Raw genomic sequence first — 115343 nt, 5'->3', positions numbered from 1 at the left:
TGCTGGCCCGCCGCAGCGGCACGCCGCGTCCGGACTTCCGTTATCACGACTACGGTTCGCTGGTCTCGCTGGGACCGCAGACCGCGGTGGGCGTGCTGACCGGCGCCATCACCGGCAAGAGCATCCGCGTCGGCGGCGCGACGGCGAGCTTGTTGTATCAGCTGCTGTACCAGAAGCACCTGCTTAGCTTGCACGGCACAGCGCGCGTAGTCACCCAGGCGCTGGTCGACTGGCTGCGCGCAAAGATACTGCCGCCGGTGAAACTGAACTGAGGGGATATCGCCGTATAATGAGGTAATGACAACCTTAACCCCGTTAAGCAAAAACAGTACGGTCACGTCTCCGTCCGCAACGGCGGAGACGTCCGGCATGTCGTCCGCCGCCGCCACCAGCATCGCGCCGCTGGCCACACCTGCCTCGGTGGTAACGCTCAGCGCTGCCGGCGCACAGGCGGTGGATGGCGCGCCGCCCGCGCCGCTGGTCTGGGAGCGCAACAACAAGGACGCCGTCTCCGCACTGGTCGCGCGCAACTACAGCCACCAGCCGGCCGCCGGCCGCTTCAAGAACCTGGGCGCCGCCCTGCTGGAGCGCTTCAAGAGCGACAGCTCGGACTTCTCGCAATCGGTGCAGCGATCGTCGCAGGATTCAATCACCGGCACCTACGACGCGCTGGTGTATACGCTACTGCCGCCGCTGCATCGTGTTGGCGACGACCAGGCCGGCCTCACCATCACCACCAAAAGCGGCGTCAAAGTCAGCCTGGCGCTGGACAGCTCGGACAACGGCGTCGCGGTGCAGGTGCAAAGCAGCGGCAAACTCGGTGACGACGAACGCGCGGCGCTGGCCGGACTCTCTGGCGCCTTTCAACAAGCGATCGACGGCCTGGCCGCCGTGCCGCCGAAAATCGACCTGTCCGGACTGACCGGATTCGACGCCTCCGTGCTGTCGTCGGTGGACCTGCGTTCGCAAATCAAACTGAATCAAACCGACACGCAGCTGCTGGACTTCCACGCCGACGCCAAACAACGCTCGATGCGTTTCAGCGGCCCGGCCGGCGAAGCGAAGATCAACGTGGACCTGAGCCAGCCCGCAGCCTGGGGCGGCAAGGAACAGCAAGCCAAGGCGCTGGTCAACTACCTGCACCAGTTCGACCAGGCCGCCATGCGCGGCCACGCCGACCCGGAACTGGCAGGCCTGTTCAAGGACGCCTTCACCGCCATGCACAGCAACTACGGCCAGCCAGCCGCCGCGCCGCGGCAACGAATCACGCTGGCGGACCAGGACCACGCCATCCTCACCGGCCTGGCCGATTTCAGCGCCTCCATCACGCAGACCGAGACCGCGCCCAATCCGCTGCGTCTGAGCGAACATGACAGCTTCGACTACCAGACCTCGCAAAGCACCAGCGTGCAAGGCCGCAGCCAGTTGGACCGCTCGATCGCGCAGCAGCAGCTGTCGCAACTCAAGGCCAGCTACCACGCGCCCAGCAAACCCGATGGCCTGCTGGCCCTGACGCTCGACCGCGCCTCGCAGACCTACAACTATGTGCTGGTCGACGATGACGCCAGCAGCAACGCCGCGCTGGCTTACAGGGACGGCGCGCTGGCCAAGGCCACGCTGGAGCAGGCGGCCAGGCAGTCGACGCGCACCGTCAAGTACCGGATGGACAAGCAGATCGAGGACCTCACCATCCCGTGCAGCGCGGCCCACACGCGCGACCTGCTCGACATGCTGGCGCCGAGAAAGAAACCCGACGAAGATGAACGCCGCATAACGCTGGACGCGGCCAACCAGATGATTTTCCTGCAACCAGAACCAGGCGCCCTTCCAAAATGACACCAGAATCCACCATCCTCATGGCGGCCTATAACGCCTCGATGAACCAGAAGCTGTACGCCGCCGCGGCGCGGCTGCCGCACGGCGAACTGGCCGCCGACCGCAAGGCCTTCTTCGGTTCCCTGCTCGGCACCATGAACCATCTGCTGGCCGGCGACACCATCTGGCTGCGCCGCTTCGCCACCCATCCGGCCAAATTCAGCGCGCTTGAGTGCATGCTGGACCTGCCCGCGCCGTCCGGCCTGACGCACAGCTTCGGCGAAGACCTGGCGCCGCTGCTGGCCTACCGTCAGCGGCTGGACGCCATCATCACGCAATGGGCGGCGCAGGTCAGCGCGGCCGACCTGGCGCAGACCTTCGAATACCACAACACCAAGGGCGATCTGTTTCACAAGCGCTTCGGCAGCGTGGTGCAGCATTTCTTCAATCACCAGACCCACCATCGCGGCCAAGCCAGCACCTTGCTGTCGCAGGCGGGCGTCGACATCGGCGTCACCGATTTGCTGGTCATGGTTCCCGATATCGAAGCCCCATGAAGATCGCCGTCTACAGCACCCAGCCCTACGACCGCCGCTTCCTCGACGAAGCGCGCCGGCAGCAAGCGGCGGGTGTTGTCGACGCGGTCTACTTCTCCGACCCGCTGACGCTGGACACGGTGCCGCTGGCGCAAGGCTGCGCCGCCGTCTGCGTGTTCGTCAACGACCAGCTGGACGCCGCCGTGCTGCAAGCCTTGCACGCGCTGGGCGTGCGCGCCGTGCTGCTGCGCTGCGCCGGCTTCAACAACGTCGACCTGAACGCCGCCGCGCGCCTCGGCCTGTTCATGGCGCGGGTGCCGGCCTACGCGCCGGAAGCGGTGGCCGAACACGCGCTGGCCCTGGTGATGACGCTCAACCGCCACACGCACCGCGCCTACGCGCGCGTCCGCGAAGGCAATTTCGCGCTGGACGGCCTGCTGGGCATGACGCTGCACGGCAAAACCGTCGGCATCGTCGGCGCCGGCCAGATCGGCACGGCGGCGGCGCGCATCTTCAAGGGCTTGGGTTGCACGGTGCTGGTCAGCGATCCGGCGCCGGCGCCGCAGCTGGACGGCGTGGTGACCCGCGTGAGCCTGGACCAGCTGCTGGCCGGGTCGGACATTGTCTCCCTGCATTGCCCGCTGATGGAAGCCACGCGCCACATGATCAACGCCGCCAGCCTGGCGCGCATGAAGCCGGGCGCGATGCTGGTCAACACTTCGCGCGGCGCGCTGATCGACACCGCCGCCGTGATCGAGGCGCTCAAGGCGCGCCAACTGGGCGCGCTGGCGATCGACGTCTACGAGCAGGAGGCCAGCCTGTTCTTCCACGACCACTCCAGCGACATCATCGCCGACGACGTGTTCCAGCGCCTGATGACCTTCCCCAATGTGCTGGTCACCGGCCACCAGGGCTTCTTCACGGTGGAGGCGATGCGCGAGATCGCCGCCGTCACCTTCGCCAACCTGGCCTGCCACATGAACGGCGCGCCGTGCGCCAACCTGCTGCCGGTCAGCTCGTGACGGGCAGCGTCAGCACGAAGCGGGTGCCGGCGCCCAACTCGCTCTCCACCTCGATCTTGCCGCGCAAGACGCCGTAGACGATGTTGTAGACGATGTTCAGACCCAGGCCCGAGCCGCCCTTTCCCAGCTTGGTGGTGAAGAAGGGATCGTAGATGCGGCCCATGTTTTCGGGCGCGATGCCGGCGCCGTTGTCGCGGATGACCACCTGCACCCACTCCGCATCGAGCATGCGGGCGGAGATCAGTATCTCGCCCTCGGTGCGGCCCTCGAAGGCGTGCGTCAGGCCGTTGTTGACCAGGTTGATCAGCACCTGCCCGAACGGTCCCGGATAGCTCTTCATCTGTATCGTCACCGGGATCTCCTGGCGCACCGTGATGCCGCTCTTCTTGAACGACGGCAGCAGCAACAGCAGGATCTCATTGGCCAGGTCGCACAGCAGGAACTCGCGGCACTGCGAGGTGGTGCGGTCCACCGCCACCTGCTTGAAGCTCGACACCAGGTCCACCGCCCGGTGCAGGTTGCGCAGCACGATCTCGCCACCGCTGGCGACATCGTCGACAAAGGCCTGCAGCGTCGAACGCTTCATGCCGTCGGCGGTCAGCTTGGTGAAGGAACGGGTCTGGTCGATCAGCGTGCTGACCGCCAGCAGGCTGTTGCCGATCGGCGTATTGAGCTCGTGCGCCACGCCGGCCACCAGCGATCCCAGCGCCGCCAGCTTCTCGCTGCGCACCAGTTCATCCTGCGCGCGCCGCAGCGTCTCCAGCGATTCGGCCAGGTCCTTGTTGACGTCCACCATCTGGCCGGTGCGCAGCTGCACCAGCTCCTCCAGCTTGTCGCGGTACTGGATCAGTTCCACTTCGCTCCTCTTGCGGTCGGTGATGTCGGTCGAAATGCCACCCATCGCCCACACCTTGCCGTGATCGTCGCGCAGGCAGAATTTTTCCGAGATATAGGTGCGCACCATGCCCTGCGCATCCGGCACGCCTTCCTCGTAGATGTAGGAGTGCTCCGACGCCAGCGCGCGGCGGTCGCCCTCGCGTATCACCTGCACGGTGTTGTCGTCGAACAGGTCGGCGTCCTGGTGGCCGATCGGATCGGGCGAACCTGGCGGCAGCACCTGGCGCAGCCGCTCGTTGACCATCAGGTAGCGGCCCTCCAGGTCCTTGACGTAGATGACGGCCGAGGACTTGTCGGCGATATTGGTCAGCAGCGACTGGCTCACCCGCAGCGCCGCATCGCGCGCGGCGATGGTGGCCAGCATGGTGTTGAATGCCGCCGACAGCCGCCCCACCTCGTCGTTGGAAAAGTGCGGCGCGCGCAGATCGTAGCGTTCCTCGCGCGTCACCTGGTCCGCCACTTTCGACAGCGCCAGCAAGGGCTGGGTCACCAGCCGCCGCAGGCCGAACGCCTGCAGCGCGCCGCCTATCATCAACGTCATCAACACCACCGCCAACACCAGGCCGTATTTGCTCAGGCGCTCGGCCAGCGGTTGCAAGGCATATTCCACTTGCAGGTAGCCGACCACCTCGTGCTGGAAGCGCACCGGCGCCAGCATCGACAGGTAATCGCCATGGAAGCTGTGGCCGGAGGGCGCCATCTCCTCCGACCAGTCGCATTGCGCGGCGCCGTTGCGCGCATAGCTGGCGAACGGCTGGTGCTGGGCGTCGAACAGGCAGGCGCTGTGGATGTCCGGCGTGCCGCGCAGCGCCGACAGCGTGCGCACGGCTGCGGGACGGTCGCCGAAATTCAGGTCGACATCCAGATTGAGCGACACCAGGTCCATGCGGCTGGCCAGGTCCTGCACCAGCCGCACCCGCACCACGCTGAAGTCGTAGGCGATCAGCGCCACCAGGGCCACCAGCATCGCCGTCAACGCCGTCATCAGCGCGACGATCAGCAGCTTGCGCTGCAAGGCCAGGTCGTGCCAGCGCTGGGGCAGGCGGTTCACTTGGCATCCCCGCCGACCACGCGTTCTGCCAGCGCCAGCATGCGGGGATTGAGGCTGACGCCGGAATGCTTGGCCGCCGTCAGGTTGACTTCAAAGCGGATGCTGCCATCGACCAGCAGCATATTGATCATGCCGCCGTCGGCCAGGAAGGAGGCGGAGTCGCCGATGGTGAGGATGGCCTGTTCGCGCATGCGGGTCAGCCATGCGCTTTGGCGGCTGCGCTCGGGCAGCGCCAGGTACACCGCGTGACAAGGCTCGGTTTCCTCGACGCGGTTGACGATGCGCAGTTCCAGCGGATGACTGCCGGCCGCGCGTTTTTGCAGCTGGCGCGCCATGTCCGCCGCGCCGGGGCCCACCATGCACACCACCAGCGGCGCATGCGGCTCGACCAGCGCCGGCGCCGGCCAGCTGGCGTAGCGGGTGAAGTTGAGGATGTAGGCGGCCTTGACCTGCTGCTCGGGTATGGCCTGCTCGGCGCGCGCGGAAACGCCTGCCAGCGTCGCCGGCAGGCTGGCCAGCAACAGCGAGGCCAGCATCCTGATTTTCGCAGCGCCCAGTCGTCTCATCACGCCCGCCCCTCCCATCCACATGGATTTTATCTGAATAGCCCCCGATGCAATATTTTTTCGCATCGTGGAAAGGCCTTGTTCTCTAAACACAACGCATCGTGCGGACGGCAAACTTGCAGCTTGTGATCGTGTTGGAATTGGTGAATACTTTGTTAAATAGATAGCGCAGCATAGGGGAATCCTCTTGAGCGAACGCACACAGCATCGCAGCGCCTGCCGCCTGCTTCTGGCGCTGTTGCCGGCCGCCTGCGCGGCGCTGCTGTTGCCCCTGGCCGCCGCCGGTGCCGACGGCGCCAGCGACGGCGCCAGCGACGACGACGCGCTGTTCGACCTCAGCCTGGACCAGCTGCGCAACGTCAAGGTGCTGACCGCCACCAAGACCGCCACCCCGCTGTACGCCACCCCCGCCGTGGTGACGCTGGTCACGGCCGACGACATCGCCCGCTACGGCTACCAGACGCTGGCCGAGGCGCTGTCGCACGTGGCCGGCTTTGTCGAGAGCGACGACCGCCTCAACCACAACTTCGGCGTGCGCGGCATCAACGCCGGCGCGCAGTCGGCCAGCCGCGCCATCAAGATTCTGCTGGACGGCCAGCCGATCGCCTTCCGCAGCACCCAGCAGCAGCTGACCGGGCTGGAATTCATCCCGCTCAACATGGTCGAGCGCATCGAGATCGTGCGCGGGCCGGTGTCGGTGCTGTACGGCGCCGACGCGCTGCTGGGCGCGATCAACGTCATCACCCGGCGCGACGGCACCGAGCAGCGCCTGGGGCTGGCCCACGAATGGTCGGGCGGCGGCCGCAGCGCCGACCTGCTGTCGGCCAGCGGCAGCGTCCAGTTCGGCGCGGCCGAAGGCGCGCCATCACCATACTGGCTGGCCTGGGGCCTGCAGGCGGCCAAGGCCGACCGCGGCGGCCTGGCGCTGCCGCGCATCTCGCCCGACTACAAGCGCTACGCCGCCCTCAGCCCGGCGCCGGTGGACGACGCCGATCCGCGCAGCCTGTACCTGCGTGGCGGCTGGCGCGGCGCCAGCGACGAGCTGCAGGCCAGCGCCTTCTGGCAACGGCAGGACAGCGACAATGTCTACGCCAATCTGAATCCGCTGCTGCGTCCACCCAGCCACGTGGTGCTGGAACAGGGCTTTGTGCACCTGGAGGCCAGCCACCGCTTCAACGAGCGGCACACGCTGCGCGCCAGCCTCAACTACGGCGAGGGCGAGCCGGGCAGCGGCGACATCCTGCGCACCGGCGCCGCCGACTACTACCTGCTGCGCGACTTCGGCTACAAGGCGGTCGACGGCAGCGCCGAATGGCTGTGGCAGCCCGGTCCACAGACCAGCCTGCTGCTGGGCGCCGACGTGCTGCGCGACCGCGAGACGCTGGAATCGTTCCGCCGCCACAGCCTGGTCGACGGCAGCAATTTCCAGCTCAGCCAGCCGGGCGAAAAGACGCTGCGCAACACCGGCCTGTATGCGCAATGGCAGTTCCCGCTGGTTGGCAAATGGCAGGCCATCCTCGGCGGCCGCCAGGACCGGCACTCGGTCTACGGCACCCAGGAATCGCTGCGCGCCGGCGTGGTCGGCACCTTGCCGGGCGACTGGGGCTTGAAAGTGCTGGGCGGCACGGCCTTCCAGGCGCCGTCGGCCGAGCTGCTGTACCGCAGCGCCGTGCAACCGGGCGACATCAAGGGCAACCCCAACCTGGCGCCGCAAAAATCGCGCACGCTGGAACTGCAACTGAGCACCCCGCCCCGTCCGCACTGGAACGGCGCGCTGACGGTCTACCACACCAAGGTCAGCGAGCTGGTCACGCTGGAGCAGGAATTCTTCAACCTGGTGGCGCGCAACACCAGCGACAGCAAGGTCAACGGCGTGGAGCTGGAGCTGCGCTACCAGCGCGACTGGTTCAACGCCTACGCCAATCTCAGCCGCGCCAACGGCAGCCGCGGCGTCAACCGCTACACGCTGGCGCCGCTGGCCCAGCGCAGCGACGGCGAACTGTTCCCCACCAACAGCGCCAACGCCGGCGCCAGCGCCAGCCTGATGGGACAGAAGCTGCTGCTGAGCCTGGACAACCGCTACGTCGGCCCGCGCCCGGCCGCCACCGCCAACGTGCTGCTGGCCAACCAGGCCTACCATCTGGCCAGCTATGTCGACACCACGCTGGGCGCGCGCTGGAGCATCAACGCCCGCTCCAGCCTGCGCCTGCAGGTGCGCGACCTGTGGAACAGCCGGTATGTCGACCCCGGCGTGGGCGGCATCGATTATCCTTCGCTGGGACGGCGCTATGGAGTGCAATATGAATACCGCTACTAGCCGCCTGCTGGCCGCCGCCGCGTTGGCCGTGCTGGCGTCCTGCGGCGGCGGCGGCGGCGGCACCGGCGACGCCACCACGCCGCTGCCGGCCAATGCTATCAAGGCCATGCTCGATCCGGCCGCCATCAACATCGCCTCGGTTGGCTGGCGCACCTCGACCCGCGACGCCTTCCTGCTGGCGGCCAAGCAGATCAACGACGCCGGCGGCGTGCTGGGCAAGCGCCTGAACGCCATCGCGCTGGTCGCGCGCGACAACGCCGAGGCGCAGGACATGGGCCAGCAACTGCTGGACGCCGGCGTCATCGCGCTCAACGTCTCGACCTCCACCCGCGTGCTGAACCTGCTGCCGCAGGCGCTGGCCAAGGGTGTGCCCATCCTGACCGAATCGAGCTCGTCGCCGTCGCTGAGCACCGTCGCCGACAACGACCTGATCTACCGCATCGGCGTCTCCGACGTCGACGCCACGCCGGTGCTGGCCAAGGTGGCGTGGGAAGCGGGCAAGCGCCGCGCCGTGGTGCTGATCAACGCCGGCGACGCCTTCGGCGCCGGCCTGGCCAGCCTGTTCTCGCCGGCCTTCCAGAAGCTGGGCGGGCAAGTGGTCACCACCGTCACCATCCCGTTCGGCCTCAAGAGCGGCTTCGCCAGCTACCTGCAACAGGTCTACGACGCCAAGCCGGACGTGATCCTGAACGGCATCCTGGCGGCCGACATCTCGGCCAATGTGCTCAACGAATCGCTGCCGTTCCAGAGCGGCGCCATGTGGCTGCTGCCCGGCACCGCCGCCGGCAACCAGACCTTCCTCGACAACCTGGCCGATCCGGGCAAGCTGATCGGCGGTGCGCGCGGCTCGGCCGCCACCATCGGCGCCTACGGCAACAGCTCCTATCAAAGCTTCCGCAGCGGCTACCTGGCCCAGTACGGCAGCGAGCCGCAGGACTTCACCGCCCCCACCTACGACATCGCGATGGTGATGGCGCTGGCCATCGAGCGCGCCGGGCTGGTCAACAACAGCAAGAGCCCCACCGGCCTGATGGTGCGCGACAGCCTGCGCTTCGTCATGAACGCGCCGGGCGAGAAAGTCAAGCCGGAAGCCATCGGTGCCGCCCTGGCGCTGGTCAGGGCCGGCAAGGACGTCGACTACGCCGGCGCCTATGCCGACATCGACTGGGATGGCGTCGGCGACATCGTCGGCCAAGTGCCGTTCACCGTGTTCCGCCTCGACACGGCGGCCCGCAGCTGGGACGCCAGCCTGCAGCTGATCATCGGCCTGCCCCGTTGAGCGGCATCACTAGCGATCAAAAAGTGATCGCTTAGCAACGCTTTCCCCGGTAACATCAGCGTTCCGCATACCAGTCATGCGGAATGCATGGTTGTGCCGGTGCGCTGGGCTAGCTATACTGCACTGCAACAATGCGCGTTTTTCACATCCGATCGCAGTCTATTTCCGGGGAAGGTCATGTCTCTCGCTTACCGCGCCAATGCCGATTTCGCCAAGTTAAACCATCCGATGCGGGTGCCGCTGTCGGCGGAAATCCACTCACGCCCCTTCCTGCAGCTGCAAGCGCCGGAAAGCCTGACCCATTTCGCGCTCTACGTGCAGCAGGACCAGCCGTCGCAGAAATTCCACCGCAGCAGCCAGCACCAGATCCTGGAGCAGCTGTGCCTGCACTACGGCGTGGCCGCGCCGTCGCCGCAGGCGCGCTATTTCTTCCACGACTTCGACCGTTTCCGCCTGAAGTGGGAATGCCACACCGAGTTCGCCACCTACACCTTCGTCGAACGCGGCGCGCCGGACGCGTCCTGCGGCGAGGCCTTCGAGCGCATGCCGCTGCAACACGTGCCGCAGGAATGGCTGGCCGGACTGCACGGCAAGATCATCGTCGCCGCCCACGTGCTGCTGTGCAAGGGCGAGCCGGACGACAGCGGCGCCGTGGGCGCCATCCGCGACCTGTTCCAGGGCAAGTCGCTGGTCGGCAGCAGCGTCGGCAGCGGCGCCGAGGTGTGGACCGACTTCCTGATCCAGCCGGACGGCTTCAGCCGCTTCGTGGTGCGCGACCTCAGCCTGCGCGAATTCCAGGCCGGGCGCCTGGTCGGCCGCCTGCTGGAGATCGAAACCTACCGCATGATGGCGCTGCTGGGCCTGCCGCAGGCGGAAGCCAGCCAGCCCGTGCTCAACGGCATCGAAAACGAACTGGCCGACCTGACCGCCACGCTGGTGCAGGGCGACCAGTCGGACGGCGCGCCCAACGAGGCGCGCGAGGAGCAGGCGCTGCTCCACCGCATCACCAGCCTGGCGGCGCGGCTGGAAAAACTGTCGGTCAACAACAGCTACCGTTTCGCCGCCGCGCAGGCCTACTTCAGCCTGGTGCAATCGCGCATCCAGGAGCTGCGCGAAGTGCGCATCGCCGGCATGCCGACGCTGGCCGAGTTCATGGGCCGCCGCCTGGCGCCGGCCATGCACACCTGCACCTCGGTCTCGCAGCGGCAGGAAACGCTGGCCAAGCGTATCGCCCGCAGCAACGACCTGCTGCGCACGCGGGTCGGCATCGAACAGGAACGGCAGAACCGCAAGATCCTGCAATCGCTGGACGCGCGCGCGGCGCAGCAGCTGCGCCTGCAACAGGCGGTGGAAGGCTTGTCGGCGGTGGCGATCTCGTACTACACCTTGGGCCTGATCGGCTACGCGGGCAAGGCCATGAAGGCCAGCAACGTGCCCATCAATCCGGACATCCTGACCGGCCTGGCGGCGCCGCTGGTGTTCATCGGCGTGTGGATGGGCTTGCGCAGGCTGCACAAGCAGCTGACCGCCAAGCCGGTCAGGATTGCGGCTGGCTGAAGCGGCTGGCCAGGAAGCTGGCGATGCGCTGCTGCGTCGCTTCGAGATAGGGGATGTTCATGTGGTCGGAATCGGGAACGATTTCGTCCGCATGCAACCGGCCCAGTTTCTGGACCAGCAGGTCGGTGTGCGAATGCGGCACCACGTCGTCGAAGGCGGCGCGCAGCACATAGGTGGGCGCCTTCAGGTGGTGCGCGTACTTCACTGACTCGAATTTATGCCGCAACACATACTCGACCGGGATCGCCTTGAACTTGCGCTTGGCGATGGCCAGGATGGAATCGTAGGGCGTGATCAGCACGATGGAATTGGCGTCGCGCTCCATCGCCACCTGCACCGCCACGCCGGAACCCAGGCTGCGGCCGACCACGGCGATACGTGTCGAATCGACATGATGGCGCTCGCTGAGCCAATCGAACAACATGCGGCCGTCGTCGACGAAATGTTCCTCCGCCGGATCGCCATGCGAATCGCCGTAGCCGCGATAGTTCACCGCCAGCACCGCCATGCCAGGAAATAGCTTGCCCGCGTCGCGCGCGACCCAGGACACTTCCTCCGAACGGCCGCCGAAATAAATCACGCCCGGATGCGGCCCCTTGATGGGCGGCGTCATCAGCCAACCGGCCAGCCGCGTGCCGTCGTTCGAGCGCACCACGATGGGCCGCGTGCGATGGCCGCTGCTGTAGGGCTTGAGCACCTCGCGCTTGCTGCCAAGCGGATTGAACAGTAGACGCTTCTGGTTGGCCGCCACCGCGGCTGTCAGCCCCATCCACAGCACACTGACGATGCCGGCAAATCCCGCGACTTTTTTTGAATTGTTCATGTTCTCTACTTTACTCCCGTCCCTCGTGTCCACGGTACGAAAATTGAAGTCGTGCGTGGTATAGGCCACACATGGTGTTGCCCGGTCCGGTTCTCAAGAGCCGGTATAATACGCGCTCCGTTTTTTTGCCGTGTCGAAAATGAAACCAGCCGTCGTACTGTTGCATAGCTCCATGAGTTCCAAGGCCCAGTGGGCCGACCTGATCGCTGAACTCGAAGGCAATTTCCGCTGCATCGCCGTCGACCTGCTCGGCTACGGCGCCTCGCCCTTCCCGGCCGACGTCGATGGCGATTATGTCCACACGCTGGCGCATGAGGTGGACGCCGTCAACGCCGCCGTCGCCTCGCGCCTGGAGCCGGGCGAGGCCTTCCACCTGATCGGCCACTCCTTCGGCGGCGCCTCGGCGCTGCACATGGCGCGCCGCATGCCGGCGCGCGTATTGTCGCTGACGCTGTTCGAGCCGGTGGCCTTCCACCTGCTGCCGGCGCAGCATCCGGCGCGCGCCGAAATCGTCGCCGTGGTGGAGCGTATCAACGCCTGTGGCGCGGACCAGGACCGCGACGCCACCCGCATCTTCATCGACTACTGGAACCGTCCCGGCGCCTTCGACGCCGCGCCGCCGGCGGCGCAAGACAAGATGGCCGCCATGATCGCCAAGGTGCGGCTGGACTTCCAGGCGCTACTGGGCGAAGCGGCCACGCTGGACGATCTGTCGGCGCTGACGATGCCGTCGCTGGTCATGTCCGGCACCAACAGCCCGGCCTCGACCCGCCTGCTGGCCGAAACGCTGGCCGCCGCCCTGCCCGACGCCGCCACCGTGCACACGCGCGGCGGCCACATGGCGCCGATCACCCACGGCGCCATGGTCAACCCGGCCATCGTCAACTTCCTGGCCGACACCGAAGTCACCACCGACTGACAACGGCCGATTGACAAGGACAACGGCGGTGTGACACTGTCGGTGCATCGCCACCAGCCGGAGTCCTCACGCCATGCGCCGTCCCAGCCTAACGCAGTCCATCATGCCGGCCGCGCTGGCGCTATTGCTGGCCTGCGCCGCTGCGGGAACCGGGGCCGCCTCGCAGGCGCCGGTCGAAGCGCATGCGCTGCACGCGCCGCAAACGGTGATGGGCAGCGATGGCGTGCGCCGCCTCTACTACGAGCTCGATATCGGCAACTTCTACGCCGACACCGGTGTGCTGAAGCTGACCGAGGCCACCGTCTACGCCGACGGCGACACCAAGCCGCTGGCCACCTTCAGCGGCGCCGCGCTGGCCGGCCTGCTTCGCCCCAACAAGGAACTGGAAGCCGACAACAGCCTCGCCATCGCCGGCGGCATGCATGCGCTGCTGCTGATCGCCGCGCCTTTGCCGGACGGCCGCCCGGCGCCGCACACGCTGCGCCACAAGCTGACCTTCAAGACCGCCAAGGGCGAACCGCAAACCGCCGACGACATCGCGGTAGCGGTCGACGCCAGGCCGCCGATCGTCCTGAGCCCACCGCTGCGCGGCGGCCTGTGGCTGGTCGACGAAGGCCCCGGCCACGCACAATCGCACCACTGGGGCAGCGTGATCGCGCAGAACGGCCGCCTGACCATCCCGCAGCGCTACGCCATCGACTTCTTCGGATTGGACGCCCACGGCCACGCAGTGCGCGCGCCGGTGGAAAAGCTGGCCGAGAGCCGGGTGGAAGACTGGACCGGCTGGAACAGCGACGTGCTGGCCGTCGCCGACGGCGTGGTGCGCGATACGCGGGATGGCGTCGCCGACCACAAACCCTTGTCGCCCCAGGAAGAACCGGCAGAACTGAGCGCCCGCGCCCTGTACGGCAATTTCGTCGTGCTGGAGGTGCAGCCCGGCGTATTCGTCCACTACGCCCACCTGCGCCAGGGCAGCGTGCAGGTCAAGCCAGGGCAGCACGTGAAGCGCGGCGCGGCGCTGGGGCGCCTGGGCCTGACGGGCAGCGCCGGCGCTCCGCACCTGCATTTCCACGTATCGGACCACGCCAGCTTCGCCGGCTCGCAAGGCCTGCCCTTCGTGTTCGACAGCTACACGCCCGCAGGCCACAGCAGCGAGAGCGAAGCGCTGAACAACACCTCGACGATCAAACTCGCGCCGCAAGCGTCCAAGCTGCGCAGCCACATGCCGCTGGACGGCGACATCGTCGGCTTCTAGCTCTTTGCCGGGCCGCGCGCCGCCAGGTCGGCATTGCTCAGGCATTCATTGTTCGCCCAGGACTGTTGCAGCCTCTGTCGCGTGTCCAGCAGCGACTCGCGCTGGGTGCGCAGCGTTTGCATCAGGTGTTCGATCTCGCCCAGCCGCGCATCGAGGTTGTGCAGCAGCCCATCCTGGAAAGCCACGCCTTCGAGCAGCGACACCGAGCGGATCGCCTCCAGCGTGAAGCCGAGGTTCTGGCCGATCTGGATCAGGTGCAGGCGCTCCAGCGCCGTCTCCGCATAGACGCGGTAGCCATTGGCGCCACGCGCCGCCTTCGGCAGCAAGCCAGCCTTCTCGTAATAGCGGATCGCCGACGGCGCAAGGCCCGAGCGCTCCGCCAATTCGCCTATTTTCATTTATCGCTTGACCTTAAAGTGAACTTCAATCTTAGGATACATCATTTCCTACACCAAGCCCGGACCCGACATGATGTTCACCGCACTGACGCTACCGAACGGCAGCACCCTCCCCAACCGGCTGGCCAAGGCCGCGATGGAAGAAAATATGGCCGACGCGGGCCAGCTGCCCGGTCCCGCGCTAAACCGTTTATACCAAAACTGGGCCGAGGGCGGCGTGGGCCTGATCATCACCGGCAACGTGATGATCGACGGCCGCGCGATGACCGGTCCGGGCGGCGTGGTGCTGGAAGCGGGCACGCCGCTGGAACCGTTCCGGGCATGGGCGCAGGCGGCGGGCCAGCAAGGCGCGCAGGTGTGGATGCAGATTAACCACCCCGGCCGCCAGGTGATGGCCAACATGGGCGGCAACGCCTGGGCGCCGTCGGCGGTGGCGCTGGACATGGGCAAGCATAGCAAGCTGTTTGCACAGCCGGTCGAGATGGGCACCGCGCAGATCGAGGAAGTCATCAACCGCTTCGCCGCCACCGCGCATGCCGCCGAACAGGCAGGCTTCAACGGCGTGCAGATCCACGCCGCGCACGGCTACCTGATCTCTCAGTTCCTGTCGCCGCTGACCAACCGCCGCCGCGACAACTGGGGCGGCAGCCTGGCGAACCGCGCACGCCTGCTGCTGGAGGTGGTGCGCGCGGTGCGGGCGCGCGTGTCGCCCCGCTTCAGCGTAGCCATCAAACTGAATTCGGCCGACTTCCAGCGCGGCGGCTTCTCCGAGGACGACGCCAAGCAAGTCGTGCTGCTGCTGAACGAGCTGCCGGTGGACCTGATCGAACTGTCCGGCGGCAGCTACGAAAGCCCGGCCATGCAGGGCCGCACCATCGACGGCCGCACGCTTGCGCGTGAAGCCTACTTCCTGGAATTCGCCAAGGACCTGGCGGCTGTGGCGCGCATGCCGGTCATGACCACCGGCGGCATCGCCCGCAAGGCCGTGGCCGAGCAGGTGCTGGCCAGCGGCATCGCCGTCGCCGGCATCGCGACCGCGCTGGCCGACGTGCCGGACCTGCCGCTGCAATGGCGCGCAGGCCGCGAGCCGACGGCGCTGCCGCCGCCGTTGGAATGGAAAGACAAGACCATGGCGTCGGTGGCCGCGATGGCGCTGGTCAAACGCCGCATGCGGGCACTGGGCAACGGCGACACGGCGCGGGCTCGCCGCTACTCGCCGCTGCTGACCATGATCATCGGCCAGTTCCGCATGGCGCTTCTGACCAGGCGCTATCGTGCCTGGCTCACGGCCGCCGCTTAGTGGCCCATCAGTCCCCCACGACGATATCGATCGTATTTTCCAGCCATACGCCAAGGTTGGGCGTGCGGGAACGCTGGCCTGCCGGCCCCAGTTCCGCCGGCGCGTGGAACTTGGTCCCGATGGGCAGTATCGCGTTCAGGAACGAGATGTCGCCCGGCGGCCAGTCCACGTGCGTGGCCTTCGGTTCGAAGCCTTCGCCGCTCGCCTCGCGCGGCGTGAACAACCGCAGGGCGATATCGTCCGTGTGATTGATGAAGGTGATCGGCAAGCCGGCCGTCGCCAGGCGCGCCCAGTAGACCTGGTCGTGGAAGCCCTTGAACTCCGGATAGTTCCAGGACAGGCCCGAGACGGTGTCGTTATAGGCCTTGTTCCAGACATCGAATTCCACGCCCTGCCGGCGGTTCTTCCATACGCGATAAGGCCCGCGCCCCAGCCAGCGCATCGACTGCACCTGCTTTTCGGGATAGTCGAAACTGACGCCGAGCGCATCCACCGGCTTGCCGCCTTCCATTTGATAGGCATAGTTGACGCTCAACGTACCGGCGGCGTTCAACCGCCACCTTATCTTGCGCAGGTTGCCATCGTATTCGGCCTGCACGACGACATCGCCGCCTTCGCTGGCTGCCCGTATCGACTTCAACGCGGCGGTACCGGCCACCAGGCGCGGACCATTGGTCAACGGCGCGACGACATCGCCTTTTTTCAGTTCACGCAGATAGCCGGTGGCCTTGTCGATCATGGCGTTCACCGCGCCGGCGCGCAGCAGGAAGCCGTCGGCAAGCTCCGTCAACGTGGCGGTGCTTGCCGCCCGCACCTTCGGCTGCATGCGCACCGCGACCTGCTCCGCGCTGGAGATCATCCACGACCAGGTATAGATTTCACGGCCGTCGGCGTCCACCGCGGTGAAGTACAGCGCATCCTGCTGTGTCCAGTCGCGCGGCAGGTCGATGCGAGTGGTGCCGCGCATGCCGGCCGCAACGTCGGGCGCCCTGGCGCTGCCTTGCGCAACGACAGTGTGGCCGGCATCCGCGCCGAACTTCACCAGCTTCCAGCCTAGCTTGATCCGATTCAAGTTGCCGAAGTCGTAGCGGTTCTCCAGCACGATCCGGCCATCGAAGGTCGGCGCCAGCGACGACAATTCGGACAATGGCAAATACACCGGCGACCATATTTTCTTGATCGCGTAGAAGCTGCCTTCCTTTTCCCGGTAAGGTCCGAGTATGCCGTCCGGCGCCAGATTGCCGGCGACATCGATCATGCCGTTTTTGTCGTCACGGACGATGCCCTCGTCGACAAAGGACCAGATAAATCCGCCGGCACTGAGCGGATTGGCCAGCATCGCCTTCCACCAGTCGTCCAGGCTGGCGCCGGCGCCGCCGTCGTACAGGCCGTGCAGGAATTCAGTCGGCATGAACACGTCGCGGCCATGGAACAGCGACGTCGCGCAGCAATCGTAGGCGGGATAGTGCGCGGTATCGATGCCGCCGAAATTCGCCCACGGATGGATCACCGGCCGTTGCTGCACATCCCATATCGGATACAGGCGGTCCAGCTCCTGGTTAAAACCTCCCTCGTTGCCGTTGGCCCAAAGGATGACCGATGGATGATGCTGGTCCCGCTGCACCAGCTCCCGCACCAGCGGCGTGGAGACATCGGTATCGTAGGCCTTCTGCCAGCCGGTCAACTCGTCGATCACGTAGAGGCCAACTTCATCCGCCACGTCGAGGAAGTGCGCATCCGGCGGATAGTGCGACATGCGCACCGCGTTCATGTTCATGTCCTTCATCAGCTTCGCATCCAGGTAGCTGAGCTCTTTGCTGGTGGTGCGGCCGGAGGTCGGCCAGATGGAATGGCGGTTCGAACCCTTGAGGCGCACCTTCTCGCCGTTGACGTAGAGACCATCGCGCCTGCGCAGTTCGACCGTGCGAAAGCCGATCACCTTGTCCATCTCGTGCACCACCCGGCCGCCGGCCAGCAGCTGGAAGCGCACCCGATAGCGCTGCGGCACTTCCGCCGACCAGGGGATGATACGGTCGACCTGCCCATGCACATGCGCCTTCCCGTCCGCCGCTCCGGCGCTCATGTCCCTGCCCAGCGGCTTGCCGTCCAGGGTGAACACGCGAGCGACCACCTTGCCGTCCCCGCCCGCCATGAGCACGTCCGCGTCGAAGTCGCCGTTGTGCTTCGCATCCAGGCTCACGCGTTCGATATGGTGCTGTGGCGCGGCCTCCAGCCATACCGGCCGGTAGATGCCGCTGAACAGCCAGAAATCCGCGCTGCGCTCGGCGCGATTGACGGATGCGTCGGCGGAGTAGCGGCGCACCGTCACCTCCAGCCGGTTCTCCTCGCCCGGCTTCAGCAGCGCCGAAATATCGTAGCGAAACTCGTAAAACCCGCCCTGGTGCACCGGCCCCGCCGGCTGGCCGTTGACCTTCACCAGCGTATCCGTCATGGCGCCGCCGAAGACGATGTCGATATGCTTGCCCTGCCAGTCGGCCGGCACCTTGAATGTATGGCGGTAGACGCCGGTATTGTCCGGCGCGGGATCGTTCTCCCAGTCGCTGAAGTAACGGTAGGTGCCGTAGCCCTCCATCTCCCAGTTCGACGGCACCGGAATGGTCTTCCAGGTCCCGCTATTGCGCCCGCCGTTGACCATGAACTCCCAGTCCACGCGGTGATCCTTGTCCGTGCCGCTCAGGTACTGCACCTGCGTGACCTCCGCAGCGCACAGCCGGCACAGCGCCAACAGCAGGCAACACAACAGGTGGCGCATCACAGCCCCACCGCCAGCCGCTTGCTCTGGCCGGCCTTCAGGTTCAGCACAACAACCTTGTCGCCGTAGCGCACCTTGCCGGGACCTGAGCCGGCGGCGCGCCGGATGGTGGCAGAAGTCAGCTTGCCGCCAACCCATGCCACGTCGATCTCATAGCCGCCGCGTGCGCGCAAGCCCTTGACCGAGCCGGCAGGCCAGGCCGACGGCAGCGCCGGCAGCAGATGGATCTCGCCGGTCTGCGACTGCACGAGCATCTCGCAGATCGCCGCGACGGCGCCGAAGTTGCCGTCGATCTGGAACGGCGGATGCGCGTCCAGCATATTCGGATAGGTACCGCCGGCGTTGTTACCCTCGCTGCCCTTGCCGCTCTGCTGCGCGGCGCGCGCGCCCGGCTTGGCCAGCTGCCCGCGCAGCATCTGGTAGGCGTGATCGCCATCCAGCAGCCGCGCCCAGTAAGCCGTCTTCCACGCCATCGACCAGCCGGTACCTGCATCGCCGCGCCCTTCCAGCGACTTGCGCGCGGCGGCCGCCAGTTCAGGCGTCTGCGTCGGCGAGATCTGACGGCCTGGGTAAAGTCCGAACAGGTGCGACACGTGGCGATGCGTATCGCCCGGCGTATCAAGCACCGGATCTTTTTTCTCGTCCATCCATTCCAGCAGCTGGCCCCAGCTGCCCACCTGCGGCGCTGCCAGCTTGTCGCGCATGGCGGCGACTTGCGCGCGGAACGCCTGGTCATCACCCAGCGCATCGGCCGCTTCGACGGTGTTATTGAACAGGTCCCAGACGATCTCCTGATCGTAGGTCACGCCGTCCTCGATCGGCCCATGCTCCGGCGACCAGCCCAGCGGCGCAACCAGGCGGCCATCCGGCAGCTGCTTCAGATAGTCCTGCCAGAAGTGCACCGCCTCCTTCATCATCGGATACGCCACCTTGCGCAGGAAGGCCTTGTCCTGCGTGTAGGCATAGTGCTCCCAGAAATGCTGGGCATACCAGGCGTTGCCGGTCTTGTTCCACACATAGCCCATGGCGCCGAACGGATTCGATTCGGTGCGCACCGTCCAGCCGCGCACCGGCTTGCCGGCGCTGGTGACGAAGGTGTCGGCGGTCAGCTGGCGATACACCGGCGCCACGCCCTGCACCAGCGCGAAAAACGGCAGCGCGTTCTGCGACAGGTTGGCCGGTTCCGCCGGCCAGTAGTTCATCTGGATGTTGATGTTGGTGTGGTAGTCAGAATTCCACGGCGGCGTGAGGCTGTTGTTCCACAGCCCCTGCAAATTGGCGGGCAGCGAATCGCGCGAGCTGGAGATCAGCAGGTAGCGGCCGAACTGGAAGAACTGCGCCTCCAGACCTGGGTCGTTGCCCTCCGCCGTGTAGGTGGCGATCCGCTGGTCGGTAGGCAGTGCGCGCCGTTCCGGCACGGCGCTGCCGAAGTCCACGTTCATGCGATTGAACTGCGCGTGAAAATCCTTCTGGTGCTCGGCCAGCAGCACCGCCCATGGACGCGCCGCGGCACTGACCTGCGCCGTCACGCGCGGCAGTGGATGCTCGCCCTGGAACTTCTTCGCATGATCGAGAACGTAACTGGTGCCTGCGCCCAGTATCAGCGTCACCGCATCACAGCCGGTGAAAGTGATCCGGTTGCCATCGATCGCTATCGCCCCGCCCTCGTTCAGCACCTGCACCTGGCTGGCGTAGTCCATCGCGTTGCTGGAGGCCTGCCCCTTGCCGCGCAGCGAACCCGTGGCGACGATGCGGTTGCCCTGCGCCGTGATCTGCGCGTCGTGCATATCGGCCAGCTCGATCGAGCCGGTGTACTGCCCGCGCTTGTCGGCGCTCAGGCGCATCGCGATCACCTGCGCCGGATAGCTGGCGAAGGCCTCGCGCTTGAACCTGACGCCGGCGTGCGTGTAGCTGACGCTGTGCAGGCTCTGGCCGATGTCCAGCCGGCGCGCATAGGCCGTGGTGGACTGCTCGTGCCCCGGCAGGTTGATGTAGACGTCGCCGAACGGCTGATAGGTGCCCATCGCCTTATCGTCGCCGGTCCACAAAGTGATGTCGTTGAACTGGACGCGCTCCCGCGCCAGCTGGCCGAAGATCATCGCACCGATGCGACCATTACCGATCGGCAGCGCCTCCTGCTCCCAGCCTTGCGCCGTATCGGGCGCGGGCCGGTCGTAACGCAGCGTGAGGTCGCGCGTTTCCGCCGCGCCGCACAGCTGCGCGGCGAGCAGGCTCGCCGCGATCAACATGTTTCGAACCATCTTATTTCCTGACCGTGATCGACTTTCCCTCATAAGCGACGACCTTGTCGGACGCATCGAAATCGTCCGAGCTCGAAACGCCGGCCTTGATGAAGCGCAGCTTGAACTGGCGCTTGCCGACCATGCCCTTGTACTGGCCCACGCGGTCGCCAATGGTGACCACGCCGGTCTTGTCGTTGTAGCTCAGCGGGATGCGGCTGGACTCTCCACGCAGATAGGCATTGCTCACGCCATCGTCCTCGTACAGGCTGAACTTCCCGTCGGCGCCAGTGTAGACGTTGAGGGTGACCGGCGCATCCGGCTTCTCGTCCACATACTGCGTCACTGGTCCCATCGGCAGTATCGAACCGGCTTTCACCAGCAAAGGCATGCGGGTCTCCGGCGCCTTGATCGCGGCCGTGCTGCCGCCCGTGTAAACTTCACCGGTATAGAAGTCGTACCAGCTTGCGCCCTTGGGCATGTAGACCTTGCGCTCACGCGCGCCGTACACATACACCGGAGCGACCATCAGGTTGTGGCCGAACAGGTACTGGTCCTTGATATCCTTGACCGCTTCGTCGTTCGGGAAGTCCATCACCAGGCCGCGCATGATGGAGCCGGATTCGTAATGGATATCGGCGGCGGCCGAGTAAATGTAAGGCATCATGCGATAGCGCAGCTTGTCGTACCAGACCATCGAATCGCGCATCGGCGATCCTTCAGGCGCGATCTCGTGGATCTCGCGCTTCACCACCTCGCCATGAGAACGGAACAGCGGCGAGAACGCGCCGAACTGGAACCAGCGCAAATTCAATTCGCGCCACTCCTTCATGTCCTCTGCATTGCCCTTGGCCGCACCGGTGGCGCGGTTCTCCTGCGCCGAGCCGACATCGCCCACCTGATAGCGGGTCTCCTGTGCATAGCCGCCGATATCGTGCGTCCAGTTCGGAATGCCCGACATCGAGATGCTGACGCCGGCCGAGATCTGGTCATACAGATTATTCCAGCGGCTCGCCGTATCGCCGCTCCACACCGCGACCGCATTGCGCTGGATGCCCGCGAAGCCCGAGCGCGACAGGATGAACTGGCGCGTGTCCGGCTGGTCGCGCTTCAGGCCTTGATAGAAGCCCTCGGTATGCATCAGGCTATACGGATTGAAGGTGATCTCGCCGCCGCCATACACGGTCGGCCCGACCAGCTTCTTGAAGTCCGCCGGACGGGTGTTGGACAACACATCCGGCTCGGTGTTATCCATCCACCAGGCGTCGAAGCCCAGGTCGATCAGCTTCGGCTTCATCTGGCGATAGTAAATGTCGCGCGCCTCCTTGGTGTACGGATCGTAGTGGCTGTTCTTGTAGCCGGGGCCTACCCAGTCAAGCGCGCCGTCTTCGACGTTCTTGGTCCACATATGGCCCTTGGCCGCAAGCTCCTTGTAGTTGTCGGTGTTCGAATAGAACTTGCCCCAGATCGAAATCATGACGCGTGCATGGGCCTTGTGGGCCTCGTCCAGCATCGCCTTAGCATCAGGGAAGCGCGCCTTGTCGAAATCATGCGAGCCCCATTGATCCTGCGGCCAGTAGAACCAGTCCTGCACCATGTTATCCACCGGCCAGCCCTGCTTGCGGTACTCGCGCAGTACACCGAGCAGCTGCTCCTGCGTTTCATAGCGCTGGCGCGATTGCCAGAAGCCGTAGGCCCACTTCGGCATCATCGGCGCCTGGCCGGTCAGGTGACGGTAGCCGGCGATGACCTTGTCCATGCTGTCACCGTTGATGACGTAGTAGTTGATGCTCTGCGCGACTTCCGACGAGAAGGTCAGCGAATGGCGTTCCGCATCGGGCAGCGGATCGTTGTGCGTGATGGCGACCATGCCGCCGGTCGGCTTCCACTCCAGGTGCAGCTTGACCGGCTTGCCGGCTTCGAACTTCACCTCGAAATTGTGATACCACGGGTTCCAGCCCTGGCGCCACACGTCCATGACCTGCTTGCCGTCCACTGTCAACGTCGCATAGTCCGACGAGTACAGCTGCATCTTGTGCACGCCCGGCTTGTCGGAGCTCAGCGTCGCATCCCAGACCACCTTGACATTGTTCAGCGCTTTAAGCGGGCCCAGTTCCTTCGGCCAGTTTTCGGCCACGTCCTTCAGGTACTGGTAGGCGATGTCCTTTTCGTGGCGGGTCAGCACCAGCTTGCCGCCGACGTAGTAACGCGCCGTCAGGCCGCCAGCCTTGCCTTCGTCGTCGACCAGTTTCAGGTCGCGCACCATCGGGCCGTACGGCTTGGCGTCGCCGAAGCGCGAGATCGAATTGTTATCCCATAAAACGCCGTAGTTCTTGTCCGAGACGACGAAGGGCACGGCGATCGCCATATTGTGCTGCATGAGCAGCACGTCCTCGCCGTTCAGGTTCATTTGCGCGTTCTGGTGCTGGCCCAGGCCGTAGTAAGCATCCTTGGTGCCGTGGTTGAAGCCTTCCTTGACCGCCATGAACGGCTTGCCGTCGATATCGACCGGCGCCATGCTCTCCGACGCCTGGCTCAGGAAGGCCTTGCCGGCCGCATTGAAGAACTGCACCTGGCCGGTCGCCAGCGACACCGCCACCGAGATCTGCTTCGCCTTCAGCGTGACGTTATCCTTGCCCGCCGCCGTAACGCTGAAGTTACCGCTGACAGGAGCCGCCACCGTCATCAGCGATGGCGTGAGTTCCTTGCCCGAGCGATCGAGCTTCATCACATGGATGATGTTATCGCCCATGACTTCAAGCCGCACTTCTTTGGCCGCGCCGGAATCGGGCTTCACCACCACACCGCTGGCGGTTTTTTCAAACGTGCCCGCCAGCGCCTGGCCCGACACCATCACCGCCAGGCACGATGCTGCCGGCACTATCGATTTGAATCGCATTTAATCTCCGTATTTTTAGTAAGTACCCAGTTTGACCTTGAGAACCACCGGATTGCCGGTCAGGTTCAAGCCGTAATCTGTCTGGTCGCCGTTCCAGTTGCGTTCCATGATCCATTTGCCGGACGGGTCGAAGTGTCCTTCCTCCGCCCGCGCCAGCATGGATGGCTTGCCGTCGCTGCTGGCGAAGCTCACACGCGCATGCTGCCCTACCACGATAAACTCGTTGTCGCCGATCTGCGCGATCGACACGCCGCCATTCGGCAGCTCGGTATCCGCCGGCACATCCTTGACCTTGGCCAGCCACTCCGCATCGCCGAACTGCCACATGCGGAAGCTGACGGTGGCCGTCCAGTTCTTCAACGCGACGGTCTGCGGCTTGCGGTCGTCGCCTTCAGCCACGCCGCGTGTGCGGCCTTCAAACGCCCACTTGGCCCACTGGCGTTCCATCGGCCGGAAGGCTGCGTAGATCTTCCCGAACGGCGCCACCATCGTCTTGTCAGTGGCCTTGGAGCCCAGCGGGAAATTGCTGTAGTCAGCGTAGTCGATGCCAAACGGCGAGAAGGCCAGCGAACCACGGCCCAGCACCAGGTAGGCATAGCGGACGTACTGGGCGGCGTTGCTCATCTCCGGCAGCATCAGCGCATTGTCCACACGCTGGAAGCGGTCCATCGTGGCATTGAATTTGTCCGACTCCGGCGCATAGACATCCGGCGCGGCGATGTCGATATGCGGCGCGGCCGCCTTGTAGATATCGATCACGTCGAAGGTCGGGCCGCCGCTGGCGAAGTTGCCCTTCCACGGCATCACCGGCGACTCCAGCGGATCGCGCAGCGCATTGTTGACGTACATCGGCAGGTTGTAGACGGCGCGCCCTGCCTTGGCGATTTCCTCGATATAGCTGGCGATGGAGTAAGCGTGGAAGTATTCGTCGGCGTAGTCGCCGTAGACCTGCTTCCAGCTGCCGCTGGCTGCCAGCGCCACCGGCGGTTTTTTATGATCCAGCACGGCCTGCGGGACATTCCGCTCGAACGCCGCCTGCGCCTTGGGCGCGAAGTCGCGCGCGTAGCCGTAGGTGCCGACTTCATTCTCGACCTGCATCATGATCACGGTACGTTGCGGCGCATCGGCCTTCTTGATGTGTTCCATCAGCGCGACAAAGGCCTTCCTGTCGGCCTTCATGGTTTCCTCGCTGTTTGGCGACAGGCAGTAGATCGACTTGCCGTCCTTGTCCACCATGCGCGGGAAGCGCTTGTTGTCGAACTTGACCCACTCCGGCGTGTACTGCGGGCCGGTGTTCTTCCAGGTGCCGAACCACAGCAGCACCAGGCGCACCTTGTGCTCGCGCGCCTGCGCCAGCAAGGTGTCGACGTAACTGAAATCGAACTTGCCTTCGACCGGCTCGATCTGTTCCCACGCCACGGGAATCTCTACGGTGTTGGCGTTCATGTCCTGAATGGCAGGCCACACCTTGCTCAAGGCCAGCGGGTAATTGCTGGAGTTGTGCACCTGTGCGCCGAACATCACAAACGGCGCGCCATCGACCATCAGGGCGTGGCGGCCGTCCTTCTTCACAAGCTGCGGCAGATCGGTCGCCGCCGCGCCAGTTGCGGCCAAAGCGGTAAAACTCAAAACAGTGACAAGCTGGCGGGCGGTATGCTTCATGCGATCAGGCCTTTTTCAAGTTAGAAGGTGTAACGCAGTTGTGCAGTGTAGCGCGGTCCCGTGACGAACCATGCACGGCCCTTCATGCCCACGCTCTGCTGCATCAGCTGCTTGAACTGCGAGTTGGTGACGTTCTGCGCTTCGAAGCCCAACGACATATGCTCGTTGATTTTGTAGAACATCGACGCATCCAGCTGGCCGTAGGCATCCGCCCACACAGGCAAACCCCACACCACGTTCTGCTTGCCGACGTCCGGGCTGGCCGGATTGGTGTCGGTGCCGTCGGTGCCCTGGGTACCGTTGACATTGACCGCCTGCAGGCTCTTCGAACGCCAGTTGTAGGCCAGACGCGCCGACCACGGACCTTTGTCGTACATCAGCGCCAGGTTGAACGATTGACGCGACAGATTCTCCAGCGGCAGGTTGCCGAAGGTGGTGCCGTTGGTGTCGCAGCCATTGAGCGTCAGGTTGACGTTGGCCGCCGAGTTCTCGCTGGTGCAATAAGCCTGGTACACAGGCTTGTACAGATCGCGCTTGCTGTCGACGAAGGTGAAGTTGGCCTGCATGCCCAAGCCGGACAACAAGCCTGGCAGTTTGTCGAAGTACTGCTGGTAAGCCAGCTCGATACCGCGCGCATAGCCTTTGGCACCGTTGATCGGTCCCGTCACCGCGAAGTTCTGCTTGACGCCATTGACGTCCGGGATCGCATAGAGGTAGGTCTGGTTGACGACAATGTCCTTCAGCTGCTTGTTGAACACCGCCGCCGTGAACGAACCTGCCGGTGCGAAGTACCACTCCGCCGTCAAGTCCATCTGCCTGGAGGTGGTCGGCTTCAGGTAAGGGTTGCCGGAGCCTTTACCCATCTGGCTGACGCTGTTGATGGTGGTGACGTTCGTGGCGGTATTGGTGGTGGTGCTGGCCGTCTGCTCCATCTCGGTATAGGCTTGCAGCTTGTCGAAGTCCGGCCGCGACAGCGCACCGGCAAACGCGAAGCGGAATTGCAGCGTATCCGACGCCTTCATGCGCAGGTTCAGGCTAGGCAGCACATTATGGTAGTTGTTCTCATAGTCCTCGGCTTTGGAGAACGGTGCGATGATCGGCACCGCCAGGCCGATGGTGGTGCTACCTGCCGGGATATTCGGCGCGGTTGACTTGAAGACCGTATAACCGTGCGCGGTGCTGGCGGTTTTCACATAACGAACACCTACGTTACCGTCGATTGGATATTTCAGGTTATCCCAGCCAAAACGAACCTGGCTATACAGGGCTTGGGTCTTCTCGGTCTGGTCGTTGGTGCCGGAAGGGTCGGTACCGAAGGTCGCAGCCTTCCACGTATCGCAGGAGGTGCTCACTTCCGCGCACAGGATGTCGTGATACTTGTGCAGTGCCGCGTAGCTGTCCGGGAAGCCCTGCGCCAGCGAGACGTTCGGGAACACCACCGACGGCACCGAGACTTTGCCGTTGAAGAAGTTGTTAAAGGTGTGCAGGTTGGTGTTGCCGCTGAAGCGGGGATCACTCAGGTAAGCCAGGCCGCTGATGTTCCAGCCCAGCTGCCACGGTTGCGAGATCGGCGACCAGTTGTAGCTCGGGTTGGTGTTCTGCGTCAGCGCGTCGCGGTCGGTCAGGCGCACGCCGAAACGGATGTCGCGCAGTACCGGATGATCGAAGTCGTACTTGGCGTCGGTCTTCCACGCAGTCTCATGGCCCACGCTCTTGTCCTGGTGCTCCATCGTGAACGCCCAGTAGTAGTTCTTGGGATCGGCCAGGTTGGCGCGGTCGGCCGCGTCGAAGATCAGGTTGGGTACATTGCCGGTCAGGTCCAGCTGTTCCTTCGGCATCTGCACGCCGGTGGCCACGGTCGAATCGAGGCTACGGGTGCTGGCGCGGATGTGCTGCAGATCGGTGGTGACGGTCCAGCGATCGTTCGGACGCCAGCGCAGGTTCCACGACAGGTCGGTGGTGTCGGATTTGCGGGTGGAGGAACGGGTGTCGTCGCCGAAGTTGATGCCGCCGTCCTTGGTATCGGTCAGGGTGCCGGTCAGCAGCGCGCCCTTGGAATCATAGGTGCCGTTGGTGACCCGGATGTTGTACGGGCTCGATTGCGCGAAGATCGCCTGCTCGTCCCACGTCATCGTGTAGCGAGATTTGAAGTAGGTCAGCGAGCTGCTGAGCTGATCGTTGGCCTTCCACTGCAAGGCGCCATACGCGCCCTCGCGGCGGCGGTTGAACTCCAGCGTGCGCCACTGCGCGCCCTTCGGCACCCAGATGGTTTTGCCGGAGGCGTCCTTCAATGGATAGTAAGGCTCGACCTGGAAGGCGTCGGTGCGGGTGCCGCTTTCCGAGTAGGCCAGGTCCAGCAAGGCGCCCACTTCGCCGATCGGCGTCTTCCAGCGGTTCGACACCATGCCCGACATCGACGGCGACGATTTTCCCTTCTTCAGTTCCGAGTAGGTCTCCTGGCCGGAGATGGCGCCGTGGAAGCCCTTGAAATCGAACGGCATCGCGGTGCGCAGGTTGACCAGGCCGCCGACGGCGCCCTCGACCTGTTCCGCCGACGGGTTCTTGTAGATGTCGACGCCGGCCATCAGTTCAGGCGGCACGTCTTCGAAGTTCAGCGAACGGCCGCCGTTGGCGGAGAACGAATCGCGGCCATTGAGCTCGGAGCGCACATAGCTCAAGCCCCGGATCGATACGCCCGAGCCTTCAACCGAGAAGTGCTCCGGGTCGCCCTTGGACATGGTGCGGTCGATGGTCACGCCCACGATGCGCTGCAACACCTCGGTCACCGAGCGGTCCGGCAGCTTGCCGATATCGTCGGCGACGATGGAATCAACGATTTCATCGGAATTCTGTTTGATCTTCTGCGCCGATTGCAGCGCTGCGCGCTGGCCGGTCACCACCACCGTCGGACCAGCATCGCCAGGTGTGGTCTGCGCAACAGCCATGCCGGACATGGCAGCCATCTGGGCCAGGCCCAACGCAATCGCCGTTTTCTTAAACTGTTTCATCTAATGCTCTCCAAAGTTATAAGACTATTCATGGCACTTCGGCCATTTGTTGTTGGTGCTTCCCAGTGTCGACGGTTATGAATTTAGAAATATCAGGCGTGCAGGCCCACAGGCGCTGAATAGCGCAAAGAGATAGTTTTCATTTGAATGCGTCTCGCTTTTGGTTTTGTTATCGTTATGGCTTACTGGCGGGGTGCCAGGTCATACGATGTTATGAGACCATTTTGCAAGTTACGCCAACTGGCCGCAATTGCGAAATTCACCAAGCGGGCGAATGATAATCAGCAAGCGTAGCGTCGATCAGACAACGTAGCGGCTGAAGCGCGCGGCCCGGCGCAGCTAATGCTATGGGCCGCGCGAAAAACATCAACGGCGGCTGGAACGCGTCGCCACGTCGACCCACACGGCCAACGTCAGGATGCAGCCCTTGACGATCATCTGCCAATAGGTGTCCACATCCAGCATGGACATACCGTTATCCAGGCTGGCCATCACCAGCGCGCCGATCAAGGCGCCGTAGACGGTGCCGGAGCCACCGCGCATCGACGTGCCGCCGATGAAGCAGGCCGCGATCGCATCGAGCTCCCCCGAGGTGCCGGCCGACGGCGAACCTGCCGCCAGTCGCGCCGTGTTGACCAGGCCAGCCAGGGCGCACATCAAGCCCATGATCCCGAAGATCCACAGCTTCACCGCCTGCACGTTCACACCGGACAGGCGAGTCGCCTCCATATTGCTGCCCACCGCGTAGATGCGGCGGCCGAACACGGTCTGCGTGGCGACGTAGCTGAAGGCGCCCAACAACACCAGCAACAGCAGCACCGGCAGCGGTATGCCTTCGTAGCTGTTCAAGGTCCGCACGAAGGCGAACAACACGGCGCCGATGGCGGCCAGGCGTACGCCGTCGCGCCACATCGGCGGCACCGGCAGGCCGTGGCGGCCCAGGTTCAGGCGCTGGCGCCATGTCAGCACGGCGGCCAGCGCAAACAGCACCACGCCCAGCGTCACGCCCAGTTCCGGCGACAGATAGCCCTGCCCCACCTGCACCATCGCTTCCGACACCGGCGCCACCGTCACGCCGTCCGTCACGCCCAGCACGATGCCGCGATACGCCAGCATGCCGCCCAGGCCCACGATGAAGGACGGTATGCCCGCATACGCCGTCAGGTAGCCGTTGAACAGGCCAAGCAGCAGGCCGCAGGCCAGCACCGCCGCCACCGTTACCGGCAGCGGCATGTGGTGCGTGACGTCGAGCACCGCCGCCACGCCGCCCAGCAGGCCAAGCAGCGAGCCCACCGACAGGTCGATCTCGCCGGAGATGATGACGAAGGCCATGCCGCAGGCGACCACGCCGGTCACCGACATTTGCCGCATCAGGTTGGACAGGTTGCGCGCCGAGATGAAGCCGCCGTCCGTCTTCCAGCTGAAGAAGCTCCAGATGATGGCGATGGCGATCAGCAGCGCGAGGATTTTATACTGCGTGAACAGTTGTTTGAGTTTGTTGGTATGCATGGTCACTATGAATGATCGAGCGCCGCAGACAGCAGCATTTCCTGGGTCAGGTCCTGGTTGATGAAATCTCCGCGCAGCCGGCCTTCGCCCATCACCAGCACGCGGTCGGACACGCCCAGCACCTCGGCCAGCTCCGACGACACCATGATGATGGACACGCCCTGGCTGGCCAGTTCCAGCATCAGCTTGTAGATCTCGTACTTGGCGCCGACGTCCACGCCGCGCGTGGGTTCATCGAGTATCAGCACCTTGGGCCGCGTCAGCAGCATCTTGGACAGCACCGCCTTCTGCTGGTTGCCGCCCGAGAGCGAAGTAATCGGCAGGAAGGGACTGGCCGTCTTCAGGCCTAGCCGGGCGATTTCCTCGCTGACGGTTTTCAGCTCGGCCTCGCGGTCGATTCGGGTGAAGCGCGCATAGCGGCCCAGCACCGACAGCGTGATGTTCTGGCCCACGTCCAGGTCGCGGATGATGCCATGCTGCTTGCGGTCCTCCGGCACCAGCGCCAGCCCGGCGCGGATGGCCTTGAGCGGCGTGCGGGTATCGATCTTCTCGCCGTTGAGCCACACCTCGGCCTCGCAGCGGCCGTTGTAGGCGCCGAACAGCGCGGACACCAGCTCCGTGCGGCCCGCGCCCACCAGGCCGGCGATGCCGAGGATCTCGCCCCGGCGCAGCTTGAAGGAGACGTTGTCCACTTTCCGGCGGTCCGGCTTCTCGGTGTCGTAGCACACCACGTTGCGGGCTTCGAACATCACCTCGCCCTGCGTGCGTTCCAGTGTTGGATACAGCTGGTTCATCTCGCGCCCCACCATCTGCGCGATGATCTGCCGCACGTCCATCTGCTGCATCGGCGTGGTGGCGATATGCTTGCCGTCGCGGATGACGACGATGGTGTCGCAGATCGCTTCCACTTCATCGAGCTTGTGCGAGATGTAGACGCAGGCCACGCCCTTGGCTTTCAGGCCGCGGATGATATCGAGCAGCACCTCGATTTCCGACGCCGTCAACGACGACGAGGGTTCGTCCAGGATCAGCAGGCGCGCGTTCTTGTTGAGCGCCTTGGCGATCTCGATCAGCTGCTGGTGGCCGCCGCCGTAGTTCATCACCGGCAGCACCACGTTGACGTCGTTGAGCTTCAGTTCCCTGAGCAGCGTTTCGGCGCGCTGGTTCATGGCCGGATAGTCCATGCGGCCGCCGGGCAGCGTGATCTCGTTGCCGAGGAAGAGATTTTCGGTCACCGACAATTCGGGCACCAGCATCAGTTCCTGGTGGATGATGACGATGCCGGCCGCTTCGCTTTCGCGTATCGATTGCGCCTTCAGCGGCTGGCCGTCCATCAGGATCTCGCCGTCCCAGGTGCCGTGCGGGTAGACGGCGGACAGTACTTTCATCAGGGTCGATTTGCCGGCGCCATTCTCGCCGCACAAACCGATGCACTCGCCGGGCCTGACTTGCAGGTCGATGCCGTCGAGCGCGGGGACACCGCCGAACTTCTTGACGATGCCCTTCATTTCTAGCAAATAGCCGGACATACAGATTCTCGCAGAGGTGAGGTGCGGGAACCCGTGGAACGCGTCCCCGCCAGAAGAATTACTTGGCCGCGAGTTGGGCTTTGGTGTAGAAACCATCGGTGACCACCAGGTCGATATTCGCCTTGGTCAGCATGGTAGGTTTCAGCAGTAGCGTGCTGACCTGCTTGAAGCCGTTCTGATACTCGGCGTTGTACGCCGGCTTCTCATTGCGCACCAGCTGGATAGACAGCTTGGCCGCTTCCGAAGCGATCAACTTCAACGGCTTGTACACCGTCATGGTCTGCGAGCCGGCGATCACGCGCCGCACCGCCGCCAGATCCGCGTCCTGCCCGGACACGGCCACCTTGCCGTCGAGCTTCTGCGAAGCCAGCGCCTGGATCGCGCCGCCGGCGGTCGCGTCGTTCGACGCCACCACCGCATCGAGCTTGTTGCCGTTGGCCGTCAGCGCATTCTCAACGATGGACATGGCCTCGGCCGGATTCCAATCCTTAACCCACTGCTTGCCGACCACCTTGATATCGCCCTTGTCGATCAGCGGTTGCAGCACCTTGAGCTGGCCTTCGCGCAGCATCTTGGCGTTGTTGTCGGTCGGCGCGCCGCCCAGCAGGTAGAAGTTACCCTTGGGTTTAACCGCCACCACACCCTGCGCCTGCATCTCGCCGACCAACTTGTTATCGAAGGAGATATAGGCATCGATATCCGCGTTGAGGATCAGGCGGTCGTAGGAGACCACCTTGATCTTGGCTTTCTTTGCCTCGCGCACCGCATTGTTCAGCACCGTGGCGTTGTAAGGCACGATCACCAGCACATCGACACCGCGCGAAATCAGATTCTCGATCTGCGCGATCTGACGCTGCTCGCTGGCGTCGGCCGACTGCACATAGACCTTGGCGCCCTGCTGCTCGGCGGCGGCGACGAAGTAGTCGCGGTCGCGCGCCCAGCGTTCCAGCCGCAGGTCGTCGATGGAAAAGCCGATTTTCGGGTTCTTGGCGTCGGCCATGGCGTTGCCGCCTGCGCACACCAGCATGACGGCGACTGCCGCCGCGCTCAGTAATTTCTTCATTCTTACGGTCTCCTGTTAGTACTGTGGATCTTTGTCCGACTAGTGATTATGGCGCGCCTGATTAAGGGCCACTCCGCGATATGGTACAGCCAGTTCCATGCATGCGCCGTTTTCCATTTGCCCGACGGTGCTGCGGTAGATTTCCTGCCACGGCGTCTGGCTGGCGGGGATGGCTGGAATGCCGTCCTTCTTGCGCTCCTCCCACTCCACCGGATCAACCTGCACATCGCAACGGCCGGCATTCAAATCGACGCGGATACGGTCGCCGGTGCGCAGCCATGCAAGGCCGCCACCGACCGCGCTCTCCGGCGATGCGTTCAGTATCGACGGGCTGTCCGAGGTGCCGGACTGACGGCCGTCGCCCAGCGTCGGCAGCGCGTTGATGCCGCGCTTGACCAGCGCATCGGGCGGCTGCATGTTGACCACTTCGGCCGAACCGGGCCAGCCTATCGGGCCGGCGCCGCGTATCACCAGCATGCAGTCCTCATCGATGTTCAGCGAAGGGTCGTTGATGCGGGCGTGGTAATCGCCGGAGCCGTCGAACACGATGGCGCGGCTCTCGAAGATATTCTCGCTGCCCGGCGTGCTCAGATAGCGGGCGCGGAAGGCGTCCGAGATCACGCTGGTTTTCATGATGGCGAAGTCGAACAGATTGCCCTTCAGGACAAAGAAACCGGCATCCTTCTTCAGCGGCTGGTCGAAGGCAAAGATCACCTCGCGGTCATGCGTCTCGCGGCCGGCCAGGTTGTCGCGCATGCTGCGGCCGGTGACGGTGGGACGGTCCGAACGCAGCATGCCTTGCTGCTCCAGCTCCCACATGACAGCCGGGACACCGCCGGCGCGATGGAAACGCTCGCCGAGGAATTTACCGGCCGGCTGCATGTTCAGCAGCAGCGGCACGGCATGGCCGTACTCCATCCAGTCGCTCGAATGCAGTTCGACGCCGGCGTGACGCGCCATCGCCATGATGTGCTGCTGCGCGTTGGTGGAGCCGCCGATGGCGGCATTGACCACGATCGCATCGAGGAAAGCCTCGCGATTCAGAATGCTCGACGGCTTGATATCCAGCCGCGCCATCTCGACGATGCGCCTGCCGGTTTCATACGCCATCTGGCCCCGTTCGCGGTACGGCGCCGGGATCGCCGAACAACCGGTCAGCGACATGCCCAGCGCCTCGGCCATCGCGTTCATGGTGGAGGCGGTGCCCATGGTGTTGCAGTGTCCCGCCGACGGCGCCGAAGCGGCGGCGATCTGCAGGAATTTTTCGTTGTCGATCTCACCGGCGGCCAGCTGGCGGCGGCCTTTCCAGATCGCGGTGCCGGAACCCGCCAGTTCGCCTTCGAACCAGCCATCCAGCATCGGCCCGCCGGACAGCACGATGGCGGGAATATCCACCGTCGATGCGGCCATCAACTGCGCCGGCGTGGTCTTGTCGCAGCCGGTGGTCAGCACCACGGCGTCGATCGGATAGCCGTGCAGGATTTCCACCAGCCCGAGGTATGCCAGGTTGCGATCGATGGCGGCGGTCGGACGGCGGCAGTTCTCAAAGATCGGATGCAGCGGAAATTCCATCGCGATGCCGCCCGCATCGCGGATGCCATCGCGCACGCGCTTGGCCAGCTCCAGGTGGATGCGGTTGCAGGGGCTGATGTCGCTGCCGCTCTGCGCGATGCCGATGATGGGGCGGCCGGAGCGCAGTTCCTCCGGCGTGATCCCGTAATTCATGAAGCGCTCCAGATACAGCGCCGTCATGTCGATGTGGTCCGGATTGTCGAACCAGTCCTGCGAACGGTAGCGGCGCGCGGTACTCATGCGCCGTACCAGCCCGCGTCGACGAAATAATCGCGCCCGGTGCAGCGGCCGGCGTTGTCGGAGGCCAGGAACAGCGCCAGCGCGGCCACGTCGTCCACCTGCACGCGCTGCGGCAGGCATTGGCCAGCCAGGATGCGCGCTTCCTCTTCCGGCGTGTGCCACAGGGCTTCCTGGCGCGGCGTGCGCACCGCGCCGGGGATGATGCAGTTGACGCGGACGTTGTGCGGACCGAGGTCGCGCGCCAGGCCGCGCGTCATGCCCTCGATGGCGGCTTTGGCCGTCATGTACAGGGTCAGCTCCGGCAGCGCCAGGTGCCACGAGATCGAACCGAAGTTCAGGATCACGCCGCCGCCGCGCTGCTGCATGCCGACGGCGACAGCCTTGGCGCAGAAGTACTGGTGCCGCAGGTTGACGGCCATGCGCTCGTCCCAGTATTCCGGGCTGACGTCGGCCAGCTTGTGGCGGTCGTCGTTGGCGGCGTTGTTGATCAGTACATCGACCTGGCCGATGCGGTTGAAGGCCGCAGCCACCGCATCGAGATTGGTCAGGTCGCAGCGCACGAAGGTCGGCGGTACCGCTTGCGTCGACAAGCGGCCTTGTAGCGCCAGCGAGTCTTCTTCGGCGATATCGAGGAAGTGTACCTGCGCGCCCTGCTGCGCAAACGCCTCCACCATGCCCGCGCCGATGCCGCTGCCGCCGCCCGTGATGACCACGCGCTTGCCGGCCAGGCTGGGATAGATCGCCTGCTGCACCCTGGTCTGCAGTGCCGGCGCAACGCGCATCGCGGCCGCGCCGCGCGCCCGGGCCAGCAAGGCCCGCACGCCAAACGTCCACGGCGCGATGGTGTCGCTGCGCTGCACATGGTTGACCAAGGTGCCCAGCGAAGGCGTCGAGATGCTGACACGGTCGCCCAGGTGGTGCGTGAAGCCGCCGCCGGCCGTGTCGCGGTCCTTGATCGGCGAGAACATCGTGCCGAGGAAGAGCATGAAGCCGTCCGGGTATTGATGATGACGGCCGCAGACCTGGCTCACCAGGTCGAGCGGATCGCGGCTGATCTCGCGCATGCGGCTGGCGCCGGCCAGGTGGAAGCCGTCGTCCATGCCTTCGATTAGCATGCTCAATTCCGCGTTGCGGATGGTGTCGATGGTGAAGTGTTCGTCGAACAGGCGGATGAACGGGCCGATGGCGCAGGAACCGTTGTTGTCTTTGGCCTTGCCCAACAAGAGCGCACTGCGGCCTTCGATGTCACGCAGGTTGACGTCGTTGCCCAACGTGGCGCCCAGCACGCGCGCCTGGCTGTTGACGGCCAGGACGATTTCCGGCTCCGGGTTGTTCCATTTCGAATCGGGATGCAGGCCGACGTCCGCGCCCTGCCCCACCGCCGACATGGGCTGCGACTTGGAGAACACCTCCGCGTCCGGGCCGATGCCCACTTCCATGTACGGCGACCAGAGTCCGCGTTCGATCAGGTCCGCCTTCAACCGTGCCGCTTCCGGCGAGCCGGGACGGATGGCCGACAGATCGGAGCCGATGATGGCCTGGATCTCTCCGCGCAGGACGTTGGCGCGGGATGCGTCGCCACCGGCCTGTTCTTCGATCACCCGCTCCAGCAGGCTGACGGCGAAGGTGACGCCGCATGCCTTGATCGCTTGCAGGTCGCACGGCGCCAGCAGGCGCGGGGTGCCGGCGTAGATGGTGCTGTCGAGCGCATGCGCCATCAGCTGCCGCACGCTGCCCAGCGATTCGCCGGGTGCGTTGCGGGCGATATCGAGGACATCGTCGCGCTCCAGCAGGTCGGACATGGTGGGGGCGTGGCCGGTGATGTCGAACACCTCGCCGTTGCGGACGGCGACCACGCAAGGCCCGTCGATGACGCCATTGCGCCAAACGCGGCCCACCAGAACTGCCCGTTCGATATCGTCGGGCAGCATCGTTTTCATATTATTTTCCAAGGTCTCTCTCTCCAAGCTGGCAAGCAAACTGCGTGGAGGATTTTGACCCGATTCCCCAGTGACGGCAATTATGAAACTCACCAATCACGGTCATGTTTTACGCGTCCGCCGCTCAGGCGACGCTGCGCAGGTCGGGCACGGCAGCGGCGTCGTCGGCGGCCTTCTCATCGGCGCAGCCCTGCATGGCGCGGTCCTGGTAGGCGCGCGGCGTGCAGCCCAGCTCCCGCTTGAACACCGCGTGCATGTACTGCACCGACGTGAAGCCGCAGCTGAGCGCCACGTCGGCGATGCTGCGCTCTCCGCGCGCCAGGATCTCGGTGGCGGCATCGAGCTTGAAGCGCAGGATCACATCATGCACGCTGCAATCGAGCTCCTGGCGGAAGTAGGATTCCAGCGACGAGCGCGAAATGCCCACGTACTCGGCCACCTGGTGCGTCTTGATGCCCTGGCAGGCGTACTGGCGGATGAAGTGGCGCGCCCGCATCACGTGCGGGTGCTTGGGCGCTTCGTGGCGGGTCGAGGTCAGCACGTTGATGCCGACCGGCGGCACCAGGATGCGCGTGCCGCCCAGGCGCACGCCGTGCAGCATCTGGTCCAGCAGGTGGGCGGCGGTGCGGCCCATCTCCTGCGCGCCCTGGATCACGGAGCTAAGCGGAATGCGGGTCAGCATGCGCGCCAGCGGATCGTTGTCGATGCCGATCAGCGCCACCTGCTCCGGCACCTCGATGCCGGCCATGATGCAGGCCTGCAGCAGCTGGCGCGCGCGGGCGTCGGTGACGGCGATGATGCCGACCGGCTTGGGCAGGCTGTGCAGCCACTTGATCTGCTGCTCCACCGCCTCGTCCCAGGACGGCGCGCTGGTGCCCAGACCGCGGTAGATCTGCGGCTCCATCTTGTCCTTGCGCATCAGCGTGCGGAAGGCGGTCTCGCGCTCCTGCGCCCAGCGGTTCTCCTGCGCTTCCGGCAGGCTGAACATCGCAAAATTGCGCAGGCCGGCCTCGATCAGGTGATCGTGGGCCATCTTGATCAATTTGAAGTTGTCGGTCGCCACGTAGGGCACGGCGTCCGGATAGCTGCTGTCGTCGGCGTAGGAGCCGCCCACCGCCACCACCGGGATGCGGCTGCGGCTGAGTGCGGCCGCCACGGCGGGATCGTCGAAATCGGCGATGATGCCGTCCCCCTGCCAGTGCTCGATGCCGGGCAGGCGCAGGCGGAAGTCTTCCTCCAGGAACAAATCCCAGGAGGCGCGGGTACTGCTCAGGTGAGCGGCGATACCGGCGATCACTTCACGGTCAAAAATCTTGTTTGCGTTGAACAGCAACGCAATACGGTGGGACTTCATCGACATTTTCAACGACCTCAATCTCGGCACCAAGTATTGTGGCATGTTTCCGATCCCGTTCCGATGAAAAAGGCGAACCCGTCCCTAATTGGCGACAATCGGCTTGCCAGTCACTATGCCGCGACCCGCCGTGCTCATGTACACGACCCCGTAGGTATTGGCATCTCCGATAACGAATTGGGCATCGCCCGGGCCGCCGTATTGATGATCGTCGTCATTAATTCTCAGCCAGTTGGCGCCGCTGTCGATGGAGCGGAACACGCCGCGCACGCCGTCCACCGAGCCCCAGATGTACACCGCCGGATAGTCGGCGCCCGGTGCGGCCTTGCCGAAGCCCACCGCCGCCGCGTAGCCGACATTGGCCAGGTTGGCGAACGTGGCGCCGGCATCGGTGGAGCGCGCCAGGCCGCCGTCATACAGCGCGACCCAGACATCGCCTTCCCTGCCGGGCGCGGCGCGCACCGCCGTCGAACCCTTGGCGTTGGCCAGGCTGCCGGCGGGCGCGAAGCTGGCGCCCGCATCGGTGCTGAGCAGCATGGCGGCGCCGCTCAGCGCATAGAACTTGTGGGCGTTGACGGGGTCGGCCACCGGCCGCGCACCGTTCAGGCCCTTGACGGCGTTCCAGCTATCGCCGCCGTCGGTCGAGAAATAACTGGTGGATGATTTTTCCGGGCTGTGCACGATCACCTTGCCGTCCGCACTGAGCGCCAGCTGTCCCTGCTGGCCTTTGATGCTGGCGGTCTGTTTCCAGCTCAGGCCCATGTCGCGCGACACGTACATCGCGCTGCCGACGCGCGCCAGCACATTCGGATTGGCGGCGGCAACATCCAGCCCCCAGGTGGTGCCCATGGTCGGCGTGTGGATAGGCGCATATTTGGTGACGTCGGTGTGACGGAAACCGTCGTAATCGCCGATGGCCGAAACGACCGGACCGCCGGGTATGCTGACCATATTCAGCGGCACCGATTCCTCCAGCCCCGCATCCTCGAACTTCCACACCGCCGGCGCGGCGTGGATGTCGTTCGTTTTAAAAATGCCGTTGCCCGACACGACCATCACGCTGCGCGTATCGAAGGGATCGAACTCGATGCTGGCGGTCCAGTGGATAAAGCTGCCCGCTATCCAGCTCACGCCGTTCGGGTCTATCCGCACGCCCTGGTCGACGATGCTGTTCCAGCGCTTGCCGCCGTCCAGCGTTTCAAAGAACTGGTCGCCCATCGTTCCGGGCTGCCGGTAGTAGTTGGTGGTGGAGACGATCATGCGGTCCTGATTGCCCGGATCGACGGTGATGCCGCCGTAGGCGCGGTTCAACGGCGGCGAGATATCGCTCCATGTGCGGGCGGCGATATCGTACTTCCACACCGCGCCCTGTTCCATGCCTTCGCCATGCGCCACGTCGCCCCACGGACCGGCGCCCTTGGCGTAGACCACCACCAGGCTGCCCTTGGCCAGCACCGCGCGCTGCGGCATCAGCGCGGTGGGGCCGCCGCTCAACGCGGTGAAGGTGTTGCCGCCGTCGCCGGACAGGTACAGATTGGCGCCCACCGAACCATAGCGCGAGACGCCGGCGAAGATGCGCTGCGTGGCGCCGCCGGCCGCGCTGGCCGGGTCCAGCACGACGAAGCTCAAGCCGTTCTGGTTGGGCGTATCCGTCACTGGCAGGCCGTCCAGATGCTGCCAGCTCAGGCCTTCGTCCACGCTCTTGAACATGCCGTTGGCGCGCGTGCCGATGTAGAGGATCTTGCCGTTGACAGGATCCACTTGCAGCTTCTCGCCGTTGCCGCGCCCCATGCCGTTGCCGTGCACCTTGAATTGCTTGCTCACATCAATCTTGGTGAAGCTGCGGCCGTAGTCGCTGGATTTCAGGATCGCGCTGGCCCCGCCGTTCAGGTAGCCGATGCCGGCCGACAGATACACCTTGCCCGGCGCATTCGGATCGATGGCGATCGACTCCACGCCCAGCAAGCCGGTCTCCTGGTCGGACACCCAGTCCAGCAACGGTATCCAGCGCTTGCCGGCGCCGTCCCAACGGTAGGCGCCGCCGACGTCGGTGCGGATATAGACCAGGCCCTTCTCGGTCTTGCTGGTGACGATGCCGGAAACAAAGCCGCTGCCGCCGATGGCGACGTTGTCCCATGCATAGGCAGGGCCGCTGGCCATCAGCTTCTCCAGGGTCGGCGCCATGGCCTTGGCCCAGATTTCATAGCCCTGCTGGTTCGGATGCAGCAGGTCGGGCATGATGTCCTTCGACAGCGTGCCGTCCGCCGTCAGGAGGGCCTGGTTGATGTCGAGGTAAAAAACATGACGCTGGTCGGCAAAGCCGGAGATGATGCCGTTGACCTTTTCGTTGATCTGGCGGAGCTTGTCATCCGGCTTCTCGCCGCGCGGGAAGATCGCCAGCAGCAGGATCTTGGTATCGGGCAGGCGCCGGCGCAGTTCGTCGAGATTGCGCCGGATGCCGGCGGCGGTGGTGCGCGGATCTTCCTGGCGATGGCCGGTGTTATTGGTCCCGAACATCAGCACCGCGACCTTGGGCGCGATGGGGTCGACCTCGCCGTGCAGCAGGCGCCACAGCACGTTCTCGGTGCGGTCGCCGCCGAAGCCCAGCGCCAGTCCGTTCATCGGCTTGTAGTAGCGCTCCCAGACCGGCGCGCCGCTCTTCTCCCAGCCCTCGGTGATCGAATCGCCGATAAAGACCACTTCGGCCGATTTGCCCAGCGCCTGCGCTTCGGCCAGCTTTTCCTCATGGCGCGGCGTCCACCAGTCGATCGCCCAGGATTCGTTCAGCTTGTCCGGCGTGACCGACACGGTCTTGTAGTCCGGGCAGCTGACGTTGGGCTTGCCGCCGGCCTGGTACTTGATATTGGCCACCGATACGTCGCCGCCGCCGGTGACGTCGAGCGCGAACGGCTGCGCGATGGCGCTCAAATCGTCGCCCTCGTGCACAAAGCAGCTTACCGGCACCACCACGTGCTGCCATCCCTTGCCGGCGAAGGCGCGCGCAGGCAGCACGAAGGGCACGTTGCGGCTGCACTGCTCGCCGCAGCCGACCGCGAAGCTGAGGCCGCCTTTCGCCAACTCCTTGACGTTGACATCCAGCGCCAGCACGCCATGCGCCAGATAGGGGCGCAGATCGAGCGGCTTGCCGCCTTCCACGCGCAGGCTGGCGTACCAGGAACTGAAGTGCACGATCAGGGCGTCGCGGTCCTTGTCGACGCTGATGCGGCGGTCCTGCACCCTGCCCTTCGACGGGACGCCGGCGTTGGCGCCGTCCAGCGTGATGTGCTCTTCATAGTCCGCGACGGTGATGTGCCACGATGCCAGCGGGCGGCCGACGTAGAGATTCAGGTCTTGCGCCGGCGCCGCCAGGACGGACGCCGACCAGGCGGCCAGGCACAAGGCCAGGCGCCAGCGGATAAAGTTCATGGGAGTTTGTCTCAATTAAAAATTCTTGTGAGTATATTCTGCAAGCTGCCTCCGCGCCCGGCAATTGCGAAATTCACCAAGGCGGCCAATGAAATTGGCGGCGCTTCAGCTGGCGAGCGCGCTTTGCACGCGGTAGGACAGCGGCAGCGTCAGCAACAGCAGCGCCGCCAGCGCCATCACCGCGACCGGCACGCCGGCCATATCGCCGAGCCGCCCGAACAGCACCGGCGCCAGCGCGCCGCCGCCGATGGTGCCGGTGTAGAAGCGCGCGAAGGCCTGCTCGCGCCGGCCCGCGCCGGCCAGCTCGGGCACGGCGCCGTACAACACCGACGAGGTGCCGTTCAACGCCAGCCCCAGCAAGGGCAGCATGGCCATCATCGCCGCCAGCGGCAACCACACCGACAGCAGGATCAGCAGCGCGGTGGCGGACTCGGTGATCCACACCGTCTTCATCATGCCGATGCGCGCGCCCAGGTAGCCGCACAGCAGCTTGCCGAAGGCGCCGCCGACGAACAGCAGCGACAAGGCGATGCCGATGCCGGCGGTGCCGGCGCCCTTGCTCTGCAACAGGAACGGCAAGAAGGTCAGGAAGCCCATGCGCACCGCGCTATCGAGCACGCCCGTCGCGATCAGCGCGCGCAGCCCGCCGGCCGAGCCCTTGCCGCTCACCACCTTGGCCGCCGCCGCCCGGTGGCGCGCCGACTCGGCCGCCGTCGGCAATAGCCACCACAGCAGCGCGGCCGCCGCCAGGCCCAGGCAGCCGATCAAGGTCACGCTGGCCTGCCAGCTCACCACCACCAGCAACAGGCCGACCGCGCCCGGCACCAGCGTCTTGCCGATGTCGCCGGCAAAGTTGTATTGCGCCAGCGCCTGCTTGACGCCGCCGCCCGCCTCGTGCGTGTCGGTGACGATGGACGAGGCCAGCGGATGCTGGGTGCTGGCGCCCAGGCCGCCCAGCAGCAAGGCGATCATCAGCACCGTCATGCCGCCGGCCAGGCCGGCAATCAGGTAGGCGATGCCGGCCAGCGCGGTGCCGCCGATCAGCATGCGCTCGCGCCCCCAGCGCCTGGCCAGGCGGCTGGCCAGCAGCTGGAAGCCCGCCATCATGCCCGAGTAGGCGCCGCGCAGCAGGCCCACCATCGCCAGGCTGATGGCAAATTGCGCCTGCCAGATCGGCAGCAGCACGTAGATCACATCGGTCAGGCCGTCATGGATGGCATGGGCGCCGCAAGCGGCGATCAGCGCGCGCCGGCGGACATTCTGGGTATCGGTCATGGTTGTATTTGTGTCAGCAGTGGCGCGATTGTAAAGGATTGCAGAAACTGCGCGACATTACCGGTCCGGAGCGCGTACATTGGTAGCGTGACGCCAGCCATCAGGGAGGTAGCCGTGCCGACCAAGTACATCGACGACTATGAAGTGGAGATTTCAGCGGAACGGCTGGAGGGTTGCAAGCTGTGGGGCGCCTACGTCGCCGTGTTCGCGCCGTCGGTCACGCCCATGCATCGGCTGAACGTGCGCCGCAAGCACCGGGTGGCGGTGATACAACAGTTCGAGGACGCGGCCTCGGCCTGCGCTGCCGCGGAAGTGGCGGCGCAGGACATCGTGGCCTCGATCAAGGCCGGCCCGACGGGACGCGCTTAGCAGCGGGCGGCCCGTCTTTCTGCGCCGGCTCAGTAGCGGACGAACTGCGATTCGTCCGGCGCTTCCACGGCGATGGCGCGCAAGGCGGCCGGACGCATGCGGACCGGACTGGCCGGGTCGCGCTGCCGGCCTCTCCCGCTGGAACCGTTCACGATAAAGAAGCCCATGGTCTGCTGCAGTTCTTCCGCCTGGCTGCTCATCTGCTCGGCGGTGGCCGCCAGTTCCTCGGAACCGGAAGCGTTCTGCTGGGTGGTCTGGCTCAGCTGGCTGATGGCGGAATTAATCTGCGCCAGGCCGGACGATTGCTCTTCCGAAGCGGCCGTGATTTCCTGCACCAGGTCGGACGTCTTTTTAATGTTGGGCACCATCGCCCCCAGCATCTGCCCGGCCCGTTCGGCCAGGTCCACGCTGCCGCTGGCCACCTGGCCGATTTCCTGGGCCGCCACCTGGCTGCGTTCGGCCAGCTTGCGCACCTCCGCCGCCACCACCGCGAAGCCCTTGCCGTGTTCGCCCGCCCGCGCGGCCTCGATGGCCGCGTTCAGCGCCAGCAGATTGGTCTGGTAGGCGATATCGTCGATGATCAGGACCTTGGCCGCGATCTGCTTCATGGCCGCCACCGTCGAGCGCACCGCATCGCCGCCTTCGCTCGCCTCGACCGCCGCGCGGCTGGCCATGGCGTCGGTGACTTTGGCGTTGTCGGTGTTCTGCGCCACCGAGGCCGTCATCTGCTCGACCGAGGCCGAGGTTTCCTCGACGCTGGAGGCTTGCTCGCTGGCGGCCTGCGCCAGCGACTGCGAGGTCGCGCTGACTTCCTCGGAAGCGGCGGCCAGCGCCTCGGCGCTGTTGTTCACCTCGCTGACGACCTGGGCCAGCTTGCTCACCGTGTTGTTGGTGAATTCCTTGAGCTCGCCAAACGCGCCCTCGTAGGGTTTGTCGATGGACTTGGTCAGGTCGCCTTCGGACATCGCGCCCATCACCCGCACCACATCGGCGATGCTGGCGCCGGTGGTGATAGCCAGCTGGTTCAGACTCTCGCCCATCTCCTGCTGGAAGCCCTGCATGCCGGCCAGGTCCACGCGGGCGGCGAAGTCGCCGCGGTTGGCGGCCGCCACCAGGATGCGCTGGCCGTCGACCACCTTGCGCAACTTCACGATCATCTCGCTGATGGCGTACAACATGCTGCTGTGGTCATCAGGCTTGAGGCGCACCTCGACGCTCAGGTCACCTTTGACGACGCGGTCCATCAACTCGGCCGCATACACCGGCTCGCCGCCCAGGCGCTTGACCAGGTCGCGCGTGATCAGCCAGGCGATCAGCATCGCCACCAGCACCGCCGCGATGGAGAGCGAGATGACCAGCTTGCGCGTTTCCAGGTAGGTCACGTCGGCGGCAGCCGCTTCCTGATCCATCAGGTCGCCCTGGAACTTGGCCATCGTTTCCAGCGACGCGGCGTAGGCGTTATTACCTTCGGCAAAATCGCCTTTCAGGAATTCGATGGCTTTTTTCTGGTCGCTCTTGGCCAGCGCATAGAGCTGATCGTACTTGGCGGCCAGCGCCTCGCTTTTGGCGGTGATGTCCTTGAACATCCCGCGTCCTTTTTCGGTGCTGATCAGCTTGTCCATTTTATCCAGGGCTTCGGTGACTTTGCCCCGGTTGGCTTCGACCAGGTGGCGAAACTTGTCGCGCTCTTCGTCGGTGCTACTGAGCATCATGCTGCGCAGCTGGCGGCCATTGTCTATCGTGTACCGGATCACGTCCTTCGACAGCACCACTTTCGGATAACGGTCTACGGTAATGCGTCGGACCCCATCATTGAGCGCCGCGAGACGCATGGTACTAACTACCGACAGCACCAATAGCAAGATTACCACAGCACCAAAACCCAGACCCAGGCGGGTCGCCACTTTCATATTTGCAAACATCATGTCTCCCTAGAAGGACGTTATGTGTTGCTGCTTGTGGAATGCGTCGGTCCCGCCGTGATCGAAAAGTCAAAGCTGGCATCATGGCAAGCTTAACGCGCTGCCATGGACGGTTTTTAGTATGTGAATTGCATGCCACCGGGACACATTGTCCGCCTGCAAATAGGCTGGGTCAATCAATGGTTGGCCGAGGTGTGGTGCGATTTCGCCACACCTCGGATTGGAGTCGGCGCGGGTCAGGCGACGCTGAAATTGGCGGGTCCGGCCAGGATGGCGTAGCCGTCGTTGTAGAGGCACCAGGCGCTGTAGTTGCCGGGCGCGAGCTTGCTGGTGTCGAAGCTGGCGCTGCCGCTGGCGGCGCTGACGTATTGCCATGCAATATAGCCGCCGCCGGCCGGCGCCGCGCCCGCCTTCCAGATGCCGATCCAGTTGGTGCTGTTGACCTTGGCCGCCGGCAGCGCATAGTTGAAGACGATCGCCACCCCCGGCTTGACGCTGGCGGCCGCAGCGGTCAGCTGGTTCACACTGACCGCGACCGGGCCGCCCAGCACCACAAACGCGTTCTGGTACAAATACCAGGCGTTGTACTCGCCCACCGCCAGCGTGCCGGTGTTGAGCGACACGCTGCCGCTGAAGTTGGGCGCATACGCCCACTGCACCGCGTTGCCTTTGCCGGGCGAGGTGCCCGCCGCGTACAGGCCGATCCAGTTCTTCGCATCGATCTTGCCCGGCGGCGCCGTATAGCCGAACACGGCGGCGCCGCCGCGCGTCACATTGGGGGTGCCGGTGTTGAGAAAGATCTTGACGCGATTGGTGCCTATCATCGGATCGGTGTGGCTGGCGCGTCCGGTTTCCACGTGGCCGGCGGCGCGCCGCAGCCATTGCGCATCGGCGCTGCTGGTGACGCTGAAATCGTACCAGCCGAAACTGCCGGACAGATTGCAAGGCACCGACAAGGTCTGGCCGGCGGCCACGCTGTAGCTGGCCACCGCCGCGCCGTAGGCGTTGTCGGTGACGGTGAAGCTGCACGCCTGCGTGCCTTCCAGGTTGGACAGCACCAGGCTGAGGTCGCCGTTGCTGCGGTCGTAGCGGGTTTGCAGCTCCGGCCGCGCGCCGCCGGCGATGGCCAGCGCGCCCTTGAACTGGCGCAGATAGCCATTCGCCCCGTGTGCGCTGAGGTCGTAGGCGGCGCCGGTCCAGTTCCACATTTCGTGGGCGATTTCCTTGTCCGCTTCCACCGTGTAGTACCACGGGCCGTCGCCGCGCAGACTGGAATACACGATGAAAGCCGCGCCGGCCTGGCCGCTGTTGGCGAAGCTCAGTTCAAATTGCTTGGCGCCGGCCAGCCGGCCCTGCACCGACAATTCATACGGCAGCGCGCAGGCGATGCGCGGACCGGGCGCGCTGGTGCTGGGCTCCTGCCGCGGCAGCGACTGCACCGCCGGCGGCGTCGGATACGGCTTGCCGGAGACGCGCTGGTAGGCCGCCGTCTTCGGCACGCTGGCGGGCCAGGCGCTGTTGGGCGCGCTGAAATCGAAGGCCGAGGTGAGGTCGCCACAGACGGCGCGGCGCCACGGCGAGATCAAGTCGCACTGCACGTTGGCGCGCGCCTTGCCGCGTCCGGCCACCAGCCACTCTTCCAGGAAGCGGATCTTGGAGGTGTGGTCGAACAGTTGCGAGCACACGCGGCCGCCCTTGCTCCACGGCGAAATCACCAGCATCGGCACACGCGGTCCCAGGCCCACCGGCACGCCCTGATAATTTTCATGCGTGCCGATGTCGGCCAGCGTGGTCTTGCCCATGCCGTCGTTGAGCGGCGCGATATCCGGCGGCACGTGGTCGAAGAAGCCGTCGTTTTCGTCGTACATCAGCAGGAACACGGTCTTGGACCAGACTTCCGGATTGGCCACCAGCGCGGCCAGCAGGCGCGCCGTGATGTTCTCGCCGGCGTTGGGCGAGTTGGGCGCGTGTTCGGTGTAATCGTTCGGCGAGCAGATCCACGACACCTGCGGCAGACGGTTGTTGCGCACGTCGTCGGCGAAGGCGTTGACCAGCCAGTCGCCGGTGGTGCCGGTGGAGTTGGCAGCGGTGGAACCGGGCGCCAGCGTGCGCGCCTTCTGGTACAAGGGCGCGTCGGGGCTCAGATGGCTGCCGTCGGGGTTGACGCGGAAGTTCTTGAAGTAGGCCAGGTAGTTGTCGCCGTAATTGTCCCACTCCTGATACACCTTCCAGCTGACCTGGTTCGCCTCCAGCACTTCGGCGTAGGTGCGCCAGTTGGGCGCGCTCGCGGTGACGCTGGCGCTGACGTTGTCCCCGGCCGGGTCGCCATTGTAGTAGCCGGCCGCGCTGATGTTGTACAGGCTGCCCATCGAACCCAGCCAGCTCTGGTTGCTGCCGGTGAGCGAGTACATGCGGTTGGGATCGGTGGCGCCGAAGATCGAGCAGTGATAGGCGTCGCAGATGGTGAAGGCGTCGGCCAGCGCGTAGTAGAACGGCAGGTCGCCGCGGTCGAAATAACCCATGGTCTGCGGGGTCTTTTGCTTGACCCAGGCGTCCCAGCCCTGCCAGGTGGCTTGCGAGCCCTTCCACGTGTGGTTGGTGCCGACCGACAGCGCGCTGGTGTTCTTGGCGTCGAAATGGAAAGGCAGCACATAGCCGCCGGTGCCGTCCGGCTGGTACCAGACCGGGCGGCCGTCCGGCAGGTCGATGGCGCGCGGATCGTCGAAGCCGCGCACGCCCGGCAAGGTGCCGAAGTAATGGTCGAAGGAACGGTTCTCCTGCATGAAGATGACCACGTGTTCAACGTCGGCCAAGGTGCCGGTGACGTTATTGGCGGGCACCGCCAACGCCTGACGGATCAGGTCGGGGAACATGGAGGTGGCGGTCGCGCCGGCGCCGGCGGCGTAGCGGAGGAATTTGCGGCGGCTGATGGTCATCGGCTGGGCTCTCGTGTGCAAGGAAGCGGTAAGGATACCGAGCAAATATGACAACACGGTTGCACATAGCTGATAAAGATTCATTAACCGGCGCGCAATGTTGCTCACGTCGCCGATCAGCCCGCCAGCTCAATAGCTGAAAAATCGTTTCACATTGCAAAATCCCCGTCGAAATCGTGACGACGCTTTTAGCTCACCTTTTGAAAATTCGTTTCACATCCCGAAAATCAATACTCAAGTCATTGAAAAATAACGGATTAAATTTAGTTATATGTCTTATATAAGACCTTGATGCAGTGCACCAGAATGGCCTACTATTTAGTCATGCAGTTTGCTTCAACAAAGACGCAGCGGCTCACTCGACGATTTTCTCAAACTTGCTTTATTTTTAGGAGATACACATGTCCCAATATCAAGACGACATCAAGGCAGTTGCTGGTTTGAAAGAGCAACAAGGCAGCGCCTGGAACGCCATCAATCCCGAGTCGGCCGCCCGCATGCGCGCGCAGAACAAATTCAAGACCGGGCTGGACATCGCCAAGTACACCGCCAAGATCATGCGCGCCGACATGGCCGCCTACGATGCGGACCCATCCAAGTACACCCAGTCGCTGGGTTGCTGGCACGGTTTCATCGGTCAGCAGAAGATGATCTCGATCAAGAAGCACTTCAACAGCACCGACCGCCGCTACCTCTACCTGTCGGGCTGGATGGTTGCCGCGCTGCGCTCCGAGTTCGGCCCGCTGCCTGACCAGTCGATGCACGAAAAAACCGCCGTCTCGGCGCTGATCAAAGAACTGTACACCTTCCTGCGCCAGGCCGACGCCCGCGAACTGGGCGGCCTGTTCCGCCAGCTGGACGCCGCTGAAGGCCCGGCCAAGGCAGCCATCCAGGCCCAGATCGACGGCCACGTCACCCACGTCGTGCCTATCATCGCCGACATCGACGCCGGTTTCGGCAACGCCGAAGCGACCTACCTGCTGGCCAAGCAGTTCATCGAAGCCGGCGCCTGCTGCATCCAGGTTGAGAACCAGGTGTCGGACGAGAAGCAATGCGGTCACCAGGACGGCAAGGTCACCGTGCCGCACGAAGACTTCCTGGCCAAGATCCGCGCGATCCGCTACGCCTTCCTGGAACTGGGCGTGGACGACGGCATCATCGTCGCCCGTACCGACTCGCTGGGCGCAGGCCTGACCAAGCAGATCGCCGTGACCAACACGCCAGGCGACCTGGGCGACCAATACAACTCCTTCCTCGATTGCGAAGAAGTGTCGGCCGACGCGCTGGGCAACGGCGACGTCATCATCAAACGCGAAGGCAAGCTGCTGCGTCCTAAGCGCCTGCCAAGCAACCTGTTCCAGTTCCGCGCCGACACCGGCGAAGCGCGCTGCGTCCTCGACAGCATCACCTCGCTGCAAAACGGCGCCGACCTGCTGTGGATCGAAACCGAAAAACCGCATATCGCCCAGATCGGCGGCATGGTCAGCGAAATCCGCAAGGTCATCCCGAACGCCAAGCTGGTGTACAACAACAGCCCATCGTTCAACTGGACGCTGAACTTCCGCCAGCAGGTGTACGACGCGATGAAGGCCGCAGGCAAGGATGTGTCGGCCTACGAGCGCGCCCAGCTGATGAGCGTGGAATACGACACCACCGAACTGGCGATCGCCGCCGATGAAAAGATCCGCACCTTCCAGGCTGACGCGGCCCGCGAAGCCGGCATCTTCCATCACCTGATCACGCTGCCGACCTACCACACCGCCGCGCTGTCGACCGACAACCTGGCCAAGGAATACTTCGGCGACCAGGGCATGCTGGGCTACGTGGCTGGCGTACAGCGCAAAGAGATCCGTCAAGGCATCGCTTGCGTCAAGCACCAGAACATGTCCGGCTCGGACATCGGCGACGACCACAAGGATTACTTCAGCGGCGAAGCAGCCCTGAAGGCCGCTGGTAAAGACAACACGATGAACCAGTTCTAATCAAGGTTCCGGTGTCACAAAAAAGCTCGCTTCGGCGAGCTTTCTTTATTGGTGAAACCTCAGGCAGGTCTTGGATGGAATGCGCTACACTGGTAATGAGCAAACAGATGGGAGTCCAGCATGGCTACTCTAAAAAACATTGTCGAGCACCCAAGCCTTTCCGCCACGCCCGAACCGTCACCGCTGCCACCTGTCCCAATGGATGCAAAGCGCCGTCGGCTGGTCGCAACCCTGAAGGCTGCCGAAGGGCTGTGGAAAGACCGCACCGACATCCCAAAGGATGGAGTCGAGTACCAGGAACAACTGAGGGCTGAATGGCGTTGATCCTATTCGACACCAACATCTTCATCGACATGCTCAACGGCGTCCACCAGACGTCGATCGAACTGAGCAGCTACGACACGCCGGCCATCAGCTTCATCACATACATGGAACTGCGCTGCGGCGAGTTTTCCCGCCCCCACGAGAAGGCTATCCTGGACGCCGTGCTGGACGAGTTCCATATTTGCCAGATGGATGCGCAGATCATGGAGGCGGCGATCGAGATTCGCGGCCGCAGCCTCGCGACCAAACCAGCCATCAAGCTCCCCGATGCGATCATTGCGGCGACGGCGCGGGTCAACGACAGCCCAATCGTGACACGCAATGCAAAGGACTTCGCCCGAGCAGGCGTGGCCGTCCACATCCCGTATGCTTACGACCCCAAGACGGGTCTGGTGACTAACATTCGTCAGCCGTTCGAATAAAATCCCCCTCCCCGGACACGTATTCAACTTTACTTTTTGCTGCCCCCCCCCACCCGCGCTCCATTTTTCAGCCATTTTTCCAGAGCGTTACGAAGGCGCAAAACCAACTAGCCAAAAAAAATGCAAAGTGAACTTCCTGGCCAGTCGTGATCATTGAATCAGTCGGCATAAATCTCTCCTCTTGCTACGAATTTATTTGTCTACCCAGTGCAGCCGGGTGGATGACGTGTCTCATTGCTTGGAGCGGGATTCATTATCTAGCTGCCGTAGCGCTTAGTAGATTGGGAAGGCGAAACGGGTAGAACGCCTACTCAGCCCAGTTCAAAGCTCGTGATGCCGTACTGCCTGTCCATGCTGATGGCGGGCGGTTCCCGCGTGTACATGCGCGCAGTCTCAAAGCAGCGCTGCATCTGATGACGCTCGGCCAGCGCTACCGCCGCCGGGTTCAGCTCAGGCACATCAAGAAAGACCGGCACATCCGGCGCCAGCTTGCCCAGCACGCTGGCAAACAACTGCTCCGCCACAGCGGGCGTGTCGGCAAACAGCGGGCCAACCTTGTACCCCGTGCGACACGGCCGCGCCACCGCGTAGCCAGCCAGCCCCTGCGCCCCCACGATGCCAAGCGCGACATGCTGCCGCTGCCCTATCCATTCGTGCAAAAAGCGGTCGCGCTCCTCGGGAAAGAAGCTGCGATCGTAGCGACGGATTTCCTCATCACCCAGTGCGGACAGCGGTATCGCAGGGCACGCATCCATCGGCCGCCCACTCCCCCGCCCTTCGTATCGAAAATTGCGGTGCGCAAGTTGGAAGCCTGACCTGGCATAGTTGGCCTGCTGCGCCAGCACACCATCGAGCCCGACGTTGCGTCCGGCCAGCCGCGCCATCGCAGCCTGCCACAGCGCCCAACCATGCCCACGGCCACGCCAGGCTGGCTTGACGATGTAGCCGCCGATGAAGCCAAAGCTGTCGCCATACTTGACCGCAAAAATACTCGCGACTAGCTCACCATCCATCACCCCGACCAGGAATCCTCCAGGGTCGGCGGCATAGAAACATGCAGCGTCATGCAGGCCGGGATTCCAGCCCTCGGCCTCCGCCCAGCCCAGCACGACTTCAAGCTCGGCCTCGCTCATCTGACGCACTTCCAATGGTGATGCAACCATGTTCAGCTCCCGATCAGTGACATTCAATTCTAGCGCGCCGACGATTCCTGCGCTGGCTCAAATCGCGCCCCGACATCCAAACAATAATGAATCACTAGCGCCTGCTACGGGAGAATTTATTATGGAACATCCCACTGAAGAAATCGTCGACTCAACCAGGCTGCGCGAAATCCGCAAGCTCGTTGAGGCCAACAATCAATCCTCGCTCAACAGCGACATCATCATCTGCCAGATCTACATGGAATCACGCTTCGATAAAAACGCCCACGCTCAAGGCAGTTCGGCCAGGGGACTCATGCAATTGCTGAAAGCCCCCGTGCGTGAACTGGCGCGCCTGGCCAATCTCGCCAAGGCCCCCAAGGACCGCCGGCCGGAGACCGAACTCTATCGCGAAGCCGACGCCTTCCACGACAGCCCGGAGTTTGTAGACGAAGCCACCAACATCCGAACCGGCACCGCATATCTGCAAGCTCTGATTAAAAAAAACACGACGGCCGGCGCAAAATTCCCCATCGTCGAGGCATTCAAGGACTATCGCGGCATCCGGAACGGACTGTACTTCAGCAAGATCCAGGCGGCCGCAAACAAACTGTCCGCAAGCCCGGACTCCATGCAAATCTTGTGGGATATGGTCGAATGAAGTTGGCCATCGGCTTGCTGCTGGCATTGACGACATCAACGCCGCATGCGGCCGAATTGATCAAGGCCTGCGACATCGGAACCCGCGTCGCCATCGTCAGGGATTCCCAATTGGCGGACACGCATATCTACTACCTGCGCCAGGGCGGCAAGCGCAGCCCGGTGTTCGGCGATCCAGAACAGTCCAGGGGTTCGGCGGTGCTGGCTGAATGCGTCGGCAGGAAAGTCCGCGCGCTGGTCGTATCGGGCGCGTTCACCGCCAACTTCCTGCAAGGCTTTGTGCTCACCTATCGCCCGGAATCAAGCGTGCCCGAGCGTCTGGACTTTGCCGAAAAAAGCCGTCCACAGTGGCTGTATCTGAGCGCACACGAGATCATCGTGATTATCCCGACATACGGATATGGCGAGACCAACGCCAAATATGCTGCGTATCACCACGTGCCAGGCAGAACCGACCTGGACCGGACGGACGGCATCGATCAGCTCCCATCGCCGGCCGGATTTGAAGTGGTGAACTTGCAAACTCAAGCCTTGCCGGCCAAGGCCCTGCGCAACCAGAACGCGGCGGCGGCGGCAATCAACAATACGACGATCAGCGAAGCTTCCACGCCGAATACGCCGCCGGTCAACAAGGCATCGCCCACCAGCTCGCCGCGCAGCAAACCATCGGTAGCCGCATGCCCGGACACGGTCGACGAGAACACGGTGCTCACACAGTAGTTCCATGCGATGTGAGTGCCAATGCATATCCAAAGGCGGCGCGTCTTCATGTAAAGCGCAGCCTGCAACACGCCATACGCGGCAAGCGAGGCGATCGCCAGTTCAGTCGGTTGGCGCTTTTCAATCCGGCGTACATAAAAGCGATACCCGAACCATACGCACACAGCAGCCAGCAATTGCAGCCACGCGATGCGGTACGGCTTGGCGACCAGCTGCGCGGCGACGATCATCGTCAACGGCACTGCGGCAAACGTCAACACCAGGCCGAGCACAATGCGAACCACGGGATTGGGTATCACCAATTACATAATCACTTATATAAATATTTAAAAAAAAACGGCCCAGGACCAACAGGCCGTCATCGCCTGACGGCGTCAGAGTCCGATCAACGCCCTCGCCACATGACCGGCGATGGCCGGGCTTTCCTTCAGCCTGCGCGTGCTGTAACCGTACCAGTCCGCGCCAAATGGGACGTAGATGCGCACGCCGTAGCCCTGATCGCGCAACTGGTCGCGCAAAGGCTCGCATACGCCCAGCAGCAACTGAAACTCGAAGCGTGTGCGCTCGATCCCCTTGCTGCTGGCCAGGGTGATGATTTGCCCGATCAGCTCGGCATCATGAGTGGCGATGGCGAGGAAGGCGCCAACGTCGAAACAGCGCGCCACATGGTTCAAGTAATGGGCGTTGATGGCGCGCCGGTCGTGCCAGGCCCGGTCGACCAGAAGGGAACGCTCTTCCACATAGATGCCTTTGCAAAGGCGTAAAGTCGTGCCCGTGCGCGCGAGCATCTCAACGTCTTGGTAGGTGCGCTGCAAATAGGCCTGCAAGGCCAGCGCAACATTGTCATGGTCGCGTTGCAGGCGCTGGAACAAGTCGATTTCCAGTTGCGTGCAGCGCACATCCTCCATGTCGATGCACACGCCATTCCCGTTCTCCCGCGCCGAAGCGAGTATGCGCCGGGCCAGGCGCTCGCAATGAGTCGTATCGAGCAAGAGCCCGAGCGCACTGGGCTTGACGGAAACGGTAGCCAGCAAGCCATCAGCTGCAATCGCTTCGAGCGCATCGATATATGCCTTGGCCGTGGCTTCGGCCTGCTGCAAGGTCGAGACGGTATCGCCCAGCACGTCCAGCGTGACGAGAAAGCCTTCGGAGTTGAGCTGCCGCACGCGCGCCAGCGCATGGACCAAGGTATCGCCGGCGATGTAGCGGCGCGAGATTTGATGGATCGCTGCGCGGGGAAGCCAAGGGATGGCGCGCGCCAGCAGGGTATTGAAAATTTGCATGTTTGTATCCAGGATGAAGAACGGACAGCCACGCCCCCGCCGCAGGCATGCGGCAAAACAGGAGGGACGAAGCGAATCAGCCGGCCCGCGCGTGGCGGGAACGGCAAGAGGCAGCAGCGCTCTGCGGCGGTTAAGCCGCGCGGCAACTCCCGCTGGGGACGTTCATTACATCGATGGAGGCCAAGCGGCGGCGTGCATGCTTTATTTCCAGGTCAGTGCTTCAATATCGGTGTTCAGCTTGTCATGCACTCTACAGTATTTCGCCTGACTCCGGATAAAGTGCGCATCGTCCCGCATGGCGCCGTCCATGCGACAATTCACCATGCCAACGCAGAACACCCCGACCATCCAAGACCATCCATCATGAACCGACCCGCACCGCGCGCAGGCCCCGACTGGCTGAGGCGCGCCAATCCGATAGATGGCCTCGAGCGCATCGAAGCCTGGTTTCACGGCAAAGCATATGCCATGCACCGCCACGACACCTATGCGATCGGTCGCACCCTCGCCGGTGTCCAGAGTTTCAGCTATCGACGCAGCCAGCGCAATAGCCTGCCCGGCAATACGATGGTGCTGCATCCCGACGAGGCGCACGACGGCAAGGCCGGCACCGACGAAGGGTTCCAATACCGGATGATCTACGTCGCCCCCGCCCTCCTGCAGGATGTGCTCGGCGGACGCGCGCTGCCCTTCCTCGAAGGCGGCGTCACGACCGATCCGCGCCTTGCGGCGGCAACCGCAACCTTGCTGCAGCACGTCGGCCATACGCTCGAGCCGCTGGAACAAAGCGACGCACTGGCCGAGCTGGCGCACGCGCTAGCCGCCGTCGCCGGCATGCCCGCGCAGCGCCCGAAAGGCGACTACCTGGCGGCGCGGCGCGCACGCGACTATCTGCTCGCGCACCGCGCGCGCGTCGTCACGCTCGATGAACTCGAAGTGGCAACGGGGCGCGACCGCTGGAGCTTGTCGCATGACTTTCGCACCTTCTACGGTACCAGCCCGTACCGGTATCTGACGATGCGGCGCCTCGATGTGGTGCGCCGCATGCTGCTCGCCGGCAGCTCGCTGGTCCACGCAGCGGTGGCCGCAGGCTTTGCCGATCAGAGCCATATGACGCGGCACTTCTCCAAGACGTTCGGGCTGACGCCGGGGCGCTGGCTGCAGATCGCGGGCGGCGTCCAGCGCGGCTGAAAACACCCACGATCGTTCAATACGGCAGCAAGGATCATGCGTATCTTCGATGCATTGCCCCATCAACGGAGAGACCGATGTCCCAAACCACGAACCATACCGTCGCGCCATTCGAGCGCGGCCAGTGCCAGACCATTGACCTGGTCGGCAAGATCGCACTGATCGACGCGCACTGGCAACCGCGCGTCGTCGCTGAAATGAACGACTATCAATTCAAGGTCGTGAAGGTCGAAGGAGAGTTCGTGTGGCATCGGCACGCCAATACCGATGAAACGTTCATCGTGCTCGAAGGCGAGTTGCGCATCGATGTACGCGCGGGGTCCTCGGGCGACACGTCGATTGTGCTGCGCGCCGGCCAGATGGCGGTGGTGCCGAAGGGCGTCGAGCACAAGCCCTCCGCAAGCGCGGAAGTAAAGTTGCTGCTGATCGAGCCGCGCGGTGTGGCGAACACGGGCGAAGCTGCGGCAAGCGAGCGTACTGTCGAGAATGACCAGTGGATTTGACCCAGGCACCGCCGGCGGAGTTCATCACCTCCTGAGCAGTTATCCATGTTTGCGGACCAGTGCGTTATCACAATGATATTTATAAAAACTTAATGGTCAGTACCACCGCGCATGGAGGACTGCCTGCCAAAAGCAGCAGTTCATGGGCAATCATCCGGCAGCGTCGCAGGAAAAGCTTCATTTGGGATCAGCCAGTGCCTGTCAGTTCGGTCGCGGTTCCGGTATCATTCGGCATGAATACGATTTCTTTCCAACCGTTTATTATTGGCGTCGCAGGCGGTAGCGGCAGTGGCAAGTCCACTGTGTCCCAGAAAGTGCTGGCTGCGTTTGGCTCTGACATGGTCTCGGTCGTGATGCAGGACGATTACTACTGCGACCAAACCCATCTCTCCCCTGAAGTCCGCCCCCAGCAGAATTATGACCATCCGCAGGCTTTCGAATGGTCCTTGCTTGTGCAGCATATCCAAGCCTTGCGCAATGGCGAAGCGATCGAGATGCCGGAGTACGACTTCACGCTCCACAACCGCTCCGACCGGACCATTCCTGTCAAGCCAGCCCCGGTGATCGTGATCGAAGGCCTGTTCGCCCTGTATGACGCGGACTTGTGCGACTTGATGTCGCTGAAGATCTATGTCGACACCGCCTCCGACATCCGCTTCATCCGCCGTATGCAAAGAGATATCACCGAACGAGGCCGCTCGGTGGAAAGCGTCGTCAGCCAGTATCTGGAAACCGTACGTCCGATGCACAAGCAATTCATCGAGCCAACCAAGCGCAACGCCGATATCATCATTCCGCATGGCGCCAATGGCCCGGCAGTCGATATGATTACCACCAAGGTGGCTAGCGTTATCGACCAGTTGAAGCGGCCCTGAATTTACCGGTGCGGGTCCTGGGCGACGAAATCAACGTAGTCGGCCCAGTCCCGCATCATTCTGATCACAAGTCATCAGTCGAACTTGACCAAGTCCTTAAAGATCAGCTGACCCCAGCTATTTCCGCGCGCCTGCACAAGCAGTCCACCTTCCGAAAGCCCGCCCAGTTTGATCGGCGAGAAACCAAGGTTTTCCGCAAGCGCGGCAACCTCCGCTGCTGCGCCGTCATCGTCGCTCGCCAGGAACACGACTCTCCTGCCACCATTGACAGCCGGATCTTGTTCAAGGACGGCAGCGACCAAATGGTTGAAGCCCTTCACCAGTTTTCCACCAATGAAGGTCTGCGCGACGACCTTGGCAGAAGAAGGCTGTCCTCCCAGTTCCTCAAGCGGCACGCCGTAGGCATTGGTCACATCGATGATGGTCTTCCCCTCCCACGTCGGCAGCGCCTTCGCGACATCCCGATGCGACGCGAAGCGCACAGCCAAAAAGACGACGTCGGCCTTGACGGCTTCCGCCAGTGTCTTGGGAATGATCCCGGGTCCGATCGCGGCCGCGGCGGAAGCAAAGCTTTCCGGGTCGCGCGTGGTGGCGACCGATACTTCGATGCCGCTTCTGGCAAACGCCTTGGCAAGCGCCTGGCCGAGCTTGCCGAAGCCGATAATTGCGTAGCTCATAGATTTTCCTTTGGTTGAGCACGCCCGGCCGGCTCCGCATATCGAATGGAGCGACCGGCCGGGCGTAGCGCGTCAGATTTGCGCCAGGCCGCCGTCGGCGGCGACTTCGCTGGCGGTCATGAAGCTGCTGTCCTGCGACGCGAGAAAGGCAGCCACCGCTCCGATCTCCGCCGGATCGGCCATGCGCTTGAGCGGAGTCATCGCGGCGAACACCTTCATGCCTTCCTCGCCCACCGCTGCCTTCGCCAGTTCGGTCGCGGTCGGCCCGGGCGACAGCACGTTGACCCGGATGCCAGTGCCCTTCAGGTCCTCCGCCCAGGACCGCGCGAGGTTGCGCACTGCCGCCTTGCTCGCGCTGTAGGCGCTGAATGCCGGGGCGCCCGTGGTCCCGGCGCTCGATCCGGTCAGGATGATCGAACCGCCCTCGCCCATCAACGGCAGCGCCTTCTGGACCGTGAAGATCAAACCCTTCACATTGGTGTCGAAGGTTTCGTCAATGTGCTCGGCGGTGATCTTGCCGAGCGGAAGCAGACTACCCACCCCGGCATTGGCGAGGACGATGTCGAGGGTTCCGCGCTCGGCCTTCACCGCCGCGTACAGTCGGTCGAGGTCGGCCTCATCGGTGACCGAGCCCTTCACCGCGCGGGCATTGGGCCCGAGGTCGGCCACGGCGGCGTCGAGCGCTTCCTGTCGGCGGCCGAAGATGAAGACGAAGGCCCCCTCTTCGATGAAGCGCTTGGCCGCTGCGCGGCCGATGCCGGTAGCGCCGCCGGTGATCACGGCGGTCTTTCCATTCAGTCTGGTCATGACTTGTCTCTTTCCTTGGTTAGGAAGCAGGAATCTGCTTGCTTGAATAGAGTATGGAGTTCAGGTAACCTATGCACAAGTATGCACTTTTAGGTAACCACAAAATAATGACGACTCCTACTCAAACCTGCGGCACTGTCGGTACCGGCGACTTCTCCTGCGGGCTCGACGCTACGCTCCGCATCATCTCGGGCAAGTGGAAACCACTGATCCTGTTCTTCCTGCGCGACGGCCCGAAGCGTTACAGCGAACTCAAACGCCTGATTTCGGGTGTCAGCAACAAGGTGTTGATCCAGCAATTGAAGGATCTGGAGGCCGATCACATGCTGGTGCGGACCGACTATAAGGAGGTGCCGCCGCGCGTGGACTACGCACTTGCCCCGCTTGGCCGTAGCTTGGCTGAGGCTATCGTCCCGCTATGTACTTGGGGAACCGAGCACATGACGGAGATGGCGAGCATCCTCGCCAAGCGCGATACTTTGCCGTAGCCGGCGATGCACGGAGGGAGCTTCGATATTGTGGCGATGCTCGGGGGAATAGTTCTCTGAGGAATTTGCGCTGCGCGCGGCGCCTCCGGCGCGCCACCGCGTAGCGGTGGCAGATGGACGATTCGGAGAGGCTCGCCCCTGCAGGGGCGATGCCTTCGAATCCCCCGCGCAAGCCCCGCAGGGGGCTTGCTTCTCTCCGCCAAGGATACAACGCAAAAAGCCACCCGAGGGTGGCTTTTGCTTTTGTATCCTTGGCGGAGAGAGGGGGATTCGAACCCCCGATAGGCTATGAACCTATACACGCTTTCCAGGCGTGCGACTTCAACCACTCATCCACCTCTCCTGCATTTCTTCCCCTTCCGGAGAAGCCGCGAATTATAGCAAACATTCCCGAGAGTACAAAGTTTATTTCCCCAGCCTCAGGAAGCTTCCTTCAACTGCTCCAGAATCGCCGGATTCTCCAACGTGGACACATCCTGCGTAATCTCCTCGCCCTTGGCCAACACCCGCAGCAAGCGCCGCATGATCTTGCCCGAACGCGTCTTCGGCAGGTTATCCCCGAAACGAATCTCCTTCGGCTTGGCGATCGGCCCAATCTCCTTGGCCACCCAATTGCGCAACTCCAGCGCCAGCTTCTTGGCCTCATCCCCAGTCGGACGCGCCTGCTTCAGCACCACAAACGCGCAGATCGATTCACCCGTCGTGTCATCCGGCTTGCCCACCACCGCAGCCTCGGCCACCAGCGGATTGGCCACCAGCGCCGATTCAATCTCCATCGTGCCCATGCGGTGACCCGACACGTTCAACACGTCATCGATGCGCCCGGTGATGGTGAAGTAACCCGTATCCTTGTTCCGGATCGCCCCATCGCCAGCCAGGTACATCTTGCCGCCCAGCTCCTCCGGGAAGTAGCTCGACTTGAACCGCTCAGGATTGTTCCAGATGGTGCGGATCATCGAAGGCCAAGGACGCTTGACGACCAGGATGCCGCCCTGCCCGTTCGCCACATCCACACCAGCCTCGTCCACGATGGCCGCCATGATGCCCGGCAGCGGCAAGGTGCACGAACCCGGCACCATCGGCGTCGCGCCCGGCAGCGGGGTGATCATGTGGCCGCCGGTCTCGGTCTGCCAGAAGGTGTCGACGATCGGGCACTTCTCGCCGCCCACCTGCGTGTAGTACCACATCCACGCTTCCGGATTGATCGGCTCACCCACCGTGCCCAGCAAACGCAGCGACGACAGGTCGTAATTTTTCGGATGCACTTTCGGATCCACATCCGACGCCTTGATCAGCGAACGAATCGCCGTCGGCGCGGTGTAGAAGATGCTGACCTTGTGCTTGGCGATGGTGTCCCAGAAGCGGCCGGCGTTCGGGAAAGTCGGCACGCCTTCGAATACCACTTGCGTCGCGCCCACCGCCGTCGGACCGTAGGCGATGTAGCTGTGGCCGGTCACCCAGCCGATATCGGCCGTGCACCAGTACACATCGGTCGGCTTGATGTCGAACGACCACTTCATCGTCAACGCGGCCCACAGCAGGTAACCGCCGCTCGAATGCTGCACACCCTTCGGCGTGCCGGTCGAACCCGACGTGTACAGGATGAACAGCGGATGCTCGGCATCGACCCACTCCGGCTCGCACTCGGCCGGCTGGTTGGCGACCAGCTCATGCAGCCACAGGTCGCGACCGGCCTGGAAGTTGATGTTGCCGCCAGTGCGTTTGTAGACGATCACGTCCTTGATGGTGTCGCAGCCGCCCAGCGCCAGCGCTTCGTCGACGATGGCTTTCAATGGCAGGTTCTTGCCGCCGCGCAGTTGCTCGTCGGCGGTGATCACGGCCACGGCGCCGGCGTCGATGATGCGCTCCTGCAGCGATTTGGCGGAGAAGCCGCCAAACACCACCGAGTGCGTGGCGCCGATGCGCGCGCAAGCTTGCATCGCGGCCACGCCTTCCACCGACATCGACATGTAGATGATCACGCGGTCGCCCTTCTTGATGCCGCGCGATTTCAGGCCGTTGGCGAATTTGCAGACTTTCTCGTGCAATTCCTTGTAGCTGACGTTGACCGACTTGCCGTCGTCCGCTTCAAAAATGATGGCGGTCTTGTCGGCGTTGCCGTTTTGCAGATTGCGGTCCAGGCAGTTGTACGAAACGTTCAGGTGGCCGTCTTCAAACCATTTGTAGAACGGCGCGTTGTCTTCGTTCAGCACTTGGGTGAAGGGCTTTTGCCAGACCAGGTTTTCCTTCGCCAGGCGTGCCCAGAAGCCTTCGTAGTCGGCCTCCGCTTCCGCGCACAGCGCGTTGTAGGCTTCCATGCCGGCTACGGTGGCCTGCGCCACAAACTCCGCCGGGGGCGTAAAGACGCGGGATTCCTGTGGACCTTGTTGGGTGGTAGTGCTGCTCATACGTGTCTCCAGTGTTTGAATTCGTTTGCCATAAACATAAACTTCGTCGCTTACTGAGCCCTTACAGATTGATTATCCCCGGCGGAGGATGTAATGCCCTATGCAATTTTACCAATATTTCATCAACCATACGTAGTACCCACACACCACTGCGATTGCTGGACAGCACGTGTAAAATGTCGGCTATCCCGTTAGCATGCACCAATTCAAGGAGTCCCGCCCTAATGACCAAGCCAACACCGAAGCTGCGACCGTTGCCCGCCTTTATCTTCATGACGCGCTGGCTGCAGTTACCGCTGTACCTGGGCTTGATCCTGGCGCAGTGCGTCTATGTGTTCCATTTCTGGGTAGAACTGAAGGACTTGATCGGCGCCGTACTGGGCAACGAGGCCGCACTCCAGCACATCTTCCAGGCCGTCGCCGTGCCCGGCGCCCCGGTGCCGGAAAAACTCAACGAAACCACCATCATGCTGGTCGTGCTCGGTCTGATCGACGTCGTCATGATCTCCAACCTGCTGGTGATGGTCATCATCGGTGGCTACGAAACCTTTATCTCACGCATGAACCTGGACAACCACCCCGACCAGCCCGAATGGCTGTCGCACGTGAACGCTTCCGTGCTGAAGACCAAGCTGGCGATGGCCATCATCGGCATCTCGTCCATCCATTTGCTGAAAACCTTTATCAATGCCAGCGTCTACGATGAGAAGACGCTCATCGCACAAACCAGCATCCACGCAGTGTTCCTGCTGTCGGCTTTGGCGATCTCTTATACCGACCGCATCACCACGCTAACCCACAACGAATCCCACTAACCACGCGAGAACATCATGACCATCATAAAGCAAGAAGACCTGATTGAATCCGTTGCCGCCGCGCTCCAGTACATCAGCTACTACCATCCTGCCGACTATATCCAGCATCTGGCGCGCGCCTATGACGCCGAGCAAAGCCCGGCCGCCAAGGATGCGATCGCGCAGATTCTGACCAATTCGCGCATGTGCGCGGAAGGCAAGCGCCCGATCTGCCAGGACACCGGCATCGTCAACGTCTTCCTGAAGATCGGCATGGGCGTGCGCTTCGAGGGCTTCTCCGGCACCGTCACCGACGCCGTCAACGAAGGCGTGCGCCGCGCCTACAACTTCGACGACAACAAGCTGCGCGCCTCGATCGTGGCCGACCCGCACTTCGACCGCAAGAACACCAAGGACAACACGCCGGCCGTGGTCCACATGGAACTGGTCGAGGGCGACACCGTCGACGTCAAGGTCGCTGCCAAGGGCGGCGGCTCGGAAAATAAATCCAAGATGGTCATGATGAATCCTTCCGATTCGCTGATCGACTGGGTGCTCAAGACCGTGCCGACCATGGGCGCCGGCTGGTGCCCGCCAGGCATGCTGGGCATCGGCATCGGCGGCACCGCCGAGAAAGCGATGCTGATGGCGAAGGAAGTGCTGATGGAAGACATCGACATGTACGAGCTCAAGCAGCGCGGCCCGCAGAACAAGCTGGAAGAACTGCGCATCGAACTGTGCGACCGCATCAACGCGCTGGGCATCGGCGCCCAAGGCCTGGGCGGCCTGACCACCGTACTGGACGTGAAGATCCTGACCTACCCGACCCACGCCGCCTCCAAGCCGGTCGCCATGATCCCGAACTGCGCCGCCACCCGCCACGGCCATTTCGTGCTGGACGGCTCCGGTCCTGCCTACATGACGCCGCCTCCGCTGTCGACCTGGCCTGACGTCAGCTGGGCGCCGGACACCGAAAAATCCAAGCGCGTCGACCTGAACACGCTGACCAAGGAAGAAGTCGCTTCGTGGAAGCCGGGCCAGACCCTGCTGCTGAACGGCAAAATGCTGACCGGCCGCGACGCCGCGCACAAGCGCATCCAGGACATGCTGGCCAAGGGCGAGGAACTGCCGGTGGACTTCAAGAACCGCGTGATCTACTACGTCGGCCCGGTCGATCCGGTGCGCGATGAGGTGGTCGGCCCGGCCGGCCCGACCACCGCCACCCGCATGGACAAGTTCACCGACATGATGCTGGAACAAACCGGCCTGATCGCGATGATCGGCAAGGCCGAGCGCGGCCCGGTGGCGATCGAGTCGATCAAGAAGCACAAGTCGGCCTACCTGATGGCGGTCGGCGGCTCGGCCTACCTGGTGTCGAAGGCGATCAAGGGCGCCAAGGTGCTGGGCTTCGCCGACATGGGCATGGAAGCGATCTACGAGTTCGACGTGGTGGACATGCCGGTGACCGTCGCGGTCGACGCCGCCGGTACCTCGGTGCACGAAACCGGTCCGAAGGAATGGAAAGCCAAGATCGAAGCGCTGAACGTTCCGATCGTCACGGCCTGATGCACGCCGCCCGCTCTCCCGGTGCCCCGATCGGTGTCTACGACTCCGGCGTGGGCGGGCTGTCGGTGCTGCGCCACATCCGGGCGCAGCTGCCGGCGGAAGACTTGATCTACTTCGCCGATTCCGGCCATGCGCCCTACGGCGAAAAAACCGAACAATACGTGGTCGACCGCGCGCTGCTGGTCGCCGCCTTCCTGCTGGAACGCGGCATCAAGGCGCTGGTGGTGGCCTGCAACACCGCGACCGTGGCCGCCATCAAGGCGGTGCGGGCGCGCTATCCCGAGCTGCCGGTGGTCGGCGTCGAGCCCGGCCTGAAGCCGGCCGCCGCCGCCACGCGCAGCGGCAAGGTCGGCGTGCTGGCGACGGCGCGCACGCTCAAGGGCGAAAAATTCCTGCTGCTGCGCGAGCAGATCAGCACCGCCACCCAGGCCGAGTTCCTGCTGCAACCGTGCGTCGGCCTGGTCGACCAGATTGAACTGGGCGACCTGGAAACGCCCGCCATCGCCGCGCTGCTGGAGCAATACGTAGCGCCGCTGCTGGACCAGGGCGCCGATACGCTGGTGCTGGGCTGCACCCACTACCCCTTCGTGCAGTCGGGCATAGAACGGGTGCTGCACGCCCACGGCCACTCCGCCGTCACGCTGATCGATACCGGCGACGCCGTGGCCCGCCAACTGGGGCGCCTGCTGGGCGCCGCCGGACTGCTGCGCCCGGCGCACACACAGGACGAGGCGCCCGCCGCGCTGCGTGGCTACACGACGGCGGCCGTCAGCGCCCTGGCGCCGGCGTTCGCCAACCTGCTGGGCCTGCATCCGCCGGTGGAAAAGGTTGATGTTTAAGCAAACTGGAATTTTTTGAAGAAACTTCGCATTTAGATTTGCAGGATTCAAAACTGGCTTGTATAATTCGGCACCTGTCTACGAAACAGTAGACAAAGTGAAGTAAATCAGTGGTGGCTGTAGCTCAGTTGGTAGAGTCCAGGATTGTGATTCCTGTTGTCGTGGGTTCGAGCCCCATCAGCCACCCCACAGAATACGTAGCAAATCAAAGACTTACAAGTTTCGGCTTGTAGGTCTTTTTTGTTTTGCAGTTCCCGCCCCTTCCCCAAATGAAAACACCCTGCAAGCCGGACAGCTTACAGGGTGCGGGGTGATCAACTCACAGCGACGAACTTAGAAGGCGTAGGTTGCGCTCACGTAAGCGGTCGCGCCGTGCGGATCGTAGTACGTAGGATCGTAACCAGCCTGGAAGTAGTTACCCAGGGTGATCGCCTCAGGCGGCTTGCGGTTGAACAGGTTCTTCACACCGGCGCGCAGGTTCAGGCCCTTGACCAGACCGGCGTAGGACACTTGCGCATCCCAGGTCGAGAAGGCGCCAACGCGCACCGCATCGGTACCGGTGGCCGAGTCGAAGCGCGCTGCGTCGTAGTAGCCGGACTGGAAGTTCTGGGTCAGGTCGGCACCCCAGTTTTTGTATTTCCAGTCCAGGGTCAGCTGGTGCTTCCAGCGGAAGATGATGCCGCCAGCGCTGACCGCGTTCAACGGCGCGCCGTTGGCGTCGATGGTGTGCGCCACGCTAGGCTGGACAGTACCGTCCGGCAAGGTCTGGTCGAACTTGCTGGTGTAGCTGCCGTTCAGGTGGGCGTTGAAGGTGCCGAAGTTATCGGTCTTGGCGATGCGCCAGCGTACGTCCAGATCGACGCCTTCGGCTTTCATGCCGCCGGCATTCAGGTTGGTGGCCGTGATCTGCGAAATGGCGCCCGAACCGTCACGCCGCACCAGACCAGTGTACAGCGGGTTGCCGGCAAATGCCTGGCGCACAATCAGTTGCGGATCGAGCGTGGTGACCAGATTGCTCACGTTGATCTTCCAGTAGTCCAGCGCGAACGACAGGCCCGGTACCGGATCGATGACCAGACCGATCGACGATTGCTCGGATTTCTCCGGCTTCAGTTCGGTATTGCCGCCCGTCAGCAGCGTGTACTGGCCGGAGGTCTTGGTGCCGGGATCGGTGAAGGTCGCGCTGGTGCCGAAGGTCTGCGGATTGAACAGCTCAGGCAAAGCCGCTTCGCGGAAACCGCGGCCATACGAGGCGCGCACCAGCAGCTGCGACAGCGGCTGATAGCGGAAGCTGATCTTCGGATTGGTCGAGGTCGCGGTCGGGAATTTGTCGGTACGCACCGCCAGATCGCCTTCCAGCTCCTTCAAGATAGGCACGCTCAATTCGCCGAACAGCGCCGACGAGTGACGCGATGCCGACAGCGGCAACGCCTGGGCGCCATAGCCGGCGATGTCGCCCGACTGGAACGCCGCGCTCGGGTTCAGGTTCAGGTTCTCGTTGCTGATCGAACCACCCACCGCGAACTTGGCGGTACCGGCCGGCAGCCGATACAGGTCGCCGGAGACGCGGGCTTGCAGGGCGTCATTGCTCAGCTGCGAATTGATCATCGGGCCGTTGTAGTTGGTCGCGCGGATTTGCGCGGCCAGTGCCGGCGTCTGGGTGGCGGCGTACGGATTGAAGGCGTTGTTGTTGCTCAACAGCTTGGCCAGCGCCAGTTGCGACTGGTAGCCGTCCTGCGTGACTTCGCTGACGTCGCTGACGTTGTGGACGTAGGCCACATCGTAGTCATAGCCCTTGATCGTGCCGCGCATGCCGATCACCAGATGCGACAGCTTGGCCAGATCCTCGTGCAGGCGATTGCCGCCGTCGAAGGCGCGGTAGCTGACGGTGACCGGTTGGCCGGCCGAGTCGGTGCCGGCCAGGAAGCTGGTCGGATAGTACGGGCTGCTCGGCGACAGGATGATGGCCGGATAGACGTCGGCTTTCTGGAACGCCAGGTCATCCTTCAGGAAGTTGGTGTTGTACGGCGAAGGCTGGGCCCGGGTGATGGTGTTCTGCTGCGAGTGGAAGCCTTCGACGAACAATTCATTGTTTTCGTTGAGCTTGAAACGCAGGCTGGCCGCGACGTTGGCGCGCTTGACTTCAGGCATCAGCGCGACCAGCGGCGCCGGATTGTAGCGGCAGCTGCCGGTGTTGGCGTCGAAGGTGCTGCCGTTCTGGGCGCAATTGGCGCCGTTGTTGTCGCTCAGCGGATTGCCCAGCGGGTCGCCGATCGATTTCAGGCGATGCGGAATCACGCCGCCCGCGTTCGGATCGGTGTAGGGATCGAAGGTGTTGATGTTGCCGCTGTTGGTGGCGCTGGATTCACGCAGGCCGTTGTCGTTCCATGCCTTGCGGGCATAGCCGCGCTGGCTGCCGAGGATCTGCTTGTCCTTGCCGACGTCGGCCGACACGGTGATGTTGTAGCGGTCCGAGTCGAAGTCACCCCAGCCGGCGATAATCGAAGCCTTGGTGCTGCCGCCGCCGCCGTCCTTGGTGCCGCTGCCGTAGCCGCTCACTTCGACGCCGCTGAAGTTGTTGCGCAGGATGAAGTTAATCACGCCGGCGATCGCGTCGGAGCCGTACACGCCAGAGGCACCGTCCTTCAACACTTCGACGTGGTCGACCGAGGCCAATGGAATGGCGTTGATGTCGACCGTGGTGCCGTCGGTGGCGTAGTTGGCCAGGCGGCGGCCGTTGACCAGGATCAGGGTCTTGCTCGCACCGATGCCGCGCAGACTGGCCGAGGACAGGCCATAGGTCGATGCGCCAACGCCCTGGGCCGCGTTGACCGCGCCAACCTGGGTGTTCGAGCTGATCGAAGCTAGCAGTTGTTCGGTCGAGGTGACACCCATTTTCTGGATGTCTTCACGGGTGACGGTCTGCACCGGCAATGCGCCTTCGGCCTGGGCGCGCTTGATCGACGAACCGGTGATTTCAACTCGCTGCAGCGGCGCCTCGGCCGCGGTCTGCGCCTGGGCCAGAGCGGCTGCGCTCAGTCCCAGCATCACGGTGCCGGAGAACATCAGGCGCAGCGAGCGCGAGAGAATTTTTTCTGTGGTCATGTTTGATCCCAATTTTAAAAATAAAAGAGCGGTTTTCGCTCGGCGGCGAACTCAGCGTCGACTCTGCAATGTATAGACAGGCAGGATCGGACAAGATAAAAACATAGAGGGAAAGGGGTGTCAACGGCCAAACCGCTTTTTGCATTTAAAGCAACAGTCGCACAATAAAATGTAACAATGCGAGGAAATTAATAATTTCTTAAGCATTTCAGAAATATATGATAACTTCAGAAAATTGCAGAATTTTCGTGATGAGTATCACAAGATTGAACGTATTAAATATGCATTTTTTTGGTCGGCGGGATTGGACGCGTGGATTCTGTCCGGCGGGCGTAAACAAGATTACATATTGTTACAACCGCTGTGGCGTGCCGGCGCCGAGGGTCTGGCCGGAAGCAAGGCCGGCCGGGCTTATTTCAGGCCGAAAAAGCGCCGTATGCTCGACCGGTAGTTGGCTTGCTGGACTTGCTCAGACCCGGCATGGTCGCTGCGAATGGTGCTCAGCACTTCGTTGCGGTCGCTGAGCACATGGGCGAACTGGTCGGCCAGCTCCGGCCGGTCATGCAGGATGGATTCAAAATTCTGCTTGTCCAGGCGATAGCACAGCGCATCGGTTTTGGCCGTGACGGTGGCGCCGCGCGGCGCACCGGTCAGCAGGCCGATCTCGCCGAAGACGTCGCCCGCCTTGAGCGTGGCGCAATGGAGCCGCTCCTGCCCTTCCGCCTCAAACCACACGTCGGCCTCGCCGCCGACCAGCAGATACAGCCAGTGCGCCACCGCGCCTTGCCGGGTGATGATGTCGTCCTTGATGAAGGGCGTGTTGCGCAACGCCTTGGCCAGCTTGGCCAGTTCCTCTTCGGTCAGGCCGGAAAACAGCGCCACCTTGGCCAGGGCCTGCTTGCGCAGGTCCATTTCCGCCGCCAGCCGGACGCCCGAACGCCGCTCCGAATCGGCGTTCAGGCGGATGTCCATGCAGGGATGGGCGAGCGACAAACTCTGCCGCTGCAAGGCGCTGTAGAAATGGATGCGCACGGCGGAATCCGTGCTGTCGTCGTGGCCCGGATGGGTGAGCCAGTAGCGCACCGCATACTGTATCAAGCCTTCGCGGTAATCGATGACGATGCATTCTGGCGGCCGGGCCGACGAGATATGCTCGATATGGGTCTGGCGCAGCGCCGTCTGGACGGTGGCAATCACTTGCTGCGGCGGCACCGCATCCTCGATCCAGAAATTCACCCAGCGGCGGAACTCCGGCTTGCTCTCGCGGCTGTAGACGTCCACTTTCGATTTCATCAGCACGCTGTTGGGGATGACGATCAGGCTGCCGTTGTTGGTCTGCACAGCCGTATGGCGCCAATGCACTTCCACCACTTTGCCGCGCACCTCGTCGATCTTGATCCAGTCGCCGATGCGCACCGAATTGTCCAGTTGCAGCGCCAGGCCGCCCAGGATGTTGCCCAGCGTTTCCTGCATCGAAAAGGCCACCACGCCGGTGATCACCGCCGACGTGGTGACCAGGCCGCTCAAGTCCAGGCCGGCCACGCGCAGCCACACCAGGCCCCAGACGATGTAGGTGATCACCAGCAGGATGTCTTCCATGATGCGCGGCGGGTGCATGCGCAGCGCCGGCAGCAGCACGCGGAACGCGGTCAGGCCCAGGATGCGTATCAGCAGCAGGCCGAAGCCAAGCATGGAGGCGCTTTCCAGCAGGCCGGCCGCCTGGCGCTGCGCCAGGTCGATCATCAGCTTGCTGGAGAGGCTGATGAGCAAACACAAGCCGCCGAACAACAGATGATGGCGGAACATGTGCTGGCTGTCCGGATCGGAGCGGGTCAGCAGCAGCTGCGCCACGCTGCAGACGAGCACGGCGGCAACCAGGCCGGCGTGCCAAGGATTGATCCACGGGCCATCTATCGTCAGCATCCTGGCTCCCCATCCGTTGCTACCTTGCATGTATTGTGAACTGATCCCCACCCATGCGCAACGTGATAACGAGCTAAACTATTTAAACCTTTTTACCGAGCAACAAAGCACTGGCTTTCAAGTTGCAGGGCACCATCCCCCGCTAGATTTGTTATCGATACAACGCGGCGATGAAGTAAACCCCGGCAGCCAGCACGCCACTCACCACATACAGGGCGCCACGCACGAATGTCACCTGGTGGCGCAAGCCATCAACCTTGTCACCGATGAACTTCACATCGGCAAGCAAGCGTTCCACATTGCTTGATAGCTTGCCGATCTCAAGCAGCACAAAGCGCTGATCGGCTTCATTCTCGGAGTTCATTGCCATGGCGGCCTCCCATCATCGATGGCAACCATCATATACCGCAAGACACATGGCGACGGCATACGCTGCAATCGTGCCGCGGCAAGCTTGACATGGATCAGTCAACGTAGCGACCACCGCTCCCCGTTGCGCGTTACAAAATTTTGTTGTGGCAGTTGCCTAATGGAACTAGATTGACGCTACAATGAACGTCTGTGCATCCGCATGCAACGCCTCCCCTTTTCCAGATTAAGCCCAGCCATGTCCCAAGAGAGAACACCCCTGCACGAAGTCAGTACCTATAGCAAGGACACGCCAGTCGGTTGTCCCGATGTCAACGGGCGCGCCGCGGTGTTCGTGCCGACCGCGCTGTTTGACGTGAACGCTTCCACCACCATCCGCAAAGGCGCCGGCATCGTCGGCTACGGCAACGCGGACGGCTCGCTGACGGTCTACTTCGAAGCCAACCGCTTCGACGAGAGCAGCCTGCACAAGTGGGAAAACAAGGCCCGCAAGGCCTACGACCGCATGGTGGCCGGCGCGCCGACCGTGTCCAAGGCCAAGATGGACCCCAAGATGGTCGAGCAGATCGGCTACATCGACGGCTCCGGCATCCAGATCAAACTGCCGGAACAGTTGCAACACTGGCTGGAAGTGTCGAACGCGCTCGACACCGCGCCGGCCGATGCCTTCATCGTCTGGAAGACCAAGTAAAACGTTAGCATAAAGACAGAGACGGGCAGTAGTCCTACAAAACGTCGGACATTCGGCTGATGCCCGTTATGCAACTCCCGGGGTATTCTGGACTCACTGGAAGTCCAACCTCTGCTGGGAGTTTGTCATGGCACGCTATCTCCATATCGCCTTCGGCGCATTGTTGCTCAGCCTGGCCTGCGCTTCGACCTATGTGTTGTGCTCGGAAAACGCCTTGCAAGACCAAACCATCTCGCTCTACCAGCTGCGCTAAGTCCTCACTCGCGCAAGCCCAGCATATTCACCAGGCGGTTCAAGTCCCCCTCTTCCCGGATAATCTCGGCCATCAGCTCGGGCAGCGGCATGCGCCCCCAGTTGACGGCGCGCCGCAGCAAATACGGCGTCGGACTATGCGGTTCCACCAGGCTCAGATAATCGGCGATCGCGCCCAGCGCGGCGTAGGCCTCGTCGCGGTTCTTCCAGCCTGACAGGGCCACCGCCGGCGGCGCCAGGCCCGCCGCCATGCCGTTCACTTCCTCGCTGCCTTGCGGCGGTTCCGGCGTCGTCATTTCTTCTTCCTTTTGCTCGGGGGCCAGTTGTTGCAGCACGCGTTCCACCGCCACCAGCGTCCCCTTCAGTTTAGACAGATTCGGCGCCTGCGCGCCCAGTTGCAGGTCGACAAACGCCAACATGGTTTCCAGGCAGTTCAGGCAGCGCTGCACCACTTGCCGGCGGTTGGCCAGCTCGCGCCCCAGCCGCTGGTGGGCGTAAGCGATCACTTCGATGCGGGTCAGCGGCGCCTCGCCATCGGCGTTGGCGTGGGTCTCGCCGGCATGGCCGCCCAGCTCGCGCGCCGTCATGCGCTCCCAGTCGGACAGGCTCTGCGCCGGCGGCTTGCGGCCATTGATCTTCAGGATGGGCACATGCACCCGCACCGTCGCCGCCAGCGATTCGTTGAGCCACTCCAGCGGCGCGATGCGGGCGTCGGCGTCGCCGTCCTGGATGGCCGGATGCAAGCTGTCCCAGAACTGCCGCAGCAGCCGGTCCACCAGGCTCAGGCCGCGATACAGGCCGTCGATGCCGTACTGCCGGGTCCACGCCTCCAGCAGCCAGGCGGCGATCTGCAAATCCTTGGAGCGGCCGCCCAGCATGGCCTTGCAGCGCGCCTCGATCAGCGGCCAGTCGGCCGTCTTCAGCGGCCGCTCCCATTGGCCCATCGGCAGGCTGGGGTCGTCCTCCTCGCGCGCCAGCCGGATCTCGGTGAAGATCGGATCGTAGCGCAGCGGCGGGCCGCTGGGCTGGTCGGCGGCTATGGGCTTGAGCAACTGTTCCAGCTGTTCCTGGTGTTCCATGCTCATCAGGGACAGCGGTATCGGCAGGCTGGGTGCGTTCATAGGGGCGGTCGGGGTCTCGCTACTGGGTGTTCGCTCATCGGAAATCAAGTGGCGCGCCTTGTCGACCAGGTTGAGCAGATTGTCCTTGATGGTCGCCATGCGCGGTTCCGCCTACGGTAGCATCTTGCCGAGCTGGCGCGCAAAAAACTTGGCGGCCAGCGGCGAGGTCAGCTTGTGCAAGTCCACCACCGTGGCGCCGGTGGGCACGTAGATCTTCTCCGACAGCGCCAGCAGCCGGCCGGTATCGAAGCCGTCGTCGATTTCATGCATGGCGATCAGCACGTGGTCGGAGCCGTTGTCCAGCAGGGCCTGGAAGGGATTGGGGCCGGCGTAGTGCGAGGGCCAGCCGTCGTCGATGCAGGGATGCAGGTTGTAGAAGCCCAGCTTGGGCCACTGGAACAGGCGGGCGTCGATGCGCTGGCCGAAGGTGGCGGTAATGCACAGGTCCGGCTTCCACTGGTCCTCGTACAGCCGGTAGAACTGGTCCGTCTTGACGCGGCCCTTGTACGGCACGATGCCGTGCGACAGCGCCAGCCGCTCCACCATCACCTCCTCGGCCGGCGTGTGCGGATAGGCCCACACCCGGCGCCCGCGGCTGACATGGTCCGAGCCCGCATCGTCGGTGGCCACGCCGACCACCCGCACGCGCCGCGCCAGCGGCCCCTTGAGCAGTTCGCTCAGCACATGGAAGCCGCGGTGGAAGCTGCCGAACATGGCAACCCGCACGAGAGGTGGCAAGGTGGACATCGCATAACCTCGGTAAAAACCGGCCTACCACGCCGGCGCCTTGACCGGGAACACCGGCGGCCACACCAGCGGCGTGCGCTTGCCGGCCGCGCTCACGGTCAGCCGCACATACACCTTGGCGCGGCTGTCGCGGGTGGCGATGCGGCCGTCGCCGACGGCGGTCATCGGGAACTCGAACTTGAGCAGCTGCGAGCGCGCGCCGGACGCCGCCGCGCCGGCGTCGGCCTCGCGGTAGGCCGACACAAAGCTGAACAGCGCCCACGGGTCGTCGAAACGGTAGCTGACGGTGCGGCCGTCGACCGCCATGCCGGGATGGCCGGGCTCGGCCTGCGGCGTCACCGGGCCGTCCTGCGCCGCGCGCAGCGTCAGCACCACCGGCAAGCCCGGCTCCCAGCGCAGCGCGCGCGCCGGGTCGCGCTGGTGCAGGGCCTGGCCGCCGATCGCCAGCGACCAGTCGATGATCTTGTTGCCTTCGCTTTCGGCGCCGCTGTTGGCGCGGAACTCCACCATCACGTCCAGGCCGGCGGCCTGGCCTTCCTCGCCCGGATACAGCGGCGCCAGCAATTCGCGCACCTTCTGCATCTGGTCGTCGACCTTGCGCACCGTGCTGGCCGGCGACGGCCGCGTGGCGTCGCGGTCGGAAGCGAGCGCCAGCACGTGCACGCGGTCGAACAGCTTCAGCACGGAGCCGACCTCTTCCACATCGGCCGGCACCCGGTCGCCGCCGGCCTTGCCGTTGGCGTCCGCCGCCAGCGCGCGGAACGGCGCGCGGTTGGCCAGGCCGGCGTTGAAGGCGTCGGCGAAGCGGGTCCAGGCGTCCTGGTAGCCGGTCTGCATCAGCTCGCGGCAGCGCGAGTACAGGCCGGCCTGCAAGCCCTGCATGCGCTCGGAGAACACGTCGGTGGCGCGGCGCTGGGCGGCGCGGGCCGACAGCTTGTCGAGGCAGTTGTTGATGTCGAGGTCGGCCGCGCCCACCAGCACGAACTGCTCCAGCGCCATCAGGCTGCTGGTCGGGCTCTTCAGCTTGTAGCGGTTCAGGTCGGCCACCGTGGCCTGCCAGCGCGCCACCAGCGGCAGGCCGGCGCCGGCGCCGCCCAGTTGCAGCAGCAGCGTTTCCACATCCTTGCCGGTGTTCTCGATGAAGGCCTGCTGGTGCGACACATAGCCCGCCAGCGCGCCGGCGTCGGCCGCGCCGAAGGCGTCCAGCAGCGGCGCCTTCTCGCCGTTCCAGGCGTGGAAGCCGCGGTCGCGCGGCACGAACACCTCGGCCCGCGCCATCGCTTCGTCCAGCATCTGCAGGCGGGTCAGCGCATCGCGGCTGAGCACGGCCGTGAGATTGTCGGCCACGCCGCCGGCGGCGATGTCCTGCAGCCACGAGCGTATCCGCAGCGCCTTGGCGCGGTCGGCCTCGACGGCCGGCGCCTGCACCTCGTGGCCCGAGATGATGTAGGCCTGCGACAGCATGTCGCGCGCGGTTTCCGCCAGCGCCGCGTCGGCCAGGCGCGCGGCCGGCGCCTGCAGCATGTTGGGGAACTTGGGCAGGAAATCGGTCTGCACCCGCTTGCGCGCGTCCGCCAGCGCCAGCACCTGGTCCAGCCGCGAGGCGTCCCAGCTGACGGTGGCGCCGGCCGGCACCTCGGGCAGCCGGCTCAGGTGGTTGACCTTCATGAACGGCTGCGTCAGCAAGCCGTTCAGCGCGTCCAGCAGCGCCTTGCGGTCGGCCGCGAAGGCCCAGGCCGAATTGGCTTCCGACCATTCCAGCCCCGAGCTCAGCCCCTGCGAGTGGCTGTCGGCCGACAAGGTCGCGTCCCACTGCGAGATGAACTGGTTGAAGCCGTCGTCGATCTGCTTGCGCGCGTCGTCGGCCGAGAGCTTGCCCAGCAGCGTCACGTTCTCGACCTCTTGCAGCAGGTTGTCCCAGGCCGGGCCCAGGTCCGGCGTGTTGCGGTGCATCCAGCCGCCCTTGCCGCTGGTCAGATAGCCTTCCTGCGCCCGCAGCGCCACGCGCAGCGCCTGCCAGATGGCGATGTTGGTGGCGGCGTCCGCCTTGGGGTCGGCCTGGTACAGCGCGGCCGAACTCTCGTTGATGGTCTGCTCGGCCTTCAGCAGGCCGTTGTTGACGTACAGGCGCTTGGCGGTGGCCCGCACCGCCAGCTTGAACGAGCAGCTCGCCGCATCCTGCAACGGTTCCACGGTCAGCGACTGCACATCCTTGGCCGCGTGCCGGAACAGCGCCGCGGTGCGCGCCGGATTGCCGTTCAGCTCGGCGCCCAGCAGCATCCGCACCACCAGCCCCAGGTCCTCGCCGGACGGCGGCACGGCGCCGTCCGCCTTGAGCCGCATCATCGCCAGCTGCACCTGGTCCAGCTGTTCCATGCGCGACACGTATTGCAGCAGGGCGGCAAATTCCGGCAAGCCCTCCATGTTCAGCGCCGTGTTGGGCGCCGACGTCATCTCGCTCCAGCGCGCCGGCAGCTTGCAGCGGCCGCCGATGATCAGGCTGCCCGAGATCGGATCGATGGGCACGCCGGTCAGCTCGCTGACGCGGTTGTACATCGAGCGCCGCAGCGGGTCGAAGGCATTGTCGGAGAAGCCTTTTTCCATGCGGCCCTGGACCCGCTGGTGCAGGTCGTCGAACCACCGCCAGGAGCCGGGCATGAACAGCGAGCCCAGGCGCGCATTGCCCATCTGCTCGATGTTGCGCAGCGCCTCCATCGCCCGCAGCCGGCTCTGCACCGGATCGACCGCATCGTGGCTGCTCGCTTGCAGGCTGGCGCGCGAGTCGTGGTCCAGCTTGTTCAGGTAGAGCACCGCGTCGGCGCTGAGCCGGTGCAGGCTGAGCGTGGAAAACAGCAGGCCCACCACCCACACCGCCGGGATGCCGATGGCGCACCAGCGCGCCAGCCGGTTCATCGCCGGGCGGCGCATGCGGTGCACCGAGGACGAGCGCACCAGCCCGGTCTCGGCAAAGATCTTGCGTTCGAAGATATCGCGCAGGAATGCCGGTACGGCGCTGCCCTGCCCCGGCAGCGCGGCGGCGCCGGCCAGCGATGGCTCGGCCCATTGCGGCAAGGCCGGCGCCGTCGCCGCCGCGGCCTGGTCGGCCGGCGCGTCGCCGTCGCCGTCCGGCGCGCGGCCGTCGCCCAGCAAGGCGGCTTCGTCGCTGCAATCGCCGGTCAGGTAGATGCCGCGCAGCAGGAACGGCTCGTGGTAGGCGCTGGGCCGCATCAGCTCTTCGGTGAACAGCTTGAGGCCGGCGCGCAGGCGCTCGACCTGGTTGGGCAGCAGGAAGTAGGCGCTGCTGTCCGAGTCCGACGGCTCCAGCGCGCACAGCTCGGCGCAGCTGTCGGACAGCGTGCGGCCGATCTCGTTCATCGCCGCGTCCATCCACTGCGCCTGGAACGGCGCGGTCAGCTCGTACGGCGACGACCAGCCCAGCATCGAGCGGCGCAGCGGCTCCGGCAGCGCCGCGGCAAAACGGGCGAAGCCGGGGATGGTTTCGCAATCGCTGATCGCCAGGTAGATCGGGAAGCGCAGCGCCAGCCGGTTTTGCGCCAGCCACAGGCGGCGGTGGATGGCCTTGGCGCGCGCGGCCAGGTCCAACTGGCCGGCGCCGTCGGCGTCGAGGAAGACGCGGGCCGGCAGCGCCACCACGATGGAATCGAACGGCCGGTCGGGACGGTAGTTGCGGCACAGGCCGAGGAAATCGTCCCAGGTGGTGTTGGCCATGGCGTTGCCGCCGGCAGCTTCGGGATCGGGCGCGCCTAGGTAGTCCGATTGCAGCTGCACCGCCACGCCCTGGTCGAAGAAGTTCCAGTTGAGGCCCTGGGCGCCGGCGGTCAGCGTGCTGTCCGCGCTGAGCGCGCTTTGCAGGCCCGACTGCAGCAGCGGCAGTTCGCGCCCGGCGCTGTCCTCGTTGAGCACCAGCGTCCACGCCAGGCTGTAGCGCTCGGAGCGGGCGGCGATATTGTTTTCGATCAGCTCGACCGCGACGCGGAACGATTGCTTGAGCGAGTCGGCGCTGATCAGGCGCGGTTTCTGCTCGGCCGGCTTGTCGGCTTTTTCCGCGCCCTTCATCGCCGCCCAGATGACGACGGCGAACAGCAGCATGACGAGCAGCGTCAGCACCAGCAAGGTGGCTATGGCCGTGTTATCTGACAAGAAGTTCAACACTATGCGCTCATCCCGTAAGGTTAGGTCACACGGTTGAGGCGAGCGCGGCGCGCACCGGCCACGATTGCCACAGCCACAGTATTTCGGACAGTCCCAGCAGTATCAGCAGCGCCAGCACAAACATCAGTCCGCTGCGATTGAACTTGGGCAGGCGCCGCGCCGCCAGGTGCGACAAGGTGCTGGCATAGGCCTGCTCGGACAGCGTGCGGTCGCGCCCCTGCAGGTCGGCCGGCCGCAGGTAGACAAACTGGAACAGCTCGCGCCGGTACTCGGCGATCTTGTCCTGCTTCTGGCCGCGGTAGCGGCCCTGGAAGCCCAGCGACAGCAAATACAGGTAGAGCCGGCCGACGTTGCGGCGCGACGCCTCGCGCTCGCGCAGCAGCTGGTCGAGGTCGTCGAACACGCGCTCGCCGGCAAAGCTGGACTTGAACAGCGTGGTCTCGATCAGCACATGGCGCCAGTGGTTGCGCCCGGCCCATTCGGTGTTGAGCAGCACCTCGTCGGCCAGCGCCGCCTTCAGGAAGCGGCCCTGGGCCTCGGCCTCCATGCCGGCCTTGCCGACGATGCGGCGCGCCTCCAGCGACTGCAGCTCGATCAGCTGGCACAGCTGGCGGCTGAGCGCCTCGGCGGCCGCCTTGGCCTCGCCCTCCGCCACCCGGGTGGCCGCCTGCGCCGAGCGCGACAGCACATCGTAAAAGTCGCGGAACTGCACCGAGGCCAGGTCCACGCCCTCGCTGATGCCGCCGCTCCAGGCCGGCGACGCGCTGTTGCCATTGTTGGCCTTGCTTGCACTGTTAGATAGCATGCTCACGGCATCATCCCTTTATGAACAACACCACTTCCTGCGGGCGCTGTGCCTGCAGGCCTTCATTGGCGTTGCTGATCAATAAAGCCTGATCGGCCACGATGAATTCGTCCGACACGTCCACGCTGAACAGGGTGTAGCCGGCGCTGGCGCGCAGGCCCAGCTCGGGCGCGGCGTCGATGCGGCTGCGCGGCGCGCCCAGCACGCGGCGGTCGGTCAGCGAGGTCCACACCGTCTGCGAGCCCACCACCGCGCCCGCCATCCATTGCGTGGCCTCGCGGTCGGGCTGGCCGCGCAGGCCGATCACCAGCCGCGTGCCCAGCCAGTCCGGCTGCATCGCCAGCGAGAACGCCTGGCCGTCGTAGCCGAACACGCAGGTCTTCCATTCCTGGCTGACCTCGCCCACCAGGTCGGTCAGCGCGCTCAGCACGGTGTCGAAGGCCGGGCCGCTGTCGCCGTGGTCGTAGGCCGGCGGCATGATGGGCACGGCGCCGGGACGCAGCGTCGCCAGCGGCCCCAGCTGCGCGCACAGGGCCAGGTACAGCGGCAACGGATGCACGGTCGGATTGCGCAGCAGCGCTTCCAGCACCGGCAGGTTGAGGATCAGGCTCGACAGGCGGGCCTTCTGCTCCAGCATATTGATGCGGTCCTCGGTGCGCGAGGACGGCTGCGCGGTCTGGCGCGCCAGGAACACCGCCTTGTTGCGCATATGCGTGGCCAGCTGCTGCGCGCGCTGCAGCACACTCGACGTGGCCGGCAGGTCCAGCATCGCCGGCAGGAAGGCGCCGCGGTGCACGATCTCATTGCCCTTGTTGACCGTCATCAGCCGCAGCGCGGTGTAGGCGGCCGACGGCACCGGCCCGGCCGCCAGCGCCAGGTTGAGCGCCATGCGCGGCACGTCGGCCGGCAGCGCCTGCGACACCTCGTCCTCCACCGTCGGGCTCTCGATGCCGCGGAACATGGCCGGCTGGCCGGGCTGGCGCAGCGAGCGCGTGTTGCCCACCACCAGGTACACCGACAAGTCCTGCTGCGCCATCGCCTCCGCCCACGGCGCCAGGTCCAGCTCCAGCGGCAAGCCCTGCGCCAGCGCGCTGTCGTAGGTCACCGCCATGCCGTTGGGCAGGATCGCCTGCAGCTGCTGGATGCGCAGCAGGCCGGTGGTCAGCAGCGCCTCGTCGATGACCAGTTCGCGCACGCCCCAGCCGTAGGGATTGGTCGCCAGCGACTGCCAGGCCAGCAGCGCGTCGAGGCGCGCGCCCTCCTGTTGAAAGTGCTGTGGCGTCAGCATCATGCCTTCGTGCCACTGGATGCGATGTGAAAGTTGAGGGTCGGTCATTGAGCGGCTTCCATAAACTTACTGTGCTGCGCCGGACTTGGGCTCGCTCGCCACAAAGCCTTGCGCGTTGAGTTGCACCACATAGCCCGAGGCGTTCAGCAGCAGGCGCGCGCGGTGCTCGCCGGCGTTGGCGTAGCTGGCGAACACCAGCGCGGCCCAGGCTTTCTGGTCGCCCCACTTTTTATCGTTCAGCTTGATCGTTTGGGCCGGCACCAGCTCGTAGGGGTAGACCGTCAGCGCCTCCGGGAAGGTGCGCTGCAATTCCGCGCGCGCGGCGAACCATTTCGAGGCCGGCATGGCCAGCAGCGCATCGAGCACGGCCGGGTCCTTGACCAGCACCACGTCCACCGCCAGCGCGCTGTTGCCGTTGGCGTCGTCGGCGGCGCGCAAGGTCAGCGTCTTCCAGCTGGGCGAGGCCATGCTGGGGCCGAACAGCGCGCGCGTGGCGCCGCAGCCGGCAAGCAGGCCCAGCAGCACAAACAACAGCATGCCGCGGCGGGGAATCGAGGTCATCATCAGTTGCATAAGTCAGTCTTCAAAAGGCCTTGCGCAGGCCATAGCCCACGCCGGCGCAAAACACTGTGAACAGAGCAATCAACAACAGGAACAACACGGACAGCGCTTGCTTGCGGGTGAAGACGAGCTTCAGCGTGGACGGATGCCACACTTCGGAATCTTGCTCGTTATTAATATACAGACCATCCGCCACCAAGGCAATCAGAGCCGATGATATAAGAAAGGAAAGTAAATTCCTCGGCCCCTCGCACAACACTTCGACTAGCATAAACACCGGCAACACGGCCTCCAGCGGCAGGCCCAGCGAGGCCATCACGAAGCCGCCGAGCAGCACCGACTTCACGCCTGCAATGCCCACCGACCACAGCGCGGCGGTCCAGGACAGCGCGCAGATCCAGGCGATGTCGGCGGCGCTCAAGGGACGGTGGTACAGGTTGGCGAGGTAGATCGCCAGCACCGCGAAGAACATCGCCTCGCCGGCCTTGATGAACACCGGCGCGATCGGCGAGACCAGCTCCACCATGCCGCGGCTGAAGCCCAGCCGTACGCTCATGCCCTGGATGAAGCCCGGCACCGCCGCCACCGCCACCGGCGAGAACAGGCAGACCGTGATCGGTTCGCGCAGCGCCAGCAGCACCAGCCACGGCGACTTCTTCAGCCTCCAGCAGATGATGGCGATGGCCGCCGCGCACACCGCGAACGCGGCGGCGAAGAAGGTCGCCAGGAAGCTGCCCAGCAGCACGATGGCCTCGACCCCGGCGCTGGCGGTGGCGGCCGCCGCCAGCACGAAGGCGGCGGCCGGCAGCAAGGTGTTGAAGCGGTTCACCAGCGATTCCAGCGCGCGGTACATGCCCTCGAAAATGCCGCTGAGCTGGGCCGAGCGCTGCGGGTCCTGCACCGCCACGGCGGCGCCGAAGCACAGCACGCCGATCAGCACCGACGGCAGCGAACCGTAGGCCAGCATGCCGAAGAAATTGTCCGGCACCAGCGCGCCGATGTCCCACGGTTCGGCGGCGCCGTCGTCGCCGCGCATGGTCATGGTGTATTGCGATTCCGAGCGCAGCGCCAGCTTGCCCAGCGCCGCCGTCTGCGCCGCCGACATGCCGGCGCCGGCCGACGTGGCGCTGGCCACCAGCACGCCCGCCACCGCGCACAGCAGCATCGCCAGCAGCGCCATGGCCGCCAGCCGCGCCAGCCGCGCGCCGGAGCCCGGCTCCGACGGCAGGCGCTGCAAGCCGAAGTAGACCGCCAGGATCACGAACGGCAGCGCCGCCATCTGGATCAGCGCCAGGTACAGCATCGACACCGCCGCCAGCAAGGCCGCGCTGCCGGGGAACAGCGTGCCGATCCAGCCGCCCAGCAGCATCGCCCCCAGCAGCGTGGCCGGATGCTGGAAGATATCCCTGATCTGGAACATGGCGGGTTTGGCGAGGGTCTGCATGGCCGGGCCTAGAGCTTGACGGGTTCGGCGCAGATGGTCGCCACGGCGGCGCAGCTGCCGATCACCGTGACCGCCGTGCGCGCCATGGCGCAGATCGGATCGACCGCGATCAGCAGGATGAAGGCGGCCTCGAACGGCAGCGTCAGATAACTGCAGATGGTGCCGACCAGCGACACCGTCACCACGCCCGCCATGCCGGCCGAGGCAAACCCGGACAGCACCGACACCAGCACCAGCACGCCCAGGTCCAGCGGCGACATGGCGCGGCCGTACAGCGCGGCGATGAACAGGGTGCTGCAGACGAAATACGCCACCGCCCCGACCCGCAGCAGCGAGATGCTCAGCGGCACCAGCAGCTCGACCCGCGCGCGCGCGAACTGCAACTGGTCGACCAGGCCGCTGACCATGGCCGGCATGCAGGTGGCGCTGTTGTTGGTCGCCACGCCGAGCGCGAACGGCTCGCGCATGGCCGCCAGCACGGCGCCGTAGGGCACGCCGGCGCGGCGGCTGATGAGCGCCATCGCCAGCGCCATCAACAGGCCGGACACCAGCAGGAACAGGATCACGAAGCCGGCCATCGCGGCGATCGGTTGCAGGCCGGTCTGCGCCACCTGGCTGGCCGCCATGCACACCAGCACGAACGGTATCGGCAGGTTGACCCAGCGCGTCAGCGTCTGGCAGGCGTGGTAGATGGTCTCCAGCGCCTGGTGCAAGCCGCCCGAGATGCGGCTCGGCACCTGGCCGGCGGCAAAGCCGAACAGCAGCGCGAACACCAGCGCCTTCAGCGTTTCGCCATTGGCCAGCGAGGCGAAGATGTTTTGCGGAATCAGCGATTGCAGCACGTCCTTCAGGTCGGTATGGTGCGGCGGCGCCTCCTCCGCCCGCAGCGCCATTTCGGTGTTGCTGCTCTCGCCGTCGGCGCTGATGATCTTGCCCAGCGCCGCGCGGGTCTCGGCCGGCAGGTTGCCGCCCGGCCGCACCAGCAGCGAGCCCACCGTCGCCAGCACCGCCACCATCAGCGAGAAGCTGATGAACACCACCACCACCCGCTTGAAGATGCGCGCCGCGCCGCCGTCGCGGTACAGGTTTTGCAGGCTGAAGATCACGGCCGATATCATGAACGGCAGCACGATCATCTTCAGCAGGTCGACATAGACGACGCCCACCGCGCCCAGGTGGCGCGACAGCGACGGTGAAGCCCAGCCCAGCAGCCCGCCGGCCAGCACGCAGCCGACCACCGTCCACGGGTTCAGGGCCCAGTGCTGGAAACGCTGCATGCCGGTTGGAGCGTCCACGTGGTTTCCTTATTTGATGGCTTTGAGCACGCTGCTGGCGGTGGGCTTTTCAGCCCGCTGCGCGATCAGCTCGTTGACGAAGGACAGCAGGGTCAGGTCGCGGATGCCGACCATGATGCTGAGCGGCGACTCCAGGTCGTTGAAGGTGACGGTGCGCAAGGTCAGCGCCAGGCTGGGGTCGTTGTTCACGATCTGCATCACCTCCAGCTCGTCGCGATAGGCCGCCACCACCTCGCCCTTCTTGGCGGCGTTGACGGCGTCGGTCCAGCTCGGGTAGCGGACCAGCTTGGCCTTGGGGAAGTTGCGGCGGCCGAACTCCTCCCACGACGAATTGGCGATCACGCCGATGCTGCCGGTGAAGTGGCGTATCACCTGCGGCAGCGGCTGGTCGCCGGCCATCTCGGCGAAGCGGATGCGGTTGATCAGCAGCGCGTGGCCGAGCCGCATGTAGGCGACCGAAAAATGCACCGACTGGCCGCGCTTGAGCGTACGCGCCAGGCGGCTGATGCCGAGGTCGGCCTGGCCGACGGCCACCGCCTCGGCCACGCCGTCGAAGGTTTTGGGGCTGCGGTCGAAGCGCACCGGCACGCCGAGCTCCTTGCCGATCAGCCTGGCGAGATCGACGTCGGTGCCGACCAGCTCGCCGTTCCTGGCCGAGAAGAACGGCGGATTGTCGGCCGCCAGCATGGCGATCACCAGCTCGCCGCGCGTGACGATGCGGGCGATCTCCGGCGCCAGCAGGCGGCCGTCGGCCACCTTGACCAGCGGCGAGCGGTCCGCTTCGGCGGCCGCGCTGACCAGGCACAGGCACAGGCCGGCCAGCAGCCAGGCGAGTTGGGCCAGGCGCTTCATTGCGCGGCCTTTTGCGCGGCGTTCACGCGCTCGGTCACGGGCGCGGCGGCAGCGGCGGCGTCGCCGCTGATCTTGCCCTTCGCCTGCTGGCGGGCGCGGTTCGCCGCGTTGTCGACCACGGCCGGCGCGGGCCGCTCGGCCATGCTCAGGCCAAGCTGGTACCCCAGGGCGAACAACAGCACCAGCAGCGCCACACCGGAGAAGATGGCCAGCGCGATCAGGCGGGGAGTAAGGCTGAATCGGTATTCCATGGTGGCGCTCGCGGTGAGATTTTCAAGGAATGGAAACGGTGGTCTGGCCCGGCGCGTTAATCGCGATCACGCCGCCCCACATGCACATCAGTTTCGACGAATTGTTCAGCGCCGGCATATTGCCGATCAGGACGGTCGGCGAGCCCGGCACCCACGGCGCGGTGGTGGCCGGGATGCACGGCATCGGCGTCAGCACGCCCAACGCCGCCGCCGTCGCGGCCGCCACCATCGGGTTGGCCAGCGACTGGCACATGCCGAACGGCAGGATGTTCACCATCGGCTTGTTGTCCATGATGTTGGCGTCGGGCACGGCGGTCAGCACGGCGTTGGCCGGCAACACCATCAGCGTGCCCGGCGCCACGCCGAAACTACATTTGAGCATCGCGCCCATGCAGACTTGTTGTCCCATCAGCTTCCCCTCACCAGCTTGTGCAGCCGGTCCAGAATTGCGGGTGTGGCGGCGGCGTTGTCGGTGCGCTTGCCCTTGGGGTCGAAGCGCGCCGGCGAGCCGACCGGCTTGCCATCGCGGTAGATCACTTCTTCCATCAGCTCGCCGTCCGGCCAGTAGCGGCGCAGCGGACCGTGCAGCAGGTTGGCGCGGTAGGTGCAGGTCTGCACCACGCCGCCCTGGGCGTCGTAGTCGGTGGACTCGCCGTCCATCAGGCCGGCCTTGTAGTGCGACTTGCGCACCCGCAGGCCTTCGTAGAAAAATTCCGCCGGACCGTGGATCTGGCCGTCGAACATGTTCAGGCGCGCGGTCAGGTGGCCGGCCTCGTCGTAGGACAGCGACTGGCCGGCGGCCACGCCGTCCACCATCATCTGCCGCGCCACGCAGCGGCCGTTGACGTAGGTTTCCATCAGGCCGTGCGCCACGCCGTGCTGGAACTGCGATTGCTGGACCAGCTTGCCGTCCGGCGCGAACACCGCCATGGCGCCGTGCATCTTGCCCGCTTCGAAGTGGGTCTTCATCAAGGTGCGGCCCTGCGCGCTGAACTGCTCGAACGGGCCGTGCAGCAAGCCGTCGCGCAGCCAGGCGCGTTGCAGCAGCTGGCCGCCGTCGCCGTGCTCTTCCAGCAGCTGCGGCGCGGCGGCGGGCGGATCTTGCGGCAGTTCGGTGTCGGTCATGTCAGTTCACCTTGGCCATGGCGCCCTTGAGGGTCAGCATCGCGCCGGCCTCCACGGTCTGGGTTGCGTCGGCCTTGCTGTTGATCACAGGCGCCTTGTTATCCATCTGCACGGCGGCCTGGTTGACCATCTTGGTGCCGGCCTTGTTGGTGAAGTCGGTGCCGGACTCGTTGGTCAGGGCGGTGCCGGCCTTGGCCGTCAACGCCGTGCCCGCCGTGATGCCGTAGGTGGTGCCGGATTCCTCCGTCACCGCAGCGCTGGACTTGATGCTGATGTCGCCCGTCACCGTGATGGTCAGCTTGCCGTCGATGGTCAGCGCGTAGTCGCCCGTGACCTTGTGGGTGAACTTGGCGGCGTTGGTGTGCGTCTCGTCGCCGGTCACCGTGACCTCGCGGGTGGCCTTGACGTTGTGGACCTCCTTGCCCTTCTGCACGTCGACGGTGCGGTCGCCTTCCTGTAGCGTATGGATTTCCGCGCCCTTCTTCACCGTCGTGGTCAGCGCGTTTTCGATCTCGGTCAGCATGTCCTTCTGCGCGTGCATGTACAACTGCTCGGCATCCTTCTTGTCCTCGAAGCGCAGCTCGTTGCCGGCCGCGCCCTGCTTGGACGACCAGGTGCGCATGATGGTCTGGGTCTGGTTGGCCGGCAGGTCGGCCGGCGTGGCGTTCTCGCCGTTGTAGACGCAGCCCGTCACCAGCGGCCGCTCGGGATCGCCGTTCAGGTAGGTGATCACCACCTCCTGCCCCACGCGCGGCAGGAACAGCGCGCCGAAGCCCTTGCCCGCCACCGACTGCGCCACCCGCATCCAGGTCGAGCTCTTGTCGTCCTTGGCGCCGTCGCGGTCCCATGGAAACTGCACCTTGATACGGCCGTACTTGTCGGTCCAGATTTCCTCGCCGCTGGGGCCGACCACCAGCGCCGTTTCGCAGCCGACCGCGCGCGGACGGGCCGTCTGCACCGGCGGGCGGAACGGCACCGTCACCGGAAACGCCTCGAAGGAATTGGTGTACATGTCGTCGCGCGCCGTGTGGTGCACGCGGCGCAGCACGAAGGCCGCGTTCAACGCGGTGACGAAATGCTCGGACAGCGTGAACTTGGTGCCGGCGCTGAACGGATAGCAGAAGCTGTCGCCGCGCAGCACTTCGGCGTTGACCTGGCTGGCCTCCACGCGCAGCTGGGCGATCGCCGTGGCGGCTGCGGCCGCCAGGTGGCCGGTGGCGAACTCGTACACCGCGCCGCTGCCGCCGGCGGCCGTATGCGTGCCTTCCAGCGAGGTGCTGGGATTGATGAAGTCGTAGTCGTTGACGGTGGCCTTCTTCACCGCGATGGTGTTCTCGTGCGCGAAGCGCGACACCGTGTCGATGGCGTTGTTCATGCCGGTGCGCGGGAAGAAGCGCACCGCCGCCGCGCCGGCGCAATCGGCGAAGTTGGACGAGGCATCGCCCAGCACCATCGTGTGCGCGCTGCTGCTGAAGGTGAAGAAATAAAAGATGCCGGCCTGCTCCATCAGGCGGCAGATGAAGTCGAACGCGGTTTCGTCGTACTGCACGATGTAGTCGACCGGGTCGTAGGTCTGGGTCAGCTTGTCGTCGAAGGTGATGCTGAAGTCGCCCAGCACGGCCTTGATGATGTCCGCCACCGACTTGACCTGGTAGATCTTGCGGTCGCGCGACAGGGTCAGCAGCCACAGCATCGGCACCACCTCGGCCTCGTAGGTGGCGAAGTCCTGGTCGAAGCCGCTCTGGATGAAGCGCGACACCATGCCGGTGATGTAGCGCTTGGTGCCGCCGGTGACGTCCAAGGTCACCGTCATGGTCTTGCCGACCACGGTGGCCGCGCTCAGGCTGGTGCTGCCGGAACGCATGTGCAGGTTGAACTTGAACAGTTCCGATATGCCCTCGCTGCCTTCGACCGCGTCCAGCAGCAGGTCGTTGTCGCCGAACGGCGACGACACCGTCAGCAGGCCGGTACCTTGTTCGAAGCCGGTCCTCATGGCTGGCCCCGCAGCGGATGGTCGCGGAAGGCGTAGGCGAAGTGCTCATCGGCGCCCACGCTCATGTGGATGGCGGTGAACGGCTTGAGCATCGACATGCGCTCCAGCACCAGCGACGACAGCAGCGGCAGCACCGTCTGCGTCAGGATGAAGTCGATGTTGCGGGCGCCGCTGTCGACCTCGGTGCAGCGGGCGGTGATCACTTCGGTCACGCGGTCGTCCCAGGTGAAGCGGGCGTTGTGGTTCTCGGCGAAGCGCGCCGCCAGCTTGGCCAGCTTGAGGTCGACGATGTTGCTGATCTGCTCGTCGCCCAGCGGGTAGTAAGGCACCAGCACCAGCCGTCCCAGGAAGGCCGAGCTGAACTGGCGCAGCAGGGCCGGCCGCAGTTGCTCGATCAGCTCGGTCGCATCGGGCCGCTTGCCGTTGGCGCAGGCTTGCGTGATGACGTCCTGCGCCGCGTTCGAGGTCAGCAGGATCAGGGTGTTCTTGAAGTCGATGGTGATGCCTTCGCCGTCCTCCATCGTGCCCTTGTCGAACACCTGGAAGAACAATTCCAGCACGTCCGGGTGGGCTTTTTCCATCTCGTCCAGCAGCACCACGCAATACGGGCGGCGGCGCACGGCCTCGGTCAGCACGCCGCCCTTGCCGTAGCCGACGTAGCCGGGCGGCGCGCCCTTCAGGCTGGAGATCGAATGCGCCTCCTGGAACTCCGACATATTGATCGTCACCATATTGCGCTCGCCGCCGTACAGCATGTCGGCCAAGGCGAACGCGGTCTCGGTCTTGCCGACGCCGCTGGGGCCGACCAGCAGGAACACGCCGACCGGCTTGCTCGGATCGTCCAGCTCGGCGCGGAAGGTGCGCACGCGGCGGGCGATGGCGTCCAGCGCCTGCGGCTGGCCGACCACGCGGTCTTCGAGGCGCTCCTTCAGTTGCAGCACGGTGTGGATTTCATCGGCCAGCATCTTGCCGACCGGGATGCCGGTCCAGCCGGAGATGACGCCGGCCACGATCTTGGAATCGACGCACACCGGCACCAGCGGCTCGTCGTCCTGGATCGCCTCCAGGCCTTTTTGCAGCCGCTGCAACTGATCGCCGCGCGAGATGCGTTCCTCGTCGTCGAGCGCGGCGTGGTCGTCGGTGGCGGCGGCGATTTCGCGGCGCAGCACCAGGATTTCATCGACGGCGCGGCGTTCCTCGGCCAGCTTCTCTTTCAGCCGCTCCAGGCGGGCCTGGAACAGCGCCTGCTGGATTTCCATCTTGGCGATGGCGGCGGCCTTGTCCTCGCCGCGCGCGTGCTGCTGGCGGGCGATGCGCAATTCTTCGCTGTTGAGGACCATGTCATGTTCCAGCGTCTCCAGCTGCGGCGGCGCGCCGGCCTGGCCGATGGCGACGCGGGCGCAGGCGGTGTCCAGCACGCTGATGGCCTTGTCCGGCAACTGGCGGCCGGAGATGTAGCGATGCGACAGGCGCACGGCGTCGGTCACTGCTTCGTCGAGGATCTCGACGCCGTGGTGTTTTTCCAAGGTGGCGACCATGCCGCGCAACATGCCGATGGCGGCGTCCGTGGTCGGCTCCTCCACCTTGACGACCTGGAAGCGGCGCGCCAGCGCGGGATCGCGTTCGACGTATTTCTTGTACTCGGCCCAGGTGGTGGCGGCGATGGTGCGCAACTCGCCGCGCGCCAACGCCGGCTTGAGCAGGTTGGCGGCGTCGCCCTGCCCTTCGCTGCCGCCGGCGCCGATCAGCTGGTGGGCTTCGTCGATGAACAGGATGATGGGCGTGGCCGAGGCGCGCACTTCGGCGATCACCGATTTGAGGCGGTTTTCAAACTCGCCCTTGATGCCGGCGCCCGCTTGCAGCAGCGCCAGGTCCAAGGTGCGCACCACCACGTTGGCCAGCGACGGCGGCACCGCGCCCGAGGCGATGCGCTGCGCGAAGCCTTCCACCACGGCGGTCTTGCCGACGCCGGCCTCGCCGGTCAGGATGGGATTGTTCTGGCGGCGGCGCAGCAGGATGTCGATGATCTGGCGGATCTCGGCGTCGCGGCCACGAATGGGATCGATGCGGCCGGCGCGCGCCAGTGCCGTCATGTCCACCGTGTACTGGTCCAGCGACGGCGTGGCGCCGCCCGCGTTTTGCGGCGTGGGCATGGCGCCCGTCTGCGCGGCCGGCGCGACGGATGGAGCGCCCGTGACGCCGCCATCTTCCGACGAACTTGCCAGCAGCGACGGCAACTCCTGCTTCAGCTGGTCGCGCGGAATCTTCAGCAGTTCGGGCGCGCTCTCGATCAGCATGCCGCGCAGGCTGTCCACTTCCAGCATCGCCAGCAGCACGGTGCCCGAGCGCACCTGCTGGCTGCCCAACAGCATCGAGCTCAGCAGCCACGCCTCCTGGAACAGCGGTATGAAGTGCGGCGACAAGGCCGGCGTGCGGCCGTTGCCGCGCTTGAAGCCATCCATGCTGCGTTGTAGCTGCGCCGTCACCGCGCTTTCGACGATGCCGAAGCGTTGCAGCACCACGACAAAATCCGGTGCCCGTTCTTCCAGCAGGGTGAACAGCAGATGCTCCAGGTCGACGTTGTACTGCGTCTGCTTCACGCACAGCTCGGCCGCATGCCCCATCGCCCGCTTGCATTCGGGGTTGAGCTTGGACAGCAAGGTGCGGATATCGATTTCCATGCCGCTCAATCCTCTTCCGTCGACAGCAGGAAGTTCGCCGACTGATGCCGCGCGGTCGAAGGGCCGGGGCTGCACAGCCAGGTGCTCAGCCCCAGGCGCGGCGGCAGCTCGGCGTTGGCGCTCAACCGCGTGGCCGGCTGCACCGCCAGGTCCAGCCGCAGCCGCACCTGGATGTCGCTTTGCAGATGGCGCGCCACCAGCCAGCCCAGCAGGGAGTTGTTTTTTGCGCCGGGCAGCAAGGCGGCAAACTGCGCCGGTTGCAGCGGCGGCGCGTCCAGCGCCATGCCGGCGCCCTGGTCCCACGCGCGCGCGCCGAGGCAGGCGCCCATGCCCAGCCGCGCCGTCATCGGCGCCGGCTTGCCGGGATCGTGCAGCTTGGCGCGGTCGCACAGCGCCAGCGCGTGCCAGCCGCCGACGAACTGTTTGCCGCTGAAATGCACACCCATGCGGTCGCGCACCAAGGCCAACAGCGACACCATCGAACGCGGTGCCGCGCCCTGCAAGCCCGCGTGGCGCAGCCAGGCTTGCTGGCCGTCCGGCCCGCGCACGCCTTCCGCCCGGCCCAGGCTGGACAAGGCATCCAGGCTGCGCACGATGGGCGCGTGGTTGATGCTGTCCGTGCTCAGCGCCAGATGGTGCTTGCGGCGGCTGCGGTACAGGAAGCCCAGCAGGCGCTGGTTGAAGATGTCCAGGAAATCCAGCCCCGACATGTCGCGCGCGCGGCGGCGTTCCATCAGCAGCTCGGTGAACGGCATCGGCAGCGGACCTTGCGAGCCGGCCAGGGTCATCACCGGCGTCTTCAGCGTCAACGGCGGGCCGGGCTGCTTGCTCTCATTCAGACCGCTGACGTCGCTCGGGGCGAACGCCAGGTCGACCTGCGCCGACAGCCGCAGCGCCTCGTCCATGCCGACCGAGGTGCCGACGTGCGCACGCGCGGGTTCGCTGCGTTCCAGGATGCTGATGGCCTGGAACAGATCGAAGGCGTGCGGGTCGTCCCGCAAGAGCGTCATCAGATCAGGCATTGGCGTCCACTCATGGCAGGCCATTGCATCCACGGTTCGCCGCCGCGCGTGACGGCCAGGCGGACGAAGGAATTGGCGGAGGTGTACAAGGCAAAGAAGCGCGACAGCACGCCGGCCAGCACCAGCGGCGAGGTGCCGACGAAGGCGTCGGCGTCGAACTCGAGCACGATGTCGGTGCCGCGGCAATGGCCGCGCCAGGTGTCGGCGCCCAGCCGCGCCGTGGCCACCGAGGCCGCCATGCTCTTGACGCCGCGCACCTGCGCCTGGTCGCGCGCGCTATCGCCAGCGAACAACATCAGCATTTGTTGCAGGGTCTGGACGCCGGTGGTGCCGTCCACCAGCGAGCGGTGGTTCAGGCGCAGCAGCGCCACCAGCGACCACAGGGCTTTCGCTTCCATCACCGGCGGCCGCTGGGCGCTGGGCTGGTACAGCGCGCGGATGTCGGTCGAGGTGGAAATGCCCTCGCCGTAGAAGCGGGTGCCGGGCGCGATCTGCTCGGCCAGGCCGCGATTGGTGCACAGCAGCTGCGCGTACACCACCGGCTCGTCCGGCGTGCTGTGGACGTCGGTGCGGTCGACAAAGCTCAGGTAGACGTCGGTGCCGGTGATGCCCTTGCGCATGCTCATCTCGCGCCGCAGCGACCAGAACACCTTGGCGTCCTCGGCATCGGCCGCCGATTCGGCGAACACGCTGGGGATGATGGTGGGCCGTTCGGCGCGCGGATCGGAGGCGGTGACCGAGACCACCGAATGCACTTCCATCACGGCCTCGCGCTGGTAGTCCGGCACCAGGATGTATTCGTAGTGGCGGCGGTGCAGGCGGATCGGCTCGCTGGTGACGGGGAACAGGTTGACGGCGGGCACGCAGCCGAGCAGGAAGTTGTCGGCGCTCAGCTGCGATAGCACGCGCGCGCTGCGGTTGAACACGAAGCGCAGCGAGAAGCCCTCGCCCTGCCCCAGCAAGCCGCGCAGGCCGCTCAGGTCGAAGAACTGGAACTTGCGCGGGAAGGCGAAGTATTCCTGCAACAAGGCATAGGCCGGATGGGCGTGCGCCGGCTGCGCCAGGATCGCCTCGTTCTCGTCGAAGCCCACCTCGCTCAGGCTGTTGGGGCCGAGGCGGTGCAGCGCGCCGCCGCCGGCCAGCAGCTCGATCCGCTCCAGGCCGCTAATCAGCAGCTCGTGCAGCGGCATCGTCGTCATCAGGTCGCCGGACAGGTGCAGGCGCAGGCGGTCCAGTTCCAGTTCGGAGACGTCGAGGCCGGGGTCGCAGCGCAGGTCGAGACGCAGCGTGCGCGTGTCTTCCATCTTGATGGCCGCCACTTTCAACGGCCACAGCGTGGTGCTCCACGCCACCTGGAAGCGGCAGTTCTCGCCGCTGGCGGCGGTGGTCGACAGCATGGCGCCGCGCGCCACCGGCATGCCGGCCATGACCTTGCCTTGCGACGAGTCCAGCTTCATCTGCACCACCGTCATGGCCGGTACCGGCTGCGTCAGGCTCGGGCACAGGTTGTCCAGCATGGCGCCGGCGATGGTGGGGAAATCGCGGTCGAGGTCGCGGTGTACGCGGGCCGTCAGGAAGGCCACCGATTCGATCAGGCGTTCGGTGTGCGGATCGGCCGATTCGCCGCCGCTCAGCACCAGCCGCTGCGCCACCTTGGGATAGCGCGTGGCGAAGTCGGCCGACTGGGTGCGCAGGTAGGACAGTTCGCGCCGGTAGTATTCCAGGATATCGTCGCTCACGGCATGGCCTCCAGCTGCCCGACCGTCATGCGGCCGCCTGCATCGCGGCGGAACGGGCGTCGAGCGCGATGTCGAAATTGACCCGGCACAGCTGCTGTCCCAGCAGCACCACGGCGGCAATCGCGGCGCGCGCGGCGAACGGTTTGGACGGATCGGCAGTCACGTCCACCTTGACGTGCGACAGCCGTGGTTCGTACAGCGCCAGGCTGCGCTCGAGCACCTGCGACCAGATGAACAGGTCCTGGTCCGACTGCGGCGACAGGCCCAGCATATCGGGCAGGCCGTAGTCGAGCACGGTGGGATCGCCCTCCAGATAGTCGCGGATGGTCAGGGCATTGCGCACGTTGAACAAGCGCATCAGGTCCAGTTGCAGCGAGTGCTGCAAGCCGCCGCCATCGAGCAAGCGGCCATCCGGCGAGGCGTGCAGCACGCCGGTCAACCGGTCAAACATGGGCACAAGCGACGCCGTGATGGCTTTAGACATAGTTTTCTATACGAGCAGCACTCATGGTGGGACGACAGGCGGCGCGCCAGTTGGCGCCCGCCGCGGTACCGCATCAATCCGCTTTCATCGTCTCCAGGTTCCAGTTCCAGGTGCCGGTGCCCTTCGCGGTCGAATCCGACTGCTGCTGGGTGTAGTCGCACTTGATCTTGGTGAAGCTGATCGAGAACGAGTCCGATGGAATGCCGCCGCCGCCGGAGGTGCTGATGTTCGAGATCATGGCGTTGGTCATTTCGTACGTGAAGAAATTCATGTACTTGCCGTTTTCCACGCGCCCCACGTGCAGCTTGGCGACGCCGATCTTGGTGCCCTGGGTACAGGCCTTGTACATTTCCGTGGTCGACAGGTCGGACATCTTCGAGAACGAAATCTCGGAGAACACCGGACGGCCGGAGGTACGCTCGGTGTTCGAGGCGTCCATTTGCAGCGGCATCGAGGCGCTGTGCGAATACGACAGCACGATCACCTTGTCGGCATAGCCGGTGACCATGCAGTTGCCCTTGATGGTGGTGCCCAAATCCAAAATGAGTACGTCAGACATTGCTGGCTCCAAATTTTATGGGCCCACCCGGCGACTGCGCCGGATGGGCGGGAACATCAGTGTAGTGTGTAGCCTGGCCTGGCATCAACCGACGGCGGCCGGCAGTTCGGCCACCAGGCGGATCGACGTGGTCAGTTCCTCCATCTGGAAGTGCGGCTTGAGGAAGACGGTGGCCGAATAGGCGCCCGGCTTGCCCGGCTTCTCGGTGACGTCGACCCGGCCTTCGGCCAGCGGGAAGCGGGCCTTCTCGCCCTGCGTCGCGTTCGGGCTCAGCAGCACGTAGCCGCTCAGCCACGAGTTCAGGTAGTTCTCCACGCTCTGACGGGTCTGGAAGCTGCCGACCTTGTCGCGCATGATGACCTTGATGTAGTGCGCGAAGCGCGAAGCCGCCAGCACGTACGGCAGGCGCGACGACAGCGCCGCGTTGGCGTTGGCCGCATCGAGGTTGTAGAGCTTGGGCTTGTTGACGGTCTGGCCGCCGAAGAAGGCGGCGAAGTCCGACCCCTTGGAGTTGACCACGGCGATGAAGCCGAGGTCGTTGAGCTCTTTCTCGCGGCGGTCGGTGATCGCCACTTCGGTCGGGCACTTGAGCACGATGTCGCCTTCGTCGGTCTTGAAGGTGTGGGCGGTCATGCCCTCGATCTTGCCGCCGCCTTCAACGCCGCGGATCGCGGTGGTCCAGCTGTGCTTGGCGTAGGCGTCGGTGATGCGCAGGCCCAGCTGGTAGGCCGAGTTGGCCCACAGGTATTTGCTGTGGTCGCGGCCGTCGACGTCTTCCTCGAAGCTGAAGCTTTCCACCGGGTTGGTCTTGGCGCCGTAGGGCAGGCGCGCGGAGTAGCGCGGCAGCACCATGGCGATGTAGCGCGAGTCTTCCGATTCGCGGAAGCCGCGCCACGAGGCCAGCTCGGCGCTTTCAAAGATCTTCGACATGTCGCGCGGCACGCCCAGCTCGGTGAACTCGGTCATGTCGAACAGCGACGGCGCGGCGGCCGTGATGAACGGCGCGTGCGCGGCGGCGGCCACTTTCGACAGGCGCTGCAACAGCGCCACGTCCTGCGGATGGCGGCCGAAGTAGTAGTCGCCGATCAGCACCGAATACGGGGCGCCGCCGAAGGTGCCGTACTCTTCTTCGTAGATCTTTTTGAACAGCACGCTCATGTCGTGGTCGACCGCGCCTTCGAGGTCTTTCAACAGTTCTTTCTTCGACACGTTCAACAACCGCAGCTTGAGGGTGGTGCTGGTTTCGGTGCCGTACACCATGTCGTGCAGGCCGCGCCAGGAGCCTTCCAGTTTCTGGAATTCCTCGTGGTGCATGATGGCGTTGAGCTGGTCGCTGAGGATGCGGTCGATCTCGGCCACGCGCTCGTTGATCATTGCGACCACGCCCTTGTCGGGGGCGGTCTTCATGCCTTCGTCCAGCACCTGCGTGGCGAACTGGCCCAGCAGTTTTTTAGCGTAGGCGTTTTGCGACGGTTCGATCGCCATCTTGCCTTCCTGGACGATGCGGTCCAGTAAGCTCAGCTCGCCGGCGGATTCCGTCGACTTGGCGCCGCCCTTGGCGGATTGACTAGTAGCCATGATTTAGCTCTCTCTTAGAAACGATGAGGGGAAGCACGCGCGGGCGTGCTATCAGGATGGGGTCGCTTCCGCGTCCGCTGCCGGCGCCGCGTCGGCGGCCGGTTCCTGGTCCTTGAGTGTTTTCAGCTCTTGCGTGTTCTGGATGATGTTTTCCAGCAGCGCATCGAGCTCATCGTTGCCATCGAGTTTGCCGAGCAGGTCGCGCAATTGCTGCCGCACTTCCAGCAGCTTGGCCAGGCGCGGCACTTGCGTGACGATGGATTCCGGATGGAAGTGGTCGAATTCGGTGAAGTTGAGTTCCACCTTGAGATTGCCTTCGCCCTTGAGCGTGTCCGGCACGGACAGGTCCAGGCGCGGGGCGATCTTGCCCATGACTTCGTTGAAGTTGTCGCGATCGATTTCGATCAGGCGTCGGGACTTGAGCTTGGGCAGCGGCACCAGTGGCTGGCCGGACAAGTCGGCCAACAAGCCGACCACCAGGGGCAGCTCTTTTTTTTCAGTGGCGTCACCAATTTCGACGTCGTACGTGATTTGCACACGAGGGGGACGATTGCGTCCTACCCATTTTTGTAAGCTATCTGACATTCACATCCTCACATTATGGTGACTAGCGGCCGACGATACAAACTGCAAAAACAGGCGGACTGAGCACTAAGCTACTTCTCGTGATACCACCCTACGTAAAGCCGCAACGTAATTGATAGGTACAAAGATTTCCGATACTCAATTGATATTAAATGTAAATTCTTAAGGTCACAAGCTTTTTCAAAATTTGGTACGTTATATTTTCACCACGAAGTTAAGGAACATCGATGTGACAAATTCGTGACGGTATAGTCACCCGGCGGGCGGCGTGGTGGGCGGTTGGGGGATTGCATCTTTGAAGTTTTGTAGCGCCGCGCTCGGATCGTGCGCGGGGAGTTTGGCGGCGGCTTCTTTTGCGGCGCTGAGTTTGTCGGCCAGTGATTTGGCTGCACTCGCCTTGTCGGCGGCGGCTGCGGCGGCGCTGCCTGCGTCGGCGGCGGCTTTGACTTTGGTGGCGGCCTCGGCGGCGACTGCGGCTTTGTCGGCGGCGGCTTTGGCGAAGGCGGCGGCATCGGTAGCGGCTTTGCTTGCCGCAGCTTTCTCGCTCGCCGCTGCGAGTGGGTCGAGTTGTTTTGCTGCGGCTGCGGGTTGGATGGTTGGGGCTGCCATGCTGTCGGGAGTCGCTGGCATGTTGGCAGTCGCGGCATCTGTGCCTGCTGGTATTGCGGCGCCGGCTTTCGGACGCGGCGGCGGTGCGGCGGGCGAAGGCGGTTGGGCAGGATCGATCGCTGGTGCGGATGCTGGTGCGGATGCTGGTGCGGTTGGCGTTGCGGTGGCGGCTGCCGGTGCTGCTGCCGCCACATCGACGGCCGGCGCGGCATCGGATTTTGCGGCGCCGGCTTTCGCGGCGGTGCTTGGCTCGGCAGCGGGCTTCGTTGCGTCGGCGGTTGGCGTTTCAGCGGCTGGCGCCTCGGCTGTTGGCGTCGCGGCTTTGGGGGCGTCCGTAGCAGATGCGTCGGTTGTTGGCGTTTCGGCCTTCGGCGCAGCTGCGGTAGAGGCTTCGGCGGATGGTGCGTCGGCGGTTGCGGGTTTGTCGCCAGTTGCTTGCTGGGCGTCGGTAGCGGCAGCGGCGGTATCAGGCGCGCTGGCTGCAACACCATCTGCGGGCGCATTTGCCGGCGCGTTCGCCGCCTCACCGGCCGATCCACTCGGAGCGGCAGCGGCGGACGTCGCATCGCCTGCGGCGGTGTCGCTCTTCGCCGCAGCGGCTGGCGCGGCGCCATCAGCTGCGCCAGTGGTTGCGCCAAGCGCGGCGGCGGCGTCAGTTGCGGCAGTCGTGGCTGCACTCGCGGGGGCGGATGCTGCAGCGTCTGCGGCAGCGGTGGCAGCGGCGGTCGCGGCGGCGGCCTTGGCGTCGGCGTTGGCGGATGTGCCGCCGTGCTTGACCACCTCCGCATCGACGATCGATTCCGCCTTGATCGCCTCGCTGCGCGCTGCGTTGACTTGCGCCTGCACCGCTTCCACCTGCGCCACCGTCTTGTTGATGCCAGCCTGCGCCTGATCCTTCATCGCCGTCGTGCGTGAGGCGGCGGCGTCCGCCGCTGCGCCCACATCCTTCTCGCTGGCCACCACCTGCGCCGCCAGCACCTGCTCCGACTCCTTGGCAGCGTTGGCCGCCTGCTCCGCCTTGTCCGCTTCCGGCTTCACATCGGCCAGCATGGTGTCGGTATCGGGCACATATGGATCGGTCGCCGTCTCCGATTCTTTCTGCGCGTCGTTCAGCGATCCGGACATGTCCGCCAATGCCGCATCGGCGTCCGCCGCCACACCTTCCGCATCCTGCTTCATGCCATCGAAGCTAGCCCGCACCTGCTCCGACACCGGACTATCCACGATGCCCTCGCCGGCACTTTGCGCGCCGGACGCGGTGTTGTCGGCAGCACTCTGCACCTCGCTTGCACCCTGCTTCGCCTGGTCCGCCGCCTGGTGCACGCGGTCCAGCAAATCATTGGCCGACTGCTGCGCCTCGCTCTTCCAGCTGTTCACCTTGTCGGCCACGTTGGCGGCACTCTGCACCTGCGATTGCACCTGGCCGAGCGTGCCCGCCACGTCGTCGTAGAACTGCGCATACGGCGCGATCTGGTCGCCCACCGCGCGGATGTTCAGGCCGGAGATCGCCTGCGACGCCTGATCCACATACGACAAGGCCTGGTCCGCCGCCTGCCGCACTTGCTGGCGCGCCGCGCCGCTCGCCGAGTCCACCTGGCCGCGCGCGGACGTCAGCGTGTCGGTCAGTTTCTGCAACGGCTGCATGGCCTGCTGCTTCACCGACGTCAATGCGGCGCTGAGCTTGCCCAGGCCATCCTGCGCCGTCGCCGCCGCCTTGCCGACCTCCGCCTTGCCTTGTTGCAGCACGTTCTGCAACGGCGCGCCTGCGGCCTTGATCTGCGCCTCCAGCGGCTTGAAGGTACGGTCCAGCAAATCCGACAGCTCCTGCTGCAAGCGCTTGACCAGCGGCTCGCATTGCAGCTTGGCCAGGCACTGCTCGGCGGCATCGCGCACCTTGTCGAGAATTCGCTGGAGCGCCGCGCCGACCTGGTCCAGCTGCTCTTGCATCAGCGGCGCGATCTTCTCGGCGGCGTCCGACACTTGCTTCAGCGCCGCCTGCATCTGCTCCAGCAATTGCACCAGCGCGTCGATCGCCTGCTGCACTTTGGCGATGGCCTGGTCCAGCAGGGGATTCAGGGAATCGACCAGCGTGATGGCCTGCTCCATCAAGCCGGTGGCCTGGTCGCCGGCTGTCTTCACCGCCGTGCGCGCGCCGGCGATGGCCGTCTTCACGCCGGGAATCATGGCCTTGACGCCGACGAACAGCGTGCGCGCCATCATCAACGGCGGCGCCTTCATCATGTAGCGGGTGCAGATTTCAATCGCGCCGGTGCACAGGGCGTCGGCCTGGTCGAGCTCGCTGGAGGCGGCATCGAGCGTGCTGTTGGCCTCGGCAACGAAACCGGGAATGTTGTCCTTCACCTGCGTCAGCATGGCGATGGCGTCCGCGATCATGGTGCGCACCGGGACGAAATTCTCCGGCAACTGGCGCAGCACGGTCTTGGCGTTTTCCGCCTCGCCGTCCAGTTCGGTCATCAGTTGCAGCACCTTCTCCACCTCGGCGCGGACCGCGTCCAGCACTTCCTGCAAGGCTTGCTTGATGGCTTCCACGCGCCGCTCCAGCGCGTCCAGCGGCTCCATCGCCTTCTTCACCATGCCGTCCACCGTGGCGGCCGCCGCGGCCAGCTGGTCGATCACCGCGTCGACCTGCGCGCGCGCGGCGGCCAGCGGCTTGATCAGGATGTCGGCCAGGCGGCTCAGTTGTGCCGAGGCTTCGTCGAACAGGCTGTCGCAGTTGCGCGCCTCGTCGCCCAGGGCGCTGTTCAACTGGTCCACCAGATCGATCTGCGCCTGCAACGGCGCCAGCAGCGCATTGCCTTTCTCGTTGAGCAGGTCGGAGATGCCGCTGATGGTTTGCGTGGCCTGCGCGGTGGCGTCCTGCATCGCCGTATCGAGATCGCCGACGTTGCCGTCCAGCGTGGCGCGCAGCGCCTTGACCTGCGCCAGGCTATCGGATTGCAGCGTCTCGGCGCGCGCCAGCACCGCCTGCATGGCGTCGTTGCCGGCGCCGCCCCGCAGCGTCGCCAGCTGCTGCAGCTGCTTGGACAGCGGCAGCAGGTCGCGCCCGTATTGCTCGACCATGACGCCGGTGCGCTTGGCCAGTTCGGCCAGCGCCTGCCCTCGTCCCGGCAGGCTGTTGAAGAAGGTCATTTGCGCGCCGAAGTCCGGCACCAGGCCGGACAGCTCCGGCAGCAGCGTGCTCATCGCTTCGACCGCGCCGTTGGCGGAGTCGACCACCTTCTGCACGCCGGCCGTCTGCGCCAGCAGGCGCTGCGGAATGGCGGCGGCGTCGCTGGCCAGCTTGCGCAGGTCGCTGGCGGCCTGCTCCAGTACGCCGGTGCAGCAGTCGATGATGGGCTGCGGATTGAGCAGGTCCGGGATGGCCTTCATCTGCTCCGCCACTTTCTGCATGTCCTGGTTCAGCGAGGTGGCGGTGGCCGTGACCTCGGTGGCGAAGATCTTGCCCTGGTCGACGATGGTGTCGGCCGCCTTCTGCACCGCCTTGGCGATGTTGACCGGGCATTGCGGCAGCACTTCGATGGAGTGGTCGATGACTTTCATCTACAGCGCGCCCAGGGTGGAGGTGGTGCGCGAGGTGGCGTCGCTGAGCGCCGTCTTGATCGCCGCCACCTTGCTCGGCGCCGGCTCCAGCGACAGCGAGGCCGAGCCCACCGTCGAGATGGTCGCGTTGACCTGCGCCAGCGCCTGGTTCAACTCCGGCAGCACCTCGGCGCCTTCGATGCGGATGTCCTCCAGCGCCGGCAGCAGGTCGGGCACCACCGGGATGGCCGGCAGCGCGCTCAGCGCCGGCAAGGCCGATAGCGCGGCGGCCGACGCGGCGCCGCTGGACGGCGCCACCAGCCGCCCCGGCTGCGCTTGCCGGCTCAGTTCTTCCAGCACGATGACGGCGCCGCTCATCAGGCGGCCGGCCAGCGCGTTCAGCCAGCCGTCCGCGCCCCCGTGGGCGCCCACCAGCGAGGGACCGGAGCGTTGCAAGATCCATTTGAGTTCGGCGCGCGCGGCCGGTTCGCCCAGCCAGAAGCGCAGGTAGGTGCAGGCGTCGTCGGACGACGAGAAGCGCCGCCGCGCACCGGGCGTCGGCGCGCCACTGTGCAGCAATGCCTGCCCGGCCTGGCCGCCAGATTCGTAGAACGTAACGCGGCTGGAATGGCGCCATAAGCTGGCCAGGGGATGCAGCATGGATGTCTCGGGAGGACAAGTGTCGATTGACAATATCATGAGCAGCTTGATAACGCAATCGGCCGCCAGCCCCCGCCACGCCACGCCACAGTGGGCAGCGCCGTCGTTGCGCGATGAGCCTGCCTTGGGGTAGCATGAATCCCGGTCTGCGGCCCAGAGAAAACGACAATGTGGAATAGCGCTTTTTTTAAAGTACTGGCTCTCATCGGTCTGCTGCTCGTGGCGCTGGCGGCGCAGGCGGCCGGCAACAGTCCGGCGCTGGACAGCATCCGCAAGAACGGCGTGCTCCGGGTCGGCGTCAAGACCGACTTCAGCCCCTTCAATTCACTCAACGCCCAAGGCGAGGTGGTCGGCTTCGAGAGCGACATCGCCGCGCTGATCGCCCAGCGCCTCGGCGTGGCCCTGAAAAAAGTCAGCATCACCACCGAGAACCGGTTTCAGAAACTGGAGCTCGGCGATGTCGACGTCCTGATCGCCACCGTCGGCGACACGCCGGCGCGGCGCAAGATCGCCACCGCCATCGAGCCGGGCTACAACGAGACCAGCGTCAACGTGCTGTTCAAGCCGGGCGACGCGGTCGACGCCTGGCCCAAGATACGCCACGAAACCATCTGCGCGGTGCAAGGCAGCTACTTCAACAAGCCGATGAGCGAGCGCTATCTGCTCGAGCTGCAAAACTACAAGACCGTGCGCGACGCCCAACTGGCGCTGCACGACGGCCAGTGCTCGGGCTTCCTGTACGCGACGGCGGCGCTGGCCAACACCAGCAAGCTGCCGCAATGGAAGGGCTACACGATGCCGCTGCCGAACGCGCTGATCACGCCGATGGCGATCTTCATCTCGCGCAATGAACGCGGCAGCGAACTGGATCTGGCGCTGGGCAATATCGTGGCCGAGCTGCACCGCACCGGCTGGCTGCTGGAGGCCAACAACAAATGGGGCATCGCCTCCACCTCATGGCTGACGGCGCAGAAGGCGCTCTGGTCGGAGCGGGACGCCGGCGGCCTCTATAAGTGCGTGCGCAACAACAGCGGCAACTGGATCGCCGCCTGCCGCAGCGCCGAGAACGTCTCCAGCACCGAGGCGGCCGGCGTGCAGGCGGTGGGGCTGTGGATCAAGGAGCAGCTGGGCGTGGACTTGAACTTCGTCTACGACCCTTACGACCGCAGCCAGTTCCTGCAAGGCATAGGCTATACCATGCTGCTGATTACGGCCGGCGTCGCCGTCAGCCTGGCGCTGGGCCTGGCGACCGCGGTCACGGTCGACGGCCACCGCGGCTGGAGCACGCAGGCCATCCACGCCATCATGGCCTACGGCCGGCTGACGCCGCCGCTGCTGATGATGTACCTGATCTTCTTCGGCTTCGGCGGCTGGACCATGCACCAGTTCGGCATCAAGCTGCCGGCGTTCGCGGTGGCGGCGTTCTGCTCCGGCTACTACACGGCGGGCATGGTGATGCGCGCCTTCCTCGAGGCCGCCGCCCATGTGCGCACCACCGAGGCCGGTTACCGCTTGCGGCTCAAGCAGCTGGCGCCCACCGCGCAGTACGCCAGCTGGCCGGTCAAGCAGGCGCTGATCAACCTGACCAAGCAGACCATGATCGCCTCGGCCATCGCCATCCCGGAACTGCTGAGCGCGAGCAGCCTGCTGATCGCGGAGAAGGGCAATATCTTCGTGACCATGACGGTGTTGCTGGTCACCTTCTACCTGATCACCAGCCTGTGGACGCGCCTGTTCAACTACGTGGAAAAAACCTGGCTGCACACGGCGGAGCATCCATGAACAACGAGACCCTGAGCTTCCTGTGGACGTGGACGCCTTTCCTGCTGCAAGGCTTCCTGTGGAATATCCTGATCGCGGTGTGCGCCGTGGCGCTGGGATCGCTGATGGGCGCCGGCCTGGCCTGGCTGCGCGTGACCCGGCACGGCCGCACCGCCATCGTTGCCGAGCGCGTCTCGACCTTTTTCCGCGGCGTGCCGACGCTGGCGCTGATCTTTTACGCGGTGTTCGTGCTGCCGGCCGAGTTCAGCTTGCCGGGCAGCGGCGTCACGCTGCACATACCGCAGTGGGTCAAGGCGGTGATCGGCCTGTCGGCGGCGCCGCTGTCGTTCACCTCCGAGAGCCTGGTGGTGGCGCACCGCGCCTGGAAGCGCGGCGACGTCGGCGCGGCGCTGCTGTTCATCCCCACCTGGATCAATGTGTTCCTGATTTCCTTCATCGCCTCCAGCGCTTCGTCGCTGGTGGGCGTGAGCGAACTGGTCAGCCGCTGCAACACGGTGATCGCCGCCACCGGCACCAGCGTCATGGTGCCGGTGTATATTTACTGCAGTTTTTATTTTGTCATGACTTCGCTGGCGTTCACCGCGCTGATCGGCCGCTTCAAGACCTCGGCCTACATGGCAGGCATCCATCGCAAGCTGACCCACGGCTAAACCGTTTTCCGATGTTACCTTGAGGAGCGTTTCGTCATGCCACTCACTTTCAAAGAAGAGATAGAACTGCAAGCGGCTTTCATGCACATCAAGCGTGAGCGCAAGGAGTCGCTGAAGGCCATGTTCGGCGGCACGCAGCTCAAGCCCAAGAGCCGGCTGGAGGACGCCAAGACGCTGGCCAAGGATGCCAAGGAGTGCAAGAAGAAACTGGGGAGTATTCCCGGCGTGGCGGTGCCGGACCTGCCGCTGGACTTGAACATCGACATCTTCAAGGGCATCGACTTGCGCGAGCTGGTCAACTTCACGATGCCGCGCATTCCGCTGCCCAAGTTCGACATCAACCTGATCCCCGATATCAAGCTGGGCGACATCCCCGGCTTCGACCTGCCGCAGGTCCGCCTCAACCTGAAGGGCCTGATCAAGTTCAAGGACTTGTTGCCGACCATCTCGCTGCGGGCGCTGAGCTTCAAGATCCTGGTGCGGCTGCCGGAGATCAACATCCCGTCCCTGCTGTTCGACCTGAGCAGAATCCTCGACATCGATTTCGACGTGCTGTTCCCGCGTGTGCGCCTGCAGTTCCCGGACTTCTTCAACATCGTCCCGGACATCAGCCTGCCGCACCTGGCGATCCCGGACATCAGCCTGCCCAACGTCAACCTGCCCTCGCTCGAGCTGCCCAGCATCAACCTGGACGAGATCGATTTCAGCGCCATCCACATCCCCGGCATCGACCTGCCCGCGATGCTGAAGATACCGGGCTTCGACAAGGTGCTGCGGCTGCTGTTCGAGCTGTTCGATTCGCTCGACATCGGCGCCATCGTCGCCGAGCTGGGGGTGGAGTTCATGGCCGACTTCATCACGTCGGCGCTGCCGCTGGTGCAGCAGGTCAAGGCCGGCGCCAAGGCGGCCAGCAACTGGGGCACGGCGGCGATGGACTGGCACAAGGCGCAGAAGACCACGGTGCAGCGCGGCTTCCTGCTGCCGGGCGACGCCCGCGACGCCTGCGACGCGGTGGCCACGCTGCTGCGCACCAGCCGCGACCAGCACGCGGCGCTGGCGGCGATCCAGACCACGCAGCTGGCGGTCTCGACGGCCGGGCTGTTCGCCGACCTGGGCGGCGTCACCGGGCCGGCGGTGGCGGCCGCCAGCGCCATCGCCACCACCTGCCAGAAGATCATGATCATGGGGGCGCGCTACAAGGAGGTGAAGAAGGTCAACCTGGTCCTGAGCAGCTCGGCGATGGATGCGCTGAGCTCGAACATCTTCCTGGTGTCGCCGCTGCTGGGCTGCTACTACCTGGCCAACAACACCACCAGCAATGTGCTCAACATCCTGTCGAACAACATCATCGAGGATGGCTGGATGGCGCACTGGGAACAGAACAAGCGCAACCACCTGGACCCGCTGCTGAAGGAGTGCCAGCGCTTCATTTCCGAATCGCGCTACGTGCTCGATCCGATCCGGCAGAACAAGGGCATGTATGTGGAGAAGAGCAGCATGGACAAGCTGCAGGAGGGATTGTCCCTGTACATCAAGAAAAAGCGCGGACTGGCGCCCGCGCACGCCACCGTGGCGACGCATAAATTCATAGGCTGAACCAGCGCCATGCGCTGGTTCCTGCCGCGCGCCCGATCAGCGGCGGTGGTAGCCGCCGCGTCCGCCCCAGCCGCGATGGCCGCCGCAGCACCAGTGGCCAAACGAGAAGTCCAGGCCGATGCTGACCGGCGGGTAGTAATAGGCTGGCGCAGGCGCGTAGTACACCGGCGCCGGCTGGATGTAGGTGGTGGTGTAGACCGGCTCGCTGGCGTAGACCACGCGCGAGCTGGGTGCCGGCGCATCCTCGTAGTAGGTGCTCGTCGGCGCCACGGCAACGGTGTGCCACTGGTAGGGGTCTTGTACCACCCGGCTGGTGGTGGCGTAATAGCCGGGCTGCTGGACGGCGCAGCCGCCCAGGCTCAGGGCCGCCACTGCGGCGGCAACGGCGATGATGGTTTTCATGGCACTCCTCCTAGTCTCAAAGTGTACTATATAGGGAAGTGCGCCGCCGCTGGAGCCCGATTACAGCTTGTTACAACGCTTGTAACAGGCGAAAAAAAAGAAGCGCATGCGCTTCCTTTTTTGATGCCGCGGGGGAATTAGTCCAGCTTCCAGGCGTAGTCGACCTTGGTCCAGGTTTCGGCGGGGGCGCCGTCCTTGGTGCCCGGCTTGAACTTGCAAGCGCTCAGCGACTTGATGGCCGCCTTGTCCAAATTCTTGAAACCGCTGCTCTTGTCGATCTTGGAGTCGGCCACGCTACCGTCGGCCTTGATCAGGAAAGACATCGACACCGTGCCCTGCTCTTCGTTCATCAACGACGCTTTCGGGTATTCGGCCTTGCAGGTTTTGGCATCAAAACTGGCCGGGACTTCGGCGGCGAACGCCACCGGTGCGCTCGAAACGAGCACTGCTGCGATCACACTTAACCAACGCTTATTTGTAGACATGATTTCCCCAAGTGTAGATATCCGGCACTCAGGCCGCGCGGAACCGCGCAGCCCGGTTGACACTGATTACAGCTTCCAGCTGTAGTCGACTTTGGTCCAGGTCTGGGCGACCGCGCCATCCTTGGTGCCCGGCTTGAACTTGCAAGCGCTCAGGGCCTTGATCGCAGCCTTGTCCAGATTCTTGAAGCCGCTCGACTTCTCGAGCTTGGATTCAACGACGTTGCCGTCGGCAGCGACCAGGAAGGACATAGTGACATCGCCCTGCTCTTCGTTGATCAGCGATGCTTTAGGGTATTCAGCCTTGCAGTTCTTGGCATCCAGCGAAGCTGGCACTTCGCCGGCGAAGGCGGTCGAAGCGGCGGACAGGATGACGGCGGCGAATACACTGGTCGAAAACTTATTCATTTTACAATTTCCAAACTTATTATTAAAAACTGGTTGATCGAATCCCACAGCGGACCTACATGCCGCGCAAAAGCGCGACGGCAGACTGCGGCAAAGTTTTAAAACTCTTCCCACTCATCGCTGCTGGCGGCGCTAGCTGCCGAGGCGACTTTCTTCGGTTTGGCTGCTGCGGCAGGCGCCGGCGCGGAGGCCAGTTTCTTGACAGGAGCACGGGCAACGATCGGCTTGACCGGGGCCTTGGCGGCGGCAGGCTGGTACACCGGAGCCGACACGCGCTCCTCGCCTTCCACCAGTTTGAAGATGCTGACCACGCGCGACAGTTCGGCGGCCTGGTCCTGCAAGCTTTGTGCGGCGGCGGCGGCTTCTTCCACCAGCGCGGCATTTTGTTGGGTCATGCTGTCCATCTCGATGATGGAGTGGTTCACCTGCTCGATGCCGGCGCTCTGTTCCTGGCTGGCGTTGGCGATCTCGCTCATGATGTCGGTCACGCGGCGCACCGAGGCCACCACTTCGTCCATCGTCACGCCGGCCTGGCCGACCAGCTTGGTGCCGGCGCCGACTTTCTCCACCGAGTCGTCGATCAGCATCTTGATTTCCTTGGCGGCGCCAGCGGAACGCTGGGCCAGGTTGCGCACTTCCGACGCCACCACCGCGAAGCCGCGGCCTTGTTCGCCGGCGCGGGCCGCTTCCACTGCCGCGTTCAGCGCCAGGATGTTGGTCTGGAAGGCGATGCCGTCGATCACGCCGATGATGTCCACAATCTTTTTGGCCGAAGCGTCGATCGAGCTCATGGTGTGGACCACTTCCGACACCACTTTGCCGCCCTTGATCGCCACGTCCGACGCCGCCGACGCCAGCTGATTGGCTTCACGGGCATTGTCCGCATTCTGTTTCACGGTCGAGGTCAGTTCTTCCATCGCCGAGGCGGTTTTTTCCAGCGAGCTGGCCTGCATTTCGGTCCGCGACGACAGGTCGATATTGCCGGCGGCGATCTCACGCGAGGCGGTGCCGATGGTTTCGGTGCCGGAGCGGACCTGGCCCACGATGTCGACCAGGCTGTTGCGCATTTCCTTCATCTCGGACAGCAGGCTGTCCTTGTCGTTGCCGTTGGTGTCGATGGCGATCGACAGGTCGCCGTTGGCGATGCTGCCGGCGATCGAGGCGGTGTAGTCTGGCTCGCCGCCCAGCTGTTTCAGCAGGCCGCGGGTGATGACGTAGGCGGCGGCGACCGAGATGGCGACGGCCAGCACGCCCAGGATGATCATGAAGCTGCGGGCGGCCGAGAAGCCGGCGGCGGCGTCGGCCTGCACTTGCGCGTTCAGTTTTTCTTCCAGCGTGCCCAGTTGATCCAGCGCGGCCATCCATTTTTTCTGGGCCGGGCGGATTTCCTTGATCAGGACCTTGGTCGCTTCTTCGGCCTTGTTGGCCAGCCACAGTTCGGACGCCTTGGCGATGGCCGGCATGGCGATCGCTTCCTGCTCCTTGACCGTTGCCAGCAGCGCTTTTTCTTCAGCGGTGGCTTCGGTGGCGAACTGCGCGCTCAGTTTGTTCTGTGCATCGGCGTACTTGGCGGCCAGGTCCTTGATGCGGTTCATGTCCGGTTCCATGTCGGCGGCATCGGTCATCAGGGTCAGGATGCGCAGCGAGGTCACGCGGTCGCCCACGTTGGAACGCATGTCGACCACCAGGCGCGACACCACGTTGTTGACCGAAATCACGTGATCCAGGCGATCCTGAATCTGTGCCATGCGGAAGATACCCACGGTGGTCACCGCCACCAGGAATAAAAGAACCAGCGCGAATCCAAGACCCAGGCGCGTTCCGACTTTCATTTTTGCTAAATTCATTTCGTCTTCTTCGTAATTGACACAGTTGATAAGAGTGCCCTGGAAAGTCTCGTCTCGTGCACGACACCATCCACCCGGCCCTTGCTGCTAGGTAATATCTATGACAGTAGCAAACAATGACTGCGAATGCAAAAACTTGCCGCTCCACCGGCAGCTTGCATGTAGTTTTACCGCACTATACAAACGTGAAATAAAGGTGGATATGTGTGTATATTCAGGAATTATAGATGCAAATTTTGCCTCAAAGCAAGCAAAACCCGCCTAAAAAATACGCAAACGAACTTTCTGCGTGGAAATACCAACAGTCCAATATATTGTTTGCTAGAAACGTCAGTTTGTGCTGTGAACTACGCAGCAATACGTAGGCGGGCAGCAGCTTCGCGCAGCAAATCGGCGTCGCCGAGGGCGAGTTTTTTGGAGTCAGACAGAACCTGACGGAATGCACGGGCGCCGGGCAGGCCGGTCATCAGGCCCAGCATGTGGCGGGTGATGGAGTTGAGCTTCAAGCCACGCTCGCCGTGCAGGGCCAGTTGGGCTTGAATGTAGGGGATCATGGCTTCGAGCACGTCTTCGCGGCTCTTGGGCGCGCGGGCGTCGCCGTAGTAGCGCTGGTCGAAACCGGCCATCACGAAGGGGTTGTGATAGGCCTCGCGGCCCAGCATGACGCCGTCCAGGTGCTGCAAATGTTCGTCAATCTCGGCTTCGGTCTTGATGCCGCCATTGAGAATGATTTCGAAGTCAGGAAAGTCACGCTTGAGCTGGTAGGCGAATTCATACTTCAGCGGCGGCACTTCGCGGTTCTCTTTCGGCGACAGGCCCTTCAGGATGGCGTTGCGCGCATGCACGATGAAGGTCTTGCAGCCGGCCTCGGCAACGGTGCCGACGAAGTCGCGCACGAAGTCGTAGCTTTCGGTCTGGTCGATGCCGACACGATGCTTGACGGTGACGTCGATGCTGACCGCGTCGCGCATGGCTTTGACGCAGTCGGCCACCAGTTGCGGCTCGGCCATCAGGCAGGCGCCGAACGCGCCCTTCTGCACGCGCTCGGACGGGCAACCGCAGTTGAGGTTGATTTCGTCGTAGCCCCACTTCTCGCCCAGTTTGGCGCTGGTGGCGAGGTCGGCCGGATCGCTGCCGCCCAGCTGCAGCGCCACCGGGTGCTCTTCGTCGTTGAAGCGCAGGTGGCGTTCGACGTCGCCGTAGACCAGCGCGCCGGTGGTGACCATCTCCGTGTACAGCCAGGTGTGCTGGCTGATGTGGCGGTGGAACACGCGGCAGTGACGGTCGGTCCAGTCCATCATCGGCGCGACGGACAGGCGGCGGCTCGCTTTCACGGGCGCGGTGTCGGTGGTCGGCAGGTTGATGATGGTCATGGCGGCAACTATGGGAATCGCTTGGGGGTCGACATTATATCGCAAACGGCAGCGTCACCAGGCCGACCAGATAGCGCGCCGGCGTCTGGCCGGGATTGGCGTAGCTGATGTGCTGGTCTTCGCGGATGGCCAGGCAGTCGCCCGCTTCCAGCCGCCATTGCTGGTCGCCGGCGCTGATGTCCATCACGCCTTCCAGCAGCCAGACTTGCTGGTGGACGTCGGCGTCGCGCAGCACCTGCTCGTAGGTCACGCGCTGGCCCGGCGGGAACACCACTTCCACCAGCTGCATCGGCGAGCGCGCGGCGGGCGACAGTTGCCGCCGCACATAGCCGGAGGCCGGATCGGTCCACACCGGCTGGTCGGCGGCCCGCCGCAGCGGCGACGGCGCGGCCGGCTCACCCTGCCCCGCTTCGAACAAGGCGGCCAGCGTGACGCCGAGCGCGCCGGCCAGCTTGTCCAGCACGGTGGCGGTGGCGCTGCTTTCGCCGCGTTCGATCAGTGAAATATTGGAACGGCTCACGCCGCTGCGCTCGGCCAGCGCGGTGAGCGACAAGCCGCGGCTGTCGCGCAAGGCCAGCAGGCGGCTGGCAATGAGTTTGTTGATATCCATGAAATCCATTATACTGGATTTATTCATCCATTAAAATGTCCACCATCATGCACATCGCCTTTGAATCGCCCGACCAGCCCGACGTCATCGCCCTGATCGCCGACCTCGACGCTTATCAGCTGAGCTTGTATCCGCCGGAAAGCGTGTACGCGCTGGATTTGCCGTCGCTGATGCAGCCGCATGTCCGGTTCGCGGTCGCGCGCGACGCTGCGGGTAGCATCGTCGGTTGCGGCGCCGTCGTGCTGACGCCGGAGTATGGCGAGATCAAGCGCATGTATGTGCAGCCGGCGTCGCGCGGACAAGGACTGGCGCGCGGCGTGCTGGCCTTGCTGGAACAGGCGGCGCTGGACCAGGGCTGCAAGCAGCTGGTGCTGGAATCCGGCCCGTCCCAGCCGGAAGCGCTGAGCCTGTACGAGCGGCACGGCTTCCAGCGCTGCGGCCCCTACGGCGATTACCCGGACGATCCGCTGAGCGTGTTCATGCGGAAACCGCTCAGCCGCTGATCACCCCTTGCTCTTCTTGCCCACCACCGCCAGCTTCGGCGCGCGCGCCTCGAACATCGCCGCGATGCGCGCCAGCCGCACGGCGCCGTCGCCGGTCAGCGTGCCGGTGGCGCCGGCCACCTGGCGCACGATGGCCAGCGCCGTCGCGCGCGCGTGCGGATCGTCCGGCAGCAGCAGCGGCAGGTCGCGCACCGCCGCTTCCTCGTTCACTTGCAGCATCAGGTATTGCTCGCGCAAGATGGATTTGAAGTGCGTGACGCTCAGCTCCTTGTCGTCCGAGGTGCGCAGGCGCAGCTGGCGGATGGTGGCGAAGGCGCGCTCGTCGGCGGCGCTCATTTCCGGGCTGCGGTAGATATACAGCAAGCCGCGGATGATGGCTTCGGTGACGCCGCCCTCCGCCGTCTTCAGCGCGGCCGCCGCGCGGTGCGCGTTCAGCATGGACTCGCGCGCGATGTCGCGGCCGATGCGGCGCGGACGGCCGCCGTCGGTGCGCAAGCCCACCAGCGCCTGCAGCAAGGGCGAGCCATACATATCGAGGAAGAATTTTTCGGTGGCCTGGTCGCGCTGGTCGCGGTAGCGGTCCAGCGCGTCGACGATCTGCTGCGACATCGCTTCCTGCATCTGCATGAAGACGTTGTCGGCCGCCACCGGACGGCGTTCGGCGCGCACTTTGGCCGCCATCTCCGGGATGCCGTCGAGCAAAGGATTCTTGCTGGAGAACATGCGGTAGCGCAGGCGCAGCGGATGCGTCTCGCGCTGCTGCTCGGCGCTCGATTCGGTGACCATGGACTTGACCAGCGGACTGGCGAAAGTATGGTACAGGCCGGTGTTAATTTCCGACAGGCGGGCCACGGTGGCGAAGCGGCGCTCGTCCTCGATATCGTTGCCGCCCAGTGCGCGCAGCACGTCCAGGCCGCGCCGCTCGAAGCGCATCACGTAGTCGCCGGCTCCCATGTCGCCGGCGGCGATTTCCGCCTGCAGCATTTCCTCGTCCTTGTCGAGGAACACCGCCTCGTACAGGCCGGGCGGCATGACGTCGATCATGTCCATCGCCGCCGTGAATTCCTCGTGTTCCTTGTTGGCCACCGAGGCCGAGACGAAGATGCCCAGGTGGCCTATGCTCTGGTGCATCGAGTAGATGATGGTCTGGCCGCCGGCCACCAGCGCGGCGTCGTCCTCGTACAGGTCCAGCACCCAACCCAGCGCCTGTTGCGGCGGCGTGATGTCGTCGCCCCACGAGCAGAACACCACGATCGGCGACTTGATGTTGCGCAGGTCGATGCGGCGGCCGTTGCTGTCCATCAGCGCGGCGTCGCTCAGGCGGTTGCCGACGAACAGCGAGTCGGCGATGTACTGCATTTCGCCGGCGTTCAGCAGCACCGGGTTGCCCCACCACTTTTCAAATTCCAGGAAGCGCTCGGCCTCGGTGTCGATCTGCGAGTAGACGTTGTAGTTCTTGCTCCACAAGGTGTTCGACGGATTCATTTTCTCGAAGTTGGCGACCAGCTGGGCGCCGTCGAAAATGCCGTTGCCGAGGTCGCCTGCCAGCGCCGTCATCCAGGTGCCGCCCAGCACGCCGCCCAGGTAGCGCAAGGGGTTCTTGCCGCGCACGCCGGCCCAGTACGACAGCGGCGCGCCGGCCAGCACCAGCGGCCCGACCAGGTCGGGATTGAGGGCGCTGGTCATCATGATCTGCCAGCCGGCCTGGCAGTTGCCGATCAGCGCAGGCTTGCCGTCGGCCAGCGGGTGCAGCTCGGCCACCTTGGCGATGAACAGCGCCTCGGCGCGGCACACGTCCTCGATGGTCTGGCCCGGCACCGGCTGCGGCAGGAAGCCGACGAAGTAGCAGGGATGGCCGGCCTTGAGCACCACGCCGATCTCGCTGTCCTGCTTCATGCCGCCGATGCCGGGGCCGTGGCCGGCGCGCGGATCGAACACGATGAAGGGCCGCTTGTGCGGATCGGGCGTGACGCCGTCCAGCGGCGTGATATACAGCAGGCCGTAATTGACCGGACGCTGCAAATGGCGACCGTCCATGATGGTGTCGAACTCAAAGCTCAGCACATGGGGCGCGATCTGCTCGTGGCGGTGGTTGCGTTCGTCGCCGCGCTGGCGCAGCACATCCATGAACAGCACGCTGCGCTGGCAGGCATCGACCCAGTAATCGGTGGCCTGCTGGGCCAGTGCAAAGGGATTGCCGGGCCATTGCGGCCACGGGGTAGTCTGGTCGTCGCTCACGGCACTTCCTCCATGCGGTTTATGCTGCCATGCATCAAAGTACCCCAGCCCTAACGAAAACGCAAACGAAACCCACGCACCAAAAAAAAACCGCAGCCGGAGCTGCGGTTTAACTCAGTCCATGATGCAGGACTTAGAACTTATGGTTGTACTCCACGGTGAACTTGGCATACCGCGGCGTCTGGTAGTTCTGCACTTCGCGGTAGGTCGACGAGATCACGCTGCTGTCGCCATCGTCATAGGTGGCGTTGGTGGTGATCGGCGCTTGCTTGTTGAACACGTTGAACACATCCAGCTTCAGCGACAGGCCCTTGAGGAAGGCCGGCGTGTAGGCCAGGTTCAGGTCCAGGCGCTTTTCCCACGGCATGCGGCCGAGGCTGCCGCGTGGCGTCGACTTGCCGCCACAGTTGTAGTACTCAGCGCCGTAACCTGGGCCGAAGTACTCCTGTCCCTGCGGGTAGGCTGGATCGCTACCGCTGTCGGCGGCATCGTTGGTGCCCAGACACAGCACAGGACGGCCGGACTGGATCAGCGCGAAGGCGCCGACGGTCCACTCAGGCGTCAGCTCGTAGTAGCCGTACATCTTGAGCTGGTGCTTGCGGTCGTTCGGCAGCAAGCCGTTGCTGCCCGGCGCGAACTCCGGGAAGTCCCAGGCGGCCGAGGTGCCGACGTCGGACTGGCCGGTGTCGGAACGGGTCTGGCCTTCCATGTTGCCCTTGCTGCGCGACAGCGTGTAGTTCACGCGGCCATACCAGCCGTTGCGCGCCGGATGCTCCAGGAATACATCCAGTGCGGCGTAGGTACGCTCGGCCTTCGGCTCGCCGATTTCGGCGGCGCTGAAGTGCGCCAGCTGGCCCTTGCCGGTGACCACCGGGTTGCCAGCGGCGTCGTTGCCATCGATCCAGACCGTGACGTCGCGACCGGGGTTGTAGATGAAGCAGTTCACCGCGCCCTGGTTCTGGATGTCGATGCCATGCTCGCTGGCGAACTTCAGCAGCGGACGGGTGTCGCAGCTGTCGTCGATACCGGCGCCCAGTTTGCGGTAGGTGACCTTGCCGCCGAAATTCAGGCTAGGGCTGTAGGCTTTTTCGAAGCCCAGCGTCAGCTCATCCTGGTAGTTCGGCTTGAGGTCGGCGGCCACCACCGACTGCGGGTTCTTGGCCTGGCCGTATTCGCCATCCGACGAGACCGGGATGTTGACCGCCTTCATCCCCAACGGCACGCCGGTGGACGGGTCGATGCCGGTGTAGGTGAACTCCTGGGTGGTGTACGTCGAGCGGCTCGCCGCGCGGGCGGCCACCTGGGTCGGCAGTTGCAGGTAGTAGCGGCCGGCGCTACCGAAGACCTTGAACGAGGAGTCGCCATACACGTCCCAGGCCGCCGACGCGCGCGGCGCCACTTCGGTCTTCATGTCGAGGAACTTGACGCCGTCGCCGGTCGAATTGCTGTAGGCGTCATTGCGGATGCCCAGCGTGAGCAGCAAGTCCTTGCGCACTTGCCAGCGGTCTTCCAGGTACTGCGCCGATTGCTTGGACGAGGCCGAGGTCAGCGAGTTGAAGATCGATTGCGAAACATAGTAGCCGGCGGTGCCCGAGCCGCCGAAGTCGGCGACGTTGCCGGGACGGCCGCCCGACAGGTTGATCGGCTGGCCGACGTTTTTGTCGCCCACGTATTTGTACGACCACGACGAGCCGCCGCTACGGATCTGGCCGGCGGCCGACGAGGTGATGTTGCTGGCGTCGATACCGGCGCGCAGCGTGTGGTTGTTCAGCTTGTACTCAAGGTCGAAGCGGCCCGATTTCACTTCATCTTCGCCAGGGCTGCTGATGTAGCCAGGGAAGACGTTGTAATTGCGGTAGAGCGAGGAACTGAGCGCGGGCCACTTGGCGGTCGAACCGTACAAGACGGTGGGCGGCACGCCGCCGGTGCCGGTGTTCGCGCCCAGCGCCTCATAGCTGACGCCATGCTGGCTCTTCAACACGCCATACAGGCCGGTGATCACCAGGTCGTCGGTGATGTTGCCGGTGTACTTCAGCATGTTGACGGTCGAACCCGGCGTGCCCGGGAACTCGGGATCGGTAGGTCCCAGGTTCTTGCCCACGGCCGACGAGTACAACTGGTTGTTCGGCACGCCGTCCAGTTGTTCGGCAGCTTTAGAATTGTTCGGGTTCAGGATGTAGCCGTATTTCTGGTAACGGGTCTGGTAGCTGTCGCCGGCGGTGGTGAATTCGAGGCGATGGTCATCGGTGATGTTCCAGTCCAGCTTGCCCAACCAGCGGTTTTCCTGCGAGCGGTTTTTGTTCCAGCCGCTTTGCGCGATGGTGGCCGGATTGGTGACCGAACTGGAACCGACGTAGGAATCCTTGCCGATGGTCTGGTCGCCGGCAATGAACATGAACAGCTTGTCCTTGATGATCGGGCCGCCCAGATAGGCGCCGTACTGGGTGTTCGAGATGCTGCGGTTGTCGCGGCGCAGGTCGATCTTGCCGTCGGTTGCCGCGTTGTTCGGGTCACCGGTCACGGCGTAGTTGATGTTCTTGCGCGCGGCGCGGGTACTGGCCGGCTCCAAACTATAGGTCGCCCCGCCCTCCCAAGTGTTGGTGCCGCTCTTGGTGGTGACGCTCAGGACGCCGCCGATGGAACGACCGTACTCGGCGCCGAAGCCGCCGGTCAGCACCGACGCTTGCTGGATGGCGCCGAACGGCAGTTCCATCGAGCCCAGTTGGCTCAGCGGATTGGTGATCGGGAAGCCGTTCAGGTAGAACGCGTTTTCCGACACGCCCGAGCCGCCGAAGGAGGCGGTGTTGCCGTAGGCCGAGTCGCCCTTGGTGGTATTGGGCGCCAGCAGCGCGATGGCGGTCAGCGACTGCGCCACCGGCAGCTTGGACAGTTCCTTGGACGTGAAGATGGCGCCGTTGTTGGTGTTGGAAACGTCGATGGTGGCGCGGCGGCCGGTCACCTGCACCGTTTGCACGGAAGCGGAGAACGAGGCATTGGCGCCCTGCCCAGCCACCACATCAACCTCCACCTTCTGCGCGACCTTGCCGTCACGGCTCAGCTCAACGCGATAGTGGCCGGCTGGCAGCGCAGTCACCTGGTAGCGGCCGCCCGCCTCGGTGCCGATGCTACGTTTCAGTCCGGTATCGACGTTGGTCAGGGTGATCGTGGCGCCGGCAGGTGTTTCGACCACGCCGTAAATGGTGCCAGTGGCATTCGACTGCGCCATGGCTGGCTGAACCACGCCGGTCATGACCACCGCCGTGCCAAAGGCAATGGTTAACGCGCGAGCGATAACAGTTTTTCTTAACATGTGATTTCCCAATTTTCCGATTTGAAAAAAGCTTGGTTGACGGCCGGTACGTGGGTAAGCACGTCCGACCGCCACCAGCTATGTTTTATATTTGCCCCAACTTTTTCCAGTCACGGAAACGCCTGTTTGACGCCGCCGTTGAAGCTTGCTTGCGCTTAGCAAGGCAAGCTCAAGCATCGATAAAACCACGCGGCCCAAAATAGTGTCAATTGCGCACGCCGAGTTTCATCAACAAAACAACGTTTATTTTTATGTCATTTTGTAACGCACCATTTTGGTGCAAAATTCACTATGACGGTGCGGGTAAATTCAGCTTTTTACGAAACTATATTAACTAAATTAGCCTACTAACCGCATAAAGATATGAAAATTTCGCATGGCGCTAAATTTTACGCAAACGGCCCGCTTCGAAAAACAGCCTCCGGCAGAGTGCCAGAATGACAAAAAGCCGCCCAGTTTGCACTGGGCGGCTTTCACGCCTCGACGGCGGTTTGGACTGCTACGAAGCGGGATTACGCGTCGCGCGATGCCTTCTTACGCTCGTGCTCTTTCAGGAA

87 protein-coding genes, 2 tRNA genes and 1 pseudogene (2 of these 90 only partly in view) are annotated in these 115343 nt (G+C 64.4%); 30 read left to right on the top strand and 60 right to left on the bottom strand.

Annotated elements, in window-relative coordinates:
- The 4 genes from AC07OK_RS16340 to AC07OK_RS16325 form a co-directional block, all read left to right on the top strand.
- Positions 1–272 carry the 3' portion of an NAD(P)/FAD-dependent oxidoreductase gene (locus AC07OK_RS16340; RefSeq protein ID WP_494691303.1) on the top strand. 1003 nt of this gene lie to the left of the window's left edge, so only the last 272 of its 1275 coding nucleotides appear in the window; its start codon lies beyond the left edge, outside the window; it ends in the stop codon at positions 270–272.
- 97 nt (positions 273–369) lie between these two features.
- On the top strand, positions 370–1836 hold the full coding sequence (locus AC07OK_RS16335; protein ID WP_494691302.1) for a hypothetical protein: 1467 nt from the start codon (positions 370–372) through the stop codon (positions 1834–1836).
- The gene (locus tag AC07OK_RS16330) at positions 1833–2372 is read left to right on the top strand and encodes a DinB family protein (protein WP_494691301.1); all 540 of its coding nucleotides are present in this window, start codon (positions 1833–1835) and stop codon (positions 2370–2372) included. Before AC07OK_RS16335 ends, AC07OK_RS16330 begins: the two co-directional genes overlap by 4 nt.
- Entirely contained in the window at positions 2369–3373 is a 1005-nt protein-coding gene (locus AC07OK_RS16325) for a 2-hydroxyacid dehydrogenase (RefSeq protein ID WP_494691300.1), read from the top strand. Before AC07OK_RS16330 ends, AC07OK_RS16325 begins: the two co-directional genes overlap by 4 nt.
- On the opposite strand, the gene AC07OK_RS16320 is transcribed toward AC07OK_RS16325, so the two are convergent.
- Both AC07OK_RS16320 and AC07OK_RS16315 read right to left on the bottom strand, forming a co-directional pair.
- Positions 3363–5321, bottom strand: coding sequence for an ATP-binding protein (locus tag AC07OK_RS16320; protein WP_494691299.1), 1959 nt, complete (start codon positions 5319–5321; stop codon positions 3363–3365). The genes AC07OK_RS16325 and AC07OK_RS16320 overlap by 11 nt on opposite strands.
- On the bottom strand, positions 5318–5887 hold the full coding sequence (locus tag AC07OK_RS16315; protein ID WP_494691331.1) for a TOL_0243 family YfiR-like periplasmic protein: 570 nt from the start codon (positions 5885–5887) through the stop codon (positions 5318–5320). The genes AC07OK_RS16320 and AC07OK_RS16315 overlap by 4 nt, the downstream gene beginning before the upstream one ends.
- Before the next feature lie 187 nt (positions 5888–6074).
- Between AC07OK_RS16315 and AC07OK_RS16310 the strand changes: the two genes are divergently transcribed.
- The 3 genes from AC07OK_RS16310 to AC07OK_RS16300 all read left to right on the top strand — a co-directional run bounded on the left by AC07OK_RS16310 (position 6075) and on the right by AC07OK_RS16300 (position 11040).
- Positions 6075–8204 (top strand): TonB-dependent receptor plug domain-containing protein, encoded by a 2130-nt coding sequence (locus AC07OK_RS16310; RefSeq protein WP_494691298.1) that lies wholly within the window; start codon positions 6075–6077, stop codon positions 8202–8204.
- Positions 8188–9483, top strand: a complete 1296-nt coding sequence (locus tag AC07OK_RS16305) for an ABC transporter substrate-binding protein (protein WP_494691297.1) — start codon at positions 8188–8190, stop codon at positions 9481–9483. Before AC07OK_RS16310 ends, AC07OK_RS16305 begins: the two co-directional genes overlap by 17 nt.
- Before the next feature lie 177 nt (positions 9484–9660).
- A complete protein-coding gene (locus tag AC07OK_RS16300) occupies positions 9661–11040 on the top strand; it encodes a DUF3422 family protein (RefSeq protein WP_494691296.1) in 1380 nt (459 codons plus the stop codon).
- On the opposite strand, the gene AC07OK_RS16295 is transcribed toward AC07OK_RS16300, so the two are convergent.
- Positions 11021–11863 (bottom strand): alpha/beta hydrolase, encoded by an 843-nt coding sequence (locus tag AC07OK_RS16295; RefSeq protein ID WP_494691295.1) that lies wholly within the window; start codon positions 11861–11863, stop codon positions 11021–11023. The two genes, AC07OK_RS16300 and AC07OK_RS16295, sit on opposite strands and share 20 nt — an antisense overlap.
- Before the next feature lie 139 nt (positions 11864–12002).
- Here AC07OK_RS16295 and AC07OK_RS16290 point away from each other — a divergent pair, with 139 nt between their 5' ends.
- Both AC07OK_RS16290 and AC07OK_RS16285 read left to right on the top strand, forming a co-directional pair.
- Positions 12003–12782 carry an alpha/beta fold hydrolase gene (locus AC07OK_RS16290; protein WP_494691294.1) on the top strand — a complete coding sequence of 260 codons (780 nt, stop codon included), beginning with the start codon at positions 12003–12005 and terminating at the stop codon, positions 12780–12782.
- A gap of 73 nt (positions 12783–12855) precedes the next feature.
- Entirely contained in the window at positions 12856–14037 is a 1182-nt protein-coding gene (locus AC07OK_RS16285) for a M23 family metallopeptidase (RefSeq protein WP_494691293.1), read from the top strand.
- Here AC07OK_RS16285 and AC07OK_RS16280 read toward each other — a convergent pair.
- The gene (locus tag AC07OK_RS16280) at positions 14034–14435 is read right to left on the bottom strand and encodes a MerR family transcriptional regulator (RefSeq protein WP_494691292.1); all 402 of its coding nucleotides are present in this window, start codon (positions 14433–14435) and stop codon (positions 14034–14036) included. The two genes, AC07OK_RS16285 and AC07OK_RS16280, sit on opposite strands and share 4 nt — an antisense overlap.
- 70 nt (positions 14436–14505) lie before the next feature.
- Between AC07OK_RS16280 and AC07OK_RS16275 the strand changes: the two genes are divergently transcribed.
- Positions 14506–15735, top strand: a complete 1230-nt coding sequence (locus AC07OK_RS16275; RefSeq protein WP_494691291.1) for an NADH:flavin oxidoreductase/NADH oxidase family protein — start codon at positions 14506–14508, stop codon at positions 15733–15735.
- Positions 15736–15742: 7 nt separating this feature from the next.
- Here the strand turns inward: AC07OK_RS16275 and AC07OK_RS16270 are convergent, their stop codons facing one another.
- The 13 genes from AC07OK_RS16270 to AC07OK_RS16210 form a co-directional block, all read right to left on the bottom strand.
- On the bottom strand, positions 15743–18508 hold the full coding sequence (locus AC07OK_RS16270; protein WP_494691290.1) for a glycoside hydrolase family 2 TIM barrel-domain containing protein: 2766 nt from the start codon (positions 18506–18508) through the stop codon (positions 15743–15745).
- The gene (locus tag AC07OK_RS16265; RefSeq protein WP_494691289.1) at positions 18508–20769 is read right to left on the bottom strand and encodes a glycoside hydrolase family 95 protein; all 2262 of its coding nucleotides are present in this window, start codon (positions 20767–20769) and stop codon (positions 18508–18510) included. Before AC07OK_RS16265 ends, AC07OK_RS16270 begins: the two co-directional genes overlap by 1 nt.
- A 1-nt stretch (position 20770) precedes the next feature.
- Positions 20771–23647 (bottom strand): TIM-barrel domain-containing protein, encoded by a 2877-nt coding sequence (locus tag AC07OK_RS16260; RefSeq protein ID WP_494691288.1) that lies wholly within the window; start codon positions 23645–23647, stop codon positions 20771–20773.
- Between the two features lie 15 nt (positions 23648–23662).
- Complete coding sequence (locus tag AC07OK_RS16255) at positions 23663–25309, bottom strand: GH35 family beta-galactosidase (RefSeq protein WP_494691287.1); 1647 nt, start codon at positions 25307–25309, stop codon at positions 23663–23665.
- Positions 25310–25329: 20 nt separating this feature from the next.
- Positions 25330–28317 (bottom strand): TonB-dependent receptor, encoded by a 2988-nt coding sequence (locus tag AC07OK_RS16250; protein ID WP_494691286.1) that lies wholly within the window; start codon positions 28315–28317, stop codon positions 25330–25332.
- Between the two features lie 366 nt (positions 28318–28683).
- Entirely contained in the window at positions 28684–29826 is a 1143-nt protein-coding gene (locus AC07OK_RS16245; RefSeq protein WP_494691285.1) for a sugar ABC transporter permease, read from the bottom strand.
- 5 nt (positions 29827–29831) lie between these two features.
- Entirely contained in the window at positions 29832–31355 is a 1524-nt protein-coding gene (gene xylG, locus AC07OK_RS16240; protein WP_494691284.1) for a D-xylose ABC transporter ATP-binding protein, read from the bottom strand.
- 58 nt (positions 31356–31413) lie between these two features.
- Positions 31414–32418 (bottom strand): D-xylose ABC transporter substrate-binding protein, encoded by a 1005-nt coding sequence (xylF, locus tag AC07OK_RS16235; protein WP_445229749.1) that lies wholly within the window; start codon positions 32416–32418, stop codon positions 31414–31416.
- Positions 32419–32457: 39 nt separating this feature from the next.
- On the bottom strand, positions 32458–34230 hold the full coding sequence (locus AC07OK_RS16230) for an IlvD/Edd family dehydratase (protein WP_494691283.1): 1773 nt from the start codon (positions 34228–34230) through the stop codon (positions 32458–32460).
- Complete coding sequence (xylB, locus tag AC07OK_RS16225; RefSeq protein WP_494691282.1) at positions 34227–36170, bottom strand: D-xylose 1-dehydrogenase; 1944 nt, start codon at positions 36168–36170, stop codon at positions 34227–34229. The genes AC07OK_RS16230 and xylB overlap by 4 nt, the downstream gene beginning before the upstream one ends.
- A 124-nt stretch (positions 36171–36294) precedes the next feature.
- Entirely contained in the window at positions 36295–37524 is a 1230-nt protein-coding gene (locus AC07OK_RS16220; RefSeq protein WP_494691281.1) for a XylR family transcriptional regulator, read from the bottom strand.
- Between the two features lie 84 nt (positions 37525–37608).
- Entirely contained in the window at positions 37609–40950 is a 3342-nt protein-coding gene (locus tag AC07OK_RS16215; protein ID WP_494691280.1) for a GDSL-type esterase/lipase family protein, read from the bottom strand.
- Between the two features lie 105 nt (positions 40951–41055).
- Positions 41056–42225: an MFS transporter gene (locus AC07OK_RS16210; RefSeq protein ID WP_494691279.1), complete on the bottom strand. Its 1170-nt coding sequence runs from the start codon at positions 42223–42225 to the stop codon at positions 41056–41058.
- A gap of 114 nt (positions 42226–42339) precedes the next feature.
- Here AC07OK_RS16210 and AC07OK_RS16205 point away from each other — a divergent pair, with 114 nt between their 5' ends.
- Complete coding sequence (locus tag AC07OK_RS16205) at positions 42340–42594, top strand: hypothetical protein (protein ID WP_494691278.1); 255 nt, start codon at positions 42340–42342, stop codon at positions 42592–42594.
- Between the two features lie 29 nt (positions 42595–42623).
- Here AC07OK_RS16205 and AC07OK_RS16200 read toward each other — a convergent pair whose 3' ends face one another.
- Together AC07OK_RS16200 and AC07OK_RS16195 are read right to left on the bottom strand one after the other, a co-directional pair.
- Entirely contained in the window at positions 42624–44516 is a 1893-nt protein-coding gene (locus AC07OK_RS16200; RefSeq protein WP_494691330.1) for a methyl-accepting chemotaxis protein, read from the bottom strand.
- Between the two features lie 236 nt (positions 44517–44752).
- Positions 44753–47452, bottom strand: coding sequence for a phosphocholine-specific phospholipase C (locus AC07OK_RS16195; RefSeq protein ID WP_494691277.1), 2700 nt, complete (start codon positions 47450–47452; stop codon positions 44753–44755).
- A 401-nt stretch (positions 47453–47853) separates the two neighbouring features.
- On the opposite strand from AC07OK_RS16195, the gene AC07OK_RS16190 reads away from it, so the two are divergent.
- From AC07OK_RS16190 to AC07OK_RS16180, 3 genes are all read left to right on the top strand, one after another.
- On the top strand, positions 47854–49434 hold the full coding sequence (locus tag AC07OK_RS16190; RefSeq protein WP_492928181.1) for an isocitrate lyase: 1581 nt from the start codon (positions 47854–47856) through the stop codon (positions 49432–49434).
- A gap of 120 nt (positions 49435–49554) precedes the next feature.
- Complete coding sequence (locus tag AC07OK_RS16185; RefSeq protein WP_494691276.1) at positions 49555–49758, top strand: hypothetical protein; 204 nt, start codon at positions 49555–49557, stop codon at positions 49756–49758.
- The gene (locus AC07OK_RS16180; RefSeq protein WP_494691275.1) at positions 49749–50180 is read left to right on the top strand and encodes a PIN domain-containing protein; all 432 of its coding nucleotides are present in this window, start codon (positions 49749–49751) and stop codon (positions 50178–50180) included. Before AC07OK_RS16185 ends, AC07OK_RS16180 begins: the two co-directional genes overlap by 10 nt.
- A 311-nt stretch (positions 50181–50491) precedes the next feature.
- On the opposite strand, the gene AC07OK_RS16175 is transcribed toward AC07OK_RS16180, so the two are convergent.
- On the bottom strand, positions 50492–51343 hold the full coding sequence (locus tag AC07OK_RS16175) for a GNAT family N-acetyltransferase (protein WP_494691274.1): 852 nt from the start codon (positions 51341–51343) through the stop codon (positions 50492–50494).
- A gap of 121 nt (positions 51344–51464) precedes the next feature.
- Between AC07OK_RS16175 and AC07OK_RS16170 the strand changes: the two genes are divergently transcribed.
- Both AC07OK_RS16170 and AC07OK_RS16165 read left to right on the top strand, forming a co-directional pair.
- The gene (locus AC07OK_RS16170) at positions 51465–51983 is read left to right on the top strand and encodes a transglycosylase SLT domain-containing protein (protein WP_494691273.1); all 519 of its coding nucleotides are present in this window, start codon (positions 51465–51467) and stop codon (positions 51981–51983) included.
- On the top strand, positions 51980–52702 hold the full coding sequence (locus AC07OK_RS16165; RefSeq protein ID WP_494691272.1) for a hypothetical protein: 723 nt from the start codon (positions 51980–51982) through the stop codon (positions 52700–52702). The genes AC07OK_RS16170 and AC07OK_RS16165 overlap by 4 nt, the downstream gene beginning before the upstream one ends.
- A gap of 56 nt (positions 52703–52758) precedes the next feature.
- On the opposite strand, the pseudogene AC07OK_RS16160 reads toward AC07OK_RS16165, so the two are convergent.
- A pseudogene (locus AC07OK_RS16160) lies at positions 52759–52932 on the bottom strand (hypothetical protein); the annotation flags it as partial.
- 144 nt (positions 52933–53076) lie between these two features.
- On the bottom strand, positions 53077–53985 hold the full coding sequence (locus AC07OK_RS16155) for a proline dehydrogenase family protein (RefSeq protein WP_494691271.1): 909 nt from the start codon (positions 53983–53985) through the stop codon (positions 53077–53079).
- 363 nt (positions 53986–54348) lie between these two features.
- On the opposite strand from AC07OK_RS16155, the gene AC07OK_RS16150 reads away from it, so the two are divergent.
- The 3 genes from AC07OK_RS16150 (at position 54349) to udk (ending at position 56554) form a co-directional block, all read left to right on the top strand.
- Entirely contained in the window at positions 54349–55176 is an 828-nt protein-coding gene (locus AC07OK_RS16150; protein ID WP_494691270.1) for an AraC family transcriptional regulator, read from the top strand.
- Between the two features lie 77 nt (positions 55177–55253).
- Entirely contained in the window at positions 55254–55679 is a 426-nt protein-coding gene (locus AC07OK_RS16145; protein WP_494691269.1) for a cupin domain-containing protein, read from the top strand.
- Between the two features lie 92 nt (positions 55680–55771).
- Positions 55772–56554 carry a uridine kinase gene (gene udk / locus AC07OK_RS16140; protein ID WP_494691268.1) on the top strand — a complete coding sequence of 261 codons (783 nt, stop codon included), beginning with the start codon at positions 55772–55774 and terminating at the stop codon, positions 56552–56554.
- A gap of 74 nt (positions 56555–56628) precedes the next feature.
- On the opposite strand, the gene AC07OK_RS16135 is transcribed toward udk, so the two are convergent.
- Positions 56629–57231, bottom strand: coding sequence for an NADPH-dependent F420 reductase (locus AC07OK_RS16135; protein ID WP_494691267.1), 603 nt, complete (start codon positions 57229–57231; stop codon positions 56629–56631).
- Between the two features lie 72 nt (positions 57232–57303).
- A complete protein-coding gene (locus tag AC07OK_RS16130) occupies positions 57304–58038 on the bottom strand; it encodes an SDR family NAD(P)-dependent oxidoreductase (RefSeq protein ID WP_494691266.1) in 735 nt (244 codons plus the stop codon).
- Positions 58039–58145: 107 nt separating this feature from the next.
- On the opposite strand from AC07OK_RS16130, the gene AC07OK_RS16125 reads away from it, so the two are divergent.
- On the top strand, positions 58146–58526 hold the full coding sequence (locus AC07OK_RS16125) for a winged helix-turn-helix transcriptional regulator (RefSeq protein WP_494691265.1): 381 nt from the start codon (positions 58146–58148) through the stop codon (positions 58524–58526).
- Between the two features lie 252 nt (positions 58527–58778).
- Here the strand turns inward: AC07OK_RS16125 and AC07OK_RS16120 are convergent.
- Together AC07OK_RS16120 and acs are read right to left on the bottom strand one after the other, a co-directional pair.
- Positions 58779–58869 (bottom strand) — tRNA-Ser (locus tag AC07OK_RS16120).
- Between the two features lie 76 nt (positions 58870–58945).
- Positions 58946–60934, bottom strand: a complete 1989-nt coding sequence (acs, locus tag AC07OK_RS16115) for an acetate--CoA ligase (protein WP_494691264.1) — start codon at positions 60932–60934, stop codon at positions 58946–58948.
- 224 nt (positions 60935–61158) lie between these two features.
- Between acs and AC07OK_RS16110 the strand changes: the two genes are divergently transcribed.
- The 4 genes from AC07OK_RS16110 (at position 61159) to AC07OK_RS16095 (ending at position 64322) form a co-directional block, all read left to right on the top strand.
- The gene (locus AC07OK_RS16110) at positions 61159–61749 is read left to right on the top strand and encodes a TIGR00645 family protein (RefSeq protein ID WP_494691263.1); all 591 of its coding nucleotides are present in this window, start codon (positions 61159–61161) and stop codon (positions 61747–61749) included.
- Positions 61750–61764: 15 nt separating this feature from the next.
- Complete coding sequence (locus AC07OK_RS16105; protein WP_494691262.1) at positions 61765–63294, top strand: fumarate hydratase; 1530 nt, start codon at positions 61765–61767, stop codon at positions 63292–63294.
- Positions 63294–64133 (top strand): glutamate racemase, encoded by an 840-nt coding sequence (murI, locus tag AC07OK_RS16100; RefSeq protein WP_494691261.1) that lies wholly within the window; start codon positions 63294–63296, stop codon positions 64131–64133. Before AC07OK_RS16105 ends, murI begins: the two co-directional genes overlap by 1 nt.
- 113 nt (positions 64134–64246) lie before the next feature.
- A tRNA-His gene (locus tag AC07OK_RS16095) sits at positions 64247–64322 on the top strand.
- A gap of 144 nt (positions 64323–64466) precedes the next feature.
- Here the strand turns inward: AC07OK_RS16095 and AC07OK_RS16090 are convergent.
- The 3 genes from AC07OK_RS16090 to AC07OK_RS16080 all read right to left on the bottom strand — a co-directional run bounded on the left by AC07OK_RS16090 (position 64467) and on the right by AC07OK_RS16080 (position 69531).
- Positions 64467–67238 (bottom strand): TonB-dependent receptor, encoded by a 2772-nt coding sequence (locus tag AC07OK_RS16090; protein ID WP_494691260.1) that lies wholly within the window; start codon positions 67236–67238, stop codon positions 64467–64469.
- A gap of 411 nt (positions 67239–67649) precedes the next feature.
- Entirely contained in the window at positions 67650–69161 is a 1512-nt protein-coding gene (locus AC07OK_RS16085) for a mechanosensitive ion channel domain-containing protein (protein ID WP_494691259.1), read from the bottom strand.
- Positions 69162–69312: 151 nt separating this feature from the next.
- Positions 69313–69531 carry a hypothetical protein gene (locus tag AC07OK_RS16080; protein WP_494691258.1) on the bottom strand — a complete coding sequence of 73 codons (219 nt, stop codon included), beginning with the start codon at positions 69529–69531 and terminating at the stop codon, positions 69313–69315.
- 237 nt (positions 69532–69768) lie between these two features.
- On the opposite strand from AC07OK_RS16080, the gene AC07OK_RS16075 reads away from it, so the two are divergent.
- Positions 69769–70221, top strand: a complete 453-nt coding sequence (locus AC07OK_RS16075; RefSeq protein ID WP_494691257.1) for a hypothetical protein — start codon at positions 69769–69771, stop codon at positions 70219–70221.
- Between the two features lie 127 nt (positions 70222–70348).
- A complete protein-coding gene (locus AC07OK_RS16070; protein ID WP_020705285.1) occupies positions 70349–70474 on the top strand; it encodes a hypothetical protein in 126 nt (41 codons plus the stop codon).
- A 4-nt stretch (positions 70475–70478) separates the two neighbouring features.
- On the opposite strand, the gene tssA is transcribed toward AC07OK_RS16070, so the two are convergent.
- The 22 genes from tssA to AC07OK_RS15960 all read right to left on the bottom strand — a co-directional run bounded on the left by tssA (position 70479) and on the right by AC07OK_RS15960 (position 99585).
- A complete protein-coding gene (gene tssA / locus AC07OK_RS16065; protein ID WP_494691256.1) occupies positions 70479–71693 on the bottom strand; it encodes a type VI secretion system protein TssA in 1215 nt (404 codons plus the stop codon).
- Between the two features lie 12 nt (positions 71694–71705).
- On the bottom strand, positions 71706–72341 hold the full coding sequence (locus AC07OK_RS16060; protein ID WP_494691255.1) for a formyltransferase family protein: 636 nt from the start codon (positions 72339–72341) through the stop codon (positions 71706–71708).
- Between the two features lie 24 nt (positions 72342–72365).
- Positions 72366–76514, bottom strand: coding sequence for a type VI secretion system protein (locus tag AC07OK_RS16055; protein WP_494691254.1), 4149 nt, complete (start codon positions 76512–76514; stop codon positions 72366–72368).
- A 25-nt stretch (positions 76515–76539) separates the two neighbouring features.
- Positions 76540–77319, bottom strand: coding sequence for a DotU family type IV/VI secretion system protein (locus AC07OK_RS16050; protein ID WP_494691329.1), 780 nt, complete (start codon positions 77317–77319; stop codon positions 76540–76542).
- Positions 77320–77329: 10 nt separating this feature from the next.
- Positions 77330–78655, bottom strand: coding sequence for a type VI secretion system baseplate subunit TssK (gene tssK / locus AC07OK_RS16045; RefSeq protein ID WP_494691253.1), 1326 nt, complete (start codon positions 78653–78655; stop codon positions 77330–77332).
- Between the two features lie 18 nt (positions 78656–78673).
- The gene (locus tag AC07OK_RS16040; protein WP_494691252.1) at positions 78674–79180 is read right to left on the bottom strand and encodes a hypothetical protein; all 507 of its coding nucleotides are present in this window, start codon (positions 79178–79180) and stop codon (positions 78674–78676) included.
- A gap of 10 nt (positions 79181–79190) precedes the next feature.
- Complete coding sequence (locus tag AC07OK_RS16035; protein WP_494691251.1) at positions 79191–80612, bottom strand: cation:dicarboxylate symporter family transporter; 1422 nt, start codon at positions 80610–80612, stop codon at positions 79191–79193.
- Positions 80613–80620: 8 nt separating this feature from the next.
- Positions 80621–81907, bottom strand: coding sequence for a dicarboxylate/amino acid:cation symporter (locus AC07OK_RS16030; protein WP_494691250.1), 1287 nt, complete (start codon positions 81905–81907; stop codon positions 80621–80623).
- Positions 81908–81916: 9 nt separating this feature from the next.
- A complete protein-coding gene (locus tag AC07OK_RS16025; RefSeq protein ID WP_494691249.1) occupies positions 81917–82759 on the bottom strand; it encodes a substrate-binding periplasmic protein in 843 nt (280 codons plus the stop codon).
- Entirely contained in the window at positions 82756–83010 is a 255-nt protein-coding gene (locus tag AC07OK_RS16020; protein WP_494691248.1) for a hypothetical protein, read from the bottom strand. Before AC07OK_RS16020 ends, AC07OK_RS16025 begins: the two co-directional genes overlap by 4 nt.
- A gap of 22 nt (positions 83011–83032) precedes the next feature.
- Positions 83033–83419 carry a DUF4280 domain-containing protein gene (locus AC07OK_RS16015; RefSeq protein ID WP_494691247.1) on the bottom strand — a complete coding sequence of 129 codons (387 nt, stop codon included), beginning with the start codon at positions 83417–83419 and terminating at the stop codon, positions 83033–83035.
- Positions 83419–84135 carry a toxin-antitoxin system YwqK family antitoxin gene (locus AC07OK_RS16010; RefSeq protein WP_494691246.1) on the bottom strand — a complete coding sequence of 239 codons (717 nt, stop codon included), beginning with the start codon at positions 84133–84135 and terminating at the stop codon, positions 83419–83421. The genes AC07OK_RS16015 and AC07OK_RS16010 overlap by 1 nt, the downstream gene beginning before the upstream one ends.
- Before the next feature lies 1 nt (position 84136).
- Complete coding sequence (locus AC07OK_RS16005) at positions 84137–86128, bottom strand: type VI secretion system Vgr family protein (protein ID WP_494691245.1); 1992 nt, start codon at positions 86126–86128, stop codon at positions 84137–84139.
- Positions 86125–88809 carry a type VI secretion system ATPase TssH gene (tssH, locus tag AC07OK_RS16000; RefSeq protein WP_494691244.1) on the bottom strand — a complete coding sequence of 895 codons (2685 nt, stop codon included), beginning with the start codon at positions 88807–88809 and terminating at the stop codon, positions 86125–86127. Before tssH ends, AC07OK_RS16005 begins: the two co-directional genes overlap by 4 nt.
- Before the next feature lie 5 nt (positions 88810–88814).
- A complete protein-coding gene (tssG, locus tag AC07OK_RS15995; RefSeq protein ID WP_494691243.1) occupies positions 88815–89831 on the bottom strand; it encodes a type VI secretion system baseplate subunit TssG in 1017 nt (338 codons plus the stop codon).
- Positions 89819–91570, bottom strand: a complete 1752-nt coding sequence (gene tssF / locus AC07OK_RS15990) for a type VI secretion system baseplate subunit TssF (protein WP_494691242.1) — start codon at positions 91568–91570, stop codon at positions 89819–89821. Before tssF ends, tssG begins: the two co-directional genes overlap by 13 nt.
- Positions 91571–91595: 25 nt before the next feature.
- Positions 91596–92054 carry a type VI secretion system baseplate subunit TssE gene (tssE, locus tag AC07OK_RS15985; protein WP_494691241.1) on the bottom strand — a complete coding sequence of 153 codons (459 nt, stop codon included), beginning with the start codon at positions 92052–92054 and terminating at the stop codon, positions 91596–91598.
- Positions 92055–92127: 73 nt separating this feature from the next.
- Positions 92128–92613 carry an Hcp family type VI secretion system effector gene (locus AC07OK_RS15980; RefSeq protein ID WP_116993407.1) on the bottom strand — a complete coding sequence of 162 codons (486 nt, stop codon included), beginning with the start codon at positions 92611–92613 and terminating at the stop codon, positions 92128–92130.
- 84 nt (positions 92614–92697) lie between these two features.
- A complete protein-coding gene (gene tssC / locus AC07OK_RS15975) occupies positions 92698–94191 on the bottom strand; it encodes a type VI secretion system contractile sheath large subunit (protein ID WP_332851530.1) in 1494 nt (497 codons plus the stop codon).
- Positions 94192–94242: 51 nt separating this feature from the next.
- Positions 94243–94776, bottom strand: a complete 534-nt coding sequence (tssB, locus tag AC07OK_RS15970; protein ID WP_494691240.1) for a type VI secretion system contractile sheath small subunit — start codon at positions 94774–94776, stop codon at positions 94243–94245.
- Between the two features lie 252 nt (positions 94777–95028).
- Entirely contained in the window at positions 95029–98946 is a 3918-nt protein-coding gene (locus tag AC07OK_RS15965) for a hypothetical protein (RefSeq protein ID WP_494691239.1), read from the bottom strand.
- Positions 98947–99585: a hypothetical protein gene (locus AC07OK_RS15960; RefSeq protein WP_494691238.1), complete on the bottom strand. Its 639-nt coding sequence runs from the start codon at positions 99583–99585 to the stop codon at positions 98947–98949.
- A 168-nt stretch (positions 99586–99753) separates the two neighbouring features.
- On the opposite strand from AC07OK_RS15960, the gene AC07OK_RS15955 reads away from it, so the two are divergent.
- Genes AC07OK_RS15955 through AC07OK_RS15945 form a run of 3 tightly spaced genes read left to right on the top strand, consistent with a single transcriptional unit; the run spans position 99754 to position 103613 of the window.
- Positions 99754–101367 (top strand): transporter substrate-binding domain-containing protein, encoded by a 1614-nt coding sequence (locus AC07OK_RS15955; RefSeq protein ID WP_494691237.1) that lies wholly within the window; start codon positions 99754–99756, stop codon positions 101365–101367.
- Positions 101364–102017: an ABC transporter permease subunit gene (locus AC07OK_RS15950; protein WP_494691236.1), complete on the top strand. Its 654-nt coding sequence runs from the start codon at positions 101364–101366 to the stop codon at positions 102015–102017. The genes AC07OK_RS15955 and AC07OK_RS15950 overlap by 4 nt, the downstream gene beginning before the upstream one ends.
- 36 nt (positions 102018–102053) lie before the next feature.
- Positions 102054–103613, top strand: a complete 1560-nt coding sequence (locus AC07OK_RS15945) for a hypothetical protein (protein WP_494691235.1) — start codon at positions 102054–102056, stop codon at positions 103611–103613.
- Between the two features lie 36 nt (positions 103614–103649).
- Here the strand turns inward: AC07OK_RS15945 and AC07OK_RS15940 are convergent, their stop codons facing one another.
- From AC07OK_RS15940 to AC07OK_RS15915, 6 genes are all read right to left on the bottom strand, one after another.
- A complete protein-coding gene (locus AC07OK_RS15940) occupies positions 103650–104015 on the bottom strand; it encodes a hypothetical protein (protein ID WP_494691234.1) in 366 nt (121 codons plus the stop codon).
- A gap of 137 nt (positions 104016–104152) precedes the next feature.
- Positions 104153–104500, bottom strand: coding sequence for an energy transducer TonB (locus AC07OK_RS15935; RefSeq protein ID WP_116993399.1), 348 nt, complete (start codon positions 104498–104500; stop codon positions 104153–104155).
- A 66-nt stretch (positions 104501–104566) separates the two neighbouring features.
- Positions 104567–104905: an energy transducer TonB gene (locus tag AC07OK_RS15930; RefSeq protein ID WP_494691233.1), complete on the bottom strand. Its 339-nt coding sequence runs from the start codon at positions 104903–104905 to the stop codon at positions 104567–104569.
- Positions 104906–105003: 98 nt separating this feature from the next.
- Positions 105004–106752 (bottom strand): methyl-accepting chemotaxis protein, encoded by a 1749-nt coding sequence (locus tag AC07OK_RS15925; RefSeq protein ID WP_494691232.1) that lies wholly within the window; start codon positions 106750–106752, stop codon positions 105004–105006.
- Positions 106753–107099: 347 nt separating this feature from the next.
- Complete coding sequence (gene dusA / locus AC07OK_RS15920; RefSeq protein ID WP_494691231.1) at positions 107100–108125, bottom strand: tRNA dihydrouridine(20/20a) synthase DusA; 1026 nt, start codon at positions 108123–108125, stop codon at positions 107100–107102.
- 34 nt (positions 108126–108159) lie between these two features.
- A complete protein-coding gene (locus AC07OK_RS15915) occupies positions 108160–108735 on the bottom strand; it encodes a helix-turn-helix domain-containing protein (RefSeq protein WP_494691230.1) in 576 nt (191 codons plus the stop codon).
- Positions 108736–108770: 35 nt separating this feature from the next.
- Between AC07OK_RS15915 and AC07OK_RS15910 the strand changes: the two genes are divergently transcribed.
- On the top strand, positions 108771–109238 hold the full coding sequence (locus tag AC07OK_RS15910; protein WP_494691229.1) for a GNAT family N-acetyltransferase: 468 nt from the start codon (positions 108771–108773) through the stop codon (positions 109236–109238).
- On the opposite strand, the gene AC07OK_RS15905 is transcribed toward AC07OK_RS15910, so the two are convergent.
- From AC07OK_RS15905 to typA, 3 genes are all read right to left on the bottom strand, one after another.
- A complete protein-coding gene (locus tag AC07OK_RS15905) occupies positions 109239–111476 on the bottom strand; it encodes a DUF3141 domain-containing protein (protein WP_494691228.1) in 2238 nt (745 codons plus the stop codon). It lies immediately after the preceding gene.
- A 133-nt stretch (positions 111477–111609) separates the two neighbouring features.
- Positions 111610–114726: a TonB-dependent receptor gene (locus tag AC07OK_RS15900; RefSeq protein ID WP_494691227.1), complete on the bottom strand. Its 3117-nt coding sequence runs from the start codon at positions 114724–114726 to the stop codon at positions 111610–111612.
- Between the two features lie 572 nt (positions 114727–115298).
- Positions 115299–115343, bottom strand: the 3' end of a protein-coding gene (gene typA, locus AC07OK_RS15895) for a translational GTPase TypA (RefSeq protein ID WP_494691226.1). Its footprint extends 1788 nt past the window's final position; 45 of the gene's 1833 nt are visible here — the last part of the coding sequence; the start codon falls outside the window, past its right edge — the gene reads right to left on this strand; its stop codon occupies positions 115299–115301.

This window comes from Duganella sp. GW821-FHT07G03, from assembly GCF_059418605.1.
The sequence above is the reverse complement of the archived record's forward strand: the minus strand, read 5'-3'. Positions and strand labels throughout refer to the sequence as shown.

Coding starts and splice junctions, on each gene's coding strand:
- AC07OK_RS16335 (WP_494691302.1), top strand. CDS start 370: ATGTCGTCCGCCGCCGCCACCAGCATCGCGCCGCTGGCCACACCTGCC.
- AC07OK_RS16330 (WP_494691301.1), top strand. CDS start 1,833: ATGACACCAGAATCCACCATCCTCATGGCGGCCTATAACGCCTCGATG.
- AC07OK_RS16325 (WP_494691300.1), top strand. CDS start 2,369: ATGAAGATCGCCGTCTACAGCACCCAGCCCTACGACCGCCGCTTCCTC.
- AC07OK_RS16315 (WP_494691331.1), bottom strand. CDS start 5,887: ATGAGACGACTGGGCGCTGCGAAAATCAGGATGCTGGCCTCGCTGTTG.
- AC07OK_RS16305 (WP_494691297.1), top strand. CDS start 8,188: ATGAATACCGCTACTAGCCGCCTGCTGGCCGCCGCCGCGTTGGCCGTG.
- AC07OK_RS16300 (WP_494691296.1), top strand. CDS start 9,661: ATGTCTCTCGCTTACCGCGCCAATGCCGATTTCGCCAAGTTAAACCAT.
- AC07OK_RS16295 (WP_494691295.1), bottom strand. CDS start 11,863: ATGAACAATTCAAAAAAAGTCGCGGGATTTGCCGGCATCGTCAGTGTG.
- AC07OK_RS16290 (WP_494691294.1), top strand. CDS start 12,003: ATGAAACCAGCCGTCGTACTGTTGCATAGCTCCATGAGTTCCAAGGCC.
- AC07OK_RS16285 (WP_494691293.1), top strand. CDS start 12,856: ATGCGCCGTCCCAGCCTAACGCAGTCCATCATGCCGGCCGCGCTGGCG.
- AC07OK_RS16280 (WP_494691292.1), bottom strand. CDS start 14,435: ATGAAAATAGGCGAATTGGCGGAGCGCTCGGGCCTTGCGCCGTCGGCG.
- AC07OK_RS16275 (WP_494691291.1), top strand. CDS start 14,506: ATGATGTTCACCGCACTGACGCTACCGAACGGCAGCACCCTCCCCAAC.
- AC07OK_RS16270 (WP_494691290.1), bottom strand. CDS start 18,508: ATGCGCCACCTGTTGTGTTGCCTGCTGTTGGCGCTGTGCCGGCTGTGC.
- AC07OK_RS16265 (WP_494691289.1), bottom strand. CDS start 20,769: ATGGTTCGAAACATGTTGATCGCGGCGAGCCTGCTCGCCGCGCAGCTG.
- AC07OK_RS16260 (WP_494691288.1), bottom strand. CDS start 23,647: ATGCGATTCAAATCGATAGTGCCGGCAGCATCGTGCCTGGCGGTGATG.
- AC07OK_RS16255 (WP_494691287.1), bottom strand. CDS start 25,309: ATGAAGCATACCGCCCGCCAGCTTGTCACTGTTTTGAGTTTTACCGCT.
- AC07OK_RS16250 (WP_494691286.1), bottom strand. CDS start 28,317: ATGAAACAGTTTAAGAAAACGGCGATTGCGTTGGGCCTGGCCCAGATG.
- AC07OK_RS16245 (WP_494691285.1), bottom strand. CDS start 29,826: ATGCATACCAACAAACTCAAACAACTGTTCACGCAGTATAAAATCCTC.
- xylG (WP_494691284.1), bottom strand. CDS start 31,355: ATGTCCGGCTATTTGCTAGAAATGAAGGGCATCGTCAAGAAGTTCGGC.
- xylF (WP_445229749.1), bottom strand. CDS start 32,418: ATGAAGAAATTACTGAGCGCGGCGGCAGTCGCCGTCATGCTGGTGTGC.
- AC07OK_RS16230 (WP_494691283.1), bottom strand. CDS start 34,230: ATGAGTACCGCGCGCCGCTACCGTTCGCAGGACTGGTTCGACAATCCG.
- xylB (WP_494691282.1), bottom strand. CDS start 36,170: ATGAAAACGATGCTGCCCGACGATATCGAACGGGCAGTTCTGGTGGGC.
- AC07OK_RS16220 (WP_494691281.1), bottom strand. CDS start 37,524: ATGAAGTCCCACCGTATTGCGTTGCTGTTCAACGCAAACAAGATTTTT.
- AC07OK_RS16215 (WP_494691280.1), bottom strand. CDS start 40,950: ATGAACTTTATCCGCTGGCGCCTGGCCTTGTGCCTGGCCGCCTGGTCG.
- AC07OK_RS16210 (WP_494691279.1), bottom strand. CDS start 42,225: ATGACCGATACCCAGAATGTCCGCCGGCGCGCGCTGATCGCCGCTTGC.
- AC07OK_RS16200 (WP_494691330.1), bottom strand. CDS start 44,516: ATGTTTGCAAATATGAAAGTGGCGACCCGCCTGGGTCTGGGTTTTGGT.
- AC07OK_RS16195 (WP_494691277.1), bottom strand. CDS start 47,452: ATGACCATCAGCCGCCGCAAATTCCTCCGCTACGCCGCCGGCGCCGGC.
- AC07OK_RS16190 (WP_492928181.1), top strand. CDS start 47,854: ATGTCCCAATATCAAGACGACATCAAGGCAGTTGCTGGTTTGAAAGAG.
- AC07OK_RS16185 (WP_494691276.1), top strand. CDS start 49,555: ATGGCTACTCTAAAAAACATTGTCGAGCACCCAAGCCTTTCCGCCACG.
- AC07OK_RS16180 (WP_494691275.1), top strand. CDS start 49,749: ATGGCGTTGATCCTATTCGACACCAACATCTTCATCGACATGCTCAAC.
- AC07OK_RS16175 (WP_494691274.1), bottom strand. CDS start 51,343: ATGGTTGCATCACCATTGGAAGTGCGTCAGATGAGCGAGGCCGAGCTT.
- AC07OK_RS16170 (WP_494691273.1), top strand. CDS start 51,465: ATGGAACATCCCACTGAAGAAATCGTCGACTCAACCAGGCTGCGCGAA.
- AC07OK_RS16165 (WP_494691272.1), top strand. CDS start 51,980: ATGAAGTTGGCCATCGGCTTGCTGCTGGCATTGACGACATCAACGCCG.
- AC07OK_RS16155 (WP_494691271.1), bottom strand. CDS start 53,985: ATGCAAATTTTCAATACCCTGCTGGCGCGCGCCATCCCTTGGCTTCCC.
- AC07OK_RS16150 (WP_494691270.1), top strand. CDS start 54,349: ATGAACCGACCCGCACCGCGCGCAGGCCCCGACTGGCTGAGGCGCGCC.
- AC07OK_RS16145 (WP_494691269.1), top strand. CDS start 55,254: ATGTCCCAAACCACGAACCATACCGTCGCGCCATTCGAGCGCGGCCAG.
- udk (WP_494691268.1), top strand. CDS start 55,772: ATGGTCAGTACCACCGCGCATGGAGGACTGCCTGCCAAAAGCAGCAGT.
- AC07OK_RS16135 (WP_494691267.1), bottom strand. CDS start 57,231: ATGAGCTACGCAATTATCGGCTTCGGCAAGCTCGGCCAGGCGCTTGCC.
- AC07OK_RS16130 (WP_494691266.1), bottom strand. CDS start 58,038: ATGACCAGACTGAATGGAAAGACCGCCGTGATCACCGGCGGCGCTACC.
- AC07OK_RS16125 (WP_494691265.1), top strand. CDS start 58,146: ATGACGACTCCTACTCAAACCTGCGGCACTGTCGGTACCGGCGACTTC.
- acs (WP_494691264.1), bottom strand. CDS start 60,934: ATGAGCAGCACTACCACCCAACAAGGTCCACAGGAATCCCGCGTCTTT.
- AC07OK_RS16110 (WP_494691263.1), top strand. CDS start 61,159: ATGACCAAGCCAACACCGAAGCTGCGACCGTTGCCCGCCTTTATCTTC.
- AC07OK_RS16105 (WP_494691262.1), top strand. CDS start 61,765: ATGACCATCATAAAGCAAGAAGACCTGATTGAATCCGTTGCCGCCGCG.
- murI (WP_494691261.1), top strand. CDS start 63,294: ATGCACGCCGCCCGCTCTCCCGGTGCCCCGATCGGTGTCTACGACTCC.
- AC07OK_RS16090 (WP_494691260.1), bottom strand. CDS start 67,238: ATGACCACAGAAAAAATTCTCTCGCGCTCGCTGCGCCTGATGTTCTCC.
- AC07OK_RS16085 (WP_494691259.1), bottom strand. CDS start 69,161: ATGCTGACGATAGATGGCCCGTGGATCAATCCTTGGCACGCCGGCCTG.
- AC07OK_RS16080 (WP_494691258.1), bottom strand. CDS start 69,531: ATGGCAATGAACTCCGAGAATGAAGCCGATCAGCGCTTTGTGCTGCTT.
- AC07OK_RS16075 (WP_494691257.1), top strand. CDS start 69,769: ATGTCCCAAGAGAGAACACCCCTGCACGAAGTCAGTACCTATAGCAAG.
- AC07OK_RS16070 (WP_020705285.1), top strand. CDS start 70,349: ATGGCACGCTATCTCCATATCGCCTTCGGCGCATTGTTGCTCAGCCTG.
- tssA (WP_494691256.1), bottom strand. CDS start 71,693: ATGGCGACCATCAAGGACAATCTGCTCAACCTGGTCGACAAGGCGCGC.
- AC07OK_RS16060 (WP_494691255.1), bottom strand. CDS start 72,341: ATGTCCACCTTGCCACCTCTCGTGCGGGTTGCCATGTTCGGCAGCTTC.
- AC07OK_RS16050 (WP_494691329.1), bottom strand. CDS start 77,319: ATGCTATCTAACAGTGCAAGCAAGGCCAACAATGGCAACAGCGCGTCG.
- tssK (WP_494691253.1), bottom strand. CDS start 78,655: ATGACCGACCCTCAACTTTCACATCGCATCCAGTGGCACGAAGGCATG.
- AC07OK_RS16040 (WP_494691252.1), bottom strand. CDS start 79,180: ATGCAACTGATGATGACCTCGATTCCCCGCCGCGGCATGCTGTTGTTT.
- AC07OK_RS16035 (WP_494691251.1), bottom strand. CDS start 80,612: ATGCAGACCCTCGCCAAACCCGCCATGTTCCAGATCAGGGATATCTTC.
- AC07OK_RS16025 (WP_494691249.1), bottom strand. CDS start 82,759: ATGAAGCGCCTGGCCCAACTCGCCTGGCTGCTGGCCGGCCTGTGCCTG.
- AC07OK_RS16020 (WP_494691248.1), bottom strand. CDS start 83,010: ATGGAATACCGATTCAGCCTTACTCCCCGCCTGATCGCGCTGGCCATC.
- AC07OK_RS16015 (WP_494691247.1), bottom strand. CDS start 83,419: ATGGGACAACAAGTCTGCATGGGCGCGATGCTCAAATGTAGTTTCGGC.
- AC07OK_RS16010 (WP_494691246.1), bottom strand. CDS start 84,135: ATGACCGACACCGAACTGCCGCAAGATCCGCCCGCCGCCGCGCCGCAG.
- AC07OK_RS16005 (WP_494691245.1), bottom strand. CDS start 86,128: ATGAGGACCGGCTTCGAACAAGGTACCGGCCTGCTGACGGTGTCGTCG.
- tssH (WP_494691244.1), bottom strand. CDS start 88,809: ATGGAAATCGATATCCGCACCTTGCTGTCCAAGCTCAACCCCGAATGC.
- tssG (WP_494691243.1), bottom strand. CDS start 89,831: ATGCCTGATCTGATGACGCTCTTGCGGGACGACCCGCACGCCTTCGAT.
- tssE (WP_494691241.1), bottom strand. CDS start 92,054: ATGTCTAAAGCCATCACGGCGTCGCTTGTGCCCATGTTTGACCGGTTG.
- AC07OK_RS15980 (WP_116993407.1), bottom strand. CDS start 92,613: ATGTCTGACGTACTCATTTTGGATTTGGGCACCACCATCAAGGGCAAC.
- tssC (WP_332851530.1), bottom strand. CDS start 94,191: ATGGCTACTAGTCAATCCGCCAAGGGCGGCGCCAAGTCGACGGAATCC.
- tssB (WP_494691240.1), bottom strand. CDS start 94,776: ATGTCAGATAGCTTACAAAAATGGGTAGGACGCAATCGTCCCCCTCGT.
- AC07OK_RS15965 (WP_494691239.1), bottom strand. CDS start 98,946: ATGAAAGTCATCGACCACTCCATCGAAGTGCTGCCGCAATGCCCGGTC.
- AC07OK_RS15960 (WP_494691238.1), bottom strand. CDS start 99,585: ATGCTGCATCCCCTGGCCAGCTTATGGCGCCATTCCAGCCGCGTTACG.
- AC07OK_RS15955 (WP_494691237.1), top strand. CDS start 99,754: ATGTGGAATAGCGCTTTTTTTAAAGTACTGGCTCTCATCGGTCTGCTG.
- AC07OK_RS15950 (WP_494691236.1), top strand. CDS start 101,364: ATGAACAACGAGACCCTGAGCTTCCTGTGGACGTGGACGCCTTTCCTG.
- AC07OK_RS15945 (WP_494691235.1), top strand. CDS start 102,054: ATGCCACTCACTTTCAAAGAAGAGATAGAACTGCAAGCGGCTTTCATG.
- AC07OK_RS15940 (WP_494691234.1), bottom strand. CDS start 104,015: ATGAAAACCATCATCGCCGTTGCCGCCGCAGTGGCGGCCCTGAGCCTG.
- AC07OK_RS15935 (WP_116993399.1), bottom strand. CDS start 104,500: ATGTCTACAAATAAGCGTTGGTTAAGTGTGATCGCAGCAGTGCTCGTT.
- AC07OK_RS15930 (WP_494691233.1), bottom strand. CDS start 104,905: ATGAATAAGTTTTCGACCAGTGTATTCGCCGCCGTCATCCTGTCCGCC.
- AC07OK_RS15925 (WP_494691232.1), bottom strand. CDS start 106,752: ATGAATTTAGCAAAAATGAAAGTCGGAACGCGCCTGGGTCTTGGATTC.
- dusA (WP_494691231.1), bottom strand. CDS start 108,125: ATGACCATCATCAACCTGCCGACCACCGACACCGCGCCCGTGAAAGCG.
- AC07OK_RS15915 (WP_494691230.1), bottom strand. CDS start 108,735: ATGGATATCAACAAACTCATTGCCAGCCGCCTGCTGGCCTTGCGCGAC.
- AC07OK_RS15910 (WP_494691229.1), top strand. CDS start 108,771: ATGTCCACCATCATGCACATCGCCTTTGAATCGCCCGACCAGCCCGAC.
- AC07OK_RS15900 (WP_494691227.1), bottom strand. CDS start 114,726: ATGACCGGCGTGGTTCAGCCAGCCATGGCGCAGTCGAATGCCACTGGC.